The following is a 113,198-nucleotide window of genomic DNA, read 5'->3' on the forward strand; positions in this document are numbered from 1 at the left end:
CAGCCAGCGCCCCCGATCCTTCAGGGGCCGTCCCGTTGGGGTCCGCCAGGAGGTCAAGGATTTCGGCCATTTCCTCAAGGGTGAACCCGAGCGGTTTCATTTGCATAATGGCCCGGAGGCGTTCGTAATCCGCATCGGAGAACACCCTGAAGCCGCCCTCCGTGCGTGCTGTTGCAGGAAGCAGCCCCACGTCGTCGTAGTGGCGGATAGTCCGCAGGGACAGGCCAGTGCGTTCGGCGAGTTCTCCGATGTGCATGGTGTTGGTGTTGCTCGTCCTGGCCGTCATCAGCGCCTCCGTCCTGTTCGGATTTCAACTCTACCATTACGTTAGGTTAGGGTTGGTGGCGGGGTGAGAGCTTGAGAACCAGCTCCCCCTCTTCTCGGCGCGGCGCTGCGCCCCTCAGTCATTAGCACAAACGAAGCCGCACACGCGTGCCTTCTTGACCATGATCGGAGCCAGGAATGGCCACCACAACGAGCGAACACGCCCCGGCGTACACCCCCGAACAGCTCCAATCCGTGCGGAACACCTTGAGGTCGCCCCGCCGGTTGAAGACAGAAGTCCTCGCCGGCCTCGTCGTCGCCCTGGCCCTGATCCCGGAAGCAATTGCCTTCTCGATCATCGCCGGCGTCGACCCGCGGATCGGACTTTTCGCTTCCTTCACCATGGCGGTCACCATCGCGTTCGTCGGTGGGCGCCCCGCCATGATTTCCGCAGCCACCGGCGCCATCGCCCTGGTCATCGCTCCGCTGGTGAAGTCCCACGGGGTGGACTACTTCATCGCCGCCGTCATCCTCGCCGGAATCTTCCAGATAATTCTGGCAATCTCCGGGGTCGCCAGACTCATGCGGTTCATTCCACGCTCGGTCATGGTGGGCTTCGTCAACGCCCTGGCCATTTTGATCTTCATGTCCCAGGTCCCCGAGCTCCTGGGCGTACCGTGGCTGGTCTACCCGCTTGCGGCCTTGGCCCTGGTCATCGTCTTCGGCCTGCCGAAGCTCACCAAGGCCGTTCCGGCACCGCTCGTCGCCATCGTGGTTCTGACGCTGATCACCGTCGTCGCCGCCGTCGCAGTCCCGACCGTGGGAGACAAGGGCGACCTCCCCGATTCCCTACCGACCCTGTTCATCCCGAACGTGCCGTTCAGCCTCGAGACCCTACAGGTCATCTTCCCCTTCGCCCTCGCTATGGCCTTCGTGGGACTGCTCGAGTCGCTTATGACAGCCAAGCTCGTCGACGACGTCACCGACACCCGCTCCCATAAGACCCGCGAGGCCTGGGGCCAGGGCGTGGCCAATATCGTCACTGGCTTCACCGGCGGCATGGGCGGCTGCGCGATGATCGGCCAGACAATGATCAACGTCAAAGCCTCTGGGGCCCGCACCCGGATCTCCACCTTCCTCGCCGGCATCTTCCTGCTCATCCTCGTCGTCGTCCTGGGAGGTATCGTCTCCCTGATCCCCATGGCCGCACTTGTGGCCGTGATGATTTTCGTTTCCGTCGCGACCTTTGACTGGCACAGTGTCCGGCCCTCCACCCTGAAACGGATGCCCAAGAGTGAAACTGCGGTCATGGCCGCCACTGTGATCGTCACCGTCGCCACCCACAACCTCGCTATCGGCGTGGGCGTCGGCGTACTCGTGGCCATGGTCCTGTTCGCCCGCCGAGTGGCACACTTCGTCACCGTCGAACGGACCGTCCAGAACATCGGAGGCCGCGAAACGGCCACCTACGTCGTGAACGGCGAACTGTTCTTCGCCTCCTCCAACGACCTCTACACCCAGTTCGCCTACGCCCTGGACCCCGGGCACATCATCATCGACATGCACGCTTCCCATCTCTGGGACGCCTCGACGATCGCGGCACTGGATGCAATCACCGAGAAGTACCACCAGCACGGCAAGAACGTGGAGATCGTCGGTCTGAACGACGCCAGCACCCTCATGCGCGAACGCCTCGGCGGCAACCTAGGCGCCGGCCACTGACCGCACCCATCACAACCTGATGCCCTCGGTTCCGGGCGAGGCTGGTTTACTTGCCCTGTTCCTCACCCCCTCATGGCCTTCGGCGTCGTCGTGGTCGTGATCCGGTGCTTCCGCTTCTCCGGTGGGGACACTGAGGCGGCCCAGATTGAATAGGTGCTGATTCGTCATCCCCTGAATCCGTCGGCCATACCTCTCTTCGAGTAGCATCCGTCAAGGAGGTCGATTCCGTGAACGGATACCCTGCCAAACCGCGGCTGAAGCAGTTGCTCTCAGCAGCTGCTGTGATCCTCCTCGGCGTGCTGCTGGCGGGTTGCGGCCCGGCAGGGGCCGAAGGGCCTGGGGCGCATGACCCCTCGGCGCAGATGCGTCCTGAGCTTCTCGATATCTCGACTTCCCCGGCCAACCCCGGACGGACCATCCGCATCCGTTTCCCTCAGGAAACCGAACGCGGCATCGCCTGGGTCTTGGAGGAACAGTACGGCGACATCTGGCATGCCCGATACTTCCTGAGCGCCACGACCGGGGCCTACGGAGGCTCCGGCTCCCCGCTCTGGTGGTCGGTCGACGACGGCGAGGGCAGAGGCTGGGAGGACATTGGAATCGCCGGACCGGGTCCGGACACCCTCATCATCCCGGACAGCATCCGCCCGGGAAAATACCGGCTATGCACCGCCAATAGCATGCCGAATGTCTGCACACCACTGGACATAGCTGAACGTCGCCAAGGCACCGGCTAGCGCCTCAAAAGTGCGCCATTCGCCGCTGCGTTCCCGGGCAGGTGTACCAATAGTCGCTGGAGAAGCATCCGATAAAATGGCTTGCAGATCGGCCGCGAAAGCACCGCTGGACTTGTCTGTCAGGCAGCCGGCTCCTGCTGGGGATTCACCTCAGCCTCCTGAATCCACTGGAGGGCATCAGCCTCCGAGGTGAAGTAGCGGGTGCTCGTCGGGGAGGCATAGGCGAAGCCCGCGAGCACTTCATCGACCGGGCCGTCTCCGATGAGCGCTACCCTGGCGAAGCCGCGGTAGGCATTCATGCCCAGGCGCGCCTGAAGCGTCAGTCCGTCGATGCCGCCCATTTCCACAATCAGGGGCAGGTTGTCCCCTGCGCTCAGCACCTCCAGCTCGCGCGCGGCTTTGACGGCGGCTGGGTGGGTGATCTGGATGCCGGACGTCCACCTCAGATACAGCACATTGTCTGACCTGCCTGCAGTGAACTGATCCACCGTCAATACCTCCTTGTAGTGACCCGGCTGCACCCCACTGGAGCAGGGCTCGGTATGGATTCACCGGAATGATCACCCCGCACCTTACATACCGCATGACAGGGGTCACCGGACAGCATAGACGAGCATGACGGCTCTGCGGCGATGGGCGAGGTTCCTAGGGGTCCTCCCTCATATCCGGCGGGCCCTCAATGACGAACTCACCGATCACTGTCTCGCCGTCCGCCTCGTAAACCGGCACAGCGAAGGACCTCCCCAGCCGCGCTTCCTGCCAGACCAGGGCGTCCTCCGGGCCGGTGAACTTTTCCGCGGCAGTCTTGCCCGATGCCTCATCCAGTTCACGCGCGTACGAGTAGCCGAATTTTCCATTGGTAGCGATGACGGAGAGCAGGTCCGGCTCGCCCCTGTCATTAGGAGCACCGTAGGTATCCCCGTTCTCATTGACCGCCCATTCGGTGGGCGTCTGGTTCACATACGTGGCCCTCAGGCGATAGCGCACTTCCGGGGTGCTCGTGCGGATCTCGGTCGAGTCCTTCCCAGGCTTCAAGGCGATGGTGAATCCGCCCCACCCGTCCATTCCATTGGGGCTACAAGTCATGGAAGCCCCGCCCTCCGCATACAGGGTGCCGGCGCTCAGACACGACAGCTCCATGGAGATATGGGTCGCCCCCTCCGGAGCCGGACCCAGATCCACTGTCTGCGTTCCCGTGTGGACTCCCTCGGCCGGGGCCGCGACCTCGGTGACGATGTCCGCACCGGGCTCCACGAAGAACCCGGCGGTGGCCGCCCCCACTCCCCCGACCAGCCCGACGCCGGCGAAAATCCCCGCCCCGACCCACCAGCGGCGCCGCCGCGCACGGGCCGGCGAGGACGCGTTGACCTGCTTGACCAGGGCGCTTCTCAGTTTCTGGGCGAAGGTGTCGTTCATCCTTTCGAGGTTCATCATTAACCCTCCTCCAAGAGCGTGAGCTGTCGGGGTGCGGGGAGGCCGGGCAGGTGCTCCCGGAGTCGATGCCGGGCCCGGTGCAGCCTGGTTTTCGCGGCCTCCGGTCCCAGCCCCAGGATTCCGGCCGCCGACGCGAGGTCGTAGCCCTCGAGTACGACCAGGGTGATGAGCTGCAGGTCCACGGGTTTGAGCGCCCGCAACGCGGAGGCGAGGGGCCCGTCGACGCCTTGGGAAGGGTTGTCGCTCAGGAAGATATCCCCCGGGTCCGCGGCGGGCGGTGCGTGCGGAAGACTCTTCAGCAGGGCCTCGTAGCGCCGTCTGGAACGTCGGACGTTCAGGGCGCAGTTCGTGGTGGTGACCAGCAGCCACGGCAGGACCGAGCACTCCACCAGGCGCACCCTGATCCGCTGGCGCCATAGTTCCAAGAACGCCGCGGCGCTCACGTCCTCGGCGTCGGGCCGGTTCTGTGCAAGCCGGTAGGCGTGCCGGTACACCCGGTCGCGGTGGCGGTCGAACAGCACACCGAACGCCTCGCCATCACCGGCCAGGCTGCGCGACCACAGTGCGCCGTCGTCAGAATTCATATCCCCCATACCCTGTGGTGTCCGCCCAGCCCCGAAAAGTTTCACTCGCCTTCGAGAACTTTGTGCGATGCCGAAGAGGCCCGGGGATGACGCCAAACACAGGCCACAGCTTGGGCTTGAAGAATGGAATAGCGCCGGACGTCGTCGACGGAGCCGGGCTTAGTGCTAGCTGTAGAGGGCAGGGCGCGGAGTGGTGATCTGTCCCGGCGCGGGATCACGGTGTGAGGACCGCGGTCCGCGCCGGGACAGCCCGGCAAACTAGCGCTGTGCGCGCTCGAGTCGACGCATCCGCGCGGCCATGGCCACCGGAACTGCGACGCCGGCGGCCAGCAGCCCCGCAATGAGGGCAAGGGCCGCGCTGTTGTCCTCGGTTGCGGCGGCGGTCTGGACGTTCATGCCCTTGTTCGTGCCGGTGGGGGTGGGGATGACCGTCACCGGTACGGTGGGGTTGACAACCGGTGTGACTCCGATGGCACCGGCGTCACACGCGGCCAGGAACGCCTTGAACAGAACAATGAGTTCCGCTGCGAGGGCTTCGTCGCCGCTGAGCTGTGCAATGAGGGCATCCGCCTGGACCACGGCCGCGTCGAAAGCGGCCTGTGCGGACACCAGTTCCGCGTTCACCTGCACGGCAGCGTAGGCGGCCTTCGCAGCAACCGCGGCCTCGGCCGCAATCCTTTCCTGCTCAGCCAGCGGGATCAGCGCCGCGCGCGCTGCGATGACAGCCGGATCGTTCTCCGGGTCCCCGTCGCCGTCAAGATCGGTAAGGATCGCAGCTTGCACCGCGGCCTCGATCGCGGCCTCGGCCTCAATAACCAGGCGCTGAGCCTCCGCAGCGGCCGATGCGGTGGTCTCGGCCTCAACAGCCAGCCCCTCGACATTCAGCGACGCGGTGACAGTGGCGAGGGTTTCGCCGGCAGCAACCACAGCCGCGGTAGCGACCTCAAGCTGGTTGACGAATGCCACGTCGATCCCCGCAGCATTCAAAGCCGCGTTGAACTGGACGGAGGCCTGCAGGCAGGCAGCATCGCCCGGTGCGGCGGAAGCCGCCGGAGCTCCGAAGAACAGCCCGCCGGCGATAAGGGTAGCCGTTGATCCCGTTGCAACCCATTTTTTATTGGTGATCATGTATGCGCGTCTCCTGAAACACGTAGTATCCCCCGGGCCATCCCCGAAGGCGCAGCGTGCGGGCCCCCACAAGAACGAAACAGTGTGATCCGCTGACCGGGTATTCAAAGGCGCCAGACGAAAGATACTTCTGATACCGGCGGTCGCTGTCCGCTCAATGTAGGTCACATGTGTCACCGAAACAAGCAATAACGGCATTCTTATTGGTGGAGGGACGCATGCGACTCGGTATTCGCCCCAATTCACTGCCTTTTTTGCATCCCTGTTTTCAATAATCTGCAGACGCGGATAGATCTCCGCGAAATCCACTAACCCAGGGCGGTACTTCATCAGCCGGTTGCGATCCCGTAACGATGACCGATTTGAGCCGCCCGCCGGTTTCCCAAGTGCTGCGGCCGTGATTGGGTCGAACCGGCGCCGGTGCGATTGGGTATCGGGAAGGCGCGGGCGAATCGGAGATATCAACGGGGAGATTGATGAATGAGCACGGACCGGTACAGGCGCTAGCGGCCCTTGCACTCGTCTGGGTTCTGGCCGGCTGCAGTGCGACCCCCGCATTCTCGGTGCTTGAGAATGCGCCCATCCATAAGGACCAGCCCGCACCCCTCGACACCGAGGGCATCGTCGCCCTGGACACCATGCGCTTCCTGGCCGAGCAGGACGGACGTTCCTATTACATCGCCCGGCCCGCCGATGAGTTCGAGCGGTCCATCTGCCTTGTCATCGATCAGGATGGCCAGGCAATCATCGGTTGCGGTGGCTACATCGAAGGCGCACGTACGCCCGCAGTCGGGGTCACCACCCCGGACGTTGAAGTGATGCTTGCCCCGGACGGCTACGACGTCGAGGGGTACGCAGCGCTGGGATGGGCTTCACCCCACCCGAACTTGATCCTGCGCTGAACCGCCGCGACTGACTACGCTTCTGCTCATTAGTGTGGATCCGCCGCACCCCGAGAAGATCCCGGTCGGCCGGCGGAAGGGGCGGCGGATTCCGCCCGGGGATCGGCTAGTGTCGCCTCCATGGTGATGCACGATGACCAGCTGCTCCTCGACGATGAAACAGCCTGCAGGCTGATCGTCCAGCAGTTCCCCAACTGGCGCCACAAGCAGATCCGCCGCATCCGGACGGACGGGACGGTCAACGCCATCTATCGGATCGGCACCGATCTCACTGCGCGCTTCCCTCTTCGATCCACTCGCCCGGCCGCCATGCGGGCCGAACTGGCGCGTGAGGCCTCAGCCATGCGCGGGCTGACCGCCTGTTGTCCGTTTCCAACGCCCGTGCGCGTTGCCGAGGGCGCTCCGGGCCACGGCTACCCCCTGCCGTGGTCGGTGCAGACCTGGTTGCCCGGGCGCGTGGCAACACCCGGCGGTCTGGCCAACTCCAGCGCGTTTGCACACGACCTCGCGGACCTCGTGCACGCGCTGCGAACCGCCGACTCCGAAGGGCGCCACTTCGCGGGTACCGGCCGCGGCGGAAATCTGCGGGACTCCGATGCCTGGATGGACACTTGTTTCCGCGAGAGCGGGGGCCTCCTTCCGGTCGATCGGCTCCGTGCCCTCTGGGCTGAATTTCGAATCCTGCCGCCCGCCGGCGCCGACGTCATGACGCACGGTGACCTGATTCCCGGGAACCTCCTGGTCGACGGCGAGAGGCTGGTCGGGGTCCTCGATGGAGGCGGTTTCGCTCCTGCTGACCCGTCACTCGATCTTGTCGCCGGATGGCACCTGCTCGATGCAGAGTGCCGGGTCTGGTTTCGCCGGGAGCTGGCCTGCTCCGATCTTGAGTGGCGGCGCGGGGCAGCATGGGCCTTCCAGCAGGCGATGGGGTTGGTCTGGTACTACCAGCGGTCGAATCCAGGAATGAGCACGCTAGGGAAATGTACGCTGACGCGCATCCTCGACGACCGGGAACTGTCCGAGTCACTCCCTGCTGCCTCCGGTGCCTTCCCACATCGATCTGATGCGTGAGGACCGAGATGTCGGGGGCTCTTATTTGAGCGGCGCGTGGAACGATGACCGCATGGGGCCGGCTACACGTCATGCATCAACAGGCGAGCCGGGAGAACGGAATGCGTCCTACACTTCAGCCGATGAAGTGCAGTTCCGGGTCGTTGGTGCGACGTTCCTTCAAACCATCGGCATGTTCCTGCTCTTTCATATCGCTCAGGTCGGTGGCCCCGATACCAATAAGTGGCTTGGACTGATCTACGGTGCCACGTATGTGGCTGTCGGATTATCCGTCCTGGGAATCAAACCCCCTCTCAAGGCTGTCGCCGTATTCATTCTTCCGGGGACCCTTTTGGCCCTCGTCGGGGCGATCGGCGGAGGCTACTGGGCCGGCCTGTGGGTGCCGGCGCTCACCCCATGGGCCTTCATCTCGATCGACGCTGCCGGCACGGGGTCCTCCGCTCCCCTTCTCCCCCGACTCCTGCGACTGCTCACCGGCTTGGCCGGCTCCGCGCTGCTTCTCGGCCTGGCGATCTTCTGGACGAATCCTTGGGCCTACCTGCTCGTTTTCCTGCCCTTGCCGCTGCTCCTGCTCGGCCATTACTCGCACCGCCCCTGGCGAGCCGCACTGGACTGCACTGCGGGCGTGGCCCTCCTTGTCTTGCTGATCGCCCTTCCGGAGTTCTGGCTGTCCCTCGAAGCATCTTTCGCCGGCGTTTCCGCCCTCGCAGGCCTTGCGCTGACCGGGCTGACGAGGTCTCGCGGATAGCTGCCGCGCAAAGAGGCCCCACAGGACCACCGCTCCAATTGACCAGCCACCGACGACGCGCGGCCCGAATGTCGGCTGAAGTTCCTCACCGATTGCGCGGCGATGCTTCAGTCCGCCCCTGTAGCCCGGGCGCACCCGCAGCGCGGCTGAAGCCGTGAACATTGCCGGTGTGCTTGACTGGCGGGATGGAAATATGGGGACCCACCAGACCGGCATCGAAACTCCGTGAGGACGATCGGGTGGCGATCCTGTCGCCGTCCTTCGCGGCTCCGGGGTTCGCCCCCGCGGTCCACGAACAGGCCATGACCCGATTCGCGGCCGCGACCGGCCTTGTACCCGTGGAGTTCCCCACGACCCGGCGGCTCGGCGCATCCGCCGAGGACCGCGCCGCCGATCTCAACGCGGCCTTCGCCGATCCCACCATCCGCGCCATTCTCGCCACAGTCGGCGGCGACGATCAGATCACCGTCATCCCGCATCTGAACGCCGACCTCGCCCGAGCCGACCCCAAAATTTTCCTCGGCTACAGCGACAACACCAACCTGCTGAACTGGCTCTGGTCGCACGGTATCAGCGGGTTCTACGGCGGCTCCACCCAGGTCCACCTCGGTCCGGGTCCACGCATCGACGAGGTCCACCTCGCCTCCCTGAAAGCCGCTCTTATGACCGGCGGTGAGCTCACCATCACGGATCCAGGCGAATCCGAGGACTTCGGCCAGGACTGGAATGATTCTCGAGCGCTCGTCGAGTTCGGTGAGAGGGAGCCCACCGAACCCTGGGGCTGGGCCGGACCGGAGCGGGTTGCGTCGGGCAGGACCTGGGGCGGATGCCTCGAAGTCATCGACCAGCTCGCGTTGGCCGACCAGCTGCCGCCGGTCGAGACCCTCCACGGGGCCATTTTGCTGTTGGAAACCAGCGAGGAGCTCCCGCCTGCAGACTGGGTGAAACGGTGGGTCCGAGCGCTCGGCGAACGCGGCGTCCTCAACGCCGTCGACGCGGTACTTGTCGCAAGGCCTCCCACCAGCAGCTTCGAGCACCGGCCCGGTGCTGAGGAGCGCTCCCGTCTCCGGACGGCCCAGCGGGAAACTGTCATCGAAGAGATCACCCGCTACAACCCCGAGGCCGTCATCTGCGTCGGGGTTCCCTTCGGCCATACCCGCCCGCAGTGGATCCTGCCTTACGGCGGGACCGTGACATTGAATGGATTGGACCGCACAATCACCGCCCACTACGGCTGAGACAGTGGAAGCCCCTCTCGCTCTACCGGAGTGGCCCGTGGATGATCCGCGGCACTCCGGCGTGCTCCTTCGCCGGTTCCGTGACGCGGACGCCGGAATGGCCGTGGAACTTTCCCGCGACTCATACGTCCCCACTACGGGCACCCTGCCCGCCCACGCGTCGCACGAGGAGGCCCTGGCGTGGGTTGAACGCCAACGGCAGCGCCATTGCGAGGGGACAGGATTCTCCTTTGCTATCGCCGACGCAGGGACAAGCCGCTGCTTGGGCCAGATAGGGCTGTGGACGCGGGAGTTGAACAGTGGCCGCGCCCAGGCCGGTTATGCGGTGATCCCCCGAGAGCGTGGCCGGCGGATTGCCGCCCGCGCGCTGCAGGCACTGCTGCATTTCGCCTGGACCATTCCAGAACTGCACCGGGTGGAACTTTATATTGAGCCCTGGAATACCGCCTCGGTCCGCAGCGCGGACCACGCCGGCTTTCAACGCGAGGGACTCCTCCGAAGTCATCAGGAAATCGCCGGAGTGCGCCGGGACATGCTGCTTTATGCCGCCATCGGGAACCGCCCGGTGTGATCATCGGAAACTATGGGCCTTAGGGGGTCAGCCACGAGGACGATTTCTCCGCCCGGGAGACCGCCCTGACCGTGCCACCCGCCAGAATGCGATGCCCGCAATTAGCAGCAGATACTTCCAGCTCCTTCCAGGCAGGCGATTACCTTGCGCGGGCTCTCCACCGGTAGCGTCTGGAGAAATCCGCTGTGAGCGTTGGGGGCCTGATTGTGAAAGTATTTTTTGTCCGGACTATGGCAGTGACGGCGAGCCTGCTGTTTGCCGGGCTGGCCGGTCTCTGGTTTGCAATAAAGATCCACCAATCGTTTTCTGTTGACGCCCCTCTCTGGGCACAAACGTTTATGGTCACCGTTGCAGTGCTTCTCTTCGCTCCTTTTCTTGCCCTGATATTTCTGAGCTTGAAACCCGGCATCCTGTTCAAGGAGGAAACCTGGCGGGGCAGCATAGCCGTCGCATCGATAGCGTTCGTGTGGTTTTGCTGCGCCCTGTTCTTATCAATGTTCGCGGGGTTCGGCGGTTTCTAGCCCCGGAGACCGGGCCACGATCTCGTGCTCAGCCGGCATCCACCGGCTCGGTGCTCCAACAGCCACTAGGGAGGGACCTCACGAAGACACTCACCCACGCTCCCTGTGTGAAGATCATGATGCTCGGCATGATCCTTGCTCGGGAATCGATCAGTTTCAACACCGCCTGTGGGACGTCGTGTCAGATGATGTTCAGGGCGACGGTCGGCGGCCACGACAAGAGGCGGAGGCACAGATGACGGGAATGACGGTGGACGAGCTGATGGCTGAACTTGCCTCTCTCGAGGATCCCCGGATGCGCACGGTGAACGAAAAGCACGGCGATGACCACGGGGTGAATCTCACCAAGCTGCGGGGGCATCGCGAAGCGGCTGAAGACCCAGCATGATCTATCCAAGGGGTTATGGGCCACCGGTGACACCGCCGCGCGCCTGCTGGCCCTCCTGATCTGCCGGCCGAAGCAGTTCGGGCACGATGAGTTGGACGCAATGCTGCGCGAGGCCGGCGCTCCAAAGGTGCAGGACTGGTGCGTCAATTACGTGGTCAAGGTGAGTCCGTACGCCGAGCAGCTCCGCGTCGAATGGATCGCCGACGCCGATCCTTTGGTCGCCAGCGCTGGATGGGCCCTGACCAGCGAGCGTGTGGTGAAGAAGCCGGAAGGCCTCGACCTGCCCGGACTGCTCGACACAATCGAGGCGGAGATGAGAGAGGCGCCCGACCGGTTGCAATGGGCGATGAACCACACCCTGGCGCAGATCGGTATTGCACACGAGACCTACCGAAGCCGCGCAATCCTCATCGGGGAGAGGCTTGAAGTGCTGAAGGACTACCCGACCCCGCCGAACTGCACCTCACCTTTTGCTCCGATCTGGATTAATGAGATCGTGAGCCGTCAGTCGAGTCGGTGAGGACTGGAAAGCAGGGTCTACGGCAGTTCCGGTGGAATACTGATGAGGCGGTCGTCGTCTGCGCTCGGGCTGCCGCGACCGTCAGTGTTGCTGGTGAGGATCCACAGGGTGTTCTGGGGCCCGCGGATGACGTCGCGGATCCGACCGTATTCGCCGGCATAAAGTTCGATTGACGTGCTGAGGTCCTCGACCGGCACGGCGCGCAGAACCCGCCCGCGGAGATTTGCGATGTAGATCGTCCCGTTGAGATGGGTGATGCCGCTGGGGCTGGCCGTTTCCGGTGTCCACTGCTGGACGGGGTCTGTGAATGCCTCCGACCCCGCGATGCCTTCAACGAGCGGCCACCCATAGTTTGATCCGGGTGTGATGACGTTCAGTTCGTCCCAGGTGTTCTGCCCGAACTCAGCGGCATAGAGGGTGCCGGCGTCGTCCCAGGTGAGTCCCTGCGGGTTCCGGTGGCCGTAGCTGTAGACAAGGGAGCCGGGAAATGGATTGTCCTCAGGGACACTGCCGTCCGCTTCCATCCGAAGGATTTTCCCGCCCAACGATGTCCGGTCCTGTGCGACATCGGGTTGGCCCGCATCTCCGGTGGTGGCATACAGCATGCCGTCGGGACCGAAGGCGATGCGCCCGCCGTCGTGGTTCCTCGCCGCTGGGATGCCCGAGAGGATGGTTTCGGCTTCGCCAAGTTCCAACGCGCCCGGAGCCCCGGTGATGGGGAATCGTTGGATGCGGTTGCCGTCGGCTGCGGTGGAATACACGTAGAGTCGCCGCTCAGTATCCACAGCCAGCCCCAGCAGGCCTCCCTCCCCCGTGCCCGTGACCCCCTCGATGGTCGCGGCGACGCGCTGCGCGCCGTCGGCGGAGATCTCGAGGATCCGGGAGCTGTCACGCTCACTGACCAACGCCACCCCGTCCAGGAGGACTACGGACCAGGGCGCTTCAAGCCCGCCAGTGACGACCCGGGGACCCTCCGAGCCTGGTGTCTGACCGGGCTCGGAAGGTCCTGCCGTCACGGCCGCTGCGGGCGAGGCCGTCGACGCAGGTGCGTCAGGCCCGGGGGTGGCGGCGGGAGCGGGGCTGTCCCCCGTGCCGGTGCAGGAGGTCAGGAGCACCGCCGTCGTGAGACAGACGAGGTGCCGGGTTGCCGTGTCCATGATCCTCATGCTGCTCCTGCGCCTGCGGTATCGGTGATCGGATTGTCCCGGCGAAATCGGCGGGGAGCGGCCGGCCCGAGAGCCGGATGAGCGTGCGTGTGGCCGTGCCTCACGACCGCGCCGGCAGCACGCACAGCTCGTTGCCCGATGGATCGGCATAGAGGCGCCACGGCAGGTCACCCCAGCCTGGGTGGAGCTCCCGGCCGCCGCGTTCCGCGATGCCTGCCGCGACCGCATCCGGATTGTCTCCGGCCTCCAGCCGGATGTCGAGGTGAAGCCGGTTCTTTTCCGGTCCCTTGGGAACCACCTCGGGGCACAACTCAAGGAGAGGCCCCCGCAGCGATGGATGGCGGAGGGAGGTTCCGGGCCCCGGGGTCCAACCGGTCAGCCAGGACCAAAACTCCAGGTCGCGATTCGGATCGGCGGAGTCCAGCGGAAGCGCTGCAATCGGCCCGGAGCCGACGTATGCACTCCGATCCTCCATGACGCAGCAGGGATTTCCCTCGGGGTCGGCAAGTACCACCCATGGCACGTCGCCCTGGCCGATGTCCAGGTGTCGTGCACCCAGCGCAAGCAGCCGATCAACCTCTTCGGCCTGGCGCGCTCCACCGGCAAGGTCCAGGTGGAGCCGGGGAGTTTCATCGGAAGGAGGTTCGGTGACGCGCTGGAAGCACAGATCCAGCACCGGCCCTCCCTCGACCGCCAGCCGCGTCTCGAAAGCGTCAGACTCGTCGGTGAGCCGCTCACCGCCAATGACTGCCTCCCAGAACCTGCCCAGCCGCTGCGGCTCGGCTGCGTCGAAGACGAGGTTTTCCAAATACATAATTCACACCGTAAGCCCGCAGAGGATGGTGCCTCAAGCCATCACGCAATGCGTTCGCGCACGCCTTCGGACGATCGGCGACGGCGCTGGAACCGTACCTAGTGGGGTCGGCCGATCATCGCTCACTGAATCCTTGGGTCGGCGAGCGCGGACAGCACCCTTGAACGGAGCAGCCGGTACTCCTCCGCGTATGCGCGCGGCCCGCCTGCCGGTCGGACGACGACGCGCGGCGCCGCGATCATGCGGTGGGGTTGAAACTGTTCGCGGGTCAGGTCGATCTCCAGGCCGCTGGCGAAACGGTTCCAATAGTGGACCTCGTCCTCCTCACCCCCTCCGGTGACATCAGCCATGAGGAGGTCGCCGCCTAAAAGGTCCTGAATGACGAGGGCGGTTGGCCCGCACTGTCCGCGGGCCGGGTCGTCCGGCCTCCACTGCGCGAGGCGGGCGGCATCGAGGCACGTCGTGTCTGCGCTCCAGGACCGGCGGAAGGCCTGCTCAAGCTGGAGCAGCGTAAAAGTCATGGCTTCCGCGCAATGACCGTAAACGTGCATGGTACGAGGTCGCGCTCGCCTACCGGCCAGGCGAAACCGCCGGGCACCTCGACCATGCGGGGAGAGAATTTCCACGGCAGCGTTGCGCCCTCCTCGACACGAAGTAACTGAAGGCCTGCCCCAATGAGTGCGTTTATGATCTCGGACAAGGGATGCGCCCACTGATACGTCCGCTGGTGCTCCACCTTGCCGTCTCCGGCGTACGTGGTCGCGTCGTCCCATAGCTGAGCCTGGCCGTTGCCGAAGTATGGGTAGCGAAGCTGCAACCCGTCTGCGTGCTCGTCGATGGAGTAGAGAGCAGGGTGCCCATCCCTGATGTAGAACGATCCTCCATTTCGAAGAAGCGCTGCCACCTGGCTCGCCCAGCGGCCCAGGTCCGGCAACCAGTTGATGGTTCCAATGCTGGTGTAGACAAGGTCGAAGTCCCCGGTCACAGCGGCACGGGCCTCCAGAACATCGCTTTCGACCCACGTCGCATCGATGCCGAGCCGATCCGCTACGCCGGCTGCGGATCGCAGGGCGGCCGGAGAGAAGTCAACGCCGGTGACCCGGGCGCCTGCCCTCGCCAGCGAAAGCGTGTCCGTACCGATATGGCACTGCAGATGACACACATCGAGGCCGGAGACCGCTCCATCCGGCAGGAGGGGTGAGAGCGCCGCCAGGTCCATGCGCACGACGGGGGTCAGGTAGTTGGGATCATCCAGCTGCTCAATCCCGTAGGCCTCTTCGTGCAGGGGCACCCGGTCTTCCCAGTTGGCACGGTTGCTTTCGCGTGCGACATCCCAATCGATCGCCATCCGGCTCGTATCCATTTAGCGAGTTTATGCAGAGGACTGCCACGACCCCTGCACATTCGGGTCATCCTTCACTCCGTCGTGGTTTCCCTCACGGACCCGACGACCGGCAGCGGCCCGTACGTAGGCCGGCGGCCCACCCCGCCCCTCTAGGGTGTTGTCATGAGCAATCGCTATCTCTTTTCGACGGCTACCAGCAGGATCGATCGCGGCCGCGTCCACCGGTGGCTCAGTGAGCAGTCCTACTGGGCCACGGGCCGGGCCCGCCGGAGCCAGGATGAGGCTATAGATGCTTCCCGGTACTACGGCGTGTACGACGCCGAGACCGGGGAGCAGGTCGCATATGGCCGTGTCATCACCGACGGCGTCACGTTCGCCTGGCTCTGCGATGTGTTTGTCGCGGCAGAAGTACGGGGACAAGGAATCGGCAAGATGCTGACGGCCGGTGTCATTGATGATCTTGAAGCGCTGGGATTGAAGCGGATCCTCCTGTCCACTGGTGACGCTCACGGGCTCTATGCCCAATTCGGCTTCACCCCGCTGGCCGACCCGTCCAGACTGATGACCCGTACCCGATAACGCCCGGCCTACCTGCGCCGCGCGGTTCCCGCCGCATCCGGATCGGTCCCGCTGGGCAGGAAGCGGCATTGCCTTGTCCATGGAATGCTGAGGCTGTGATCACAGCCTTGATCCTTCCCGACGTCCTTCGCACCAACCATCGAACGTTCACGCTCCGGCGGGTTGCGGAGAGTGACCTCGGCGCGCTCATCTCTCTCCTCGCCGACGACCCGATCAGCGCGGTCCGGGGAGACCGGGCCGAGGAATTGGACACCGCGGCGTACCGCTCCGCGCTCAAGGAGTTGATGTCGGACTCCTCCAACGAGGTCCTCCTTGTCGTCAACGACGCCGGCGAGCCCGTCGCCACAATGCAGCTCACCCGCATTCCCGGTCTCTCCCGCCGCGGCGCCACCCGGCTTCTGGTGGAAGCCGTGCGCGTCCGCAGCATCGAACGCTCCAGCGGCATTGGTTCGGCGGTGATGCGCTGGGTCACCACGACGGCGGCAGCAGCAACCGGGGCCTCCCTCGTACAGCTCACCTCCGACCAGGAACGTGAGGATGCCCACCGCTTCTACGAACGACTAGGGTTCGTCGGATCGCACCGTGGGTTCAAATTCCAGGTGGATTGACCCTGAGGGCCCGCCGCACCCTCAGCCTCGAGGCAGCAGTCCGGGCAGTAATAAGCTGCATTGTGCTGGTGTCCAGGTCCAGCACAGGACCATCCTTGGAGCATGGACACCACACCGAGCACCATCGCCGCGGACGTCATCGTGATCGGTTTCGGCAAGGGCGGGAAGACCGCTGCGTCGACGCTCGGGCATCTCGGCAGACGGGTGGTCCTCATCGAGCAGTCGCCCCTGATGTACGGCGGAACCTGCCCCAATGTCGGCTGCGTGCCTACCAAGGCGCTGGTCTACCACGCGCACAATCGTCGGGAAGAGGACTCCCCCGGAGACTGGTACCGACGCTCGGTGACCACCGTGCACCAGCTCACCTCATCGTTCCGTGACATCAATTATGACGTCCTGGACGCCCACGATTCCCTGACGATCCTCACGGGAAAAGGAACGTTCGTCGACCCGCACACCGTGAGCGTCGACGTCGACGGCCGCCGGGTGACGGTCACGGGGGACACAATCCTGATCAATACCGGCTCGGAACCGATCATTCCGAACATCGAGGGCATCCGGGACAGCACCCATGTCATCACGAGCACCGACCTCATCCACCGAACGGATCTACCTGCCCACCTCGTCATCATTGGGGGCGGATACCTGGGCCTTGAACTCGGCGCCGTCTATCGGACGTTCGGCTCCGAGGTCACGATCCTCGAAATGACATCCCAGATCCTTCGGCGTGAGGACGATGATGTCGCCCAGACCGCCATCAGCATCTTCGAGAACGAGGGCATCAACATCGTCACGAACGCCAACGTGCTCGAAATCCGGGACGGCGGCGGCGGCGCGGTTGTCACCTACGAGAGCAACGGCAAGCAGTTTACGGTCGAAGCGGACGCGGTCCTCCCTGCGACCGGCCGCGCACCGGCAACGAAGGGCCTCGGTCTTGACGCTGCCGGCGTGAGCACCACGCCGCGGGGCGCGGTCGTTGTGGATGAGCACCTCCGGACAAGCCAGCCCCACATTTTCGCCCTGGGTGACGTCAACGGCGGACCTCAGTTCACCTATGTCTCACTCGATGACGCCCGCATTGTGCTCGACCAGCTGATCGGCGAGGGAAAGCGCAGCACCGCCGACCGCCACTCCGTCCCCCGCACGCTCTTCATTTCACCGCCACTCGCGACGGTTGGCCTCACCGAGAGGGAAGCGCGGGCCGCCGGCCACCGCATCAAGGTGGGCAGCCAGAACGTCGGCGAGATTTTCGCCATGCCGCGGGCCTACATCGTCGAGGAGACGCGGGGGATCATGAAGTTCATCATCGATCTCGACACGGACCTGATTCTCGGCGCCGCGCTGCTCAGCGTCGACTCGCAGGAAATGATCAATGTGGTTGCCCTCGCGATGCGCAGCGGCACCACGGCGACGCAACTGCAGGATTCGATCTACACCCACCCAAGTTCCACCGAGGCCTTCAACGACGTGATCGGCGTCATCGTACGCAGCGACGCGCAGGCAGGTTCGGGCGCCGAGGCGGCATAGGCGCCCGGCGGGCCCCCTTCGAGTCCCGCCCTGCATCAAGTGGAATCGGCCGCTCGCGGTTCACGGCCCGCGGCGGCGAGGCGTCCGGGCCCGTTCAACTACGCTGCCCCCACGCCTGTCCTCCTACTGCCCGCAGGGCCGATCGGCGGACGCCCTGAAACCTTCCGTGGAAACTATCTGTATAATTGAACAGGTAGACAAGAAACCGCTGCGCGCCTGTTGCCGGCGGGAAGCCGACAGCCAACGCGGTGGCCAGGCGACCGGCGCCCATCCGAACACTCCACCCAGGAATATGCCCTCATTCTTCTTGAAAGGCCCACCCATGGCAGAAGTATCACGCCACCAGCTCAACCTACTGCGGACTCTCGTCTCCGGTCCGGTATTCGCACGCGGCGACGACGCCCTGGCCGCGGAGGTCGCCGCCTACAACGTTCTCGTCACACACGATCCGGACCTCGTCGTTGGGGCCGAATCCGAGGCCGACGTGGCGGCCGCCGTCCGCTTCGCCACAGAGCACTCCCTGCCCCTCACTGTCTTCGCGACGGGCCACGGATCCTATGTCGATGTGACGGAAGGGCTCATGCTGACGACCTCCAGACTCGCGGGCGAGGTGGCTGTGGACGTTGAGGGACGGACCGCCACCGTGGCGGCCGGCCATCGAGTCAGCGATATCGTTGCCGCCGCGGCCGCGCACGGACTGGCACCCGTCGTCGGATCGTCAACCAGCGTCGGAGCGATCGGCTACATTCTCGGCGGAGGCGTCGGGCCCCTCGCCCGCACCTTCGGGATGTCCTCCGACTGGGTCCGTTCCTTCCGTGTCGTCACGGCCGAGGGTGAGCTTGTCCACGCCGATGCCACGCACTCCCCCGACCTCTTTTGGGCGCTGCGCGGCGGTAAGGGCGGCCTCGGCGTGGTCACTGCCATGGAACTCGAACTCGTGCCACTGGAAACGCTCTACGGCGGCTCGATATTTTTTGACCCCGAGCACGTCGGAACGGTGTTCACGGCGTGGCTTGAATGGACGAAGACCGTGCCGGAGGCCCTCACGTCGTCCGCGGCTATCGTTCGGTTCCCGCCGCTTGAGTTCATCCCGGAACCCCTGCGCGGGAAGACAGCCCTGCACCTCCGGGTGGCGTATGTCGGGGAATCGTCCGAGGGCCGGCGGCTGCTCGCGCCGCTGCGCCGCGTTGCACCGGCACTCATCGATGCTGTCGGCGACATGGCGGCCTCAGACATCGGCTCGATCCACAATGACCCGGCGGACCCCATTCCCCTCTGGGACGGCAATGTCCAGCGGCTGCTGACCCATGCCGACGCCGGTTTCGCCGAGGCGATCCTGGAAACCGTTGGTCCCGATGTCGACGTCCCGGTGGTAGCGGCAGAGGTCCGCCACCTCGGCGGTGCCACCCGCCGTGACGTGCCCGAGGGCAGCGCTGTGGGCGGACGCAGCGCGGATTATTCGCTCCTGCTGGCCGGACTTCCCGATCCGAGCCTGTTCGCATCGGCCCTGCCCCAGGCGATGGAGGGTATCACCGGCCGGCTCGCTCCATGGCTGTCGGAAACAACGCTGATCAATTTCCAGGCGAAGCCTGGCGAGGCGGCCGTGAGCTCGTGGCCCGCCGACATCCGCGCCCGGCTCGCTGAGGTGGGCGAGGCCTACGATCCCCGCGGCATCTTCTCTGGCCACGTCGCAGCGGACGGATCCGGCAAAATGTAGTCTCCAAAGATGAGGGAACCCAACGGACGGTCGAATAAGCGGAACTGGAATATCACCGGCCGTGAACTGACGACATGGCGCCTGCTTCTCCTGGTTTTCCCACCGCCGATGGCCCTGCTTGTGGACGCCGCCTTCGGTCCGGTACCGGCGGTGATTGCGGGCACTTTGTTCTACCTAGGCATCATTTGGTTCGTGGTCACTGTTCCGAGAATGGCCCGGGACGGTGACCGGGGGGCCGACGATCCTTAGCCAGCCGTGTGCGGGCCCACCGCGGAAACCGTTGGGCCGGCGCCTACGGAAGCACAGCGGAACGCAGTCCATCTGTGCCCCATGGGCGACCTGTTTCGTCTAGGCTCGCCTGATGGACGCCGACGCCGCCCTGCTGCCTCCGGGCATCTGGGAGAAGCTGTGGGTGTCCTCGCCCTACTGGTTTAGCGCCGCTGTCTTTTTTCCTTGGACGATGCTCCGGGATGAGCTGGGCTTGGGGACCGCAGCGGCGGTTGCCGTGGTGCCGGCCATGGTAGCGGCCCTGCTGGTGCGCAGGGCCGGGCGGAAGCAGCGACTTCGCCGGATCGAGGCCAATATTGCCCGGGGAGTCTTTGAAGCGGTCGTTCGCTACCCCGACGAGGCAGGGGCAGTTCCGAACAGCGGCTGGCGGGCGGGATACCTCGCCCTCACGGACTCGGGGTTCCGGTTCCAGCAGTTGCGGGGACGCACCGGCGGACCGGTCGGCGCGCTGCTGCACATCCTGTCTCCAAGACCGCTTGGGGCCCGGCCGCTCCGGCCGAGGGAGGCACCCGAACTTGAGCAAATGTTCCAAGCGGTGGGTTTCACTGTTGGTCAGCGCCCTTTCGAGGTGGCCGGTGACCCGCTTTATCTGCGCGGGCTCGGTCTCCGAGGCGACGTGGACGTCGACGACGCCCCTCCGTAGAACCATGCGTCGTCCCGGCCGGCAGCGGGTGCCGATCAACCAGCGGATCGAACTCAGCGGTTGAGGGTCTCGAGAATGCCCACAGCCGTGCCTGGCCCGTCCTCAGCTGCCATGGCGCGCGCCGCGCGCCGCGCCGCTGGGCGGTACTCCCCCACCCGGGACAGGGCCGCCGCAAGGCGGCCCGAGGTAAGCGCCCGCTGTCGAATGGGCGTAGGGCCGAGCCCGCGTTCATGCACCCGGGCCCCCCAAAAGGGCTGGTCTGCGATGAACGGCACGATGACCGATACGGTTCCGGCTGCCAGAGCAGCCTGAACGGTCCCGATCCCACCGTGGTGTACGGCAGCCCCTGCGAGGGGCAGGACGAGGTCATGGGCGACGGAATCGGTCACGAGCACATCGTCATCGAGCACCTCAGGGGGAACGGACAGGCCGCCCAATCCGGCAGCTATGAGGGAACGCGCTCCGGTCCTGCGGATACCGCCCACCACCGCCCGTGCTCGGGCGACTGGATCCCCGGCAGCCATTGAACCGAACCCGGCATAGACGAAGTCCCCGCCCGCAATGAAATCTGCGACGTGATCGGGGAGGACGCCTTCCGCTGGCGGTCGCCACGGTCCGGTGAGGTGGACAGTGGCCGGCCAGTCCGGAGGGCGCTGCAGGACCGCCGGGCTGATAGGCATCAGCGTTGCCGCCGGCGGCGCACTGCGGCCGCCTCGGTTGCCAACGAGCTTCGCCACCTCCGCAAGATCCCGACGGAACATGGCCGCGCTCCCGGCGGCAGCCCGGTAGGTGTACCGGTTGAGTGGGCCCAGGTTTCGGCTGATGGTTCCCGCGGCTGGGAACGCGAGCGTTGGGGTCAGCACCGGCACCATTTCGACCCACACGAAGGGAATTCCGAGTGCCTCGGCAACCAGCGGCGCCGAGAGGATCTTGGGGTGCGCCACCAGCACGTCGGGGGAATATTCAAGAGCCGCTTTCGCTGACTCGATCAGTACGCCGTGCATGACCGGGCGCACCACTGAGCGGTACGAGCGAAGCGCAGCACCGATGGAAACGCCCTGCTGCTTGATCAACTGGGTGTAATCGACCCCAAGACTGGAGACGTCGATGTCCGAGGTGTCCACTCCGGAATTGTCCGGCACAACGAGGCGCACCTCATGCCCTGCCCGCAGCGCCCGACGGGCAAGCACCACAAAGGGGTCGACGTCGCCCCGCGTCCCCGCGGTCACCAGCAGAAGCCTCATTGCATCCCCTTCAACATCCTCGAACCATCCCTCAGCGGAATGCGCTGAACGACTGCAGCTATACCGGGTCGTCCCCTTAGCATTCCGCTCCTCATGGTGGGACGGCAAGGACGGGCATCGGGATGACCGCAGCAGCTGAGCCTAGTCCGGTCAGGAGGGCATGTCGGGGTGGATGCTGCGGGTTTCGCTGCGTTCCCCCCGTGAGCGCATCCACCCGGGTGCGTAGACCTTCGGCAGCACCTTCACGATGGCCAGTGCTGCGTACATAACGGTGTTGATGGCCACGAAGGTGGCCAAAACGGCGAACAGTTCGCTGTGCAGGATCGATTCGGGGAAGACAAGCCCGGTGGGCAGGTACGGGGCAGCAATCACAATGCCGCCTCCTGTCCGTCCAGGGCGCTGGTGTGGGGAACGTGCTTCCAGTCCGCGGCACGGCCAAGGGAGATATCGATGATGCCTTTCACGTAGACGACGTTGAGGAACATATCGAAGCAGAGTTCGGGCAGAAGAGTTGCGGCCAGCAGGCGGGCATGCCAGCCGCCCTTCCAGACGGTGCACACCCGTTCGACCATGAACAGGGCGCCAAGGCCCAGCCAGAACGGAAACCAGACCCACTCATCGAGGGAAAGCACCATCAGGAGTCCGAGCAGCAGGTAGGAGCCGAGCGCGATGACCCCGTACCCGATGCCGAGCTGCTGCACCCAGTACCGCAGGGTCTGCGGCGTTACACCGTAGGCGCCGATGTTTTCAAGGGCCCCGCGCTGCCACCGGAGCCGCTGGGCCCACAGCATGGACCAGCTGGGCATCAGTTCGGTGACAACAGTGCATTGGTGCGGGGAGATGATCAGCGCGCCCAGGGACTTCAGCGCGATCGTCAGCTCATTGTCCTCGGTGAGGGCCGCCGTATCGTAGACGTCCCCGTTGGTGCCGGGGATCGAGATTCCCCTTTGCTCGGCGACGGTTCTCAATGCGGCAGGACGGAAGAGCGACGCCGTCCCGGTCAGCACGAACACCCGTCCGCCTCGGCGCCGGATTTGCCGGCTGTAGCGGATGTACTCGTTGCGCTGGAACTGGCCCAGCAGTCCGTGTCCCTGCTCTCCGTAGAACAGGCCGCCGACCGCCATCAGCGCCCGGTCATCGGTGAAGCGCTGTACGGCCGCCGCAAGAAATCCGTCGTCGATCCGGGTATCGGCGTCCATGACCATGACCACGTCGTTGGGGCCCTGACCCGGGAGGATCCGGGTGAGCGCCTGATTCAGGGCTCCGGCCTTTTTCCGGCTGTTGTTGACCGACTCGAACACCTCGACCCCGGCGCGGCGCGCCAGTGCGACCGTGGCGTCGGTGCAGTTGTCCGCAACAACGATGATCCGCTCCGGGGGGTGCGACTGGGTCCGGAGCGAGGCGATGGTGGCCGGCAGCGAGGCCTCCTCGTTGTGCGCCGGGATCAGCACGGTGACAGTGACCGGGCCGGAATAGATACCCCTTGTCGCGGCCATCACGATGCGCGGCGCCAGCGGAGTGCTGACCGGATTGGCCGAACGACGCGACCGCGTCGCGATGCGCTGTTCAAGCAGCGCCACGCCGGCCGCCAGAAGCACCGCCAGGGCCATGGCGATGGCCAGTACGCGGACGGGGGGTGTGTCCGTGTTGTACAGCACGCGCCATAACCCCAGGATGACGCCGCTGGCCGGACCCTCCACCTGGGACGGCCCGCCGACGGCCACGGCCGCCCACAGGGCGGCTGCCGCTCCGGCCGCGAGCACGGCGATGATTAGGCCCACCGTCCGGTGGAAGCGTCCCCTCGCTGCCGGGCCCGAGGCGGTCCGGAGAGAGGACATCCTCTCCCCCGAGGGCGTGGAAGCGGAATCAGGAGCGGGCTGCCGGTGCGGGCGCGGCTCTGGGGTGCGGGGCGGGTGGGTTTTCGTCGTGTCCACGGATCGTCAGCCGGCAGCCGGCCGGTGACCACTACGGGCAGGATGAAGCGCCTGAGCATTCATGAGATTGAGACCTTTTCGCACGCGCTGCGGAGCGCAGCTTCTCGGATTGCCAGGTCCGCCCCACCCCAGCGGTGCGGCGGGTACTTCCTTCCCGGCCTGCTCACGGTACCGAAATGCATCCCATTCCGCCAGACAGCCACGGCAAAGCGGGCCGCGGCTCCCAGCCGACGAGCCGCTGGCCCTGCCGTCGGGTCCCTCCGCCGGGGCGCCGGGAGCGGTCCGGGATGGAGCCGGCCGGTCGCGGAGCTGCCCCCGAGGCGCCGGGCACAATTGTTGAACCGACCTGTCGTGCAAACCCGCTGTTCCCGCGTGCGGGTGCGCGCCCGAAAGGAACACGCCGTGACTCGCTGGCAACTCACCACACCGGAAACTGTCGAGCAGGCGGTCGCCGCGCTCGCCGAGGAGCGCAGGAAGCTGATCTCCGAAGGAGTGCCGGGAGACCTGCTCCTTACCGGCGGAAGCAGCTTGGCGGGCCTCCTCACCAAAGGGGATATCGACCTTCACCTCCAGGTGACGGCAGACGACTTCCCGGTGGCAATCTCCCGGCTTCCGTGCCTTTTCGCTGCTGCCCGGACAGAGATCTGGACCTCCTGGTTCGCCGTCTTTGAGAGGGCCTCGATCCCTCCGGTCGGTGTGGCTGTCACCGTTGTCGGTTCCGGACACGACGTGAGGTTCGTCCGGTCCTGGGAACGGATGGGACAGAGCGCCGCTGCGCGGGAGCAGTACAACCTCCTGAAGCGGACCAGCACGGACGTCGAAGCGGACAAGTCGCGGTTCTTCGACGACCTCACGGCCGCGGCGATGTAGTCACGCCGACGTGTTGTCATGACCAGGTGCGGGCCAGGGCGCTGAACGTCCCCTCGTCGCTGTGGACCGGAAGGACGCACAGCAGGTGGCCGCCGGGGGCACGGAGCGTATGGCACCCCTGCCAGCTCGAGACCTCCACGGCGCCCAGGGCGGTCAGCCGGGCCACCTCCGCCGGAACGTCATCCGTCTCGATGTCCACGTGGTAGCGGACGGAGTCCTCGACAGACTGCACCGCGACGACAAGGTTCGGCACGCAGTCCTTCAGGGTTCGAAACTGCGGTTCCCCGGAAGGACTCTGGGCCGGAACCCCGAGCGCACTCGACCAGAAGCTGGTGCTTGCATCGGCCTGGTCGGACGGGGCGTCGATCAGGATGGTGGACAGGCGGCTGCGGTGCATGGACTGGCTCCTCGTTCTTGGGCTGCGCGGTCCAACGCCTTCGAACACGCAACGACGTCCGTGCCGCTGATCGTTCGACCGCTTCCCGGGGGATCATCACGGTGACTTCCTCATCTTCGCGCGGGGTGGGCTACGGGCCAACCCCTGCAGGCGGTGGCGGGGAGCGGGCAGCTGCGGCGCGGAACGTCGGAACCGGCCGTTCTGGCCCTCCCCCGCGTTCCGCGCCTGCGCTGGGCGGTCTCAGCCTTCGGGAAGCGATGCGAAGGCCTTCTTGGTGTCGCGGTACCACCCCATCCCCTTGACCGGGTTCCTCCACCGCCCCTTCATCGCGTCGTGGGCCTCCTGATGGGTGGAGTCCCCGGATTTCACGGCCTCCCGGAGGTGCCGGTCCTGGGCCTGAATGACGTCGTCGGCGGTGTCTCCGCTCAGCGCCAAGTCGCAGGGGCCGCCTAGCTGTTTGCAGGTCATGGTTTTCATCGCGGGTTCCTTCTTCTGTCGGTTGGGTCTGGGACCGCATCGCGAGTCCTGTCTCTATGACGGATGCCGCGCCGCAAATGTGACCACCGGGCACCGGACGTTCGAGAAGCCTGCGGATCACCTGCGCGCCGCAGCCTCCCGCCGCGTCAGCGATGCCAGCACGTCCGGCTGCGCGCGGAAGGTGATCGCCTGGACAACCCCTTTTGCGACGATGAAGTCAAAGACCACGCGGGCCTGGCCGCGGTGGAACCAGGCCGCGCCGGGTCGGTCGCCGAAGAAGACCGGCAGGGCGGCCTTGGCCGCGCCGTCGAACATCGCGGCGACTTCATTCCGACCCTGAAGCCGGTGCGGAGTACCCGCAGCGATGGCCTCGGCGTCGGCGGTGACCAGGACGTCGGGTGCCAGGAGATGGACTAGGCGCGCGAAGTTGCCGCCCCTGGCGGCGGACAGGAAGGCATCGACCACTTCCCAGTCGGCCGGCGTCCCCTGCGGCGCCACCTCCGACACCTTCGACCGCGCCCGTGAGGCCAGCTTGCGGGCAGCCATCGATGAGACATCGAGGACGGACGCGATGGTGTGGAAGTCCACGCTGAAGGTGTCATGCAGCACGAACGCGACCCGCTCCGCAGGCGACAAGCGCTCGAGGACCACCTGCAGCGCGACTCCGACCGAATCGGCCAGCACCACCCGTTCGGCCGGGTCCGGTGCAAACTGTGCCTCGGGCAGCTGCATCGGTTCGGTGGGCTCGGGAACCTTGGCGCGGAGACGGTCCAGGCACAGCCGTGTCGTCACGACGGTGAGCCAGGCGGGCACGCTGGCGATTTCGGCCCCCGTGCCGTCGAACCGCAGCCAGGCCTGCTGAACGATGTCCTCGGCCTCGGCCCGATCATCGAGCAGACCGGCAGCGATGCGGACGAGCCGGGGGCGCTCCGCCTCGAACTGCTCACTCGGGTCCATGGAGTTCACCCTATTGCGGTTCACGGTGGAGGGAAACGACGAAAGGCAGCCGGTCAGCGCACCCGTATGGGGGTCGGTGCGGTGCGATCAGCTGACCCTGCGTCGGTAGATCACCGCCGAGCAGCCGTAGGCGGCAACGAGGATCCCCACGCACCAGCCGACGGCAGTCCAGATGTCATCGCCGACGGGCTGCTGGGCGAAGAGGCTCCGGATGGTGTTGACGATCGACGTGACCGGCTGATTCTCGGCGAACCAGCGCACCGGCCCGGGCATGGTCTCGGTGGGAACGAAGGCGGAGCTGATGAAAGGCAGGAAAATGAGCGGATACGAGAATGCGCTTGCGCCGTCCACCGACTTCGCCGAGAGACCGGCCACCACGGCGATCCAGGTCAGCGCCAGGGTGAAGGCGGTCAGGATGCCGGTGACCGCAAGCCACGAGGAGACACCGGCCCCGGTGCGGAAACCCATCAGCAGCGCAACCCCCACAACGACGACGAGCGAGACCGCGTTGGCCACCAGCGAGGTGAGCACGTGCGCCCACAGCACGGAGGACCGTGCGATGGGCATTGACTGGAACCGGTCGACGATGCCGCCCTTGAGGTCAAGGAACAACCGGTAGGCGGTGTAGGCGATTCCCGAGGCCACGGTAATCAGCAGGATGCCGGGCAGCAGGTAGTTCACGTAGGACACGGCGCCGGTGTCGATGGCGCCGCCGAAGACATACACGAACAAGAGCAGGAAGGCGATGGGCATGACAGCGGTGGTGATGATGGTGTCAGGGCTGCGCACGATGTGGCGCAGGGACCGCCCGGTCAGGACGGCGGTATCGCTGAAAGCGCGTATGGTCATCTTCTTTCCTTCCAGTCAGAGGCGGCGGCACCGTCCCGGGCAGCCTCGTGCCCGCCTCCCGCGGTGCCGATGATGGTCAGGAAAATCTCCTCGAGGCCCGGCTGCTTTTCGACGTACTCGACTGTGGCTGCGGGCATGAGCTGTTTCAGCTCAGCGAGGGTGCCGTTGGCGATGATGCGCCCCTCATGCAGGATGGCGATCCGGTCGGCGAGGTGTTCAGCCTCTTCCAGGTACTGGGTGGTGAGCAGGACAGTTGTGCCGCCCCGGGCGAGTTCCTTCACCGTCCTCCACACCTCCAGGCGCCCCTCGGGGTCGAGCCCCGTCGTTGGTTCGTCGAGGAACACCACCGGCGGATTGCCGATCAGGCTCATCGCGACGTCAAGACGCCGGCGCATGCCTCCGGAATAGGTCGAGACTCTGCGCCTCCCGGCGTCGGCGAGCGCGAACCGCGCAAGCAGCCCGTCGGCGATCCTGCCTGCGTTTTTGAGGTGCCGCAGTCTGGCGACGAGCACCACGTTCTCCCGACCGCTGAGAATCTCGTCAACGGCGGCAAACTGGCCGGTGAGGCTGATGACCTCCCGCACCCCGGCCGCCTGCGCGGTGACGTCGAAACCGTGAACGGTGGCCGTTCCCGAATCGGCCGTCAACAGAGTTGAAAGTATTCTCACCGCGGTGGTCTTGCCCGCGCCATTCGAGCCGAGAAGAGCGAAAACACTCCCCCGCGGTACGTCGAGGTCGACCCCCCTCAGCACGTGCACGTCCCCGAATGACTTCCGCAGACCGCGCACCCGGATGGCCGTCTCAACCGTCATTGCGGTCCTCCCGCTCCGCGTCGTCGATGGCCTTGGTCAGCCGCGCGCGTTCTCTGTCGATCCACTGCTTGCCGCTGTAGGCCTGGGCGAAGGTTTCGGCGAACTCGACCGGGTCCTCGCCTACGATGGCGCGCACCGCAGTGCCGTCCTCGGCGGCGCGTTCCCAGAGGTCGACGGAGTCGCCCATCATGGTCAGTAGAGTCTCGCCGTCCGTAGCGCCCCCGTAGTACATGAGGTACCGCTGCACGGCCTTCGCTACGGCGCCATACGGCTCGGGCAGGGCCTCGATGCGCGCCCTGTACTGCTTGTACTGCTTCTTCTGCCCGAGCGAGCCGGTGAGAGTCTCGATCCAGTTGGCCATGATCACTTCTTCCCTTCGCGGAGCTGTTCGAGACGTTCGGTGAGGAAGCTCCAGGTCCTCCAGAACTCGTTGAGATATTCCTGCCCCTGAGCGTTCAGTGAGTACACCTTGCGCGGAGGTCCCTTCTCCGAGGGGACTTTCTCCACATCGACAAGGTGCCGCTGTTCGATCCGCACCAGCAGCGCGTAAATGGTTCCTTCGGCAATATCGGTGAAGCCCTGGTCCCGCAGCCACCCCGTGATCTCGTACCCGTAGGCGGGCCGGGAGGAAAGCATCGCCAGCACTATCCCCTCGAGGACCCCCTTGAGCATCTCCGTGGCTTGCTTACCCATAGGGGCCTCACTTCGCTAATCATTGTTGCTAGGTACCGGTACATAGTAACACTGGGTAGCCGGGATGCAACGGCCGGGCGCAATGGCCTGCACGCAGGGGCCGAGTGGCGCAGCGGATCCTCCGGATCAACCACAACGGACTTCCCGCAGGGGTTGGAGTGATTCCGCACAGGTACCGTTGCCGCGGCGGATTTGTAGACTGTGCCCATGACGGCCCCGCAGATCTACCTCAGCTTCCCCGGCACCGCCCGTGAAGCGCTTGGCTTCTACGCCGACGTTTTCGGCGGCACGCTCTCCCTACACACCTTCGAGGACTTTGGCCGGACCGACGGACCTGCGGACGCGATAGCGCACGGAGTGCTCAGCGGCGTGGTCGATCTGGCCGGATCCGATGCGGCAGCGGGAGAGAAGAGTGTCCGGTTCGAAGGCGTCATGCTCTCCTTGCTCGGCACGGCTGAACCAGACACGCTCCACGGATGGTTCGACCGGCTCGCTGTCGACGGCGAGGTCGTCGACCCGCTTTCGCCGAAGCCGTGGGGCGCCTCCGATGGTCAGGTCATCGACCGTCACGGAGTCCACTGGCTGATCGGGTACGAACCCGGGCAGTGATTGGAATGGGCCGGGCCGTAGCGGGCCCGGGGCCTGTCGATCTCCATCAGCTGACCCCCCAGTGGTCGGGCACCTTCAGGTCCGCCGGGAGGCGGGTGGACCGGCTGCCTCCCGCTGCGTCCAGTTGGGACTGGGTGAGGTACAGGGCCCGGGAGAGATCCGCGCCGTCGAGGTGGGCGTCGCGGAGATCGGCCCCAAGCAGGTCGACGCCGGAGAGGTCGTTGAACCGCAGGTCCGCCCCGATCAGGTACGCACCGCGAAGGTCCGCCCCGCACAGCCGCCTCGACCTGAGATTCCTGCCGATCAGGTCCGCGCCCGGCACCAGCGCGGCATCGAGATGCTCGCGGCCGGCTGCAGAGTAGGACATCCGCACTTCCTCGCTGATCTCTATGAGGAGCGCCCTGACGCTGACGTGCACTTCCTCAACATTCAATCCCAGGAGCCGATGCACCCCGCCGCCCATGGCCGCCTCGATTGTCGTCCTCAGCCGGCCCGCCCGATGCCGGGCCTCCGGGTCGAAGGTCCGGCCCTGAGCCTCTTCCAGGTACCAAAGCATCTCGTGAAGCTGCCGCGCGGTCTTGAACGCGGCGCACATGTCCTTCCCCGACTCCGGGTCCGCGGCCCAGCTGATTCCTCCGAACAGTCCTTGGGAGACGTGCTGGCCCGCCCCGAAACAGTCGAAGACGGTGCAGCCGCGGAACCCACGCGGCCGGAGGACCTCATGGATGGTGCAGGAGAAGTCGGACGCGAGGTTCCGGCATGGGATTCCGGCCGGTTTGTCGACGGCGAAGTCCACGGACCGCGAGAAACCAAGGGCGGTACAACAGAGGGCGAAGCAGTTCGTGCAATCCGGACGCAGGGAGCGCCGGTCAAGGGCAGGTGGGGTGTCCGTGGTGGAGGACATTGGTGCTGGGCGCATGAGATTCTCCAGGGGTGACGTCGGTGAGGGGCTGGAGGCTCGGGGAACTCGCTGCGGAGCTCCCTTCCAGGACGCACGTAATCACCGCCCCTCCAGGGAGCGACGGGCAATCGCTTGAACTCTGGCTCACAGAGGAAATTGGAGTATCACTGCCGACAAAATACACCGACGAAACGGCGGACGCCACGGGCAATTCCGCCGGACACCCGCCCGGCCGGGCGGCTTTGATGTGCGGCTCGAGGTCCCGTTGCACCATGCGACGCCGGCTGATGCGTCCACCCAAAGAGGCATAAAACTAGGGAGATGAAGGCGGAATCCATGGTTGATCCGATGCACTTTGACCGGCGGGCGGCGGTGTACGAGAGGTTCCGCCCGCCCTATCCGGATGAACTGTGGGAGCGGCTGCGCGACCTTGGCCTGCTGCTGCCGGGCAGGCGCGCGGTCGAACTGGGCGCCGGCTCCGGGCAGGCGACGGCGGCCCTGGTCGAGGCCGGCCTCAGCGTGACGGCCGTTGAACCCGGTCCTCACCTCGCCGGGAGGCTGCGGGCACGCCTGCCGCAGGTCACCGTGCTGGCCGGCACGGCCGAAGAAGCCGAGCTGCCGGAGGCCGGCTTCGATCTGGCCGTGGCGGCCACCTCGGTGCACTGGCTCGATCTCGGAATAGTTCTGCCGAAGCTCCACCGCGCCCTGGTGCCCGGCGGTAGTTTCGCCGTGTGGCGCACCGCCTTTGGTGATCCGGCCGTCAGGACGCGCTTCCGCGAGCGGACCGGGCAGATTGTCGGGCGACGGCGCGGCGCGCCGGCGAGACCCGGCCCCGATGAACTCGATACCGCTGGATGGGTGAGGGAGCTCACCGCGGGCGGACTGTTCGCCGAAGTCTCAACGGATACCTTCCGGTGGAGCATCCTGCTTGGCGCCGATGAGGTCCACGGCCTCTTCAGCACCTTCAGCAACTGGAGCGCGGCGGAGGTCGAGGAGGCCACCCGGGCCGTGCAGGACCTCGGCGGGTACGTCACCGAGCACTACGTCACGCCGTTGATTGTGGTGGAACGCGCATCCCTCCCGTAGCGCTTGTCTCCGTCTGGTTCCGGCTCGGGCGCTCGTGGTCACCCTGGTGCTTACCTGGGTTCTCGCCGGGCGGGGAGCCGTCACAATCTTCACCGCGGTGCTTAGGGATCCGCAGTTCCGGGGGTTCTCCAAAAAGACCGACTGGTCGGTCGGTTCTGTGCTAGAGTTCCTGCATGAGCAACCGGGAACGCATCCTCCAGACCGCACGGAGGCTTGCCATCGAGGCCGGTTCCGTCCCGTCCCTCGACGCCGTCGCCGCAGCATCGGGAGTCTCCAAGGGCGGACTCATGCACCACTTCCGCTCAAGGGCCGCGCTCCTCGACGGCATCGCCGCGCACGCCATCGAGGCGATGGACGAGGCGCTGGCCGCTGCGGCCGAGCGCGGGAACGTCACCGAGACATGGCTGCGCCTGTCCATGTCGCGCGAGGACGCCGACCTGTACCGGGCCCTGCTGGTGTCCTTCACCGACTCCGGCTCGACGACCGAGGCCCTGCTCAGGCGCTCGGCGGAGGCGACCCAGCGGTGGGAACGCCTGATCACCGAGGAGGTGGGCGACCCCGTGGCGGCGGCCGCCATCCGGCTCCTGGGAGACGGCATGGTCATGAACTCGGTGACCGGCGACCGGCTGCCGCCGCTGGAATCGGTGCTCGAGTGGTTGAAGCCAAGGACCGGCCGGAAGTGAGCGGGGGGCTGCTCGCCGCCATCGCCGGGCTCGCGATCGCGGACTCCTTCAATCCCGTCACGATCGTGGCGATCACCCTGATCCTTCTGACAGTGCGAACGCGGCCGCTGGCCTCGGCCATCACCTTCGTCCTGGGCGCCGTGAGCACCGTTGCCGTGCTGGGAGCCGCGGTCTTCCTCGGCGCCGATGCGGCTGCGGGAATGGTGGGAGACGGCCTCATCTGGCTGCGGCGGATTGTGTTCCTCATCGCCGCGGCCGCCCTCTTCACAGCCGGCATTCGACGGTTCAAGGACCGCCCGCGGAAGGGCGTCAATCTGCCGTCATGGTTCGGCGTAGGGACTGCCTTCCCCCTCGGGGTGCTGATGACCGGTGCTGACCTTCCCAACGCCTTTCCCTACTTCATCGCCATAGAGCGCCTGATCGACGCCGACACCGGGCTGGCCACGGGCCTGCTGGTGCTCGCGGGATACTCGATCGTGTACTGCATTCCCTGCCTGATCCTCCTGGCGCTCGGCATGGCACACGGCGGACAGGTCCGGGCCCGCCTTCAGTCCGTCTACGACCGTTTCTCCACGGGCACCCTCAAGCGGTCCATTCCCGCGGCCCTTGCGCTCCTCCTCCTCGCCGCCGGAGTCCTCGCCATCGCGCTGTGGCCATGAGCATCACCGCACCCCGGCGAGGCTGAGCCGGTTCCCCTTCCAGGTGCGGCGCAGCCACCGGTCGTGGGAGGCGACGACGACGGCGCCCGGATAGTCCGGGATCGCCGCTTCCAGCTGGGTGGCGAGGAAAAGTGAGAGATGGTTGGTGGGCTCATCGAGCAGCAGCAGGTCGGGCGGGTCAGCAAGCAGCACGGCCAGAGCGAGCCGGCGCTGCTGACCGACGCTGAGCGCGGCAACGGGCCGGTTTTCGTCCCGCGGTGCAATCAGGCCGAAGCTCCGGAGGGGAACCTGTTCGGCGCGCGCCTCCCCCACGAGGTCCTGGTAGGCCCGCCGCGTGGTACGTCCGGACCCGCGCCCGCGGGGGTCCGGCAGGTCGACATCCTGGGCCAGGAGGCCGGCCCGGAGGGTGGGTGCCGCCGTCACTGTTCCGGCATCAGGGAGAAGCGCTCCGGCGAGCAGGAGCAGCAGCGTGGATTTGCCCGATCCGTTGGGTCCCGTGATCAGCACCTTCTCCCCCGCGCTGAGGGTCAACGAGGTGGCGCCGAGGCGGCCGGCGACGGCCGCCTCGGCAACGGTGAGGACCGGCCCGGTGCCCTGTCGGCAGGGCCCGGACCTGCCTGCGGTGAGTCCCTGGAAGCGAAGTTCCCGGGGCGGCTTGCGGATCTGCCGCTCCTCAAGGACCTCGAGGCGGGCCCGCGCGTCGTTGACCCGCCGGGAAACCGTCTTGGCGTTCCGGTCGGAATAGAACTTGGCCGAGCTGCGGGCCTCGGACCGCGGTGACCAGTCCTCGTGGCCCACGACGTAGTTGGACGGAGCCGCGGCTCGCAGCCGCGCGAGCTGTGCCTGTTCGTCGCGGTACTGCCGGGCCCACCGTTCCCGGGCATCGAGGCGGGCGTGAAGATACTCGGTGTACGTGCCCGTGAACCGCACCACGCCGATGGCCGCTCCATCGCCGTCGCCGACCAGGGGTCCGGCCACGGCGTGGGGCAGCGGCGCAGGATCAAGGTCGAGGAGCGACGTCACCACATCGTCAAGGAACGCCCGGTCGTGGCTGGCGATCAGTACCGGTCCCGGCCACGACACCACGAGATTGCGCAGGTAGCCGGCGGCGTCGTCGTCAAGGTGGTTTGTCGGCTCGTCCAGCAGGAGCACGTCGGGCCTGCTCAGCAGCAGCCAGGCCAGGGACAGCCGCGAGCGCTGTCCCCCGGAGAGCTGCCCAGTGTCCCGGTCGGGCGGCAGGCCCGCGAGGCCAAGACCGGCCACCATGGCTGCGATGCGGGCATCGAGATCCCAGGCGCCGATCCGCTCCGCGGCCTCCAGAGCCGCCGCATAGTCGCTGGCTGCTGCCTCATCATCTGGGCGCCGTGCAAGAGCCACCCCTGCGGCGGTGACCGCGTCGGCGGCCGTGCGAACGGGAGCCACGGCGGATTCCAGCGCTTCGGCGACCGATGCTGTCGGCCCGAAGGGAGGCTCCTGGTGCAGCAGCCCAATGCGGGGCCGATCGACACCGGGAAGCGTCACCGACACCGTTCCCCGATCGGGCGCCAGGAGGCCGGCGAGGATGCGCAGCAGGGTGGTCTTGCCCGATCCGTTGTCCCCGATGACACCGGTCCGGCCCGCCGGAACCGTAAAGGACACGTCGGTGAGCACGCGTCGGGAACCGAAAGAGATTGAGATGCCCTCAGCCCAGAGATGCGCAGCGGCGCGGGCGGGACGGGAAAAAGAAGAAGTGCTCATGGGGATCCTCGACGTCGATCGACCTCCCGCCGGGCAGCGGCCGCGGACGCAGGAGAAGAACGAGGATCACAGGAACATGGACCAACTATAGGCACACGGGGATCGCCGGGCGCAAGGGCGGCGTCGGCGGCGTCACCTGGGTTCTGCCATGGTTCCGCCGGGGCCGGCCTGGAGGTGGACTACGGTAGAAAGCATGCCTCTTGCCCTCGTCACCGGAGCCGCCCGCAGCAACAGCATTGCCGCAGGGATCGTGCCCCGGCTGGAATCCGACGGGTGGGAGGTCGCCACCAGCGACCTGGACTCCACGGACTACCCCTGCGATCTGTCCCGACCGACCGGCCCCGATGAACTCTTCGCCGCCGTCACGCGGGACCGCGGGCCGGTCAGCGCGCTGATCCTGAGCCACGCCCACGATGTGGAGACCGGGATCCTCGACACCACCGCGGAGAGCTTCGATCGTCACACCGCCGTCAATGCCCGCGCCAGCCTGCTGCTGATCGCTGCCTTCGCCCGGCAGGCACCACCCACCGGTGGGGCCATCATCGCGTTCACCAGCGACCACACCACCGGAAACCTGCCCTACGGCGCCTCCAAGGGAGCCCTGGACCGCATCGTCATCTCCGCGGCCCGCGAGTTCGGCCCGCGCGGCATCTCCGCCAATGTCGTCAGCCCGGGCCCGATCGACACCGGCTGGATGAACGAGGACCTTCGCAATACCCTGACCCCTCGGCACCCGCTGGGCCGGCTCGGCACGCCCGCGGACATCGCAGGCGTCGTCTCGTTCCTCGTTTCCCCGGAGGGGCGCTGGATTACCGGGCAGCTTCTGTTCGCCGACGGCGGTTTCTCGGCCCGCTTCTGACCGGGCCGGACGTCAACGAGTTCCTGGCCAGGTGCGCGCCGATGCATGTGGAGGGAACCCACACCGATTCCAGCGACTGGGATCTCGGGTTGTACTGCCGCGGCCGCTTCGACCCTGAGGACCTGCGCAACGTCGGATGGCCGGGCGAGGTGTCGGAAATCGGAGGGTGGGACGGTGGCGTCTTCAATGGAGGCGCCTGGCTGACCACCGAGCAAAGGCGGGTCGCCAGCCACCTCTTCGGCTAGCCGCCCGGACCACCTAACCCAGGCTCTGATCCGCCCGTAGCGGATCCGTGACCGGTTCTCATCGGGCACCGTCTCGGGCCGACGGCGTGACGACCACCTTCAGAGGTGCCGCAGATACCGCTGCGGAGCGGTGAGGAACTGCTGCCAGTTGATCACCAGGTCCAGCTCGTCCCACTCCCGGCGGCGATAGCCCCACGGCCCCAGTTCCAAGATCTGCGCCCCCGGCAGCGCGGCGAGCAGCGGTGAGTGGGTGGACAGGACCACCTGAGACCTGCCCGTGGCGACCTTGTCCTTGAGCATGCCCAACAACGCCAGGCATCCCGAGAACGACAGCGCCGATTCCGGTTCGTCCAGAATCCATAGTCCGGGCCCCTTGAAACGGTCCCCGACAAGCTGCAGGAAGGATTCCCCGTGGGACATCTCGTGAAAGGCTAAGTCGGGCCGGTACATGCTTGGGTTTGCCTCAAGGTAGCTGTAAAAACCATGCATGGTCTCGGCGCGCAGGAAGTATCCGCGCCGAGCAGCACCTGCATTGCGAATCAGCTGTAGATGCTCGGCGAGCGCAGATTCAGATGCGCGCGTGCTGTGCCGGGCACCGGTTGAGCCTCCCTCGGCGGAGAGCCCGTACGCCAGGGCGAGCGCTTCAATGATCGTGGACTTGCCTGAGCCGTTCTCCCCCACCAACACGGTGGCCGGTGCAAGGTTCAGCCCGTCGTCGAGCAACTGGCGGACCGGGGCGAGAGTTGCCGGCCAGGCGCCTCGATCCAACCTGTTCAGCTCATGCTCACTCACCGCGCGGAGCGGGTACTGCTTGAGTTCCATGCGCCAGTGTGACATAACCAGGGCCGCTGCGGACCCGGCGCAGGACTCCCCGCCTGTCACTGACAATCGGGAAGACCACGATGCCGGACCCGGACTCGCCACCGGATTCCCCGCCGTCGAGTCGTGGCTCTGACCGTCAACCCGGCGCGCAGCCCGCGCGCCTTGCGCCCGGGCGGTTAAGGGCGGCAGAATCGAACGTATGTACGACTCCGCGCGGGGCGACCGCCAATGCGTGCTGCCCAACGGCGACGGACGCCCCTGCGGCCGGCCTGCAGCCGATTCCCCGTTTCCGCTCTGCCCGGCGCATGTGGCCGCCGTTCTGGAGTGGGCGGATACCGAACTGGGGCGCACCGACATTATGCCCGGGCCGTGTCTGGCCTGCGGGGCGCGGATCGGCGTGACGTATCCCTCCGGCTGGGTGTGCGCGGCCTGTGAATGGCGCGTCGGGGACGTTCCCGACGGGGACCTGCCTCCCCCGCGGGTCGACGTCGTCTACTACATCCGCTTCCAGAACCGGATCAAGATCGGCACGACCGCAAACCCCCGCCAACGGCTCGCACGGCTCTGGCATGACGAAGTGCTGGCATTCGAACAGGGAGACCGACTCGTCGAACACCGGCGCCACGAGCAGTTCGCGCACTGCCGGCTGAACCGCTCCGAATGGTTCGAGCCGGCGCCGGTGCTCGAGGAACACATCCGCTCGCTCGCGGCGGGCGTTGACGATCCCTGGGCACGCTACGCCCGATGGGTGGGACAAGTGGCCGCCCTGCGGGGGTGAGTCCGCAGGAGCGGAGATCAACGAAGTCCTGCTGCGCTTCCTGGCCGGCTAGCTGGGACCGCTGATACGGGGCGCCGACCCGAAGGCCGGCGCCCGTGCACGCCTCCACTCCCCCGGGATCCCTGCGGTCCTGCCGGGGCTTCCCGCGAAGCCGCCGCGCCGGGTCGCGGAGTACCCCGACCGGTCGGCAGTTCCCCCTATGCTCCTCGTATGTCCAAGGGAATCGAGGTCCGTGCTGCGCGCGTCGAGGACGTCCAGGCGATGGCGCAGGTTCATGTTGAGTCGTGGCAGGAGACCTACCGCGGCCTCGTGCCCGATGCGGTGCTCGATGATCCTGGTTTCACCGCAGCCCGGGAACGCCAGTGGCTGAACGCGCTCACCAACCCGCGGTGGACAACCCACCGCATCGCCGTCGCCGAGCACGACGGGCCGCTCATCGGCCTCGCGATGGCGGGGCCCTCGGAGGACGATCCGGGTCTTATGCACCTCTACGTCCTGTACCTCCTCGCGGAACACCACGGCTCCGGGACAGGCGCGGAGCTGCTGCGCGCCGTGATCGAACCGGACAAAGTGACGACGCTGTGGGTCGCCGAACGGAACCCGCGGGCCCAGGTGTTCTACCGAAAGCACGGCTTCGAACTCGACGGTGGCAGCAAGATCGAGGGAGAGGTCCTCGATCTGCGCATGGTCCGGCACCCCGGCCCGCTCTGCCGCACCTGAAGCTCAGCCTCCGAGCCGCCCTGCCGGGAAACGGCCCGGCGCCATCGACTCCACCAGCGAGAGGGACGCGCCCTCGAAGCACACAGCATCGACGGCGATAATCGCAACCGCATAGTCCGCCGGCCGGTGGTAGATGGCCGGCCTACCCGCCGGCGCGTTCCAGCTTCTCCAGAAGCATCTTCAACGTCTCCTGCTCGGCTTCGTCCAGCCCCTCGGCAACCGGAGAATTGTCCATGAGCCGGGTCCACAGGCTGCGGTGGAGCGCCCGGCCGTCGTCGGTAAGGGACAGCACCTTGACCCGACGGTCCCCCGGTGACGGGAGCCGTTCCAGCAGGCCACGGGCTTCCAACCGATCCGAGACGCCCGTCATGTTGGAGGCATCGCACGAGAGCCGGACGGCGAGTTCACCCATGGGCGCGGGCCCGGCGGTCAGTTCGCGCAGCACCTGGGCCTGTGTCGGGGTGAGGTCGAACTCGTCGGCCCGCCGGGCATAGTGCTGCCGCATGCGCTCCCCCAGGCGGATCACGAGTTTGACGAGTTCGAAGGTCGATTCCTGGCGCGTTGGCATGAAGGCACGGTACTTGTTGCAGCAGATAGTTGACAACTTCAACAGTGGTGAGAAACTAGGACTATCCGACGTCGCATCGACCCTAGGGAGGACTCAAGTGACACACGTGCAGATCATCCTCGGTTCCACCCGGGAGGGCAGGGTGGGCGAGAAAGTGGCCCGGTGGTTCATGGACCGCGCCCGGACCCGGACCGACTTCACGACGGAGTTCCTTGACCTCGCCGACTGGCCGCTGCCGTTCTTCAACGCGCCGGTACCTCCCGCCTTCGGGCCCTCCCCGGACCCCGCGGCGCGGGCGTGGGGCACAAAGATCGCCCAGGCCGACGGGTACATCCTGGTGACTCCGGAGTACAACCACGGTTACCCCGCCGTGCTGAAGAACGCCCTGGACCACCTGTACCGCGAGTGGAACGGCAAGCCGGTGGGCTTCGTCGGGTACGGAGGCCCGGGCGGCGGCATCCGTGCGGTCGAGCAGCTGCGGCAGGTCGTCGTCGAACTGGGCATGGTGCCACTCCGCGAGCAGGTTATCCTGGCCAAGGCCCATGCGGCGTTTGACGAGGCCGGCGGACTGTTGGACCGAAGGGGCCCGGACCGCCAGGCGTCGGCCGTGCTTGACGAGATTGCCCGGGCCACCACCCGCCTGGGCCTGCAGCCGGCCTGAGCCCCGCATCAGCACCGCCTACGGCAGGGGAATCAACCGGGGGCTCTGCTCAAGGCCGTCGAACTCCGGCAGGCGGAATTCCTACTGCTGTGCCTCGCCCTCATCGCCCGGTGCATCCGTGGCCGGAGCCGCGGTGCTCCGCCAGATGACGACGTTCCCGTTCGAGTGGTGAAGCACCGCGTGGACGGTCGAACCGAGGCGCGTGCCGAGACCACCGACGCCCTTGGCACCCATGACCAGGCAGAAGGCATCACCGGTCAGCTTGAGCAGGCTTCCGGGCACCGAGCGGCTCGCCAGCGGTACCTCTTTGATGGTCAGTTCGGGCTCCGTTGCGTGAGCCAGATCAACGGCCCGACGCAGAATCGACTCGTCCTGCTGCGGTACCTGCTGGGTACGCCGGCGCAGCAGCGAGGCCGGAAGGTCCTGCCCCACGTGCACGACCTCCAGCACCGCACCCTGCTGCGAGGCGATGCGGCAGGCCAGGACCAGGGCCCCCAGGCTTTCACCGGAACCGTCCACGGCGGCAACGACGGAAGCGCCCTCCGCCGCGGTCTGGCGGATCACCGCCACGGGGCAGTGGGCTCCGGCGGCCAGGTGCAGGCTGACCGAGCCCACCAGCTGGCCCAGGAAGCCGCCGAGCCCGCGGCTGCCGGAGACCACCATGGAGGCGTTGCGGGATAGGGTCGTCATGACGGCGGCGGGATATCCGGTCACGAGGCGGGTTTCGACCGCCAGACCGGGGGCTGCCTCCACCGCGATCTGCCGGCCTTCCTCAAGCGCGGTCTCCGCGGCATGGCGCAGACCGCTGCCTTCCACGCCCCGGACAGGGCCGAGGTTGTGGGTGAACAGCGGCCAGATCCAGCAGTGCACCACTGTCAACGGCAGCGAGCTGCGCTGGGCGTACCGCGCGGCCCATCGGACGGCCGTGTCGGCCTCATCGGATCCGTCGTAGCCCACAAGGACCGGGAGCGCGGAGCCGTTCATGCCGCCACCGCCGCGGCGGGCCCCGGCCGGCCCACCCGAGGACATCCAGAGCGGACCTTCCCGCCTGCCTTCCCTTCCATGGTTCCTCCTGCACCCTGGTCGCCGCGTCAAGCATCGGACCCTTCAAGCATCGAGTGCCCGCCCCTTCATGCAAAGGGACTTTGGTCCTGTGCGTCGGTGCCCGCCCGTCCGGACCTCGCGGTCCGCGGCGTGGTCCCGCCGTCGAACGAGGGAAATTTGCCCTGTCCAACCCGCGGCCGGGCTCCTAGGCTGACCGTATGGAACCCGCAGCCGAACAGACCGAAGTTCTTTCAGCCGACGAGTGCTGGCGCCTCCTACGCACCGCCTCGGTGGCACGGCTGGCCCTGTGCGTCGAGGGCCGGCCCGAGATCTTCCCTGTCAACATCCAGGTCGATCACGGCACGGTGGTCTTTCGGACCTCCGAGGGAACCAAGGCGCGTGCGGCCATTGACGAGGCACCCATCGCGGTTGAAGCCGACGGGCTCGACGACGGCGGAAGGAAGGCCTGGAGTGTGGTCATCAAGGGCATAGCGGCCACCATCTCGACAACCAAGGAACTGCTTGACACCATCGACCTGCCCGTCCATCCCTGGGAGTCGGGGCGGAAGGACCGGTTCGTGCGGGTCACTCCGGAGGGCGTCACCGGGCGCAGGTTCACCGTCGCCGAGGCACCCCAGGCCGCCTCGCGCGCAGCCGCGCGGGACGAGTAGCGCGGCAGGTCAGGCACGGTCCGGCACCGCCGGACGGGTGACGAGCGTCGGACAGCTGAGGTTCAGCAGGACCCTGTGGCTCACCGAGCCGAGCATCATGCGCCGAAGCCCGCCCCGGCCAAGGCTTCCCACCACCAGCAGTTGGGCGGTGGCTGCGGCGCGCAGGAGCGCTTCCGCCGCCGGTTCCCCCGTCTCCAAATGGACCCGCACGCGCACCCCCGGGAATGCCGCTTCGACCGCGGCGGCGGCGCGGTCGAGGAGCCTCCGATGCTCTTCCACGAGGGCTTCGAAGGCTTCTCCAGCGGGCCGCTCCGCCCAGGTCTCGGATGACGGCACTGCACAGGAGGTAAGGATCAGCAGGTCCTGGCCGGTCCGGGCGGCCTCCCGGGCAGCCGAGGCGACCGCCTGCACAGCTTCTGGGGACCCGTCGGTGCCCACCACCACGCCGGACCGTTCAGCCCCGTCGGGGACGGGTACGACGGCCACCGGGCAAAAACTCATGACGGCGACCTGCTGGCTCACCGCACCGATCAACTGGCCGGAGGCCGGGTCGCTCTTGTCGGAGCCGAGCACCACCATCTCCGCCGCCTCCGAAAAGTGGCTGAGGGCGCGGACCACGTCCCCGCTGTGGGTGTGCGTCCGCACCAGGAGCCCGGGGGCGACCGCCGCGCACAGGCGCACGCCGTCTTCAAGGAGTTCGCGCGCCGCAGCGATCACCGCGCCGTAGCTCCCGGACTGAGGTGTCATCCAGTACTCATGGACCGCATGGACCAGCGTCACCGGACGGCCCAGGGACCCGGCGCGGCGTGCGGCCCATTCCACCGCGGCCCGGCCGGCCGGAGACCCGTCGAAGCCGACCACGAGCGGGAGCACCTCACCCATGGATCGGCATCCCAACCGCCCCGCCCGCAGGTCCGTGTCCCGATGCCGGCAGATCCGCGCCGTGCCCCGGCATTCCCGTTCGTGGACTCCCCAGCGCCGTCATCGTGGTTCCCATCTCTTCCTCACCCTTCGGCATCCCCTCCGCTGCGGATCAGCCCTTTTCGGCACCGGCGGTGAGTCCGCCGGTCAGCAGCCGCTCGGTCGAGAAGAACAGGATGAGGATCGGCAGGGTCAGGACGACCGAGCCGGCCATCAGCACCGTCGTGGGAATCTCGGCGCTGCCCGAGAGCTGTGAAAGGCCCAGGGAGACGGTCCAGCTTTCACGCCGTTCGACCAGGAACAGCAGCGCGAAGAGGAATTCATTCCAGGCGATCATGAAGATGAACAGCCCGGTGGCCATGATCGAGGGCATGACCAGGGGCAGGCTGATCCGCCGCAGCACCCCGATCCGGGTGAGCCCGTCGACGAGCCCTGCCTCCTCCACGGCGACGGGCACGGTGTCGAGGTAGTTGCGCAGCATATAGATCGCCACGGGCACCGTCTGCGCGATGTACACAAGGATCAGGCCCACCAGCGAGCCGCGCAGTCCCACCCGGGTGAAGAGTACAAAGAGCGGGATCGCCATGACGATGGCGGGGAACAGGTACGCGGCGAGGAAGAGCGCGTTCACCTGGCGGTGGCCGAAGAACGGCAGGCGGGCGATTGCGTAGGCCCCGGGGACGGCGACGATCAGGGAGATGATGACGGCGCTGACCGCAACCAGGGCGCTGTTGGCGATGAACCGCCCGAAGCCCTGGCCGCCGGCTGCGGTCGACGTTAGCACCTGCTGGTAGGAGGACAGGGTGAACTCCGCCGGCGGAATGATGAGCGAGCTGGGGTTGCGCAGCAGTGCCTCGATCGGCCGAAGGGAGAGCAGCACCATGTAGTAGAACGGCAGCAGCGTGACGATGAGGAGGCCGATAATGGCCACCCACCGCAGGATGCGCAGGCTGCGCCGTTCGATCCCGTGCCGGCGGGACCCGCGGATCCGCTGAGGCTCCGGCGGCCTCGGCGCGGGCGCCGTACTTGTCTGCGTTCCGGGTGTGGCGGGTGCGCTCACAGCCGTTCTCCCCTCCTGTGCATCATGAACAGATAGACGGCCAGCATCAGGACCAGCACGACCGCGAGGACCAGCGACTGTGCCGCAGCGGCACCGACGTTGCGCTGGACAGTGAGGAACTCGTACACCCGGACGCTGGCGACCCCGGTTCCGGCCGCTCCGCCGGTCAGCAGGAAAATGTCGTCGAACTCGTTGAACGTCCAGATGGTCCGCAGCACCGCTAGCAGCGCGATGACCGGCATCAGCTGGGGCAGGATGATGTAGCGGAAGGTCTGCAGGGGGCTTGCCCCGTCCACGAGCGCTGCCTCCTCCGACTCCGCGGACAGTGCCTCAAGCCGGGCCATGAGGAACAGGAAGGCGAAGGGAAAGTACCGCCAGCCCTCGAAGGCGATGGCGGTCAGCAGCGCGGTGGGGATCGGAAACTGCGCTCCGAGGAACTCCACCGTGCGTTGCGCTTCGGAAAGGAACGGGATGGGGTCGGCCCACCCGAAGGTGGACTGGCCCACCTCGTTGACGATGCCGAACTGCGGATTGAGCATGGTGCGCCACACGAAAGTCACGGCCACCACCGGGGCCACGTACGGCAGCAGGAACGCCGCACGCACGAAGTTCCGTCCCCGGAACGGCCGGCGCACGGCCATCGCCGCCAGCAGCCCGATGCCGATGGACAGCAGGACCGACCCTGCCGTGTAAACGAGTGTGGTGCCGAGGCTCACCCAGAGCCCGCCGGAGGCGAAGACCCGCTCGAAATTCGCCAGGGTTAACGACCGGAACGGGTTGGCGGTGCCGATCTCCAGCAATCTGAGCTGCTGGAACGCAATCAGGACCGACCACAGCAGCGGCACGACGACCACCGCGAGCACGATGATCAGGGTCGGCGACATCAGGGCGATACCGGTGCGGGCGTCGCGCTGGGACAGGGTGCGTCGTCGGGGCGGCCTGAGCGGAAGTGCGGACATAGCGCTCCTTACAGCGGGCGGATACCGGACGGCGTCCGCGCAGGTGGTGGCATGCTACTGGCCCAGGTCGGCCTTGAGACCCTCGGCCTCCTCCTGGGCCTGTGCGGCGGCGTCCGCGCCGCTGCTGCCCGCACTGATCATCTGGGCCACGATCTGAGGGGCGATGAACTGCCCGCCCACGGCCGCGGCCAGGGCTCCCTGGCCCTGGGGAATGCCCCAGCGATTGAAGGTGTCGGTGCTCTCCGTCAGGGCCTGCAGGGTTTCGGCAGGATAAATGTCGGAGAGCAGCGCCCGGGTATCGACCCCCGCCTCGAGGGACTGCCAGGCGTCCACGTACTCGGTGGGAGCGTCGGCGGTTCCAAGGCGCACCGGCAGCTTGCCCTCCGGGGCCACCCCGAGCCAGTCCTCGTAGCCCTCGCTCATCATGAACGTCACCAGGTCCGTGGCACCGTCCGAGGCGTCGTTGAGGATGTTCCAGGAGACAACCTCACCGTACCCGGCGGGTTCTTCCCCGTCCGGGCCCTGGATCGCACTGACGATCCCGGTGTTCTCGGCGAGGAACCGGGGGTTGTCCCCGCACTCGGGGCAGGTCGGCAGGGCATCGTTGCGCAGGCCCGCCAGCTCATCGAGCATGAAGGAGGACCACACGGTCATCGCCGCCTCGCCGGCGAAATAGCTGGCACGGGTGGTGTCCGCGTCCTGGTTGCCCGGAACGGAGTAGTCGCGGATGAGGTTCCCGTAGAAGCTGAACGCGTCCTCGCACTGGCTGCTGTCCAGGGTGACCTCGCCCTCGGAATCGACCAGCTCGCACCCGTTGGCCAGGGCGATCTGCTCGAAGGTCTGCTGAGTGAACGAGTCGGCGGGAGCCGTTGCGGCCACAATCCCGGCCATGCCCTCGGCGTCGAGCGCCTTGGCTGCGGCTTCGATGGCTTCGTAGCTGTCGGGCGCGTCCAGGCCCTCCTCCTCGAAGAGGTCCGTGCGGTAGTACAACAGCTGCGCGAACGCGTCGCTGGGCACCGCGAGCTGCTCGCCCTCCGCGGACGTCAGCTCGAGCGCGCGGGCCGAGAAGGTGTCGCTTCCCAGCTCCTCGACGACGTCGGCTGCCGCACCGGTGTCCAGCAGTCCGTCGGTATACAGCTGGTTCATTCCATTCAGGGACAGGGCGCCGATCACGTCGGGAAGCTCCCCTGCCGCTGCGGACGACGAAAGCACCGACGACAGCTGGTCCTCGGCGATCGCGACGAGCTCGACTTCAGTGCCGGTGCTTTCCGTGAAGCGGTCCATGATCGCCTGCTGGGTCGCCACCCGCTCGGCGACGTCCTCCGTCGTCCACACGGTCAGGGCGCCGTCGTCCTCCGAGGTTTCCCCGGAGCCTGTGCAGCCGGTGACGGCCAGCAGGGCCGTCATGAGCACCGACCCGGCGGTCAGTCGTCGATTGAGCATCGTGCCTCCTTCGGTCGAGGTCAGCGCGGGAGGTGAGGCCCGGCCGGTGCTCGACAGGGCCGTCGTCGTTGACGGATCCACTGACCGTGGAGCACTGGGATCATTGAACACCTGCACCCTCACTTCATCAATACATTCGCAGTCTCTATCCGCTTTTCCGTGCCGTGGGCTATCGGGTGCCCCCACCGGAATTCCCCGATCCGGGCCGATGAACCGGCCCGCTTCCTTCGGCCTGCGCGCAGGCTTGAGCGGACACCGGTCCTGCGCCCGGGACAGCGGCTGCCCGAAAGGTAGGATCAACCAACGCGCAGGCTGCCGGGCCGGTCCGGCCTCCGGCGCCACGCCCTGCCCGGTACAACCAGCCCCAGGTGATTGGAAGGAAATTCATGGAAATCGAAGGATGGACCCAAACACTCGGCGCAGGTCCGCTGCTGCTCATCGCGGCCGCAGCCATCGCCGTCCTGCTGTTCCTCATCATCAAGCTGCGCCTCCACGCACTGCTCGCACTGATCCTGGTCAGCCTTGCAACCGCTTTCGCCACGGGCATCCCGGCGGACCAGGTGGTGCCGGTCCTCATCAACGGCTTCGGCACAACGCTGGGCACGGTCGCGCTGCTCGTCGGCCTGGGCGCAATGCTGGGGCGGATCGTCGAGACAAGCGGCGGCGCCAAAGCGCTCGCCGACTCTCTCATCGGAAAATTCGGCGAGCACCGGGCCCCCTTCGCACTCGGTCTGGCATCCCTGATTTTCGGCTTCCCGATCTTTTTCGACGCCGGCCTCGTGGTGATGCTGCCGGTCGTCTTCGCCGTCGCCCACCGCCTTGGCGGCGGCGTGCTGCGCTATGGCCTCCCTGCGGCCGGCGCGTTCTCGGTGATGCACATCTTCCTGCCGCCCCACCCGGGACCGGTCGCCGCATCGACATTCTTCGAAGCGAACGTCGGCCTCGTCGTCATCGCCGGACTCATCACCGCAATTCCCACCTGGTTCGTCGCCGCCTACCTGTTCGGGCTGCGAACGGGCCGCAAGCTTGTCCTTCCCGTTCCGGCTCTGCTGGGGCAGGCCGACGCGGAGGCCGAAACCCACCCGCCGCGCTTCCGCACGGTTGTCGGCGTGCTCCTGCTGCCGCTGGTACTCATCTTCCTCAACACCGGACTGAACACCGCGGCCGCAAGCGGCCTGCTGCCCGCCTCAGCGGCGGAGGCATCCTGGTACCAGGTCCTCCGCGCGCTGGGCGAGACTCCCGTGGCGCTGCTGATCTCGGTCCTCGTCGCCATGTTCGTCCTCGGCCGGCGCCGGGGCACCACCGGGAGCACCCTCGAGAAACTCCTCGAATCCTCCTTGGGGCCGGTCTGCTCCGTCATCCTCATCACCGGCGCGGGCGGAATGTTCGGCGGTGTGCTCCGCACCTCCGGCATCGGCGCGGCCCTCGCCGACGTGCTCGGCGGGGTGGGCATCCCGCTCATTCTCGCCGGCTTCATGATCTCGGCCATCCTGCGCATCGCCCAGGGATCCGCGACGGTCGCCCTCACCACCACCGCCGGGCTCATCGCACCCGCTGTCGCCGACGCGGGGTTCAACGGCCTCCAGGTGGCCGCACTCGTGATCGCTGTCGCCGCCGGATCGGTGGTCGTCTCCCACGTCAACGACTCGGGGTTCTGGCTCGTCGGCCGCTTCTTCGGCATGGACGTCAAGACCACCCTGGCCACGTGGACCGTCATGGAGACCCTGATCGGCGTAATGGGCTTCGTCATCGCCGCAGCCATCTTCATGCTGGCGGGATTGGCCGGATAGCGGACCACGCCGGACCCGAGGAGGCCTTAAAGTTGTCCTATGGCATCCCCGCACACGGCATCCGGACCCGCACACGGGCTCTGGCCCTGGCTGGCGGTCGACGTCGCCGCGCTCATCCTCTTCGCGGTCTCCGGCCGCAGCACTCACGAGCACGGCCTGAGTGCTGCGGGAATTGCGGCAACGGCGGCGCCCTTTGTCGTCGCCTGCGTCGCGGGATGGGTGGTCCTGCGCGCCTGGCGGACGCCGCTGCGCCTGTGGCCGACGGGTGTCGGAATCTGGATCACCACCGTGGCAGGCGGCCTGCTGCTGCGGTTCCTCACCGGGGGCGGTGTTGCCCTGAGCTTCCAGGTGGTCACCCTCGCGGTGCTGGGACTGCTGCTGCTTTTGCCGCGGGTGCTTGCGGCCGCCGCCTTGCGGGGTCGCAGGCGTGCCCTCAGCGGCCGCGGAAACCAGGCGGTACGGTGAGGAAGTACCCATTTCAGTGGAAAGGCCGACCATGATCACCGCTTTTGTCCTCATCCAGACGGATTCCGCGCGCATCCCCGAGTGCGCGCAGGAAATTTCCGAAATCGAAGGCATCAGCGAGGTGTATTCGGTGACCGGCGAATGGGACCTCATCGCAATGGCCAGGGTGTCCCGCCACGAGGACCTCGCCGACGTGATCGCCGACCGCCTCTCGAAGGTCAGGGGAGTGGAGTCAACGACGACCCAGATCGCCTTTCGGTCCTACTCCAGGCACGACCTGGACGCCGCCTTCTCCCTCGGCTTCGACAGCTGACAACGGCCCGGGCGCGCCATCGCGCGCGTCAATCGACGCGCTGACTGCGGCCCCTTCCCGTGAGCGACGGCGCTCAGAGCGAGGCGCTGACCGCGACCCAGCGATCAAGGGCGGCCAGCGCGGCCCCCGAATCGATCGACTCGCGCGCCCGGACGGTGGCCGCCCGGATACGGTCGACCAGCGGCCCCTCGTGGTCCTCATCGAGAGCGACGAGGCCAGCTGCCGCGTTGAGGACCACGGCGTCGCGGATCGGCCCCTCCTCGCCAGCGAGCAGGCGCCTCACGATCTGCGCGTTGCCGGCGGCATCGGTGCCGCGGAGGGCATCGACACCGGTTTCGGCGACGCCGAAGTCCCCGGGGTGAACCACCTGCTCGGTGATGCGCTCCCCCCGCACCTCCCAGATGGTGGAGGACCCGCTCGTCGTCAGTTTGTCCCTGCCGTCGCTGCCGCGGAAGACCAGCGCCCGCACCCCCCGGGCGGCGAGGACACCGGCCATCAGCGGCGCCATGCGCGCGTCGGCGCACCCAAGGGCCTGGGCCTGCACCCCGGCGGGATTGCTCAGCGGGCCAAGGAAGTTGAAGGCGGTCGGCACCCCGAGCTCGCGCCGCGGCACTGCGACATGCCGCATCGACGGATGGAAGACCTGGGCAAAGCAGAAGGTGATCCCCGCTTCCTCGGCGCACTGCGCCACATCCTCGGGGCTCAGGTCCAGCCGGACCCCGAGCGCCTCGATCACATCAGCGGCCCCGGAGGAGGACGACGCCGCCCGGTTGCCGTGCTTCACCACCCTCGCCCCGGCGCCCACGGCGACCAGCGATGCCATGGTGGAGATATTGACCGTGTTCAGCCCGTCGCCTCCGGTGCCCACGATGTCAAGGGCCGGGCCGGTGACCGTGATCCGCCGGGCGCGCCCGAGCATCGCCTCAACGAGTCCGGTCAGTTCGCCGACCGATTCCCCTTTGGCCCGCAGGCCGAGCAGGAAGCCTGCGATCTGCGCGTGGGTCGCCTCGCCGGACATGATGTTTTCCATCGCCCAGCCGGCCTCGGCGGCGGTCAAATCCCTCCCCGAAATGAGGGTTGAAAACAGCGGCGGCCATGACTGTTTGGCCTCGTCAGCGCGCAAAGTAGTGGTCACACTCCTAGGTTATCTACGAATTGTAGAAAGTCATCACCCTCCTACTTCCGCGCCGTTATGCGGATCACGCACCCTTGGGCACCGATTCGGACGCGCCGCAAGGCCTCAGGCGTTGGTGAAGTGGGAACTTTTAGAGCCATAATGAGTTCGTGACATCTGCGACCCAAGCCCCAAGTGCCGCCCCACATCCCGCGCTCAACCGCCCCAACATGGTCTCCGTCGGAACCGTGGTGTGGCTCTCGAGCGAGCTGATGTTCTTCGCCGGCCTCTTTGCCATGTACTTCACGCTCCGGTCCACCTCAGGCGAGATGTGGGCCGAGGGATCCGAGAAGCTCAACGTGCCGTTTGCGCTGATCAACACCATCATTCTGGTGTCCAGCTCCGTCACCTGCCAGTTCGGCGTCTTCGCCGCCGAGCGCCTGCAGCCGCGCCGCACCGGAGGCCTTTTCTCCATCGGCCGCTGGGGCATGGTCGAGTGGTTCTTTCTCACTTTCGTCCTTGGTGGCATCTTCGTCGCCGTTCAGGCCTACGAATACGCCGAGCTCGTCTCCGAGGGCGTGTCGCTGTCCTCGGACGCTTACGGCTCGGCCTTCTACATCACCACCGGCTTCCACGGCCTCCACGTGCTCGGCGGTCTCATCGCATTCCTGCTGATCATTGGACGCGCCTACGCCGCCCGGCGCTTCGGCCACTTCGAGGCGACGTCGGCCATCGTGACCTCCTACTACTGGCACTTTGTCGACGTCGTGTGGATCGGACTCTTCATCATTATTTACTTCCTCAAATAGCCTCCTGCGGTAGACTTTTCTACTAGAGGTAGAATTCGACGAGGAAGCACAGCAGCCATGGCAGTACGGAAGACAGGAACCATCGCGTGAAGGCACTATCTCAGAGGCGGCGCCACCCCCTAGCAGCAATCGCACTGCTGGTTATGGCGTTGCTCATGGTCGGCGGAATCTACTCCGCGGCAAGCTCAGCCAATCAGGCCCAGGCCCAGACCGAGTCCTTCTCCGCGAATGACGTCGAGGAAGGCGAAAAGCTCTTCGCCGCCAACTGCGCCTCCTGCCATGGCCTGGGCGCCTCCGGCTCCTCCGCCGGCCCCTCACTCGTCGGCGTCGGTGCCGCCTCGGTCGACTTCCAGGTCGGCACCGGACGCATGCCGCTGCAGATGGACGGCCCGCAGGCGCTGGTCAAGCCGGTCCAGTTCACCGAGGAGCAGACCCGCCAGCTCGCCGCCTACGTCGCCACACTGGGCGCCGGTCCTGCCATCCCCAGCGAGGAGATGCTTGACGCTTCCGAAGGCGATGCCGCCAACGGTGGAGAGCTCTTCCGCGTCAACTGCGCCATGTGCCACAACGCCGCGGCAGCCGGCGGCGCCCTGACTCGCGGTAAATTCGCCCCCTCGCTGGAAGGCTCGAGCGAGAAGCACATTTACGAGGCCATGGTCACCGGCCCCCAGAACATGCCCGTCTTCAACGACGCGAACATTTCCCCCGAAGAAAAGCGGGACGTCATCGCGTTCCTGAAGACCATCGAGGAGCAGGGCTCCCCCGGCGGAGCCGACCTCGGCTCGCTGGGTCCGGTCTCCGAAGGCCTGTTCATCTGGGTCGCCGGTCTGGGCGTCATCATTGCCTTCACGGTGTGGCTGACCTCACGGTCGTCCTGATTTGCCCGACCCATCCGGCACCGCGATTTACACGAATTACACATTGAAGCATCTAAAGAAGGATGAGAGGGATCATGGCCGACAATAGTCACGGCAGCCCGGATACGTCGGTCACCGTAGCTACGCCGGGCCAGGGCGGGGTCGACACGTTCACCAACCCCGGCCTCCCGCCGCACCGCCCGCGGCTTGCGGACACGGATCCACGCGCCGAGAAGAGGGCGGAGCGGCAGGTTGCCCTTCTGTTCGTCATCTCCGTTCTCGGCACGCTGCTCTTCTTCTTTGCGTACTTCTTCATTCCGCTGAACGACACCATCGAGCGCCTGCGCCTGCAGAACCTCGCTCTCGGCCTGGGAACGGCCTTCGCGATGCTGGGCATCGGCGTCGGCATCGTCCACTGGGCCAAGACGCTCATGCCCGACCACGAGCTGACCGAGGAGCGCCACGCCGTCACCGACGAAAAGGACCGCGCCGAGGCCGAGCAGATCGTCGGCACGATCCTCGACGAGAGCGGCATCAAGCGCCGCCCGCTGATCCGCAACACCCTCATCGGTGCCGCGCTCCTGGCCCCGCTGCCCGCCATCGCGATCTTCCGCGACCTCGGCCCCCTGCCCGGAGACACCCTGCGCCACACCTTCTGGGACGCCGGTATGCGCCTCACCCGCGATCCCAGCGGAACCCCGATCAAGGCCTCCGACGTCACCGTCGGCTCGGCGTTCCACGTCATCCCGGAAGGCCTCAATGAGGCCGAGAACAAGCTCGAGGAGAAGGCGAAGGCCGTTGTACTGCTGATGCGCCTCGACCCTGAATCCCTCAACCCCTCGGAAGGCCGGGAGGATTGGGGATACGACGGAATTGTCGCGTATTCCAAGATCTGCACGCACGTTGGCTGCCCGGTAGCGCTCTACGAACAGCAGACCCACCACCTGCTGTGCCCGTGCCATCAGTCGACCTTTGACCTCGAACAAGAGTGCAAGGTCATCTTCGGCCCGGCCGCACGACCGCTCCCCCAGCTTCCCATCGACGTTGACGACGAGGGCTACCTCATCGCCAGGAGCGATTTCCAAGAACCCGTAGGACCTAGTTTCTGGGAGCGAGGCTGACCATGAGCAGCTCAACCGCGATAAACGCCTACCAACCAAAAACCCGCGTCGGACGGGTCACCAACTTCGTCGACTCACGGGTCGGCGGCTCGGGCATGGTCAAGGAGTTCGGCCGGAAGATCTTCCCCGACCACTGGACCTTCATGTTCGGCGAGGTGGCGCTTTACACCTTCGTCATCCTGCTGATCTCGGGGACCTTCCTCACCTTCTTCTTCGATCCCTCGATGGCGGAGACACACTACGATGGCAGCTACCTGCCCCTGCGTGGTGTTGAGATGTCGGTGGCCTACGCCTCCTCGCTGGACATTTCCTTCGACGTCCGCGGCGGCCTCTTCATGCGCCAGGTGCACCACTGGTCGGCGCTGCTGTTTGTTGCAGCCAACGCCGTGCACATGCTCCGCGTCTTCTTCACCGGCGCGTTCCGCCGCCCCCGCGAGCTCAACTGGGTTGTCGGCACCACGCTTCTCATCATGGGCCTGGCCGCCGGCTTCACCGGCTACTCGCTCCCCGATGACCTGCTTTCCGGCAACGGCCTGCGCATCATCGACGGCGTCGTGAAGTCCATCCCGGTCGTTGGAACCTACATCAGCTTCTTCCTCTTCGGCGGAGAGTTCCCCGGCACCGCGATCATCGGACGTCTCTACGTCCTTCACATCCTCCTGATCCCGGCCGTCATCCTGCTGCTGATCGGTATCCACCTGTTCATGGTGGTCATCCACAAGCACACCCAGTACCCCGGCCCGGGACGCACGAACACCAACGTCGTCGGCTACCCCGTCGGCCCGGTCTACGCTGCGAAGGCCGGTGGATTCTTCTTCATCGTCTTCGGCATCGTCGCCGCCATCTCCGCAGCGTTCACGATCAACCCGATCTGGAACTACGGCCCCTACGACCCCTCCCCCGTATCGGCAGGTACCCAGCCTGACTGGTACATCGGCTGGGTCGACGGCGCGCTGCGCCTGATGCCGGGCACGCTGGGCCCGAACTTCGACTTTGAGTGGAACATTCCGTTCCCCTGGGGCGTCAACACGCTCTCGATGAACGTGCTCTTCCCGGCGCTCGTGCCGGCCGGCATCGTCTTCACGCTGATGCTCGCCTGGCCCTGGATCGAGTCGTGGGTGACCAAGGACAAGCGGGAGCACCACCTGCTCGACCGGCCCCGCAACGCCCCGACCCGCACCGGGGTCGGCGTCGCCGGTGTCGTGTTCTACTGCGTGATGTGGGCGGCTGCTAGCTCCGACCTGATCGCCACGCACTTCCTCGTATCCCTGAACGACGTGACCTACTGGCTGCGGATCCTCGTGGTCGTCGGCCCGATCATCGGCTTCATGATCGCCCGCCGCGTGGCCCTGGCGCTGCAGCGCAAGGACCGTGAGATAGCCCTGCACGGCCGGGAGACCGGACGTATTGTCCGCCTGCCGCACGGTGAGTTCATCGAGGTCCACGAGCCGGTCGACGAGTACAAGCGCTACCAGCTGGTCAGCTTCGAGTCCCCGGAGGCCTACGCCCCCGTGGCAAACGCCAACGGCCACGTCAGCCGCTCGGAGAAGCTGCGCAGCCGCGCCTCACGGTTCTTCTTCGAGGACCGGGTCGCCCCGGTCACTCCGTCGGAACTGCACGCCTCGCACTCCGGTCACCACGGTGAAATCGCAGACGCCCAGGACCGGGAGTCGATCGCAAGCCACTAGGCTGGCCGCACGGCCAGCCTGGAAGGGCCCGGACAGCATCCGCTGTCCGGGCCTTTTTGCATACTGCCGACGTCGAGACTGCAGATCACCGCCCTTCCGCGGGCCCTAAGCGTGGTGAGGTGCCAACTCGGCGGGGATGTTGCGGCGGCGGCACAGCCCTCCCCGCGCGTCCCGGAGTCCCTAGCGCAGGGGAAGAAGCGGGGAGCACGCGGAAGGACCCGAGGAACCCCCGGGAGGGCGGAGGAGGCCTAGCGCAGCCTGTTGGAGGTATACGCCCGGGGCGTGCGCGCTCCGGGGCGCTGCAGCGGCACCCAGAGCTTGTACCGGTCGGCCCGGTAGTAGGACACGGAGTAGTCCACCATGGCGCGGGCCACATAGGCGTGGCGCTGGATCTTGAGCAGCGGCGCACCCATCTCCACGTTCAGGAGACGGGCAATGGACGGCGAGGCCGCCGTCGCCTCGATGGTGTCCTCCCCCCACTCCATGACCAGCCCGTACTTCTCGCTCAGGACGTTATAGAGGGAGGCCGGCGGCGGGTCATCGAGGATCCCCCGCACCCGGTGCGCCGGGATGAAGTTCTCGTCGACGCTCATAGGCTCGCCGTCGGCGAGCAGCTGCCGCCGGAACCGCACCACCGGCTGCCCGAGCTCAAGCTGCAGTTCCCGCGCGATCAGGGGCGTGGCGCCGATCTGCTCGAAGCTGAGCACATGCGCATCGGGCACCATGCCCCGGCGAAGCATCTCTTCGCTGTAGGAGGTGAGCTTCATCTGCAGGTCGACCTTCGCATGGGCCACGAACGTCCCCAGGCCCACAATCCGCTCCAGGACCTCCTCGGCGACGAGGGCGTCGATGGCGTGGCGCACTGTCATCCGTGCGACACCGAAATGCGTGGACAGCTGGCGCTCGGAGGGAATCGGCGAGCCGGGCGCGGCCCGTTCCAGGATGTAGGCCCTGAGAATTTCGCGCAGCTGCACATGCTTGGCCACGGGTGAGGCCTCATCGAGGGCCGGCACCCCTAGGAGCTTTGGAGCGGTCGCGGCCACAATCGCCAGCTTTCCATGGTGGTAGTTCCGGGGCCCGGCGGCCGACCGCCGGTAGTTCCGAGTCTATCGAAATTCCTCCGCGGTGGCGGTGCCCCGGAACGCCGAAGGACCCGCACCGGGGTGCGGGTCCTTCGGGTTCTGCGGGGTTGGAAGCTTAGTGGGCGTGTGCCCCGCGGCTGTACTCGTATACCCAACCGACCAGGGCGATCACAGTGAAACCAAGGCCGATGTAGAGGATCCACCAGCCGGCTGCCAGTCCAAGGAATCCGGCCGCGGCCGACAGGCCGAGGAACAAGGGCCACCAGCTCCATGGGCTGAAGTGTCCCTGCTCGCCGGAGCCTTCGTGGATCTCGGCGTCGAGCCGGTCCTCGGGCCGCATGCCGACCCTCTTGCCGGTGAAGCCGAGGTAGAACCCGATCATGATTGACAGGCCACCGGTCAGGTACAGCCCGAGGAACCCTACGGGTTCTGTCCATTCCACGAGGAACCCGTAGATCGTGCCGACGAGGAAGAAGAACGGCGCAAGGAGGGTAAAGAGGCGTGTCTCAACTTTCACTGGGTGGCGTCCTTCCGGGCAGCGGAGCCGAGCACCTTGCCGGCAGCGGATTCGTCGGTGTGCTGCTGCTGGAGCTCGGGGTGGTGCAGGTCCAGCGCCGGGCGCTCCGAGCGGATCCGGGGCAGCGAAGTGAAGTTGTGGCGCGGCGGCGGGCAGGAGGTGGCCCACTCAAGCGAAGCACCGAAGCCCCAGGGGTCATCAACTTCGACCTTCTTACCGGTGCGCCAGGTGATGTACACGTTCCAGAAGAAGGGGATCAGCGAGGCACCGAGTACGAACGAGGCGATGGTGGAGAACTGGTTCATCGCAGTGAAGCCGTCCTCGGGCAGGTAGTCCGCGTACCGCCGCGGCATGCCGATGACGCCCAGCCAGTGCTGGATCAGGAAGGTGCCGTGGAAGCCGAGGAACAGGAGCCAGAAGTGGATCTTGCCGAGGCGCTCGTTGAGCATCTTCCCGGTGAACTTGGGCCACCAGAAGTAGAAGCCGGCGAACATCGCGAAGACCACGGTGCCGAAGACCACGTAGTGGAAGTGTGCGACCACGAAGTAGGTGTCCGAAACGTGGAAGTCCAGCGGAGGCGAGGCCAGGATGATGCCGGTCAGGCCGCCGAAGAGGAACGTCACCAGGAAGCCGAGGCTCCAGAGCATCGGGGTCTCGAAGGTGATCGATCCGCGCCACATGGTGCCGATCCAGTTGAAGAACTTCACGCCCGTTGGAACGGCGATGAGCATCGTGGTGAAGGCGAAGAACGGCAGCAGCACCGCGCCGGTGACGTACATGTGGTGGGCCCACACTGTGACCGAGAGGGCGGCGATGGCGATCGTCGCGTACACGAGGCCCTTGTAGCCGAAGATCGGCTTGCGGCTGAAGACCGGGAAGATCTCCGAGACGATGCCGAAGAACGGCAGGGCGATGATGTACACCTCGGGGTGTCCGAAGAACCAGAACAGGTGCTGCCAGAGGATGGCGCCACCGTTCTCGGGGTCGAAGATATGGGCACCGAAGCGGCGGTCCGCACCGAGGGCGAACAGCGCGGCGGCCAGCGGAGGGAACGCCATGAGGACGAGGATGGCCGTGACCAGGGTGTTCCACGTGAAGATCGGCATACGCCACATGGTCATGCCCGGGGCACGCATGCAGATGATCGTGGTGATGAAGTTGACGGAACCGAGGATGGTTCCGAAGCCCGACAGCGCGAGTCCGAACACCCACAGGTCACCGCCGACGCCCGGTGAGAATGTCGTACTCGACAGCGGCGTATAGGCGAACCAGCCGAAGGACGCGGCGCCCTGCGGGGTGATGAAGCCCGAGACGGCGACGGTGCTGCCGAAGAGGAAGAACCAGAACGCCAGCGCGTTCAGGCGCGGGAAGGCGACGTCGGGGGCGCCGATCTGCAGCGGCATGATGACGTTCGCGAATCCGGCAAACAGCGGGGTGGCGAACATCAGCAGCATGATCGTGCCGTGCATCGTGAACAGCTGGTTGTACTGCTCCTTGGTCTGCAGGATCTGCAGACCGGGCTCGAACAGCTCGGCCCGGATCACCAGCGCCATGACCCCGGCGAAGCAGAAGAAGACGAAGGAGGCGATCAGGTACATGTACCCGATGGTCTTGTGGTCGGTCGAGGTGATCCAGTTGACGACGATGCGGCCTTTGGAGCGCGGTACGACGCGGGGAGCGGCTACTGTGCCGGCTTCCTCAAGGGTGTATTCGTAGGTGGACATCAGCTGCTCCTGGCAGGGTCAAAGTCGGGGTCGGTGTCCGGGTAGGAGTCGCGGTCATACTCGTCACCGAGCTGGCCGTCCTCGAGGGTTTCCATCCGGGCGTCGAACTCCTCCTGGGAGACGACTGCCACGTTGAAAAGCATTTCCGAGTGGTACTGGCCGCAGAGTTCGGCGCACTTTCCATCAAACGTCCCCTCCTGAGTGGGGGTGAGGTTGATGTAGTTGACGCGGCCCGGGTAAAGGTCGCGCTTCTGCAGGAAGGCCGGCACCCAGAAGGAGTGCTGGACGTCGCGGGCGCGGAGCTGGAGCTCGACGCTCTGGTTGACCGGCAGGTAGAGGGTGGGCAGCTTGTCCGGGATGCCGGGCTCGCCGGTCAGCTCGGCCTGCACTCCGGTGGAGTACTTGTCCTGCTTGACGTAGTTGAAGTCCCAGGACCACTGCTTGCCGCGGACGTCGATGATGACATCGGGGTCCTCAACGCGGGCGTCGATGATGCCCTGGTCGCGCTGGGTGAAGTAGAAGAACACCAGCACCATGAACAGCGGGATGGTCAAGTAGAAAATCTCGAGCGGCAGGTTGTAGCTGAGCTGGCGCGGGTAACCGGTGTCGTTGCGCCGGCGCCGGTAGGCAACCATGCACCAGATGATGAGGCCCCAGGTGATCACGCCGACCACGAGGGCCGCAATCCATGAATTCACCCACAGGTCGGTGATCAGCCCGGTGTGGTTGGTGGTGTTCCTGTCCCCCGGCAGCCAGCCATTCTGGGCTTCCGTTGAACAACCGGACAGCAACAGCGCCCCGGCCAGCGAAATGCTGGAAATCTTTGCGATCCTGGCGCTCTTGCCGCCGGTTCGGTCCTGCGAACTCACAGACGGACCATCCTTTTCTACGTGCGTTGCCACCCGCGATCTGATGCAGTTCGGGGTGCCCCTCCAGTTTTACTACTCACTGTAGAGCTTACCCGCCGTCGAAGCCATCGTGTGACATGCGAAAGGGCCCGTGGCGCGCCTTTCAGCGTGCCACGGGCCCCCCAAAACCGCAGGTCAGTGGAAGGAATCACCACAGGCGCAGGATCCGCCGGCGTTCGGGTTGTCGATGGTGAATCCCTGCTTGGAGATGGTGTCCTCGAAGTCGATCGAGGCACCGGAGAGGTAGGGAACGCTCATCTTGTCAACGATTACTTCAACGCCGTCGAAGTCGCGGACGGCATCGCCGTCGAGGACCCGCTCGTCGAAGTACAGCTGGTAGATCAGGCCGGAGCAGCCGCCGGGCTGAACGGCCACGCGGAGGCGGAGGTCGGTCCGGCCTTCCTGCTCGAGAAGGCTGCGCACCTTGCCTGCGGCGACCTCGGAGAGCTGCACATCGTGCTCGGGAAGCGAAGCCGTCGTCTCGTCGGGGGCCGTGGTGGTCTCTGGCGTGGTGGTGCTCATGGTGTCTCTCCTAGCCTGGATCCGTTGCTGAACACCGCTTGCGGCGTTCTGGAGTCCCTTCCATGGTACGCCGCGCATCCCGCGCGGTTAACACCGGAGGTGCGTGAGTGGGGACACCCTGCTCCCCCGCCGCAGCGGTGGCCGCCCGGCGGAGGAGCAGGAGCGGTCCGGTCAGGAGCCGGAGAGGCCGCCCGCGTTGATGCGGGCGAGCAGCAGCGCCTCGGCAAGCACGGCCCGCTCGAACTCCGCGAGGTGCAGGGATTCGTTGGCGCTGTGCGCCCGGGAATCCGGGTCCTCGACCCCCGTGATCAGAATCTGGGCCGCCGGGAAGAGTTCGGTCAGGTCGGCGATGAACGGGATGGAACCGCCCATTCCCGCTTCGACGGCCTCTACGCCCCAGGCCTCCTCCAGTGAGGCGAGGGCGAGCCGCGCCGCGGGGGCGGAGGTGTCGGTTGAGAACGGGCTGCCGGTCTCGCCGGGGGTGAAGGTGACGCGGGCGCCGAAGGGCGCGGAGGCCTCGACGTGGGTCCGCACGGCCTGCATCGCCTGCTCCGGGTCCTGCCCGGGTGCCAGCCGGAGGCTGAACTTCGCCCGGGCCCGCGGCAGGAGCGTGTTTGAGGACAACGCGACGCTGGGCATGTCCATGCCGATGATCGACAGGGCGGGCTTGGTCCACAGGCGGGAGGCGATCGAGCCGGTGCCCGCAAGCGTGACCCCGTCGAGGACGGAACTGTCGGCCCGGTAGTCCTCCTCCTTGTAGTCGACCGTGGCGGAGTCGCCGCCGGCCAGGCCGGCGATGGCGACGTCACCGGCGTCGTCGTGGAAGGTCGCAATCAGCCGCGCGAGGAGGGTCGGCGCGTCGAGGACGGGCCCGCCGAACATGCCGGAGTGGACGGCGTGGTCGAGGACCTGAACCTCGATGGTGCCGTCGACGAGGCCGCGCAGGCTGGTGGTCAGGGCCGGAACGCCGACCTTCCAGTTGCTGGAGTCCGCGACGACGATGACGTCGGCCTCCAGCAGGTCGCGGTGGGTCTCCAGGAAGGTGCGGAAGGTCGGCGACCCGGCCTCCTCCTCCCCTTCGATGAACAGGGTGACCCCGACGCCGAAACGGTCGCCGAGCACCTCGGTGAGGGCGCGCAGGGCACCGACGTGGGCCATGACGCCTGCCTTGTCGTCGGCCGCTCCCCTGCCGTAGAGGCGGCCGTTGCGTTCGACGGCGGTGAAGGGGTCGCTCTCCCACAGGTCCGGATCGCCCGGGGGCTGGACGTCATGGTGCGCGTACAGCAGCACCGTCGGCTGGCCCGGTGCGGCCGGACGGCGGGCGACGACGGCGGGCCCGCCGGCTACCCCGTCGTTGTCGACGCGGAGGATCTGCACGTCCTCGACGCCGGAGTCGCGGATCAACGCGGCGATGGCCTCGGCGCTGCGGTCGAGTTCGCTCGCGTCGAAGGCCTCCCAGGCGATGCCCCGGATGCCGACGAGGGCCTTGAGCTGGTCGACGGTGGCGGGAAAGGCGGCGGAGACGCTGCGGCGCAGCTCCTCCGCCGGGTGGTCGGAGAGGGAGGACGGCGGGTTGGCCGGTTCGGGAGAAGTCATGTCTCGACCCTACACAGGCTCCTGCAGGCCCCGCAGCCCCAGGGCGGGCGTGCCCGGGAGCGTGCCGGTAGGCGGCTGGCCGTACAGGTGAGGGCACTCCGACAGGTATCCTGAGGGGGTGTTTGGACGAAAGAAAGACGCCCCCGTGGCCCAGGATGTCATTGACCGCGCGAGCCTCGAGCGGGAGGACCGTCAGCGCAGCGCCGGCAAGGGCGCGCCCACCCCGAAGCGCAGCGTCCAGCAGGCCGCCCGCAAACGGCCGCTGGTTCCCGAGGACCGCCGGGCGGCGCGCAGCCAGAGCCGCAATGCCGCCGCCGAGCAGCGCCTGCGGATCCGGGAGGCCCTGAACACCGGTGAGGAGCGGTACCTGCCGCTGCGGGACAAGGGACCGAACCGCCGCTACATCCGGCAGTTCGTCGACGCCCGCTGGAACCTCGGCGAGTTTCTCATGATCGCCGCGCTCATCTTCGTCGTGCTCAGCTTCATCCAGACCGTCGCGGTGCAGAGCGCCGTGCTGCTCGGGTTCTGGGTGCTGATCATGGCCGTGATCGTCGACTGCTTCTTCCTGCGCCGCACGCTGAAGAAGCGCCTCACGGCGAAGTTCGGGGCGCCGAACGCGGGTGACCTCTGGTACGGGGTGACGCGCGCCCTGCAGCTGCGCCGGCTGCGGCTGCCCAAGCCCCAGGTCAAGCGCGGGGACTACCCCGCCTAGCCGGCGGGTCCGACCGGGTTCGATCCGGCGCCTCGCGCTCAGACCCCTAACCTCCGTCCGCGCCCGGTCCCTGCAGGGGCCGGGCGCGGTCGTTTAACTCGGGCGTTTTCTCATTCGGGCGTTTTCTCATTCGGGCGGTGTGCAGTCCCGGCGGTGTTCAGTCCCGGCGACGTGCAGTCCCCGCGGTGTTGGGTCCCGGCGGTGTTCAGTCCCGGCGACGTGCAGTCCCCGCGGTGTTGGGTCCCGGCGGTGTTCAGTCCCGGCGGCCGCGGAAGGCCCCGGCGAGCCCGCGGTTGATTCGCGCCGCCCACAGCGGCCCCTCATAGAGGAACGCGGTATAGCCCTGGACCAAAGTGGCGCCGGCGTCGAGCCGTTCAAGGACATCTTCGGCAGTCTCCACCCCGCCCACCGACACGATGGCAAGGTCCTCCCCGGCGGCGGCCCGGAGGCGCTTCAGCACCTCGAGGGAGCGCTGCTTCAGGGGCGCTCCGCTCAGCCCGCCGACACCCTTGGACATCACGGTGGCGTCATCGGTGGTGAGACCGCCGCGGGTGATGGTCGTGTTGGTCGCCACGATCCCGTCGAGCTTCAGGTCGAGGGCCAGGGCGGCGATGTCGTCGATGTCGGAGTCCATCAGGTCCGGAGCGATTTTCACGAGCAGGGGCACATGCCGGCCCGCCGCCTCGTCGGCCCTGGCGCGCACCGCGTTCAGGAGCGGGCGCAGCGATTCGACGTTCTGCAGCAGCCGCAGGCCCGGGGTGTTGGGCGAACTGACGTTGACCACCAGGTAGTCCGCCGCCGGCGCCACCGCCTCAGTGCTGAGCAGGAAGTCGCCGACGGCGTCGGCGAGGTCGACGCTCTTGGTCTTGCCGATGTTCACCCCGATGATGGGGCGGTTCGAGCGATAGGTGCGCTCGAGCCGGGTCCGTGCCGCGGCGAGCCGGGGGGCCACGACGGCCGCGCCGTCATTGTTGAAGCCCATCCGGTTGATGACTGCGCGGTCGGCCTCGAGACGGAACAGGCGCGGCTTCGGATTGCCGGGCTGGGCCCTGCCGGTGACGGTCCCGACCTCGATGTGACCGAAGCCCAGTGCCGTCAACGCCGAAATGCCGTGGCCGCCCTTGTCAAAACCGGCGGCCAGGCCGAAGGGCGAGGGGAACACGACGCCGAAGGCGGTGGTCTGCAGGTCCGCGTGCGGGCCGCAGTAGCGCCGCAGCAGCCAGCCGGCCGGAGTCCGGTCCGCCAGCCGGATCAGCCCGAAGCCGATCCGGTGAGCGCGCTCCGCGTCCATGCGGGAGAAGGCGAGGCGGAAGAAGGCCGGATAGATCTGCATGCTCTAAAGTTCCCATGAGGACAGCCGCCCGAACAACTCGGGCGGAACTTTTCGAAAGACCCGGGGGCAATGGAGAGAACGTGGGAGCCCGACCACCTCGGCCCGGCCTACAGCAGGCTCACGCTCGATCTCGAGCCCGACGAGGAGGGGCCCTGCTGCGCGACGCTTGTCGCCCACCGCGGTGCACCCGACCGCCGGCCCGCCGCCGGTTTCCGCCGGACCCTCGGGGCGGCGCTGGCCCGGGCCTCCGACCGGGACCCGGAGCCGCGGCGGATTCCGGCCCTGCTCTACCTCCACGGGTGGAGCGACTACTTCTTCCACACCGAACTGGCCGAGTTCTGCGCGGAGCGGGGCATCGAGTTCTTCGCGCTCGACCTGCGCAAGTACGGCAGGAGCCTACGGGAGTGGCAGACGCCGGGGTACGTGCGGGACCTGCAGGAGTACGACGCTGACCTCGACGCGGCCCTCGCCGCGGTGCAGGACGAGATCCAGGCGCGCCATGGGCCCGGTGCGGCGGTGGAGCTGGACCTGATGGCCCACTCGACCGGTGCCCTGACCGCGGTGTTGTGGGCGGACCGGCATCCCGGCCGGGTCGCCTCCCTGATCCTGAACAGCCCCTGGCTCGACACCCAGGGCAGTGCAATGTTCCGGAATACCACCCAGGGCCTGCTCGAACCCCTCGTGAGGTTCCGCCCCAAGGCGCGCCTGCGGCTGCCCGAGTTCGGTTACTACTGGCGGAGCATCAGCAGTGAGGCCGACGGCGAGTGGAACCTGGACCGGCGGTGGCGCCCGGAGTTCGGCTTCCCGATCCGGGCCGGGTGGCTCACCGCGGTGCTCTCCGGCCATGCAGCGGTCGCCCGGGGGCTGTCCCTCGAGGTGCCGGTACTGGTGCTCGCCTCGGCCCGCTCGGCGGTCAGCTCCACCTGGAGTGAGGCCATGCTTGAAGCGGACAGCATCCTCGACGTGTCGGTGATGGTCCGCCGGGCCACCGGCCTGGGCCGCCGGGTCACCCTTTCACGGTTCGACGGGGCCCTTCACGACGTCCTGCTGTCCCGCCCGGAGGTGCGCGCCGAGGTCTATGCCGAACTTGACCGCTGGCTGCGGTGCGGCGGCCCGGCCGCGCGGCGGTGAAGGCCCGGGCGTCAGAACGGTGTCAGGCGGGCGGGTTCAGGCGGGCAGGCCCGCGGCGGCGTCGACGGCCCCTCCGTAGCGGCGGTCGCGGGAGGCATACTCCTCGATGGCCCGCCACAGGGTCCGCCGGTCCACGTCGGGCCACAGCGTGTTCATGAAGACCATCTCCGCGTAGGCGGACTGCCACAGCAGAAAGTTCGAGAGCCGCTGCTCACCGGAGGTGCGCAGGAAGAGGTCGACGTCGGGAAGGTCGGGTTCGTCGAGGAAGCGCTGGATGGTCTTCTCGTTAACCGAGGACGCGCGAAGGTTTCCCGCCGCGACCTCCTCGGCGATGGCCCGCGCCGCGTCGGCGATCTCGGCCCGTCCGCCGTAGTTCACGCACATGGTGAGCGTGCACGTCGAGTTGCCCCGGGTGCGCTCCTCGGCCTCCTCGAGCTCGGCGATCACCGAACGCCACAGACGCGGCCGCCGTCCGGCCCACCGGATGCGCACGCCCCACTCGTTGAGCTGGTCGCGCTGGCGGCGCAGCACGTCCTTGCTGAAGCCCATCAGGAAGCGCACCTCCTCCGGGGAGCGCTTCCAGTTCTCGGTGGAGAAGGCGTACACCGACACGTGCTGGACGCCGATCTCGATGGCCCCGGCCATGACGTCGAGCAGCGCGGCCTCCCCCGCCCGGTGCCCTTCGGTGCGCGGCAGGCCGCGCTCGTTCGCCCAGCGTCCGTTCCCGTCCATCACGATGGCGACATGGCGCGGCACCAGCTCGGCGGGCAGGCGTGGAGGCCGGGCCCCGCTCGGGTGCGGCCAGGGCGCCGTCGGCGAGGGGGAAGGGGTTCGGTTCGGGGTCACACACGCTCCACATGTCGAAGGGATTTCACGGCCCGCTCAAGGTGCCATTGAAGATACACCGCCACGAGCCCGGCCGCCTCCCGGCGGGCAGGGGGTTCGGAGGCATCGGCCGCGGTCCAGTCCCCCGACAGCAGGGCGGCCAGCAGTTCCATGGTGCCGGGCGCCGGGGACGCCGACCCGGGCGGCCTGCAGGCGGAGCACACGGCCCCGCCGAGGGGCGCCGAGAAGGCCGAGTGCGGACCGGGCTCTCCGCACCGGGCACAGTCGGTGAAGCTCGGAGCCCATCCGGCCGTTGCCAGGGCCCGCAGCAGGTAGGAATCGAGGATCAGCTCGGAGGGGTGCAGCCCGCGGCTGAGCGCGGAGAGCGCCCCGGCGACCAGGCCGTACTGGGCGCTGGCGGCCTCCCCGTCCGTGTCGGTGAGGCGCTCCGCCGTCTCGGCAATGGCCGCCGCCGCGGTGTAGCGCCCGTAGTCGGCCGCGATGCCGTGCCCGTAGGCGCCTTTGGTCTGCGCCTGCGTGATCACATCAAGGTTCCGTCCGGAGGCCAACTGCAGGTCCACCGCCATGAACGGCTCAAGGCGGGAGCCGAACTTGCTGCTGGTGCGCCGCACGCCCTTGGCGACGGCCCGCACCTGCCCGTGCTCCCGGGTGAGCAGGACGATGATGCGGTCCGCCTCCCCCAGCTTGTAGGTCCGCAGCACCACGCCTTCGGCGCGGTAGGTGCGGGAAGCTGACATTTTGGACATACTCCAAGTCTCCCACCAACCGGGGAGGAAGAGCCCTAGGCGCTGTCCCGCACGGCGCGGTTGACGGCGGAGATGACTGCCTTGAGCGCGGCCATTGTCGTGTTTGCGTCGATGCCGACACCCCACAGCACCCGCCCGCCCACGGCGCACTCGACATACGCCGCGGCGCGTGCGTTCCCGCCGGCCGACAGGGCATGCTCGGTGTAGTCGAGCACCCGCACGTCCACGCCGTCCTGCCCCAGGATGTCGAGGAGCGCGTCGATCGGCCCGGTGCCCTCGGCCGAGCGCCGCTGCTGCACGCCGTTGACCATCAGCGTGGCGGTGAGCTTCAGGGAGCCTTCCCCGGCGGTGTCGGTATTGACGGAGGTCAGTTCGTAGTGACCCCAGCGGGTGCCGCCGTCGGCCCGCGCCGGCAGGTATTCGTCCTGGAAGACCGTCCACAGTTCGGAACCGCTGATCTCCCCGCCGACGGTCTCGGTGCGCCGCTGCACCACGGCGGAGAATTCGATCTGCGCCCGCCGCGGCAGGTCGAGGCTGTGCTCGTGCTTCAGCAGATACGCGACCCCGCCCTTGCCCGACTGGGAGTTCACACGGATGACGGCCTCGTAGCTGCGTCCGATGTCCTTCGGGTCGATCGGCAGGTAGGGAACCGCCCACGGGATCTCGTCGACGCCGACACCGGCGGCCGCGGCGTCGCGCTCCATGGCCTCAAACCCCTTCTTGATGGCGTCCTGGTGGGAGCCGGAGAAGGCGGTGAACACCAGGTCCCCACCGTAGGGGGAGCGCTCGGGCACGGAGAGCTGGTTGCAGTATTCGGCGGTGCGCCGCACGGAGTCCATGTCGGAGAAGTCGATCTGCGGGTCGATGCCCTGGCTGTAGAGGTTCATGCCGAGGGTCACCAGGTCGACGTTGCCGGTTCGCTCCCCGTTGCCGAACAGGCAGCCCTCGATGCGGTCGGCGCCGGCGAGGTAGCCCAGCTCCGCCGCCGCGACGCCCGTGCCCCGGTCGTTGTGCGGGTGGAGCGAGAGGATGATGTTGGAACGGTTCTCCAGGTTGCGGCTCATCCATTCGATGGAGTCCGCATACACGTTCGGGGTGGCCATCTCCACGGTGGCCGGCAGGTTCAGGATCATCTGGCGGTCCGCCGAGGCCTCGAACACCGCGGCCACCTCGTTGCTGATGCGGGCGGCGAACTCGAGTTCGGTCCCGGTGAACGACTCGGGCGAGTACTCGTAGGTGACCAGGGTGTTCTTCAGGCTCTCCTCGAACTTCCTGCAGAGCCGCGCGCCGGTCAGGGCGATGTCGACGATGCCGTCGCGGTCCTGGTTGAACACCACGCGCCGCTGCAGGATCGAGGTCGAGTTGTAAAGGTGGACGATCGCGCGGTCGGCGCCTTCGAGGGACTCGTAGGTCCGCTCGATGAGGTGCTCGCGCGCCTGGGTGAGGACCTGGATGCTGACATCGTCGGGGATGCGGTCGCCCTCGATGAGCTGGCGGACGAAATCGAAGTCGGTCTGCGACGCCGATGGGAACCCGACCTCGATCTCCTTGTAGCCCATCTTCACCAGCAGGTCGAACATTTTGTGCTTGCGCTCGGGGCTCATGGGATCGATCAGGGCCTGGTTGCCGTCCCGCAGGTCCACGGCGCACCAGCGCGGGGCCTTGGTGATGACCTTGTCCGGCCAGGTGCGGTCCGGGAGCTCAACGGTGATCTGGTCCTGAAACGGGGTGTACTTCCAGAACGGCATTCCCGAACTCAGTTGTGCGTTTTGCATGACGATGGGCCTTTTCTCTTGAACCGTTTAGAGGCTGGCGGCCGGGCAACACAGACACCGCAGCGAGGGATGGCCTGTAGCTCGAAAGTCCTAGGAGGCCTCGCCGCGGCACATAAGAAGAGTCGTCTTTGCGCGCACAATCTCACGATAGCACGCGCATAGGATGGCTTTAAGGGGCGTCCGGCGCCTCCGGGACCGGCTCCGCCGCCGTACGGCCGGCCCGCCGTCCCGGGGGCCCCGCACCGCCCGACATCCAGAAGAGGGAGTAGCGATGAAGCCCGCCGGCAGCGAAGAACACGCCGTAATGGACCCAGTCCGCGCACAGGACGACCTGTTCCGGTACGTCAACAGCGAGTGGCTGCGGAACACCGAGATACCCGCAGACCGCGCCCGGGAGGCGGTGTTCACCCAGCTGGCCGACGCCGCCGAGCTCGCGGTGCGCGGGATTGTCGAATCCGCGGCCTCCGCCTCCGACGCCGACGGTCCGCTGGCGAAGATCGGGACGCTCTACGCGGACTTCATGGACACCGACCGCGTCGAGGCCCTGGGCATCACCCCGGTGCAGGAGCGGCTCGCCCGGATCGAAGCCGTGACCGACATCGGCGGCTTCGTGCGCCTCTCGGCCGAACTGACGCGCAGCGGCGTGCAGGGCCTGACGGCGCCCTACGTGAGCAATGACGCCGGAAACCCCGAACGCTACCTGTTGCACCTCTACCAGTCGGCGCTGGGCATGCCGGATGAGTCGTATTACCGCGAGGAGCGCTTCGCCGAATCGCGGACGAAGTACACGGAGCTCCTGGAGACGCTGCTCGGCCTGGCCGGCACCGCCGACCCGGGAGCGGCGGCGGCCGGCATCTTCACCCTTGAGACCCGCCTCGCGGCCGCGTCGATGAGCGCCGTGGACCGGCGCGACCCGCAGAAGACCTACAACCTGCATACCCTGGCGGAGGCGGCCGAGCTGGCTCCCTTCACCGGATCGTGGCTTGACACGGTCACCGGCGATCCGGCCCTGGCCGCGGAACTGGTGGTGTCCCAGCCCGCGTACCTGGCAGCGGTTGATGCCGCCCTTGCCGAGGTGCCGCTGTCCACCTGGAAGGACTGGCTGACGACGCGGGTGCTGCTGCACGCGTCGGACTACCTCGACGAGCGCTTCGTCAATGCTGTCTTTGCCTTCTATGGCACCCACCTTGGGGGCACCCCGCAGCTGAAGGACCGGTGGAAGCGTGCGGTGTCCCTGGTCGAGGGTGCACTGGGCGAAGCGGTCGGCCAGGAGTACGTTCAGCGCCACTTCCCGGGCAGTGCCAAGGAGAAGATGCTCGAGCTTGTCGCGAACCTGATCAAGGCCTACGAGCTCAGCATCGACTCGCTCGGGTGGATGACCGAGGAGACCCGCGCCCGGGCACAGGAGAAGCTCGCACTGTTCACCACCAAGATCGGCTACCCCGACGAGTGGATCGACTACGGTCCGCTCGTGATCGAGGCCGGGGACCTCTATGGCAACGTGTGCCGAGCCTACGAATTTGAGCACGTACGACAGCTGAACCGGCTGGGCGGACCAATCGACCGTGGAGCCTGGCTGATGACCCCACAGACGGTCAACGCCTACTACATGCCGACGATGAACGAGATCGTGTTCCCCGCGGCCATCCTGCAGCCGCCGTTCTTCGACCTCGACGCCGACCCCGCAGACAACTATGGAGCGATCGGGGCGGTGATCGGCCACGAGATCGGCCACGGCTTCGACGACAAAGGTTCCCAGTTCGACGGCCGGGGAGCCCTTGAGAACTGGTGGTCCGAGGCCGACCGGACCGCATTCGACGCCCTCACCTCGCGGCTCGTGGACCAGTACGCGGCGCTGTCGCCCACCGAGGCGCCGGACCTCAGAGTCAACGGAGAGCTGACACTCGGCGAGAACATCGGCGACCTCGGCGGCCTGGGCATCAGCTACACCGCCTACCGGCTGAGCCTCGGCGGGCTGGAGGCCCCGGTGATCGACGGACAGACCGGGCCCCAGCGGTTCTTCGCGTCGTGGGCGCGGTGCTGGCGCCAGAAGATCCGCCCGGAGGAGGCCGCCCGCCGAATCACCGTCGACCCGCACTCCCCCAACGAATTCCGCTGCAACCAGGTGGTGCGCAACCTCGACGAGTTCCACGACGCCTTCTCGCTCCGGCCCGGGGACGGACTGTGGCTCGAACCGGAGGAGCGGGTGCGCATCTGGTGAACGTGAGCGGCACCGGCCCCGAAGGCCGGTGCCGCGCGATCCCGTCCTAGAGTCCGGAGGCCGCCTGGCAGGTGGCCTGCTCGGCCGTCTGGCCCTTCAGGCCGTTGTCGAGGCCCGCCGAGGCGACCCTCGACCCTGAGGCGAAGTCGGCGCCGACCGACAGCTCGATGCCGGTGACCGCGGCGCTGGGCACGAGCTGGACGTCGGCGATCCCGAACCGGGTCGCGAGTTCCGCCGCCGCCGCTTCGTACCCCGGCCCGTAGACCACCTGGGTGGACGGGATTTCGGTCGACTGCCTCGTGTTGGCCAGCGTGTAGCCCTCCCCGCGGAGGATCTGCTGCAGGTCCCCGGCCCGGTCGGGATTGTCGGTGCCGTTGACTACAAGCAGGGGCACCAAAGCCGGGTCGATCGCCGGAGCCTCCGGAGACGCCGGGGCCTCGGGGGCGGCCGGTGAGGCCGGCGGGGCGGCAGGGGCGGTCCCGGCCTCCGGCGACGCTGAGGCCGTGGGTTCCGGGCCGGTGAGGCTGCGGTCCTCGCGCAGGGCCGCGAACAGCTCCTCGGCGGGCCCGGGATCGAGGACCAGCCGGTTCGGATCCTGGTCCCATGGGATCGTCGGAAGCGTCACGAAGGCGATATCGGCCAGGTCGACGTTCTTCACGCGGTCGGCCAGTTTGAGGATCTCGGTGACCTGGGACAGGCCCTCGTCGACGGTGAGGTTCTTCGTGAGGGTCTCGGCAATCGAGTAGAGGCGGGGCAGGTTGGTCAGGGTTCCCTCGGCCTGGACCTTCCGGGCCAGGGACGCCATGAATGACTGCTGGGCGCGGATGCGGCCCTCATCCCCGCCGTCGCCGAACCCGTGGCGGGTCCGCAGGAACGCCAGCGCCTGGTCGCCTTCCACCTCGCTGGTGCCGGCGGGCAGGCTCAGCCCGGAGTACTCGTCCTCGACGGGCTCGGTGACGCAGACCTCGACGCCGCCGACGGCCTTGGACAGCTCCTTCACCGCGTTGAAGTCTGCGTTCATGAAGTGGTCGACGCTGAGCCCGGTGAGCTCATTGACGGCGGCAACGGTGCAGCCCGGTCCGCCGGAGTTCAGTGCCGTGTTCAACTGGCCCAGATCCATGGCCGGGGACGGTTCACCGGTCTCCGGATCCTCGCAGCTGGGCAGGGGAACCAGGAGATCGCGCGGCAGGCTGACCACCGAGACGCTCGAACGGTCGGCCGAGAGGTTCACCAGCAGCATCACGTCCGAGTTGCCGCTGCCGGAGGAGAGGTCCTCTCCCCCGATGAACTCGCCGCTGTTGCCGGTGCGGGTGTCGCTGCCGAGAATAAGGATCTGAACGGGGTCGGTGCTGAGGTCGACAGGCAGTTTATCCTCCCGGTCGGCGCCGAGGTTCAGCGGCTGCGTCTCCACATTGGACTGAAGACGGAAGACCTGGACCGCGGCGAAGGCCGCCGCTGCGAGGAGCATCGCGGAGAGTGCAAAGGCAGCCGCCTGCAGCGCCCGCCGGCCCTTGGACCGGCGCAGGTGCCGGACGGGCGGCGGGCCGGCCGGACCCGGCGCCGATAAACCGCTTTGTTCACTCACGGATACAGCCTCCTTGGGCTCAGAATAGTACGGGCGGCGCCGTGCGCCACCAGAGGTCCTACAGGACCAACGAGAGTTTAGGCCGGGGCGTGCCCGGTCAGAAGTGAGCCCGGTCAGAATCCGAGCCGGACCAGCTGCTTCGGGTCCCGCTGCCAGTCCTTGGCGATCTTGACGTGGAGGTCGAGGTAGACCCTCGTGCCCAGCAGCGCCTCGATGCCGCGCCGGGCGTTGGTGCCGACCTCCCGGAGCCGGGCGCCGCCCTTGCCGATGATGATGGCCTTTTGCGAGGGGCGCTCGACATAGAGGTTGACATGGATGTCCAGCAGCGGGTTGTCCTCGCTGCGGCCCTCCCGGGGGATCATCTCCTCGACGACGACGGCCAGCGAGTGGGGCAGTTCGTCCCGCACCCCCTCGAGCGCGGCCTCCCGGACGAGCTCGGCGATCATCACTGCCTCCGGCTCGTCGGTCAGCTCCCCGCCCGGATACAGCACCGGCGACTCGGGCATGTGCTTGCTGAAGACGTCGGCGACAGTATCGACCTGGTACCCGTCGGCGGCCGACACCGGGACGACGTCGGCCCAGCCCTCGGGGCCCACGACCTCGGTGCCCAGGGCCGCCACGGCCAGAAGCTGCTCGGTGAGCGCCGCGCGGTCGACGAGGTCCGTCTTGGTGACGACGGCGATGAGGGGCTTGCGGTTCAGCCGGGCGAGCTGCTGGGCGATGAACCGGTCGCCGGGCCCGATCTTCTCATTGGCGGGAATGCAGAAGCCGACGGCGTCGACCTCGGCGAGGGTGTCCGCCACCAGGTCGTTGAGCCGCTGGCCCAGCAGGGTCCGCGGACGGTGCAGGCCGGGGGTGTCGACGAGGACGATCTGCGAGTCCTCCCGGGTGACGATGCCGCGGATGGTGTGGCGGGTGGTCTGCGGCTTGGCCGAGGTGATCGCGACCTTCTGCCCCACCAGCGCGTTGGTCAGCGTTGACTTTCCGGCGTTCGGCCGCCCCACCAGGGACACGAATCCCGCCCGGTGCTTATCGCCGCTCATATTCTTCCGCCGTTTCCTGTTCGTCGATCTGCAAATCCCCGCCGCGGTCGTTGTCCCGCGCGAAGGCGATGATGTGTGAAACCCTGTTCCGCCGGCCTTCAAGCCGCTCGGCCCGCAGGCCGATACCTTCAATTGTGACCTCACTGCCGACAATCGGCACCTTCCCCAGCGTCTTGGCGAGAAGTCCACCGACGGTGTCGACCTCCTCGTCCTCGAGTTCGACGCCGAAAAGCTCGCCCAGGTCATCGATGCCCATGCGGGCGCTGACACGGTAGCCGCCGTCCGGCAGCTGTTCCTGTTCGGGCACCTCCGAGTCGTACTCGTCGACGATCTCCCCGACGATTTCCTCGATCAGGTCCTCAAGGGTCACCAACCCGGCGGTTCCGCCGTATTCGTCGATGACGATGGCCACGTGGGTCGACTCCCGCTGCAGCTCCTGCAGGAAGTCCCCGACCGGCTTGGACTCGGGAACATAGCGCGCCTCCCGGCAGATGCCGTCAACGGTGCGGCTCTGCCGCTCCGGGGCCCGGCCATGCAGCTCGGCCACGACATCCTTGAGGTAGAGGATGCCGCGGATGTCATCGGAGTCCTCCCCGATCACGGGCACCCGGGAGTACCCGGAGTGAAGGAACAGGGACAGGGCCTCGTCGAGGCTCGAACCGCTCTCCAGGGAGACCATGTCGGTCCGCGGAACCATCACCGAGCGGACCTTGGTGTCCCCGAGTTCGAACACCGAGTGGATCAGTTCGGCCTCGCTGTCCTCGATCATTTCGGCATCGGACGCCCGCGTGAGCATCTCGCGGAACTCCTCTTCGGTGAAGAACGCGGCGTCGTCGCGGGGTGCGCCGGGGGTCACCAGGCTGCCGATGGCGACGAACCAGCGCGGCACCGGGCCGAGGATGCCGCAGAGGAAGGCGACGAAACCGGCGGTGAACTGCACGACGGCCGTGGCGTGGGCGCGCCCGAACTGACGCGGAGAGACGCCGACGAGGACGAACCCGACGGCGGCCATCACTGCGGTGGCGAGCAGGCCGGCCAGCCACACGTTGTCCAGCACATCGTGGAAGAGGATGGCCACGGCCACCGCTCCGGCCATCTCGAACCAGACCCGCCAGAACCGCAGCGCGTGCATGTGCGCAGCGGGCGAGGCGAGGATTCCCCGCAGCGCCGAACTGCGCGATTCGGAGACGAGCGTCTCCCCCTCGTGCCGCGGCAGGTAGGTGAAGGCCGCCTCGGCAGCGGTCACGAGCGCCGCCACGCACAGGAAGACCAGCGCCATGACGGCAAGGATCCCGATGATCAAGCCCGGGTCTCCCGCGGAGCCTGCCGGCCGAGGAAGTCGCTGAGGAGCTGGCGCTGCAGCCCGAACATCTCCTTCTCCTCCTCGGGTTCGGCGTGGTCGTACCCCAGCAGGTGGAGCATGCCGTGGGTGGTCAGGAGCAGCAGCTCCTCCTTGGTGGTGTGGCCCGCGGCGGCGGCCTGCGACTTGGCGACCTCCGGGCACAGCACGACATCGCCGAGCACCCCTGCCGGGGTGATCCGGCCCGGCGTGCCCGGGCGCAGCTCATCCATCGGGAAGGAGAGCACGTCGGTGGGGCCGGGTTCGTCCATCCACTCGATGTGGAGGCGCTCCATCGCCTCGGTGTCCACCAGGATGATCGACAGGTCGGCGTCAGGGTGGACGAACAGGCTGTCGATCAGGAAGTTCCCAAGCCGAACCAGCGATTCCTCATCGACCGCGACACCGGACTCGTTGTTGACCTCGATGCTCATTTGGTCCCCGCCCTGGCGCGGCGCACCGAGGCCACCGCACCGTCGGCAGCCGCCTCCCGATCGGCCGTCTGCGCTTCGTCCCAGCGGCTGTAGGCGCTGACGATGTCGCCGACGAGGCGGTGCCGGACGACGTCGGTGGCGTCGAGCTCGCTGAAGAACACGTCGTCGACCCCCCGGAGGATGTCGTTGACAATGCGCAGGCCCGACTTGGTGCCGCCGGGAAGGTCGACCTGGGTGACGTCGCCCGTGACGACCATCTTCGATCCGAAGCCCAGGCGGGTGAGGAACATCTTCATCTGCTCGGGCGTGGTGTTCTGCGCCTCGTCGAGGATGATGAACGCGTCATTGAGGGTCCGGCCGCGCATGTAGGCCAGGGGTGCCACCTCAATGGTCCCGGCGGCCATGAGCCGCGGGATGGAATCGGGGTCGATCATGTCGTGGAGCGCGTCGTAAAGTGGGCGCAGGTACGGGTCGATCTTGTCGTTGAGCGTTCCAGGGAGGAAGCCGAGCCGCTCCCCCGCCTCGACCGCCGGGCGCGTCAGGATGATCCGGTTGACTTCCTTCTGCTGCAGGGCCTGGACGGCCTTCGCCATGGCGAGGTAGGTCTTGCCGGTGCCTGCCGGTCCGATGCCGAACACGATGGTGTTGCGGTCGATGGCGTCGACGTAGCTCTTCTGGTTCAGGGTTTTCGGCCGGATCGTCCGTCCGCGAGAGGAGAGGATGTTCATCGAGAGCACATCCGAGGGCCGGCCCACGCTCTGGGTCCGAAGCATCGTGATGAGCTGTTCGAGCACCTGTGGATTGACCACCGTGTTGTTGAGGGCCATGGTGCGGACCTCAAACATCAGCCGCTCGGTGCGCAGGACGTCGGCGGCGGGCCCGGTGATGGACAGCTCGTTCCCGCGGGCCTGGAGGTTGATCCCGGGAAAGGTCGCCTCAATAAGCTTGAGCGCTTCGTCATTGGTGCCCAAGGCCTGCACCATCTGTTCACCGGAGTCGAAATGCACAACCCTCGTATCGAGCCCTGCTGCGTTTATGCCGGTTGAAGATTCGCTCATAGTACGGCCGTACGGCCTTCAATCGCCCCTTGTCGCTGTCGTCCGCTACGGCTGCTGGTGCCCCGCGCTGTTATGGATTCCGCCCCTGCTGCGGGCTCCGCAGCCCACCGGTTCCGGTGTCCCAGCTCCGGCGGAGCATGCTCGCCCGCTCCCTAATCTTACGTCATGGTGTGGAGGCGGTGACCGTCTTGTGGGCCGGGCAGGGGCGCGGGCGCGCAGCCCGGAGCGAACATACCAACTCGACAACATCTAGGTATCGATCCTGTTTCAGTCCTCGCAATGGACCGTCTCAGAGGGTTCCGCGGCCTTTCGCTGTGCAACGCTTGATGTACACGCCGTCCCATTGGGAACCGGCGCAGAAACCCGCAGTCCGTGCCATACATCGGCTTCACCGGAGCGGCGCACGGCATACCGATCGGTGAAGGAGGTCCCCGCATGAAACGACGGGATCCCCTTCGACGGAACCGCCTCGGCCTCCTCGTTCCCGCAGCCGGCGTCCTGCTGTGCACCAGCGTGCTGCTCCTGCCGGCCTGCACCCCCGATCCCCCGGCTCCCCCTCAGTCCGGGTCCTCGAACGTCCTGCCGGCCGGGCCGCTTGCCGAAGCGGGCAGCGCGTCGGACGAGCAGGTCGGTTCCGATGGCATCCTGCCGGTGTACTGGGTGGGGGACAGCAGCGGATCGGCCTTGCTGTACCGCGAGTTCACCAGTGAGATGGCGCCGGAGAGCGTCGGAGACCCCATCGCCGACGCGGTGCGCCTGATGACCACCGGCCGCCCCTTCGACCCCGACTTCCACACCCTCTGGGAGCCGGCCTCCATGGTGACGACGTCGATCTCCGCGCGGAACGTCATCACCGTCGACCTGTCCGCTGACGCGTTCCGGCCGGGGCTCCACAGCTCCCGGGCCCATCTCGCCATCCAGCAGCTTGTCTTCACCGCCACGGCCGCGGCTGCCAACGCCGGCCTGATTGGCGCCGGGGAGACGAGCAGCGTGGTGCTGCTCGTCGACGGCAAGGCGGGCTCCAGCGGTCCCGCCGGGGCGGCCCTCGACGGCGAGCTGCGCCGCGACCCGTCCCTGGTCGCGCCGGTGTGGATCACCAATCCGCAGGACGGCGACGTCCGTGACCCTTCGACCGTCGTCGTGTCGGGCTCCGGCCGGTCTGATTCGTTCACGCTGAACTGGCGGATCACCTCCCTTGACAGACTCAAGGGCGGAGTCACGCCCGCCCAGGGCCAGCGCGTGCCAGGGGCGACGGTGAAGGAAGGCAAGGCCGAGCTGGACGGCTCCCCGGGCACCACCGGCGAGTACGAGTTCACGGTCGCGCTGCCACCCGGGCGCTACGAGATTGCGGTGTTCCGCCTCGGCGCCGGCGACGCCGAGGAATTCGCTGACACGAAGACCATCGAGATCAAGTGAACGACCGGCGCGGTCCTGCCCCTACCAGCGGCCGAGCAGGTGGTTCAGCAGCACGAGCGCGGCGGGACCGGCCGAGGAGGAACGCAGGACGTGCGGCCCCAGCCTGGCGGCGGACGCTCCTGACTCCTGCAGGGCCAGCAGCTCGCGCTCACTGATCCCGCCCTCGGGCCCGACAATGACCGCCGTCGTGCCGCCGTGGGACGGGCCGGCCGCGAGCCGGGCCAGGCCCTCTCCTGCGGTTTCCGAGAGCACGAACACCCGGTCGAAACGTGTGGACCAGGCCGGGAGCCGGGTCGAGTCCAGCATCGGATGCACCTCGGGAATCCACGCCCGCCGGGACTGCTTGGCCGCACCGGCGACGACCGCCTCCCACTTCCGCTGCCCCTTGACCGCTTTCTCGGCCCGCCACCTCACGATGCTCCGCTCGGCCTGCCACGGCACGACAGCATCGACTCCGAGCTCGGTGGCGGCCTCGATGGCCTGCTCGTCACGGTCGCCCTTCGCCAGGGCCTGGATCAGCACCAGCTGCTCCCGTGGAGCCTCCTCCTGTCCGGCGGACTCGACGCGGACCGCAAGCGTGCCCGCGCTCCCGTCGGTGACGGTGCCCCGGAGCCGGAACCCGGCGCCGTCGGCCACGTCGACCCACTCACCCGGCGCCAGGCGGCGCACCGTCGTGGCGTGGCGCCCCTCGTCGCCGCCGAGGACGAAGACCGAGCCTACGCGGGCGGACCGCACGGCGGCGGCCTCCCCGAAGAACAGCGGATAGGTCACTGCTAGAGGTTCCCCAGCCGCTCCCGCAGCCGGGCGAAGACCCCGGAACCGCTGCTGGCCAGCTGGCCCTCGGTCGACTCCTCGCCCCGCAGCTCGGCGAGGCGGCGCAGCAGCTCCTCCTGGGCGGCGTCGACGTTGCGGGGGGTCTCCACATTGAGGTGGACCTGGAGGTCTCCGCGTCCCTGCCCGCGCAGGTGGGTCACTCCGAGGTGTCGGAGGGTGAGGACCTCCCCGGACTGGGTGCCCGGCTTGATGGCGAGCTCCTGCTCGCCGTCGAAGGTGTCGAGGGTGACCGTGGTGCCCAGGGCAGCCGCCGTCATCGGGACGCTCATGGTGACATGGAGGTCATCGCCGTCGCGCAGGAAGGTGCTGTCGGTGTTGACCCGGATTTCGATGTAGAGGTCGCCCTGCGGGCCGCCGGCGGTGCCGGCCTCGCCCTGGCCGCTGAGCTGGATCCGGGTGCCGGTCGAGACGCCGGCCGGGATTTTGATGGTCAGGCTGCGGCGGGCACGGATACGGCCCTCGCCCTTGCACTCGTGGCAGGGATGGGGGATGACGGTGCCGAAACCCTGGCAGGTGCCGCAGGGGGCGCTCGTCATGACCTGGCCGAGGATGGAACGCACGGCCCGCTGGACCTGGCCCGAGCCGCCGCAGATGTCGCAGGTCTGCGGTGAGGTGCCGGGCTGGCAGCAGGTCCCGTCGCAGGTGGGGCAGACGGCCGCGGTATCGACCTCGATCTTCTTGTTGATGCCGAAGACGGCGTCCTTGAGGTCGATCCGCACGTTGATCAGTGCATCCTGGCCCCGGCGGGTGCGCGAGGGCGGGCCGCTGGGGCCGCCGCCTCCGAAGAAGGTCTCGAAGATGTCCTGGAAGGCGAATCCGGAGCCGGAGTAGCCCGAGCCGAAGCCGTTGTCGGTTCCGTTCTCGTTGCCGGTGGTGTCGTAGACCCGCCGCTTCTGCGGGTCGGAGAGCACCTCGTAGGCGTGGCTGACGCGCTTGAACTCCTCGGAGGCATCCGTGCCCGGGTTCACATCCGGGTGGAGCTTGCGCGCGAGCTTCCGGTAGGCCTTCTTGATTTCCTCGCTGCTCGCGCCCTGCGACACACCGAGCGCCTCATAGTGATTACTCACTCCTGCACATCTCTTCCTGTAGAACACGCTGTTCGGCTGACCGACGTACCTGCAGGCCCGGCACCCGGGCCCGGCCGACGTCGTTTATCAGCCCTTGCTATCCGGCCTTGGTCTCCGGCCTTGGTTTTGCTTGGCTTTGCTCATCCGGCTCGGCGTTGGCGCTAGTCGGCGAGGACCCTCGACAGGTACCTCGCGACCGCCCGCACCGCCGCCATCGTTCCCGGATAGTCCATCCGGGTGGGACCGAGGACGCCGAGCTTCGCTGTGGCGTCCGGCCCGTAGCCGGTGGCGACCACCGACGCCTCCGAAAGACCTCCGTAGGGGTTCTCGCTGCCGATCCTTACCGAGATGCCGCGGGCGTCCTGTTCCATCTCCGAGAGCAGCCGAAGCATGATCACCTGCTCCTCGAGGGCTTCGAGCACCGGTCCGATACTGAGGGGAAAGTCTACTGTGGATCGGGCCAGGTTCGCTGTCCCCGCCATCACAATGCGGTCCTCCCGGCTCATTCCGGCGAGACTCTCGAGGGTCGAGATGAGCGCCGCTCCGGCGGCACCGAGGGCCGGGGGCAGGACGGCGGCCGCTGCGGCAAGCTCCTTGGGCAGGGAGGACAGCGCCACCCCTGCCACCCGGGCGAGGATCCGCTGCTTGAGCTCGGCCAGTTCGGCTTCCTCGATCGGCGAGGAGACGGGGACGACCCGCTGCTGCACCGTGCCGTTCGTGGCGATCAGCACCACGAGGATCTGCCGGGGCGCCAGGAGCACGAATTCGATATGCCGCACGGCCGCACCGCCGAGCCGGGGAAACTGGACCACGGCCACCTGGTTGGTCAGCTGCGCCAGCAGCCGCACGGTGCGGTCCATGACGTCGTCGAGGTCACCGGCGCCTTCGAGCAGCGTCTGGATGGCCCGCTTCTCGGCCGCCGAGAGGGGCTTCACGTCCGAGATACGGTCAACGAACGTCCGGTAGCCCTTGTCCGTGGGGATGCGTCCCGAGCTGGTGTGGGGGGCGGCGATCAGCCCCTCCTCCTCAAGCACGGCCATGTCGTTCCGGATGGTCGCAGAGGAGACACCGAGCCGGTGCCGGTCAACCAGGGCCTTCGACCCGACCGGTTCCCGGGTATGCACGTAGTCCTCAACAATGGCCTGCAGCACTTCCAGGCGTCGTGGTTCGCTCATCTCGTTCACCTCCGCAGTCGCGTTGAAATTGGGCGGAGCGCCCCGTCCTTGGTTAGCACTCGACACGCCTAAGTGCTAAGTCTAGTACGTTCGGGACGATTGTTAGCATTGGAAAGACCGGCAGCAACTGTGCGTCGGCGCACACGGAAGCGAGATCAGGGTGGCCGACTTCGCCTGGGGGGCCCAGGACATCTCCGCCCCCAAACGCACTGTCCTGCCGGAGGTTCCGGCCGAGCCCGGCCTCGTCCTCGAAGACGTCCAGAGCGGCTTCGTGGGCGCCGTCGTGCGGGTGGAGAAGTCCGGTGGGCTGCACGTGATGGTCCTCGAGGACCGCCGCGAGAAGCGCCGGACCTTCCGGCTGGGGCACGGTTTCCTCGTCGACGGCGCCCCGGTGAAGGTGGTCGCCCCCTCGGCCGCACCGGTGAAGTCATCGACGCGGACCGCCTCCGGCTCAGTGAAGGTCGAGGGCGCGCGGGCGCGCGTCGCCCGGGCGAGCCGGATCTGGGTCGAGGGCCAGCACGACGCCGAACTGGTGGAGAAGGTGTGGGGTGAAGACCTGCGGCTTGAGGGGATCGTCGTCGAACCCCTCCATGGGGTCGACGACCTCGCCGGGGCAGTTCGGGCCTTCGATCCCGGTCCGCAGCGGCGGCTCGGGATCCTTGTGGACCACCTTCTGCCCGGAACAAAGGAGTCGCGGATCGCCCAGCAGGCGATGGCCCTGCCAGGCGCCGGGGGCAACGTCCTGATCGTGGGCCACCCGTACGTCGATGTGTGGCAGGCGGTCAAGCCCGGTGCGCTGGGGCTCGCCGCCTGGCCGGTGGTCCCCCGCGGACAGGACTGGAAAACGGGCATCCTCGCCGGTCTCGGCTGGCCCTCCTCCGACCAGGCCGCCGTCGCCCACGGGTGGAAACGGATCCTCGGCAGCGTGAAGTCCTATGCCGACCTTGAGCCGTCCCTGCTGGGCCGGGTCGAGGAGGTCATCGACTTCCTCACCGCCGGCTCTCACGAATCCTGATGCCGCCGGCGCTCGGCAGCAAGTACCCTTAGAGGAAGTCCTGGGGTCAACCCGCCGCGCTGCAAAGGAAGAAACTCGTTGCCAAACACTGCCGATGAACCCCAGAACTCCGGAACTGGCGGAAACCGGTCTGCTTTTGAAGGGGCACCCGCCACGGCCCTGCCCCTCACGGCCTCCCAGGACCGGCAGTTCGCGACTCTGGCGCATTTCGGCGGCATTCTCGGGTTTGTGCCGTCCCTGGTGATCTATCTGATCTTCAAGGACCGCGGCCCCTTCACCGCCCAGGAATCGAAGGAGGCGCTGAACTTCACGCTTCCCCCCACTCTCCTGGCCTTCGTGGCGTGGCTGCTCTCCCTGCTGCCCGTGATCGGCGGGGTGTTCGCGGTCGTCAACGCGCTGATCTGGGTCGGCATTGCGGTGTTCTCCGTGACCGCCGGCATCCAGGTCAACCGGGGCAGGCCCTACCGGTACGCGTTGAACCTGCGTCCGCTGCGCTGACCCGTTCCACTTCCCGGCCGCGGCCGGGAAACCCCGCCCGCGCTCCTAGTCCGGCAGGAGGCGGCGCACGACGGCGTCGGCCATCAGCCGGCCGCTGCCCGTCAGGCGCAGCCGGCCGCGGATGGCGTCCGGCCCGTCAATGAGGCCGTCGGCGATGAGCCCGGCGATGGCGTGCCGTCCCGCCGGCTCAAGCCGGTCGACCGCAAGCCCCTCGCGCAGCCGCACCCGCAGCAGGACGTCTTCGACGTACCGGTCGTGATCGTTCAGCACCTCGCGGCCCGCGGCAGGAGACGCGCCGGGCGTGAGCGCCGCGGCGTAGGCCCGGGGGTGCTTCACGTTCCACCAGCGGACGCCTCCGACGTGTGAGTGTGCGCCCGGTCCTGCGCCCCACCAGTCGTCTCCGCGCCAGTACGCCAGGTTGTGGCGGCACTCGTCGGCGGCCGTGCGCGCCCAGTTGCTGACCTCATACCACTGGAGGCCGCCGGCGGTGAGCAGTTCGTCCGCGAGGGCGTACTTTTCGGCGTGGTCGTCGTCGTCGATCGGGGGCACCTCGCCGCGGCGGATCCGCCCGGCGAGCTTCGTCCCGTCCTCGATGATGAGGGCGTAGGCGGAGATGTGGTCCGGCCCGTAGGACAGCGCCGTCGTCAGCGAATGCCGCCAGTCCTCGAGGGACTCCCCCGGCGTGCCGTAGATCAGGTCGAGGCTGACCTTCAGGCCGGCTCGCCGCGCCCACTCGACGGCCTGAGGCACCCGCTCGGGCGAATGGGTCCGGTCGAGGACCTTCAGGACGTGGGGAACCGCCGACTGCATGCCGAAGGACACCCGCGTAAACCCGGCCGCCGCGAGGATCTGCAGGGATTCCTCGGTCACCGAATCGGGGTTCGCCTCGGTGGTGACCTCCGCACCCTCGACCAGGCCCCACTGGGCCACGGCCTCGGAGAGGATGCCGGCGAGGTCCGACGCCGGAAGCAGGGTCGGGGTGCCGCCGCCGAAGAACACCGTCGAGAGCGGGCGGCGGGGCACACCGGAGGCATCGAGCGCCTGGCCGGCGAGGGTGAGCTCCTGGTGGACGGTCCCGGCGTACTGGTCCTGGGAGCCCCCTCCGCCCAGTTCGGTGGCGGTGTAGGTGTTGAAGTCGCAGTAGCCGCACCGGACGGCGCAGAACGGAATGTGGACATAGAGTCCGAAATTCCGCCCGGCCGCGCCCTCGCGCGCTTGCTCGGGCAAAACTCCGTCAGCGGGCGCCGGGAGTCCGAGGGGCAGTGCGCTAGGCACCGGATCCCCTCCGGACGGAGGGGGTGTTTCCAAACGTCACTTCTTGGCTTTGTCCTTCGACTCATCGGAGGACAGGGCCGCGATGAAGGCCTCCTGGGGTACTTCGACCCGCCCGACCATCTTCATGCGCTTCTTGCCCTCCTTCTGCTTTTCGAGAAGCTTGCGCTTCCGGGTGATGTCGCCGCCGTAGCACTTGGCCAGGACGTCCTTGCGGATGGCCCGGATGCTTTCGCGGGCGATGATGCGCGATCCGATGGCTGCCTGGATGGGCACCTCGAACTGCTGGCGCGGAATGAGCTCGCGCAGCTTGCCCGTCATCATGACCCCGTAGGCGTAGGCCTTGTCGCGGTGGGTGATGGCGCTGAAGGCGTCGACCTGCTCGCCCTGCAGGAGGATGTCGACCTTCACGAGGTCCGAGACCTGGTCCCCGTCTGCCTTCCAGTCGAGCGAGCCATAGCCGCGCGTCTTGGACTTCAGGAGGTCGAAGAAGTCGAAGACGATCTCGGCCAGAGGCAGCCGGTACCGGATCTCGACGCGGTCCTCCGAAAGGTAGTCCATCCCGCCGAGCACGCCGCGGCGCTGCTGGCACAGTTCCATGATGGCGCCCACGAACTCCGACGGCGCCAGGATGGTCGCCGAGACCATGGGCTCGCGCACCTCGGCGATCTTGCCCACCGGGTATTCGCTGGGGTTGGTGACCTTCAGGGTGCGCTTGTCCTCGAGGGTGACCTCGTACTCCACGTTGGGCGCCGTGGAGATCAGGTCCAGGTTGTACTCGCGCTCCAGGCGCTCGCGCGTGATCTCAAGGTGCAGCAGGCCGAGGAAGCCGACGCGGAAACCGAAGCCCAGCGCTGCGGACGTCTCGGGCTCGTAGACGAGGGCGGCGTCGTTGAGGGTGAACTTCGCGAGGGCATCGCGCAGCACCGGATAATCCGTGCCGTCAAGCGGGTAGAGACCCGAGAAGACCATCGGCTTCGGGTCCTGGTAGCCGCCCAGCGACTCCGCCGCAGGCTTGGCGAGGTTGGTGACGGTGTCGCCCACCTTGGACTGGCGGACGTCCTTGACGCCGGTGATCAGGTAGCCGACCTCGCCCACGCCGAGCCCCTTGGACGGCTTGGGCTCCGGGGAGCTGACGCCGATCTCGAGGAGCTCGTGGCTCGCCCGGGTCGACATCATCTGGATGCGCTCGCGGGGGCTGAGCTTCCCGTCGACCACCCGCACATAGGTCACGACGCCGCGGTAGGTGTCGTACACCGAGTCGAAGATCATGGCACGCGCCGGCGCGTTCGGGTCACCGGTGGGCGCCGGGAGGTCCCGCACGATCTTGTCCATCAGGGCCTCGACGCCGACGCCGGTCTTCCCGGATACCATCAGGACGTCCTCGGGCTCTCCCCCGATGAGGCTCGCCAGTTCGGCTGCGTACTTCTCCGGCTGTGCCGCCGGAAGGTCGATCTTGTTCAGCACAGGAATGATGGTGAGGTTGTTTTCCATCGCCAGGTACAGGTTCGCGAGCGTCTGCGCCTCGATGCCCTGCGCCGCGTCAACGAGCAGGATGGCGCCTTCGCACGCAGCGAGCGACCGGGAGACCTCGTAGGTGAAGTCGACGTGCCCGGGCGTGTCGATCATGTTGAGGGCGTACGCGGTGCCGTCGACCTCCCACGGGAGCCGGACGGCCTGGGACTTGATCGTGATGCCACGCTCACGTTCGATATCCATCCGGTCCAGGTACTGGGCCTTCATGTCACGCTGCTCCACCGCGCCGGTGAGCTGGAGCATCCTGTCCGCCAGCGTGGACTTCCCATGATCGATATGAGCGATGATGCAGAAGTTCCGAATGATCGCCGGATCAGTGGCGGCAGGCACCGGAGCGGTGCGGGCCATGGGTGACACGTGGGTTCCTCACTCTTGCGGGACGGTTGACAAGGGACCGATCGTCGTCGGGCATCCGTTGCCCTACTAGTGTCCCACGCCCTGTCCTTACCGGCCGAACGCGGCACCCGGGGCAACCGGGCCGGCCCGCTACTGTGGATCCATGGGAATCGACGCTTCCACACTGCTCCGATGGTCCCGGGCGGCAGCGCGCCTGCTGCGGCGCGCTTCCTCCCCCACGACGCCGGCGGGCGCCTCGGGCCCTGCGGCCACGCGGCGGATTCCTACCCGCGGGCGCTTCACGTACTCGCCGCGGCCTGACGGCCGACCCGACCCGGGCGAGATCGTCTGGACCTGGGTGCCCTACGAGGAAGACCCGCGCCAGGGCAAGGACCGTCCGGTCCTGCTGATCGGGCGCGACCGGCGGCACCTTCTGGGCCTGGCACTGACGTCGCGGGACCGCAACAACGGGCGCTCCGCCGACGCACGGTACGTGGACATCGGCACGGGACCCTGGGATCCGAAGCGCCGCCCGAGCGAGGTGCGGGTGGACCGGATCCTCCGCATCGAGCCGTCGGCGATCCGGCGCAACGGTGCCGTACTTCCGAAGGCCGCATTCGACGCCGTCGTCGGGCGCATCCCGCGCACCTGACGGGGCCCGCCGGGCACCGCCCACCGCAGAGCCGGTCGAACTCTGCTAAGATAGCTAGCTGTGTGTCCGCGCAGGTCGACGGGCACTTTGGACCAATCGCCACACGGTATCCCCACGCCGCTCAGTTCATGGTTGGACCGAAATTCCCTCACGACCAGTCCGCAATACAAAGAAAGTTCTCATACGTGGCAAATATCAAGTCCCAGAAGAAGCGCATCCTCACCAGCGAAAAGGCGAGGCAGCGCAACAACTCGGTGAAGTCCGAGCTCAAGACGGCGATCCGCGCGGTAACCACCGCCCTGGATTCCTCGAACAAGGACGCCGCCGCGGCCGCACTGCAGACTGCCAGCCGCAAGCTCGACAAGGCTGTCAGCAAGGGTGTGCTGCACAAAAACAACGCAGCCAACCGCAAGTCGGCCATCTCCAAGAAGGTCAACGCGCTCTAAGCGTTCCCCAGGTTTTCACACCTGTGGCCGGTCCCTCGGGGCCGGCCACAGGTCTTTAACGGCCCTCCCCGCTGCGAGTCCGGCAGGCTGAAGGTCCCGCTCCTGCGCGGCCCCGGCCAATAACGGCCCTGGCCAGCAGCCGCCAGGGCAGGCGGGGTCCTGCCGGGAGGATGGCGCCGGGCTGTCTCCGGCGCTCAGCGGTCTCCGAGGGCGATGATGGTGACGGCGCGTTCCACCGCATAGACCGGATCCCGCGACCCGCCCTTGACCTGGGCATCGGCGCCGGCGAGGGCGCGCACGCACCGGGCGAGGGACTCGGAGGAGAACCGCTGGGCTTCCCTGCGCGCCTGGTCGACCTGCCACGGCGCCATTCCGAGGGACCGGGCCAGCTGGGCGGAGGAGCCCGACGCGCCGTGGACCTTGGCGACGGCACGGACCTTCATGGCGAGGGCCGCCACCAGCGGGACGGGGTCGGCGCCCGTCGCCAGGGCATGGCGCAGCATCGACAGGGCCTGAGCCGTCCGCCCGGCGAGGGCGGCGTCGGCGACCTTGAAGCCTGTCGCCTCGACCCTGCCCCCGTAGTACTTCTCCACCGCTTCCGACGTGACGTCCCCGACCGTATCGGCGATCAGCTGGTGGCACGCCGCCGCGAGTTCCGAAAGCTGCGATCCGACGGCGGCAACCAGGGCGCGGACGGCGTCCCCGTCGATCCTGCGCCGGGCGAGCCGGAACTCCGCAGAGACGAAGTCGGCCTTGTCCGCGTCCTTCTTCAGCGGCTGGCAGTCGACGCTGACTCCGCCGCTCGCGGAAATGGCGTCAAGGAGCTTCTTGCCGCGGTTCCCGCCGCTGTGCCGCAGCACCAGCACCACGTCCGGCGCCGGATCCGCGAGGTAGGCGAGGGCATCCTGAAGGAATTCATCATTCATCGAGGCGAGTCCGGCGACCTCAATGATCTTCCAGTCCCCGAACAGCGACGGGCTCGACTGCAGCCCCAGACTGCCGGCGCCATAGGCGGCGGCATCGAGGGTGACGAGTTCGGCACCGGGCTGGGCGGTGCGCACCTGGGTGCGGATCAGTTCGGAGGCTTTCGAGGCCAGGTAGTCCTCCGGCCCGCTGAGCAGGACGACGGGCGCCGGGCGCGCCTCCCGCCAGGACACCACGGTGGGCTTCCCCGAGGGGCGGCTGCTGCTTGACTTGGTGGCCACGAAACCTTCATTCCTGCTCGAAGTGCTTACCGACCAACTGTGCCATGCCGCCGACCTCGGGCAAAGCTCCCCAGCCGGACCTTCAGCCGCAGCGCGGCCTCCTACTCGAAACAGCACGCCCACCTTCCGCATGGGCCCCGCTGATTCCTCCAGGCAGGACGGTGCTGGGGTCGTTATCGCCGACGTACCCGAAACGGCCGGGCGTCTAGTCGATGGTTGCGGAGTCCTCTCGGTTGTCCTCACTCGTGCTGCCGGTGAGCGACCGGGTGCGGTAGTCCCACACGATGACTGCCAGCAGCACGGCGTTGCTGGCCCAGTTCATGGCCAGCGGCGAGAGAGCGTTCGAGGCGGCGGAGAGGCCTGCGAGCGCGAGGATTCCGGCGATATGGGATACCAGCCACGGCCGGCCGATGGCTCGTTTGAACAGGAGGTTGCCGAGCAGATAGACGGATGATGCCGTCAAGATCAGCAGATTCGTCGGGATGTACTGATCCTCAGTCCCGATGTTGTCGCTTGGGTGAAGCAGGACGAGTTCATCGGCAACTGCGGTAAGCACGAGACCGAGGACGAGGACCACGGGAGCCCAGGTGTACGCCGATCGGGCGACCATGGCCGCGTTCCGGGAGGCGTTGATGAAGCGCCGTCCTCGGCTCTCGTCGTGGGCGAAGTACAGCAGCCACATCAGAACAGTGCTTGCGAAAGCCGAGAGGAAGGCGCTCACCTGCGTCGGATTGCCCTCGAGCTCGCCGAATGCCGTGCCCGTAACAATGATCGTTTCCCCCAGGACCACGATGATGAACAGGCCCGTGCGTTCGGCCATGTACTCCCCGGAGACGGTCCATACGGACGGCGCTGTCGATCCCAGGACCGGCATCCAGTAGCGGAAGAGGGGTGCCAGCAGGTCGATCACGATAGCCGCGGCCCAGAAGTACAGGCGTTCCTCGGATGGGGCGAGGCCGCCGAGGATCCAAAGCACGGCCGACACTGCGAACCAGATCGACGTTCGGATGTAGCTCACGCTCAGCGCCGCGTCATGGTCACGTAATGCGGCAACCATCAGCATTGCGCGACCGAGTTGGAGCCCTACATAGCCCAGCGCGAAGATCAGCCCCTGGCCTTCGTCGAATGCCTCCGGTATGGCACTGGACATCAGCAGGACGATCAGCATTGCGGCGATGAGCACCACCCGGATCAGCGATCGCTCCGGACTCAACCAGTTCAGCGACCAGGTCGTGTATACCCACACCCACCACATGGCCATCGTCAGCACCAGGGTGCGGGTGAATGTTCCGCCGTCCGGGTGGTCGATGAGCCCGTGGGCGATCTGGGTGATGGCGAAGACGAAGACGAGGTCGAAGAACAACTCGATGAATGACACCCGGTGCGCCTCAGCGTTCGATTGCGAACGTATGAGGGAGGGTCGGGAGGTGGGCGACGACATTGGGATCCTAGCGGTGGAATGGACGGGCGGGCAGTGGGCCATTCCACAGTAAAATCCGGCAGGCGAAGTGCAAAGCCTGCAGACGCCGCTCGACTCGCTTGGAGGCCCTCCTGCGAGCGGGAACTAGGGAAGCCTGACGAGATTCAGCTTGTCCGGGTTCATCATCCACATGAGCTGCGAGATGCCGTCCTCCCCGGAACCCCGTGCCGCCAACAACCACGCCCTTCACAGCGGACCTCAATTCCTGCCGCAGCACTCCTAGTCCGGGCTCTACGAGGAAAGGACAAGACAGCTCCCTAATCTGTGACAACCCGTGGACCCGCCCGCCCTCAGCGGGGTGAACGTCGGTCGGTTACTCAGTCGGCCAGCGGCCTCACCTCCAGTCCGTCAGCACCGAGGGAGACGGTGAAGGTGCCGAGTTGGTCGGTGCGCGCCGCGTAGACGGACTGCCGGCGCAGGTCGGCCACCACCTGCGGATGCGGGTGGCCGTAGTCATTGCCCTCCCCCGACGAGATGAGCGCAAGACCGGGCTGCAGCGCATCGATGATCGCCGTGCCCCCGTTCCGGGCACCGTGGTGCGCGACCTTCAGGATGTCCACGCCGGTCAGGGCCAGCTCCGGGTGCCCGGAGAGCAGCCGCTGCGAGGCCTCCTGCTCAATGTCGCCGGTGAACAGCACGGTCGCCTGCCGCGCGGGACCCGGGATCTCGACCAGGAGCACGGCACTGGCGTCGTTCTCGCTGCCGTAGCCCGCCCCGGTCGACGGACCGGATCCCGGACCGGTGCGCGGCCCGGGCGGCCACAGCGCTTCCCACTTCACTCCCCCGGCCTGGCCGACGTCTCCGGCGGCGATGCGCGCCGGTTCAAGCCCGGCCGCCCGGGCGAGGGAGCTGAGTCCACGGGGCAGAGTCGGTTCACCCGACGAGTAGCGCAGCTCCTTCACCTGCCGTCCCTCGAACACCCCGGCCGCTCCCCCGTAGTGGTCCTCGTGGAGGTGGGAGACCACCAGCAGGTCCACCACCGTGACCGCCAGGTCCGAGAGGCACTCGTCCACCGCGCCGGGATCGGGGCCCGCGTCGATGACCAGGGCGCGCCCGGGCCCGGTATGAACGACGAAGGCGTCGCCCTGCCCGACGTCGCAGCCGGCCACCACCCAGCCCGCCGGACGACCCGCCCGGGGCTCGAGCAGGACCACTCCGGCGGCTCCCAGGGCACAGCCCGCCACCAGGCACAGCGCCGCCGATCCGTAACGGACGAACGCCCGGCGCGGCCTGGCTTCCCGCCGCAGGCGAACCGCAGCGACGACGCCGAGCACAATCAGCAGGGACAGCACGGCCGCAAGTACGGCGCCGGGCACCCCCGGAAGCCAGGGCACCTGTGCGAAGGGCGCGACGCTTCCCACCCGGGCAACGGTGGCCACCCACCCGGACCCCAGCTGCCCGGCCGCCAGGAGGGGTTCGGCGGCGGGCGGCCAGACGGCGATGGCGGCAACGGCGAGCATCCCTGCGATCGTCACGAACGGCACCACCGGCGCCGCGGCGAGATTGGCGGGCACCGCATAGACGGACAGGGAGGGCTGCAGCATCACCAGCAGCGGCGTGCAGGCCAGCTGCGCCGCCACCGGCACCGCGAGCAACCGGGCAGCCCAGACCGGGAGGGCCGCTGCGAACCGCGAGGCGAGGAGCGGCCCGATGAGGACTAGCCCCGCTGTGGCCGACACGGACAGCAGGAAGGCATAGGAGGCGTGCAGCCACGGGTCGGCGGCCAGGAGCACGATCACGGCCAGAAACAGCAGCGGCAGGGACATCCGGCCCCGGCCGGTCAGGACAGCAAAAATCCCGATGGCCCCCATCACCGCCGCGCGCAGCACACTCGGTTCCGGGCGGACGAGGAAGACAAAGGCACTCAACGCGACGAGTGCAGCACCTGCGGCGGCGGGCCGGGGCAACCGGGCCGCACGCGCGGCCAAGAAGACAAAGGCCAGCACATAGGAACAGTTCGTGCCGGACACCGCGGTCAGGTGGGTCAGCCCGGTGGTCTTCATCGCCTCCCCGAGCCGGTCATCGAGCACCGAGCGGTCACCGATGGCCATTCCCGGAAGCAGACCTCCGTCCCCCGCTCCACGGGCGAGGGCCCGGCTGCTGAATTCGTGGCGGAGGTCCCGCGTGTAGTCCTCCGCGCCCCGGGCGGGTTCGACCACGGGTGGAGCGGCCGGAAGGAACACCGCCACCTCCCTCCCGGGCCGGTCCGGAGGGCGCAGCCTCCCCATGGAGCGCACCGTGTCACCCCTCCCGATCCGCTTCCACTGCCCATCCCCGAACACCACGACGGGCGACGCCGCAGTGAAGGAGCGCCCGGAGGAGGAGCCGGCAGCCACGATGGCGCGTAGGACATAGCGCGCCTCCCCGTAGTCGGCCCGAACCGGGGCGGCATCGCTGGACGGGCGAAGGATGACCGTGACGAAGGCCTTCGCCTGGGCCACCTCGTCGACAGGGCCCGCAGTGAACCTCGCAAGGCTTCCGGCGGCCGCCAGCGTGACCAGGCACCCCGCGGCCAGCGGCAGGAGAAGCGGGATCAGCAGTGCCGCGGCGGCCCGCCCGCGGTATGCCACGCACAGCAGACCGAGCGTGAGGCCGGCACCGGCGAGCAGGGCTCCCCCGGCTGCGGCTTCCTCCGCGGGCAGCCGGGTCGCCAGCGCCGCGGCTGTCCATGCCGCGGCGGCGGCCGGGGCCAGGCGGAAGTCGGTCGGGGTGTCCGGTTCCCGCGGTGGAACGGTCCGGGGTCGATGCGTCGATGCCGGGTAAGGCCTGCGGTTCCGGAAGTGCACGCTTCGTCACCGCACCACCACGAGGGGCAGCATCGCCTCGAGCAGGGCGGGCCCGATCCCCGGGACCGCTTCGAGGTCCTCGGGCCGCGCAAACGGGCCGTGTTCGGTCCGCCACGCGATGATCCGCTCCGCAAGGACCGGGCCCACGCGGGGCAACGACTCAAGGGCGGGGGCATCGGCGGTGTTGAGGTTCACCATGCCGTCGGGCATCCCGGTGCCGATGGTACCGGCGCCCCCGGGCCCCGCCCCACCTGATCCACTGCCCGGCGTCCGATCACCGGTGGTCGACCCGCCGGTGCCCGCCGGTGGGCCCGGCGAAACCGCTTCGCCTTTCCGCGGCACGTGCACCTGGCCCCCGTCCACCACGACGGCGGCCAGGTTCACGGCGTCGAGGTCCGCCTCCGGTGTGGCACCCCCTGCCAGGTCGATCACCTGGAACAGCCTCGAGCCCTGCGGAACCTCTCGCACCCCCGGCGACGCCACCGCGCCGCTCAGGTGCACGAAGACGCCGCCCAGCTCGGCCCCCTCATCCCCTTCAAGGGGCGTCCCCGCCCCGCTGCCGCCGGCAGAATCACCTTCGGATCCGGCGGTTCCTGACGCAGCCCCGTCGGCCGGCACCGAGCCCGGCGCAGCCGATCCCGGTGCGGAGCCGGGGGCTGCCTGCCCACCCCGCTCCAACTCATCCCCTGATCCTGGCCGTTGCTCCTCGGCCGAGAGCGGGATGGTCGCAACCGGAGGCGAAGCCTCGCTGCGGACGAAGAACAGTCCAGCGCCCAAGGTCAGCGCCAGGGCCAGGAACACCAGGGAGGCCCCACAGGCTGCGGCCCACCGGCGGGTCCGCGGAGTCGCCTCCTCGGACTCGACCTTGGTCAGACCACCCGGGCCGTGCGACGCACCGGCAGCCTCGCCGGTCATGCTGGCGTCGGTATCGACCGAATCGACCGAATCGACGGAACGGTCGGCGGGCGGCGGCAGCGGAAGAACGGGAGCGGTGGTGGCCCAGCGGTGTCGCGGCATACGCCACCGTAGGCAGGGATTCCACGCGGAAAAGTGCCGCGCTGTCGTTATGTGGACAACGGCCCGGGGACGACGGCCACCGCCATCACGCCGAGGCCGGCATGCGCGGCCAGGACCGCCGGGCAGCGGGCCAGGGAGACCGGGGTGCCGGGAAGACCGGATTCCAGCCGGGCGGCGAACCCGGCGGCCTCGTCGTCGTTCCCGAAGTGGTGCACCGTGATCTCGCTCCCGCCGGCGCGGGCGGCAGCGGCTTCCTGGACGATCTCGAGGAGCCGGTCGAGGGCTTTATCGGCCGTGCGCACCTTCTCCACGGGGACCACGCGCCCGTCCTGGATCTTCAGCAGCGCCTTGACCGAGAGGACGTTCCCCAGCCAGCTGGCCGCGGCGCTGATCCTCCCCCCGCGGCGCAGCTGGTCAAGGCTCGGCACGTAGAAATACAGCTCCGAGGTGCGGCAGACGATCGCCGCCGCGGCGGCGCTGCGCTCAAGGCTTGCACCCTGGCGCAGGGACTCCAGCGCGGCGACGGCGGCGTAGCCCTGCGGCATGCCGGCGGTGCGGCTGTCGATCACCTCGACGGGAATGCCGACGGAGGAGGCTGCCAGCCGTGCTGCATCGACCGTGCCGGACAGCGCCCCCGAAAGGTGGATGGAGATGATGCCCGAATGGCCTTCGGCCTCGAGGGTCCGATAGGCGCGCTCGAACTGGCCCGGCGACGGCCGGGACGTGCGCACCTCCGAGCCCTGCGCCAGCGCGATGGTCAAGGGCTCAACGAGGGAGTCCCCGCCGTCGCTGTAGATCTGGCCGGCGATCAGCACCGGCAGGGGAACCACAGTGACTCCCCCTGCGCGCCCCTGCCCGTCGAGCCAGCCCGGCGGGAACCCGGCCGCCGAGTCGGTCACGACCGCGGCCGGGAGTCCGTCGTTGGCCATTCTCAGCTGGGCACGATGTTGACCAGCTTGGGCGCCCGCACAATGACCGTGCGGATGCCCCTGCCGTCGAGGATCCGGGAGACGGGCTCGCTGGCAAGGGCCAGGGTCCGCAGCTCGTCCTCGGTGATGTCCGGTGACACGGTGAGCCGGTCGCGGACCTTGCCCTGGACCTGCACGACGGCGACGACTGACTCCTGGGCCAACAGGTCCTTCTCGACAGCCGGCAGGGACGCGGTCGCCACCCCGGGGGTGTGGCCCAGCCTCTCCCACAGGTCCTCGGCGGTGTACGGGGCGAACATGCCCAGCAGCACCGCGACGGTCTCGGCCGCCTCGCGGATGGCCGGGTCGCTGCCACCCGGGCCGGAGTCGATGGCCTTGCGGGTGGCATTGACCAGCTCCATCAGCCGGGCGATGACGACATTGAACTTGCTGGCGCCCATGAGCTCGGGCACGTCGGCCAGGGTGCGGTGGGTCGCCGAGCGCAGCCCCCGGTCGCCCGCAACGAAGTCGACGCCGGGCGCACTGGTGACATCCGCGCCCAGCCGCCAGGCGCGGGCCAGGAACTTGGCCGAGCCCGACGGCGACACGTCGGCCCAGTCGACGTCGTCCTCCGGCGGGGAGGCGAAGATCATGGTGAGGCGCACAGCGTCCACCCCGTACTTATCGAGCTGCTCGCCGAGGTCCACCCCGTTGCCCAGGGACTTGCTCATGGCCTTGCCGCCGTTGAGCACCTGCCCCTGGTTCAGCAGGGAGGAGAACGGCTCGGTGAAGTTCACTAGGCCCAGGTCGAAGAGCACCTTGGTGAAGAACCGGCTGTAGAGCAGGTGCAGGATGGCGTGCTCGACGCCGCCCACGTACTGGCCGACGGGCATCCACCGGTTGACGGCGTCGGTGTCGAACGGCGCGGTCTCCAGGTCCGGGGTGACGAAGCGCAGGAAGTACCAGGAGGAGTCGACGAAGGTGTCCATGGTGTCGGTATCCCGCTTGGCCGGCCCGCCGCACGACGGGCAGGCCACGTTGACCCAGTCCTCGACGGCGGCCAGCGGTGAGACGCCCCGCGGCTTCAGCTGGGAGCCGTGGAGGCCCTCGGGCAGGGTGACCGGCAGCTGCTCGTCGGGCACCGGGACCTCGCCGCAGGTGGCGCAGTGGATGATGGGGATCGGGGTCCCCCAGTACCGCTGGCGCGAGAGCAGCCAGTCGCGCAGCCGGAAGTTGACCGTCCCCTCGCCGGTGCCCTGCGCTGCGAGCAGTTCGACGGCGCGGGCGATGGCCGCGGGCTTGTCCAGTCCGGTCAGCTCGCCGGAGTTGACCAGGACGCCCTCGCCGGCGGTCGCGGTGCCGGTGACCGCCGGGTCCTCGGCGCCGGTGTCGACGACGGTGCGGACCGGCAGGCCGAACGCCCGGGCGAAGTCGAGGTCGCGCTGGTCATGGGCGGGAACGGCCATGATCGCTCCGGTGCCGTAGTCGGCCAGCACGTAGTCGGCGGCCCAGACGGGCAGCTTTTCCCCGTTAAGGGGGTTGACGGCGTACCGGCCGGTGAACACGCCGGTCTTCTCGCGTTCGGTGGACTGGCGCTCGATCTCGGAGAGCTTTTTGACCTGCTCCCGGTACTCCTCGAGCGCGCCGCGGTGCTCGGCGGTGACCAGGTCGAGGGCGAGCTGCGTGTCGGCGGCGACGACGAAGAAGGTCGCCCCGTAGAGGGTGTCGGGGCGGGTGGTGAACACCGGCACGTCGTGGGCAGGCCGGTCATCGGCGGCCTCAATGGTGAAGCGCACGGTGGCGCCCTCGGAACGGCCGATCCAGTTGCGCTGCATCGCCAGCACGCGCTCGGGCCAGTGGCCCTTCAGCTGGTCCATGTCCTGCAGCAGGCGGTCGGCATAGTCGGTGATCTTGAAGTACCACTGGTTCAGGTCCTTCTTGGTGACCATCGTCCCGCAGCGGTCACAGGCCCCGTTGATGACCTGCTCGTTGGAGAGCACTGTCTGGTCCTTGGGGCACCAGTTCACCGGCGAGTTCTTCCGGTAGGCGAGGCCCTTGTTGAAGAACCGGGTGAACAGCCACTGGGTCCAGCGGTAGTACTCGGGGTCGGAGGTGTGGATCCGGCGGGACCAGTCGACGCTGATCGCGTAGCGCTTGAAGGAGTGCGCCTGCGTGTCGATGTTCGCGTAGGTCCACTCCGCCGGGTGCGCGTCGCGCTTGATGGCCGCGTTCTCGGCAGGGAGCCCGAAGGAGTCCCACCCGATCGGGTGCAGCACGTCGAAGCCCTGCAAACGGGACCAGCGGGCGGCGACGTCGCCCATGGCGAAGGCCTCCGCGTGTCCCATGTGCAGGTCGCCGGACGGGTAGGGGAACATGTCGAGCACGTACCGGCGCTCGCGTGAGCCGTCGTCGAGCGGCTTGAACAATTCCAGCTCATCCCACACCGCCGGCCATCGGGCCTCCATGGCGGCGAAGTCGTAGGTGTTCTCGTCGGGCTGTCCCGCCTCGGAAGGTATGCTCACTGTCTTTGACCCTGTCCTGTCATTCTTCGCGATTGCCTCATCGTCATTCGTTCCCGCGTGCCGGCCGCGTCGAATTCCGGCCCGGACACACAAAAGCCCCTCGTCCAAGGAGGGGCCGCCGCACGCGAATCGCGTGCGGCTAAGGAAGAAGTCGCCGAGTTGACATGGAACAACCTTAGCGCAGAACTCCCGGGTTCCCCCGCGATTTCGCTGCAGGAGCACAGAAGCGCCCGTCCACCGGTACCGCTGGTGGGCGGGCGCCTGCGCGGCGGAGGGATCCGGCGCTAGGAAACGTCCTCGTCGACCCAGTCGAAGGTCTTCGTGACGGCCTTCTTCCAAAGGCGCAGCTGGCGCTCGCGCTCGGCGTCGTCCATGGAGGGGTTCCAGCGCTTGTCCTCGGACCAGTTGGTGGCGAGCTCGTCGGTGTCCTTCCAGAAACCGACGGCGAGCCCCGCGGCGTAGGCGGCACCGAGCGCGGTGGTCTCCGTGACCTTCGGCCGGATCACCGGGATGCCGAGGATGTCCGCCTGGAACTGCATCAGGGCGTCATTGGCGACCATGCCGCCGTCAACCCGGAGATCCTCCATGTCCACCCCGGAGTCGGCATTGGCCGCGTCGAGCACCTCGCGGGTCTGGAAGGCCGTGGCCTCCAGCGCCGCACGGGCGATGTGTCCCTTGTTCACGAAGCGGGTCAGGCCGACGATCGCGCCGCGGGCGTCCGCACGCCAGTACGGGGCGAAGAGGCCGGAGAACGCCGGGACGATGTACACGCCGCCGTTGTCGTCCACCGTCGTCGCGAGCTGCTCCACCTCGGGAGAACTCTTGATGATGCCGAGGTTGTCGCGGAGCCACTGGATGAGGGAACCGGTGACGGCGATCGACCCCTCGAGCGCGTAGACCGGCTTGGCGTCCCCAAGGCGGTAGCACACCGTCGTGAGCAGTCCGTTCTTCGAGTGGACGATCTCCTCGCCGGTGTTGACGATCATGAAGTTGCCGGTGCCGTAGGTGTTCTTCGCGCCGCCCTTGGCGAAAGCGGCCTGGCCGAAGGTCGCCGCCTGCTGGTCACCGAGGATGCCGGCCACGGGCACCTCGCGCAGCAGCTGGGACCCGTGGACCTTTCCGTAGACCTCCGAGGAGGACTTGATGGCGGGCATCATCGACAGCGGAACACCGAAGTCCGCGAGGATCGATTCGTCCCAGGAGAGCGTCTCGAGGTCCATGAACAGGGTCCGCGAGGCGTTGGTGACGTCGGTGATGTGAACGCCGCCGTCGGTGCCGCCGGTGAGGTTCCAGGTGACCCAGGAGTCGGTGTTGCCGAACAGCAGATCCCCGGCCTCGGCCTTCTCGCGCGCACCCTCGACATTGTCGAGGATCCACTTGATCTTGGTGCCGGAGAAGTAGGTGGCCAGGGGCAGGCCGACCTTGGCCTTGTAGCGCTCGACGCCGCCGTTGGCCGCCAGCTCATCGACGATGTTCTGGGTGCGGGTGTCCTGCCAGACGATGGCGTTGTAGACCGCCTTGCCGGTGGTCCGATCCCACACCACGGCGGTCTCGCGCTGGTTGGTGATGCCGACGGCGGCGATGTCGTGGCGGGTCAGGTTCGCCTTGGACAGGGCGCTGCCGATGACCTCACGGGTGTTGTCCCAGATTTCGGCCGGATCGTGCTCGACCCATCCCGCCTTGGGGAAGATCTGCTCGTGTTCCTTCTGCCCCGAGGAGACGATGTCCCCCTTGTGGTCGAACACGATGGCCCGGCTCGACGTCGTGCCTTGGTCAATAGCGATAACGTACTGCGACATTTCCTACTCCTTTGTTGAGATGATGTCGGTTTGTGCCCGATGCGGACGGCACCGGGCGGGCGTTGACCCTACGCCGGGAGCGCGGGGAACTCGACCAGCTGGACGACCAGGCCGGCGAGGATGCCGCCGATGATCGGGCCGACCACCGGCACCCAGGCGTAGCCCCAGTCGGAGCCACCCTTGCCCTTAATGGGGAGGATGGCGTGGGCGATGCGGGGGCCCAGGTCGCGGTTCGGGTTGATGGCGTATCCGGTGGGTCCGCCGAGGGAGGCGCCGATGCCGACGACGAGGAGCGCCACAGCCAGCGGGCCAAGCCCGGTCGGCGTCGAACCGAAGGCGATGATCACGAAGACGAGGACAAAGGTGCCGATGATTTCGGTGACGAGGTTCCATCCGTAGGAGCGGATGGCGGGACCGGTGGAGAAGACACCCAGCTTGTTGGCGGGGTCCGGCTCGTCATCGAAGTGCTGCTTGTAGGCCAGCCACGCCACGACGGCGCCGACAATGGAGCCGATCATCTGGGCGGCGAGGTACCCCAGCGCGTTGCCGAAGTTTTTGTCGACGTCCGGGGCGAAGGACCCGACGTCCCCGTTCACCCACAGGCCCACGGTGACCGCGAAGTTCAGGTGGGCGCCGGACAGGGCCGCGACGAAGACGCCGGCGAAGACAGCGAGCCCCCAGCCGAAGTTGACCATCAGGAAGCCACCGTTATTACCCTTTGTCTTTGCCAGGGCAACGTTGGCTACGACACCACAACCAAGCAAGAGCAACATCATGGTGCCGAACGCTTCGGCAACAAATACTTCAAGAGACATCTTTGACTCCTTGTGTGTATTTACTTGTGTGCAGGCGCCGCCGCCTGAGCGGCCCCCTTCCCCCGGCAACACCTGCCGTTGGATGGCCCCACCGCCCAAGGGCGGCGGGGCCGATCCCCCCGCGGACCTTCCGCTAGGCGATCAAGCTTCGAACCTCGACCCGGTGCGCGTCGGCGAGGACCGCCTCGGCGTGGCGGATCTCGGCCGCCGCGGCCTCCTTGTCCCAGCCCAGCAGCGGTGCGAGCACCGCGGCCAATTCGGCCAGGAGTTCAGAAGTCACCAGACCACGGAAGGCAAGCGAGGTCCGGCGGATCAGGATGTCGATCAGATGACCGACCTGCTCGTTGCGCACCATGTACTCCACCTCCCGGGAACTTAGTTCCTTAGTGGAACTGAACACGGAATCTTCGCCCTGCGCAAGGAACTCGATCACGTCAGTGGCGCGCGCGCCGTAGCGCGTGAGCAGAACCCCGATGCGCTCCTCGTCGTAGCCGGGCCTGACCGCGGCGGCAATCCACTGCTTTTCCGCCTGTTCACCGGCAGGAAAGCCCTCGCCTCCGCCGATGGCGAGGTTGGCCGTCGACTTCCTGCGGGGGACGCCGAGCACCGCAAGGGTGTCGTTGGCCAGGTGCTCGGAGAGCGCCCGGAACGTCGTCCACTTGCCGCCCACGAGGCTCAGCGTGGTCACCTTCCGGCCGCCGCGCTGTTCTTCGCGCTTCTCGATGCGGTAGTCGCGGGAGACGAACCCGGGCGAGGTGTCATCATGGCGCGGCAGCGGCCGGACGCCGGAGAAGCTGTACACAATGTCCTCCCGGCCGACCTGAACCGCCGGGAAGACATGGTGGACCAGGTCGAAGAAGTAATCGATCTCCTCGTCGGTGGTGACCGCGGGAACGCTCATGTCGGCGTCGACGTCGGTGGTTCCGACAAGCACGCGGTCGCCCATGGGGTAGATCAGCACGATGCGCCCGTCGGTGTGCTCGAAGAAGATCTCGCGACCGTCGGTCGCCTCGAGGAGCGCCTCGGAGTTGAGGACGATGTGGGAGCCCTTGGTGCCGCCCATGAAGGAGCTTCCGGCGCCGAGGGCCGCGTTGGTGCCGTCGACCCACGCCCCGGTGGCGTTGATGACGACGTCGGCCTCGAAGGTGAAGGTGGTGCCGGTGAGGTCATCACGGAGCAGCACGCCGTCGTCGGAGGCGCCGATGGCGTTGACGTAATTCACGGCACGTGCCTCCGGGTTGGCCAGCTGGCCGTCGCGCAGGACGTCGAGGGTGAGCCGTTCGGGGTTGTGAACGGATGCGTCAAAGTAGGTGGCGGTGTACTTCACGTCGGGGCGCAGGTCCGGCATGAGGGCCAGCGACTTCTTCCGGCCGACGAACTTGTGGCGGGGAACCGAGCCGCCGTCGCGCGAGAAGGAGTCGTAGAGGCTCAGCCCGACCTTGATCAGGAAGGCGCCGCGCTCGGTGGGCTTTCCCTGCTTGTGCGTGAGGAAGCGCATCGGGGCCGCAAGGATGCCCGAGAAGGTGCTGAAGATGGGGATGGTGGTCTGCAGGGGCTTCACGTAGTGGGGCGCGACCCGCAGGAGGCGGTTGCGCTCAACGACGGATTCGCGCACCAGACGGAACTCCCCGTTCTCGAGGTACCGGATGCCGCCGTGGATCATGTGGGAGGAGGCGCCCGAAGCGCCCTGGGAGTAATCGCCACGCTCGACCAGGGCGACGTCGACGCCCTGCAGCGCGAGATCGCGGAAGGTGCCGACGCCGTTGATCCCTCCGCCGATGATGAGTACCGAGGCACGGGGACGCTCGGAAAGCTTTTTCACCTCGGTCCGCGGTTCGCTGACATTGCCGCTGGCACTGTTGCTGTCGACGGTGTTCATTAAGGCACTACTCCGTAACCGTAAGGATTCTGCTGATATGGGACTGCCTGACCCATTCTTCGAACTCTGGAAATTGCAGTCAACTAAATTGCACAAACGTGCACGACAGGGGTGAGAATAGACTGGTGCCCCACCATGAACTCCCCCGCCTGCCCCGGGCCCCGACCGAAAAGGAGGGCACCGGCCACCGGTCCAGGGACGCCCTCCGCGCGGCCCAGATGTACTACCTCCAGGACCTGACGATGGACGCCATCGCCCGGGAGCTGCGGACGTCCCGCTCCACGGTGTCCCGGCTGCTGTCCATGGCGCGCCAGACCGGCCTGGTGCAGATTTCGATCAACAACCCCGCCGAACGCGCGCCCGTCCTTGAGCAGCAGATCCGCCGCCGCTTCGGCGTCGAGGCACACGTGGTGCCCGTCGCGGACAGCGTGAGCGACTCCGAGGCACTGGAGCGCGTGGCGATCCAGGCGGCGCGCACGATCAGCCCGCTGATGGACTCCAACGCGATCATCGGCGTCGCCTGGGGCTCCACCCTCAGCGCCGTCAGCCACCACCTGACCCGCAAGGACATCCACGACAGCACGATCGTGCAGCTCAACGGGGCCGGAAACACCCAGACGACCGGCATCACCTACGCCAGTGAGATCCTGCGGCGCTTCGGCCAGGCCTACGGCGCCCGTGTTGAGCAGTTTCCCGTCCCTGCCTTCTTCGACCACGCCGACACCAAGCGGGCGATGTGGAACGAGCGCAGTGTGCGGCGCATCCTCGATCTCCAGCACCGGATGACGGTGGCGGTCTTCGGCGTCGGGTCGATCGACGCCGGGATCCCCAGCCACGTGTACAGCGGCGGGTACCTCGACGACGAGGATCTCGCCCAGCTCGCCGAGGACGAGGTGGTGGGCGATGTGGCCACCATGTTTTTTCGGGAGGACGGCAGCCACCGGGACATCCTGCTCAACCAGCGCAGCACCGGTCCCGACCTCGACCACCTCCGGGAGGTCCGGCGCCGGATCTGCGTGGTGTCCGGGGAGACGAAGATCAATGGGCTGCGGGGGGCGCTGGCCGCGGGCCTTGCAACGGACCTGATCCTCGATGAGGCCTCCGCCCGCCGGCTGGTGCAGCTCGCGGCGGACGAGCAGCCCGGCGGCGCTCCAGCGCGGCTGGCCGGCACGTCCCGCGCCGATCGGTAGAGTCGTTCCATGCAACGAGCCCCAAAAGTTCCCCTGAACAACGGCGTGGAGATCGATGCCGTGGGGTACGGCGTCTACAAGGTGCCCCCCGCCGACACCACCGACCTGTGCACGCTGGCGCTCGAGGCCGGCTACCGCACCCTCGACACGGCCACCATGTACGGCAACGAGGCAGGAGTGGGCGAGGCGGTGCGCCGGGCGCTGGCCGGCGGTCGAAAGCGCAGCGACATCTTCGTCACCACGAAGGTCTTCAACCGGGACCAGGGCTACGACTCGACGCTCCGGGCCTTCGATTCCTCCCTCGACCTCCTCGGCCTTGAGTATCTCGACCTCTATCTCATCCACTGGCCCCTGCCCGAGCGCGGGCTGTACGTCGAGACCTACCGGGCCCTCGAGCAGCTCTACCGGGACGGCCGGGTGAGGTCCATCGGGGTGTCGAACTTCCAGCGGCCCCACCTCGAGCGGCTCTTCGGCGAAACCGGGGTGGTGCCCGCACTGAACCAGATCGAGGTGCACCCCTACCTGCAGCAGCACGACCTCCGGGCCTTCCACGCGGAACATGGCATCGCCACCCAGGCGTGGAGTCCCCTCGGGCGGGGCCACGTGCTGACCGACCCGGTCATCACCGGTATCGCTGCCGATCTGGGCCGCACCCCGGCCCAGGTGATCCTGCGCTGGCACCTCGACGGCGGGAACCTCGTCATCCCCAAGGCGAGCAGCGCCGAGCGGATCCAGGGCAACCTCGACGTCTTCGATTTCACCCTCGCCCCGGACCAGCGGGCGGCCATCGACGGGCTGGAGCGGGGCCACCGATTCGGCTCCCACCCCGACCGGGTGAACTCGTGAGGCTCCACGGCCCGAATGCCGGTACCGGGCCCACCGCAGCAGAACCGGCCCCGGCCGCTGCTGCCCCGCGCACCGCGCAGGTACGGACCGTTCCCTGGGAGGGGAGGCTCCAGCGGTACTGGGACTTCGCACCGCTCGGGCCCGCCGGCCGGCCGGCCGCGCCCCAGGATGCGGCGGAACCGGTGATGTTCCTGGTCCACGGCTTCCGGGGCGACCACCACGGGCTGCTGCGGATCGTCGAGGGGCTGCCCGACTACCGTGTGATCGTGCCGGACCTTCCCGGCTTCGGTGCCTCGGAGGCGCTGGCCGGCGTCCACGACGTCTCCGCCTACGCCCGGTTCGTCCGCCACAGCCTCGAGGCGCTGGGGCTCGGGCCCTCGACGGTCCTGCTGGGCCATTCCTTCGGCTCGGTCATCGCGTCGCGGTTCGCCGCGGACAACCCGGGCCGCACCGCCGCCCTGATTCTGGTCAATCCCATCTGCGAGCCCGCCCTCGAGGGCTCGAGCCGCCTGGCGTCCCGGGCAGCAGAGCTGTATTACGCCGCCGGCGCCCGTCTGCCCGAACGCCCCGGCCTGGCGCTCCTGACCAACCCCCTGATCGTGCGCGTCATGAGCATCTTCATGGCCAAGACCCGCGACCGGGCGCTGCGCGCTTACATCCATGACCAGCACGCCCGCTACTTCAGTGCGTTCGCGGAGCGCAGGGTGGTCCTCGAGGCCTTCCTGGCCTCGATCGGTGCCACGGTCCGCGACAGTGCCGCCGACCTGACCGGCCCGGTCCTGCTGATCGCCGCCGAACTCGACGACCTGGGGTCCCTCGAAGGACAGCGCCGCCTCGCGGCGATGATCCCCGGGGCGCGGCTGGAGGTCCTTGCCGGTACCGGACACCTCGTGCACTACGAAAAGCCGCTCGAGGCCGCGGCGCTGGTCACGGCCTTCCTGCAGGAGGGCCGGAAGTGAAAATCCTCATCGATGCGCGCTTCACGCGGACCGACCACCACGATGGGATCAGCCGTTACGGGGCAAGCCTGATCGGTGCGGTCTCCACGCTGGCCGAGGTCACAATGCTCATCAGCGATCCGCGGCAGCTGGCGCTGCTTCCCGAGGTGCCCTACGTCCTGGCTAACAGCCCGCTCTCCCCCGCCGAGCTCCTGGTGGCGCGGACCGTGAACCGCCTGCGCCCCGACGTCGTCGTCAGCCCGCTGCAGACCATGGGGACCTGGGGCCGGAAGTACCCGCTGATCCTGACCCTTCACGACCTGATCTACTACACCAATCCCGCGCCCCCGCCCTTCCTTCCGCTGCCGGTGCGGGCGCTGTGGCGCCTCTACCACCTGGCCTACTGGCCGCAGCGGCTGCTGCTGAACCGCGCCGACGTCGTGGCGACCATCTCTGAGACCACTGCCACCCTGATCCGGGAGCACGCCCTGACCCGGCGGCCCGTTCACATCGTCGGCAACGCCCCGCAGGAGGCCGCCGTCGTCCGCGATCCAGCGGTCGCGCCGGAGAAATCCCTCCTCTACATGGGCTCGTTCATGCCCTACAAGAACGTCGAGACGCTCCTCGCGGGAATGGCCGGGCTCGGGGAGTACACGCTGCACCTGCTCAGCAGGATCACGAGCGAACGCCGGGCCGAACTTGAGGCCCTGATCCCGGCCGGTGCCACCGTCGTCTTCCACAATGGCGTCAGCGACGAAGAGTACAACCGGCTCCTGGCCACCGCAACGGCGCTGATCACGCTGTCGAAGGCCGAGGGCTACGGGCTGCCGGTGATCGAGGCGATGGCGGCGGGAACCCCGGTGATCGCCAGCGACATCCCCATCTTCCGGGAGGTGGGCGGCGGGGCGGCCCTCCTGGTCGACCCGGACGACCCGGCTGCGCTTACCGAGGCCGTCCGCGCCCTGGGCTCCGCCGGGCGGTGGGCCCGGGCGTCCGCGGACGGCCTGGCGCAGGCCGCCACCTACACCTGGGAACGCTCGGCCCGACAACTGATTGACGCGGCCGAGGCGGCGATCAAGGAGCACCGAAGCTGAGACGCGGGCACCAGCCGGGCTGCATTACCGATGCCGTTCCGGAGCCGCGGCGGGCTCCGGAACGGCGCTGAGGCTAGCTGCTGCGCTTAGTGCTGCGGATCCGCAGGGCCGCCGCGGCCGGCACAGCGATGCCCGCGGCGAGCAGGCCCGCCAGCAGGGCTGTGCCCGCATTGTCCTCGGGGGTCGAGACCGCAGCGGTCTGGATGTTCAGCCCGACGTTGGTCTTTCCGGGAGCGGGCGCAGCGGCGGGCGGGGCCGCCGGAGCAAGGACGGGCTGGGGAACCACGACAGGAGGCAGCCCGGTCTGACCCTCGCAGGCGGCGAGGAAAGCCTTGAAGAGATCGAGGAGATTCGTCATGGTGGCCTCGTCGAGGTCGATCCCGGTAAGGGCCATCTCGAACTCGACGAACGCCTGCTCCAGAACCAGGCCGGCTGCTGCGATCTCCGGTGTATCGATTGAGGCGTCAAAGGCCGCCTCGAGGCCGGGCAGGGCGTTCTCTGCCGCGTCGAAGCGGTCCTGGGCCGCGACAAGCGCCGCCTCGGCCGCCTCGATCGCCTGCGGGTCCCCGGACTTCACGGCAGCTGCGTGCTTCAGCTTCGCGTCCTCAAGGGCGGGGACGGCGGCGTCGAACTCGATGTAACCGGCCTCGAGGGCCGGGCCGGTCACCGCGGCGGCGACCTCGATGAGCGCGGAGTAGGCCTCTTCCGCCTGCGCCATGGCGGCGGCGGCCGCTTCGAGCCGCGTCACCGACGCCGCGGTGATTCCCGCCCCGGCCAGCGCCGAGTTGAACGCGCCCGCAGCCGTCAGGCATCCGGCGTCCCCCGGCGCTGCCGTTGCTGCCGGCGTGCCGAGGAAAAGCCCTCCGGCCAAGACAGCGGCCGCGGAACCCGCTGCAGTCCATTTTTTTGAAATCATCACTGGTTTTTCTCCTGAAGCCCGGAAATGCCCCGCAGGCCGACCCCGCGGTGCCAGCTTGCGGCACCCTCCGTCGGGCGCCGAAAAAACGGGCGCTGCAAAGCCCGTGGACGCCGGTTGGAAGAGTGGCCGCTGGTCTTGATGCATCAGGACTCAAAGAGAACTGGGAATCGTCTGAGTTTCACCCGGAAGACCGCTGTGGGTCCAAAAGTACAGAAGGCATGTCGATATAGCAATTACGCCCAGTCCCACCCGTAACGCCGTCTATTTCCCGTTCTTTTGCCGCTCAGAAATTGAGGACTATTCATCTCGCCAGTCGCGGTGGCCCCGAACGGTCCGACCGCGGGGGACCGGGACGGGCGGCCAGCGCAGGGGTTAGGCCGTGCGGGGAGTACCGGCGAGGAACTGCACGGGCGGTTCCTGGCCGGACCAGGTGCCCATCAGCGCGTGGGGTCCCCGGATGCCCCCGGACAGGTCAGGCACCCGGAACAGGACGAGGTCAAGGTCCCGTCCGCGAACAGGAGTCTCACTCCCGGCCACGCCGCCGTCAAGGGTGCCGGGATCAGGCACGGGCAGGCCGCGGAGTACGGTGACGCTTGCGGACTGGAGGGACGGCTCAAGGCGGCCGTCGACGTCGACGAACTCATCAGCCTGGCCGGGGCCTCCGAGCAGCGCCGTCGACACCACCGCACTGTAGACCGGGTCGACGCAGGCGTCGTAGACCCACCGCTGCCCCAGGATCGAATGGTCCATCGCACCGACGAATCCTGACTCCGCTCCGGCCAGGGGTGACGATCGGTAGGTCAGGGGAATCTGCACCACCTCCCGGCCGGTGGTGACGAGGAGGGTTTCCATGCCGACCTCGCCGTCCGGGTCGTCGAAGCGGAACGAGGCGACCTTCTGCAGATCGGTGACGCTGTTGTTCCTCCACCAGGGCTGGGCGGGCAGCCAGCCGGCGAGGAGTTCCAATTTGGTCGGGCGCAGCGTTGCTCTGTGAAGGATGGCCATATCCCTTAGCCTAGGGACTCTCAAGGAGGATGACAGGACTATGTCCGGGCAATTTTCAGGAAGATCAAAATTTCCGCGCAAGGAAAAGCGACGGATGCGCCCGAAAGTCCGGATGCGTTGGTCATTTCCGGGTTCACCGCGAACCAGCATGCGACCAGCGCCCCCGAAAACGACCGCCGGGCCGGAAATATCGGGCGCGCCTGTCGTTTTCGGGTCCTCGGGGCACTAACGGGTTCCTGGATCGACGCCCGGGGCCGACCATCCGGAACCGGTGGGCACAGCGGCAACCCGAGGGTCCCGGGTTCCGTGGGCCCGGCGTTCCGGCTACCTCAGGATCCGCTCGATGGCGGCCGCGGCAGCGCAGACGCGGGCGCCGATCTCTTCGGCCGCCACCTCGCTGCTCAGGTAGACAACCGCAAGGGCGGCCGGAAGCTGTCCGGTGACCCGGATGGGGGCGCCGATCGAACTGACACCGGGAATCACCTCGTCCCGGCTGAACGCGAAGCCGGTGCGCGCCGCCGTCCGGGACTCCGTCCGGTACGGCTCCCCCGGCGCCAGTTCCTCCCACTGCTCCTCGGTCAGCGCCGACTGGATCGCGATCCCGGGCGCTCCCGCAGCGAAGGAATGCCGGGTGCCCGGCCGCTGCACGAGGACCCCTTCGCCGCGGGGCGGTTCGACGGCCACCAGGGTGACGCACTGGCGGCGGTCCCACACGGCGATGAAGGCGCTCATCTGCAGCGACGCGGACAGGGCCGTCAGCTCGGGCAGCGCCGCGCTCTGCAGCTTCCGCGCCACACCCCGAGCCAGGGCCGCAAGCCCCGGGCCGGACCAGAACCGTCCGCCGTCATCCCTGAGCACGAGGGAGTGATCTTCAAGGGTGCGCAGAATGCGGTAGGCGATGGACCGGTGGACCCCCAGGGAGCCGGCGATCTCGGCAATGGTCATCCCGGAGGTGGACTCGGCGAGCACCTCAAGGACCCGGATGCCGCGCGAGAGGGTCTGCGACGTGGACGACGCCGTGGCCTTCGGGGCGCTAACGCCCGGGGACGCCGCTGATTCCCCGATGCCCATCCGGCTCACGCGCTCCCGACCGGACGGGCCAGGAGTTGGGGCGCGAAGAACGCGGCCAGCTCGGCGGTGGCCGCCAACGGCAGAACGTTCGCCACGTACTGGTCCGGACGGACGACGACGACCGCACCGGCCCGGTCGATGCCCCGCAGGTCGAAGATGTCCGCCGCCGGGTCCACCGCGTAGACCTTGTCGTAGTTGGTGAGCCGGAACGGCCCGACCGGGGGCTGAAAGACGCCCGGCACGTCCCCGATGTCGATCTGGGTGTGCTTCTGCTGGTGAATGACCACGACGTCGAACCATGCGTCGGGGTCGAGGCCCTGCGGGGTGGCCGCGAGCGGCGACTCTGCCGCATGAGCCATCCAATTGGCGAGCGCCGCCACACCGGATCCGGCACCCGGAGCGGCCGCGTCGGCGAAGACGTAGATCCGCCAGCGGCCGTCGGCGGTCGCCTGGTGGCCAAGGTGCAGGGGAACGCCGTCGCACACGCGCACGACGGGCGCGGACTTGAACCGCTTGCCGATCGGGAAGCCGGAAGCGATGTCCTGGTGGACGGGTTCGGCGATCAGGAGGGAGGGCGAGTACTGGGTCATGAAGCCCATCGGGAATTCGCCGGTGCGCACATAGAAGTCCTCAAGTTCGGAGGGGTCCTCAAACTCCTCCGGCTTCTTGGCCATGAGCGTCGACCACTCCTTGTCGAACTCGATGAGGTTCTTCGCCACGACCTGGCGCTCCGCCGAGTACGTCGACAGCAGGGCCTCGGGGCTGCGCCCCTCCAGCACGTGCCCGAGCTTCCAGCCCAGGTTGAACCCGTCCTGCATCGATACGTTCATGCCCTGGCCCGCCTTGGCGCTGTGCGTGTGGCAGGCGTCCCCGGTGATGAAGACCCGCGGCGTGCGGATTCCCACCTCGTCGGGGAGGACGTCGTCGAACCGGTCGCTGAGACGGTGGCCCACTTCGTACACGCTGTGCCACGCGACGTGGCGGACGTCGAGCGTGTAGGGGCTGAGGATCGTGTTGGCCTTGGCGATGATCTGTTCGAGGGTGGTCCGGCGCACGGCGCCGTTGTCGTCCGGTGGGACCTCGCCCAGGTCGACGTACATGCGGAACAGATGCCCGCCCTCACGCGGAATGAGCAGGATGCTGCCGCCCCCACCTGACTGGATGGCGCACTTGAGACGGATGTCGGGGAAGTCGGTGACCGCGAGCGCGTCCATCACGCCCCAGGCGTGGCGGGCCTGGTCTCCGGCCAGCGTGCAGCCGATTGCCCGGCGCACCCGGCTCCGGGCACCGTCGGCGCCAACCACGTACTTGGCCCGCACGGTACGCGGAGTACCCGCCCGCTCCCCCGCGGTGTGCGTCAGCGTCACCTTCACCGGGTACCCGCCGTCGCCCGTGACCTCAAGGTCCTCGAACTCGAAGCCGTAGTCCGGGGTCATCCGGGCCGGGGAGTTCCGCATGAATTCCGCGAAGTAGTCGAGCACGCGCGCCTGGTTGACGATGAGGTGGGGGAACTCGCTGATCACCGCCGGGTCGTCCTCGGGGCGGGCGGTGCGGATAATCCGCGCGGGATCGGCGGGGTCCGGCTTCCAGAAAGCCATCTCGACAATGCGGTACGCCTCCTCGGTGATCCGCTGGGCGAAGCCGAAGGCCTGGAAGGTTTCGACGCTGCGCGCCTGGATGCCGTCGGCCTGGCCGATCGCGAGCCGGGCATCCCGCCGCTCCACGATCCGGGTGGTGATCCCGGGGAACTGGGACAGCTGGGCGGCGGTGATCATGCCGGCGGGGCCGGTGCCGACGATCAGCACGTCGACCTCGTCGGGAAGGTCTGCAGGGCGGTCGATGCCGGTGCCGGCCGCCGGCTGGATGCGGGGATCACCCGAGACGTATCCGTGGTGGTGGAACTGCACGGGCTTCCTCACTTCGTTGTGGTGAAAGTTCGATTATCGAACGCCTCGTTCGACTATCGTACGGCTGATGCTACTGCCGGGCCGGTGACCGGACAAGGCCCAGGTACCCGCGGCGTCGCAGGACCCGGGGGCCCGCCGGGAGCGGCAGCCCGGCTCGTCGGCGGGAAGCGGCGTGCTGCCGCCCTTGACGCGCCCTCCTGCTCCTCCTAGGCTTCGTATACGATTTCGTACTTCCTGAGGAGCACCCCCTGGAACTGGCCACCGCATCCACCCTGGCCGCGGCCCGCAAGGTCATCGCCGTGCATCTGAACTATCCGAGCCGGGCCGCCCAGCGGGGACGCACCCCGGAGCAGCCTTCCTACTTCCTCAAGCCCCCGTCCTCCCTCGCGCTCAGCGGATCGGCTGTCGAGCGCCCTGCCGGGTGTGAGCTCCTCGGCTTCGAGGGCGAGATCGCCCTGATCATCGGCAGGCCGGCACGCCGGGTCGGCATCGACGCCGCCTGGAGCCACGTCGGCTGGGTCACCGCCGGCAACGACCTGGGCGTCTACGACCTGCGGTACGCGGACAAGGGCTCCAACCTGCGCTCCAAGGGAGGCGACGGGTTCACCCCTATCGGCCCGGGCCTCCTTCCCGCGGATTCTCTCGATCCGGCCTCCCTGCGCATCCGCACCTGGCACAACGGCGCCCTGGTCCAGGACGACACCACCGCGGACCTGCTCTTTCCCTTCGCGCGGCTCATCGCCGACCTGTCCCAGCTGCTGACCCTTGAGCCCGGCGACATCATCCTCACCGGCACCCCCGCAGGGGCCTCGGTCGCCGCGCCCGGCGACGTCGTCGAGGTCGAAGTCTCGGATGCCCGGACGGCGGGCGGCAGCCCCGGGCCCACCTCCGGACGGCTGCTCACCCGGGTCGAGCAGGGATCGGTTTCCTTCGCGGACTTCGGCGCTCTCCCCCGGTCCGATGACCTCCAGCGGGAGGAGGCGTATGGATCCCGCGAAGCTGCGGGCCTGCCGGAACCGGAACCGGTCCTCACTCCGGCGCTGAAGGCAGCCCTTGAAAGCGTCTCCACCGCCACCCTGTCCTCCCAGCTCCGCAGGCGCGGCCTGAACAACGTCAGCATCGACGGCCTCACCTCCACCCGTCCCCAGCGGCGGGTGGTGGGGCTGGCCCGCACCCTGCGGTACGTGCCCAACCGGGAAGATCTCTTCGCCAACCATGGCGGCGGCTATAACGCACAGAAACGGGCAATCGACTCCGTCAACGAGGGTGAGGTCCTGGTGATGGAGGCGCGCGGGGAAAAGGGAACGGGCACCGTCGGCGACATCCTGGCCCTCCGCGCCCAGGTCCGCGGCGCCGCGGCCATCATCACCGACGGCGGGGTCCGGGATGTCTCCGCCGTGGCTGCCCTGGACATGCCCACCTACTTCGCCAATCCCCATCCCGCCGTCCTCGGCCGCCGGCACATCCCGTGGGACACCGACATCACCATCGCCTGCGGCGGCGCCACGGTCCAGCCCGGTGACGTCATCGTCGCGGACGCCGACGGCATCCTGGTGATCCCGCCGGCCCTCGCCGGGGAACTCGCCGAAGATTCCATCGCACAGGAGCGCGAGGAGGCGTTCATCGCCGAAATGGTCGAACAGGGCCACAGCGTCGACGGGCTCTACCCGCTGAACGCCGCCTGGCGTACCCGGTATGACGAGTGGGCGGCGGAGCGTGGCTGAGGCCGTTCCGGCGGCACCCGCCGGCAGCAAGTCCGAGCAGGCCTACGCGCTCATCAAGGCCCGCATCGTCGAGGGCACCTACTCCCCCGGACACCGGCTGGTGCTCGCGCGGATCGCCGGGGACCTGGGGGTTAGCGTTGTGCCGATCCGCGAAGCGATCCGCCGGCTCGAGGCCGAAGGCCTGGTGACCTTCGAGCGCAACATCGGGGCCACCGTGGCGGGGATCGATCCCACCGAATACCTCTACACAATGCAGACCCTCAGCATCATCGAGGGCGCGGCCACCGCGTTGTCCTCACCCCTCCTCGGGGCCGCTGACATCGCCCGGGCCCGGGCCGTGAACGAGGAGATGCGCGCCTGCCTGAAGGACTTCGACCCGGTGCGCTTCACCCGGCTCAACCAGGAGTTCCACAGCGTCCTGTTCGAGCACTGCCCCAACCCGCACATCCTCGCCCTGGTGCACCGCGGCTGGAACCGGCTGGCCTCCCTGCGCTCGTCCACCTTCCGCTTCGTTCCCGGCCGCGCCCACGAGTCAGTCGATGAGCACGAAGCGCTGCTGAGGCTCATCGAGTCACAGGCGGACGCCGACGCCATCGAAAAGGCCGCCCGACTCCACCGCAGTGCCACCCTTGACGCCTACCTCGCGCAGTCCTCTGCCGCCGATCCCAGTTAGGACCCTCCAATGACGACCTCCAGCAGCACAGCACTCGGCCAGCACGTCCCGGAAGGGCTGCCCGCGCATCTCCAGCACTACATCGGCGGACAGTTCGTTGACTCCCTCGGCGGGCAGACCTTCGACGTCCTCGACCCCGTCTCGAACCGGAACTACGCCACCGCGGCCGCCGGCCAGCAGGAGGATATCGACGCCGCGGTCGCCGTCGCCCGGAAGGCCTTCCTCGAGGGACCGTGGCCGACGATGAAGCCGCGCGAACGCGCCCGGGTCCTGAACCGCATCGCCGACGCCGTGGAGGCGCAGGAAGCGCGGCTCGCAGAGCTCGAGACCTTCGACACGGGCCTTCCGATCACGCAGGCCAAGGGACAGGCGCTGCGGGCGGCTGAGAACTTCCGCTTCTTCGCCGACCTCATCGTGGCCCAGTTCGACGACGCCATGAAGGTCCCCGGATCCCAGCTCAACTATGTGAACCGGAAGCCGATCGGCGTCGCCGGCCTCATCACCCCCTGGAACACCCCCTTCATGCTCGAATCCTGGAAGCTCGCACCGGCCCTGGCCACCGGCAACACCGTGGTCCTGAAGCCGGCCGAATTCACCCCCCTGTCGGCCTCGCTCTGGGCGCAGATCTTCCAGGATGCAGGCCTGCCCGACGGGGTGTTCAACCTGGTCAACGGTCTCGGTGAGGAGGCCGGGGACGCCCTCGTGAAACACCCGGACGTGCCGCTGATCTCGTTCACCGGCGAGACCTCGACCGGGCGGACGATCTTCCGCAACGCCGCCGAGAACCTCAAAGGCCTGTCGATGGAGCTCGGCGGGAAGAGCCCGTGCGTGGTGTTCGCCGACGCAGACCTCGACGCCGCCATCGATTCGGCCCTCTTCGGCGTGTTCTCCCTCAACGGCGAGCGCTGCACGGCAGGCTCGCGGATCCTCGTCGAACGCTCCGTGTACGAGGAGTTCTGCGGGAAGTTCGCCGCCCGGGCGAAGAACATCGTGGTCGGCGATCCGCACGACCCGAAGACCGAGGTCGGAGCCCTCGTCCACCCGGAGCACTTCGAGAAGGTCGCCTCCTACGTGGAGATCGGCAAGACCGAAGGCCGGCTCCTGGCCGGCGGCGGACGGCCCGAGCACCTGCCGGAGGGCAACTACATCGCCCCCACTGTCTTCGCCGATGTGTCCCCGGATGCGCGCATCTTCCAGGAGGAGATCTTCGGCCCGGTGGTCGCGATCACCCCCTTCGACACCGACGCCGAGGCCCTCGACCTGGCGAACAACACCCGGTACGGGCTCGCCGCCTACATCTGGACGCAGAACCTCACGCGGGCCCACACCTTCTCCCAACGGGTCGAGGCGGGCATGGTGTGGCTCAACAGCCACAACGTCCGAGACCTGCGCACCCCCTTCGGCGGGGTGAAGGCCTCCGGGCTGGGCCATGAGGGCGGCTACCGCTCCATCGACTTCTACACCGACCAGCAGGCCGTGCACATCACCCTTGGCACCGTCCACACCCCGAAATTCGGAAACATCGAGGCCTCCGCGGCCAACGAAGGCTGAAACCAGCGGCCTCAGCACCTCCCTCACCTGCCCGAAGAAGAGAGAACCCCAATGACCGACTTCGTTCCCACCCCCACCCTCCCGGCGCCTGACATTGTCCGCTGCGCCTACATGGAGATCGTCGTCACCGACCTCGCGAAGTCCCGGGAGTTCTACGTCGGCGTCCTCGGCCTCCATGTCACCGAGGAGGACGAGAACACCATCTACCTGCGCTCGCTCGAGGAGTTCATCCACCACAACCTGGTCCTGCGGCAGGGGCCCGTGGCGGCCGTGGCCGCCTTCGCCTACCGGGTGAAGTCGCCCGCCGAGGTGGACGCCGCGGAGGCCTACTATCGGGAGCTGGGCTGCCGCACCGAGCGCCGCCCGAAAGGGTTCACCAAGGGGATCGGCGATTCGGTCCGCGTCGAGGACCCGCTCGGCTTCCCGTACGAATTCTTCTACGAGACCGAGCACGTCGAACGCCTCACCCAGCGCTACGACCTCTACTCCGCCGGGGAACTTGTGCGCCTCGATCACTTCAACCAGGTCACCCCCGATGTCCCCCGCGGCCGCAGATACCTTGAAGACCTCGGCTTCCGCGTCTCCGAGGACATCCAGGACTCGGACGGCGTCACCTACGCCGCCTGGCTGCACCGCAAGCAGACAGTCCACGACACCGCCCTGACCGGCGGCGACGGGCCCCGCATGCACCACGTCGCCTTCGCCACGCACGAGAAGCACAACATCATCCAGATCTGCGACAAGATGGGCGCCCTGCGGATCTCGGACCGGATCGAACGCGGGCCCGGCCGGCACGGGGTTTCCAACGCGTTCTACCTGTACATCCTGGACCCGGACGGGCACCGGATCGAGATCTACACCCAGGACTACTACACGGGCGATCCCGACAACCCCACGGTGACCTGGGATGTGCACGACAACCAGCGCCGCGACTGGTGGGGCAACCCCGTCGTCCCCAGCTGGTACACCGAGGCCTCCCTGGTGCTCGACCTCGACGGCAAGCCCCAGCCGGTCACCGCGCGCACCGATGCCTCCGAGATGGCTGTCACCGTGGGCGCCGACGGCTTCTCCTACACCCGCCAGGACGGCGAGGACAAGGGCTTCAAGGTCGGCGCCCAGCTCTGACCCCGGGGCCCGCCGAGGGCGCCTCCCCTTCCTGCTGCCGAACGGAGCACCCCATGTTGAATCCCGCCATCATCGAATCGATAGCCGACGAGCTGCTTGAAGCCGGACGGTCCCGCACCCCGGTCCCCCTGCTCACCGCCCGCTATCCCGCCATGACCGTCGAGGACTCCTACGCCGTCCAGCGCCTGTGGCGGCAGCGCAGCGAGGACGCAGGCCGCCGGCTGGTGGGCCGGAAGATCGGTCTCACCTCGAGGGCGATGCAGGCGGCCACGGGCATCACGGAGCCCGACTACGGCGCGATTTTCGATGACATGGTCTTCGAATCCGGGTGCTCGGTGCAGTGGGACCGGTACACCCGTCCCCGGGTGGAGGTCGAGCTGGCCTTCGTGCTCAAGACCGACCTCGCCGGCCCGGGCTGCACGATCATCGACGTCCTGAACGCAACCGACTACGTCGTTCCCGCCCTGGAGATCCTCGATTCCCGGATCGAGATGGAGGGACGCACGATCGTAGACACCATCGCGGACAACGCCGCGATGGGTGCCATGGTGCTCGGCGGCAATCCGGTGCGCCCGGGGGCGGTCGACCTGCGCT

General features: G+C 67.7%; 110 protein-coding genes and 1 pseudogene (2 of these 111 running past the window's edge). 49 read left to right on the top strand and 62 right to left on the bottom strand.

Features of this window, described 5'->3' with window-relative positions:
• On the bottom strand, positions 1–286 hold the 5' portion of the coding sequence (locus GVV86_RS03180) for a MerR family transcriptional regulator (protein WP_159616565.1). 95 nt of this gene lie to the left of the window's left edge; 286 of the gene's 381 nt are visible here — the first part of the coding sequence; it begins with the start codon at positions 284–286; the stop codon falls past the left edge of the window.
• A gap of 176 nt (positions 287–462) precedes the next feature.
• On the opposite strand from GVV86_RS03180, the gene GVV86_RS03185 reads away from it, so the two are divergent.
• Both GVV86_RS03185 and GVV86_RS03190 read left to right on the top strand, forming a co-directional pair.
• A complete protein-coding gene (locus GVV86_RS03185) occupies positions 463–1,986 on the top strand; it encodes a SulP family inorganic anion transporter (protein ID WP_159616567.1) in 1,524 nt (507 codons plus the stop codon).
• Positions 1,987–2,213: 227 nt separating this feature from the next.
• A complete protein-coding gene (locus tag GVV86_RS03190; protein ID WP_159801375.1) occupies positions 2,214–2,723 on the top strand; it encodes a hypothetical protein in 510 nt (169 codons plus the stop codon).
• Between the two features lie 119 nt (positions 2,724–2,842).
• Here the strand turns inward: GVV86_RS03190 and GVV86_RS03195 are convergent, their stop codons facing one another.
• From GVV86_RS03195 to GVV86_RS03210, 4 genes are all read right to left on the bottom strand, one after another.
• Entirely contained in the window at positions 2,843–3,211 is a 369-nt protein-coding gene (locus GVV86_RS03195) for a DUF7793 family protein (protein WP_159616571.1), read from the bottom strand.
• Between the two features lie 157 nt (positions 3,212–3,368).
• On the bottom strand, positions 3,369–4,157 hold the full coding sequence (locus GVV86_RS03200; RefSeq protein WP_159801377.1) for a peptidase M56 family protein: 789 nt from the start codon (positions 4,155–4,157) through the stop codon (positions 3,369–3,371).
• On the bottom strand, positions 4,157–4,741 hold the full coding sequence (locus GVV86_RS03205; protein ID WP_159801379.1) for an RNA polymerase sigma factor: 585 nt from the start codon (positions 4,739–4,741) through the stop codon (positions 4,157–4,159). Before GVV86_RS03205 ends, GVV86_RS03200 begins: the two co-directional genes overlap by 1 nt.
• 258 nt (positions 4,742–4,999) lie before the next feature.
• Positions 5,000–5,869, bottom strand: coding sequence for a hypothetical protein (locus GVV86_RS03210; RefSeq protein WP_159801381.1), 870 nt, complete (start codon positions 5,867–5,869; stop codon positions 5,000–5,002).
• 476 nt (positions 5,870–6,345) lie between these two features.
• Here GVV86_RS03210 and GVV86_RS03215 point away from each other — a divergent pair, with 476 nt between their 5' ends.
• From GVV86_RS03215 to GVV86_RS03245, 7 genes and pseudogenes are all read left to right on the top strand, one after another.
• Positions 6,346–6,771, top strand: a complete 426-nt coding sequence (locus GVV86_RS03215) for a hypothetical protein (protein ID WP_159616581.1) — start codon at positions 6,346–6,348, stop codon at positions 6,769–6,771.
• Between the two features lie 120 nt (positions 6,772–6,891).
• On the top strand, positions 6,892–7,842 hold the full coding sequence (locus GVV86_RS03220) for an aminoglycoside phosphotransferase family protein (RefSeq protein WP_159801383.1): 951 nt from the start codon (positions 6,892–6,894) through the stop codon (positions 7,840–7,842).
• Positions 7,843–7,969: 127 nt separating this feature from the next.
• Positions 7,970–8,590 (top strand): hypothetical protein, encoded by a 621-nt coding sequence (locus GVV86_RS03225; RefSeq protein ID WP_159801385.1) that lies wholly within the window; start codon positions 7,970–7,972, stop codon positions 8,588–8,590.
• Positions 8,591–8,775: 185 nt separating this feature from the next.
• Positions 8,776–9,828 (top strand): S66 family peptidase, encoded by a 1,053-nt coding sequence (locus GVV86_RS03230; protein WP_159801387.1) that lies wholly within the window; start codon positions 8,776–8,778, stop codon positions 9,826–9,828.
• A 37-nt stretch (positions 9,829–9,865) separates the two neighbouring features.
• Positions 9,866–10,399, top strand: a complete 534-nt coding sequence (locus GVV86_RS03235; RefSeq protein WP_246669859.1) for a GNAT family N-acetyltransferase — start codon at positions 9,866–9,868, stop codon at positions 10,397–10,399.
• 185 nt (positions 10,400–10,584) lie between these two features.
• Complete coding sequence (locus GVV86_RS03240) at positions 10,585–10,920, top strand: hypothetical protein (RefSeq protein ID WP_159801391.1); 336 nt, start codon at positions 10,585–10,587, stop codon at positions 10,918–10,920.
• A 235-nt stretch (positions 10,921–11,155) separates the two neighbouring features.
• A pseudogene (locus GVV86_RS03245) lies at positions 11,156–11,828 on the top strand (DNA alkylation repair protein).
• 17 nt (positions 11,829–11,845) lie between these two features.
• Here the strand turns inward: GVV86_RS03245 and GVV86_RS03250 are convergent.
• From GVV86_RS03250 to GVV86_RS03265, 4 genes are all read right to left on the bottom strand, one after another.
• Positions 11,846–12,985, bottom strand: coding sequence for a PQQ-dependent sugar dehydrogenase (locus tag GVV86_RS03250; RefSeq protein ID WP_159616595.1), 1,140 nt, complete (start codon positions 12,983–12,985; stop codon positions 11,846–11,848).
• A 109-nt stretch (positions 12,986–13,094) separates the two neighbouring features.
• The gene (locus GVV86_RS03255; RefSeq protein WP_159801393.1) at positions 13,095–13,808 is read right to left on the bottom strand and encodes a VOC family protein; all 714 of its coding nucleotides are present in this window, start codon (positions 13,806–13,808) and stop codon (positions 13,095–13,097) included.
• Positions 13,809–13,930: 122 nt separating this feature from the next.
• A complete protein-coding gene (locus GVV86_RS03260; protein ID WP_159801395.1) occupies positions 13,931–14,329 on the bottom strand; it encodes a YunG family protein in 399 nt (132 codons plus the stop codon).
• Positions 14,326–15,171, bottom strand: coding sequence for a class I SAM-dependent methyltransferase (locus tag GVV86_RS03265; RefSeq protein ID WP_159801397.1), 846 nt, complete (start codon positions 15,169–15,171; stop codon positions 14,326–14,328). Before GVV86_RS03265 ends, GVV86_RS03260 begins: the two co-directional genes overlap by 4 nt.
• A 144-nt stretch (positions 15,172–15,315) precedes the next feature.
• Between GVV86_RS03265 and GVV86_RS03270 the strand changes: the two genes are divergently transcribed.
• The 5 genes from GVV86_RS03270 (at position 15,316) to GVV86_RS03290 (ending at position 20,515) form a co-directional block, all read left to right on the top strand.
• Complete coding sequence (locus GVV86_RS03270; protein ID WP_159801399.1) at positions 15,316–15,732, top strand: GNAT family N-acetyltransferase; 417 nt, start codon at positions 15,316–15,318, stop codon at positions 15,730–15,732.
• A 95-nt stretch (positions 15,733–15,827) separates the two neighbouring features.
• Complete coding sequence (locus GVV86_RS03275; RefSeq protein ID WP_159616605.1) at positions 15,828–16,340, top strand: GNAT family N-acetyltransferase; 513 nt, start codon at positions 15,828–15,830, stop codon at positions 16,338–16,340.
• A gap of 102 nt (positions 16,341–16,442) precedes the next feature.
• The gene (locus GVV86_RS03280; RefSeq protein WP_159801401.1) at positions 16,443–17,867 is read left to right on the top strand and encodes a dihydrolipoyl dehydrogenase family protein; all 1,425 of its coding nucleotides are present in this window, start codon (positions 16,443–16,445) and stop codon (positions 17,865–17,867) included.
• A gap of 322 nt (positions 17,868–18,189) precedes the next feature.
• Positions 18,190–19,584: an FAD-binding oxidoreductase gene (locus GVV86_RS03285; protein WP_159801403.1), complete on the top strand. Its 1,395-nt coding sequence runs from the start codon at positions 18,190–18,192 to the stop codon at positions 19,582–19,584.
• Between the two features lie 361 nt (positions 19,585–19,945).
• Positions 19,946–20,515: a hypothetical protein gene (locus GVV86_RS03290; protein ID WP_159801405.1), complete on the top strand. Its 570-nt coding sequence runs from the start codon at positions 19,946–19,948 to the stop codon at positions 20,513–20,515.
• A gap of 53 nt (positions 20,516–20,568) precedes the next feature.
• Here the strand turns inward: GVV86_RS03290 and GVV86_RS03295 are convergent, their stop codons facing one another.
• The 3 genes from GVV86_RS03295 to GVV86_RS03305 form a co-directional block, all read right to left on the bottom strand.
• Positions 20,569–21,759 carry a glycosyltransferase gene (locus GVV86_RS03295; protein ID WP_159801407.1) on the bottom strand — a complete coding sequence of 397 codons (1,191 nt, stop codon included), beginning with the start codon at positions 21,757–21,759 and terminating at the stop codon, positions 20,569–20,571.
• Between the two features lie 150 nt (positions 21,760–21,909).
• Positions 21,910–22,131 (bottom strand): hypothetical protein, encoded by a 222-nt coding sequence (locus GVV86_RS03300; RefSeq protein ID WP_246199628.1) that lies wholly within the window; start codon positions 22,129–22,131, stop codon positions 21,910–21,912.
• The gene (locus GVV86_RS03305) at positions 22,128–23,597 is read right to left on the bottom strand and encodes a glycosyltransferase family 2 protein (RefSeq protein WP_159801409.1); all 1,470 of its coding nucleotides are present in this window, start codon (positions 23,595–23,597) and stop codon (positions 22,128–22,130) included. Before GVV86_RS03305 ends, GVV86_RS03300 begins: the two co-directional genes overlap by 4 nt.
• Positions 23,598–24,095: 498 nt before the next feature.
• On the opposite strand from GVV86_RS03305, the gene GVV86_RS03310 reads away from it, so the two are divergent.
• Positions 24,096–24,563 carry a hypothetical protein gene (locus tag GVV86_RS03310; protein ID WP_159801411.1) on the top strand — a complete coding sequence of 156 codons (468 nt, stop codon included), beginning with the start codon at positions 24,096–24,098 and terminating at the stop codon, positions 24,561–24,563.
• A gap of 16 nt (positions 24,564–24,579) precedes the next feature.
• Here the strand turns inward: GVV86_RS03310 and GVV86_RS03315 are convergent, their stop codons facing one another.
• The 7 genes from GVV86_RS03315 to GVV86_RS03345 all read right to left on the bottom strand — a co-directional run bounded on the left by GVV86_RS03315 (position 24,580) and on the right by GVV86_RS03345 (position 28,748).
• Entirely contained in the window at positions 24,580–24,960 is a 381-nt protein-coding gene (locus GVV86_RS03315; RefSeq protein ID WP_159801413.1) for a VOC family protein, read from the bottom strand.
• A 240-nt stretch (positions 24,961–25,200) separates the two neighbouring features.
• Positions 25,201–25,437 carry a hypothetical protein gene (locus GVV86_RS03320; protein WP_159616621.1) on the bottom strand — a complete coding sequence of 79 codons (237 nt, stop codon included), beginning with the start codon at positions 25,435–25,437 and terminating at the stop codon, positions 25,201–25,203.
• A 117-nt stretch (positions 25,438–25,554) separates the two neighbouring features.
• Positions 25,555–26,394: a sigma-70 family RNA polymerase sigma factor gene (locus GVV86_RS03325; RefSeq protein WP_159801415.1), complete on the bottom strand. Its 840-nt coding sequence runs from the start codon at positions 26,392–26,394 to the stop codon at positions 25,555–25,557.
• Between the two features lie 87 nt (positions 26,395–26,481).
• Positions 26,482–27,243: an ABC transporter permease gene (locus tag GVV86_RS03330; protein WP_159801417.1), complete on the bottom strand. Its 762-nt coding sequence runs from the start codon at positions 27,241–27,243 to the stop codon at positions 26,482–26,484.
• On the bottom strand, positions 27,240–28,055 hold the full coding sequence (locus tag GVV86_RS03335) for an ABC transporter ATP-binding protein (protein ID WP_159801419.1): 816 nt from the start codon (positions 28,053–28,055) through the stop codon (positions 27,240–27,242). Before GVV86_RS03335 ends, GVV86_RS03330 begins: the two co-directional genes overlap by 4 nt.
• The gene (locus tag GVV86_RS03340) at positions 28,045–28,419 is read right to left on the bottom strand and encodes a DUF1048 domain-containing protein (protein ID WP_159801635.1); all 375 of its coding nucleotides are present in this window, start codon (positions 28,417–28,419) and stop codon (positions 28,045–28,047) included. Before GVV86_RS03340 ends, GVV86_RS03335 begins: the two co-directional genes overlap by 11 nt.
• Entirely contained in the window at positions 28,419–28,748 is a 330-nt protein-coding gene (locus GVV86_RS03345) for a PadR family transcriptional regulator (RefSeq protein WP_159616629.1), read from the bottom strand. Before GVV86_RS03345 ends, GVV86_RS03340 begins: the two co-directional genes overlap by 1 nt.
• Positions 28,749–28,955: 207 nt before the next feature.
• Here GVV86_RS03345 and GVV86_RS03350 point away from each other — a divergent pair, with 207 nt between their 5' ends.
• A complete protein-coding gene (locus GVV86_RS03350) occupies positions 28,956–29,357 on the top strand; it encodes a VOC family protein (RefSeq protein WP_159616631.1) in 402 nt (133 codons plus the stop codon).
• A 46-nt stretch (positions 29,358–29,403) separates the two neighbouring features.
• Here GVV86_RS03350 and GVV86_RS03355 read toward each other — a convergent pair whose 3' ends face one another.
• A complete protein-coding gene (locus tag GVV86_RS03355) occupies positions 29,404–30,276 on the bottom strand; it encodes a pentapeptide repeat-containing protein (protein WP_201291338.1) in 873 nt (290 codons plus the stop codon).
• Between the two features lie 318 nt (positions 30,277–30,594).
• On the opposite strand from GVV86_RS03355, the gene GVV86_RS03360 reads away from it, so the two are divergent.
• From GVV86_RS03360 to GVV86_RS03370, 3 genes are all read left to right on the top strand, one after another.
• A complete protein-coding gene (locus GVV86_RS03360; protein ID WP_159801421.1) occupies positions 30,595–31,344 on the top strand; it encodes a class I SAM-dependent methyltransferase in 750 nt (249 codons plus the stop codon).
• 173 nt (positions 31,345–31,517) lie between these two features.
• A complete protein-coding gene (locus GVV86_RS03365) occupies positions 31,518–32,027 on the top strand; it encodes a TetR/AcrR family transcriptional regulator (protein WP_159616635.1) in 510 nt (169 codons plus the stop codon).
• The gene (locus GVV86_RS03370) at positions 32,024–32,686 is read left to right on the top strand and encodes a GAP family protein (protein ID WP_159801423.1); all 663 of its coding nucleotides are present in this window, start codon (positions 32,024–32,026) and stop codon (positions 32,684–32,686) included. Before GVV86_RS03365 ends, GVV86_RS03370 begins: the two co-directional genes overlap by 4 nt.
• 3 nt (positions 32,687–32,689) lie before the next feature.
• Here the strand turns inward: GVV86_RS03370 and GVV86_RS03375 are convergent, their stop codons facing one another.
• Positions 32,690–34,423, bottom strand: coding sequence for an ABC-F family ATP-binding cassette domain-containing protein (locus tag GVV86_RS03375; RefSeq protein WP_159801425.1), 1,734 nt, complete (start codon positions 34,421–34,423; stop codon positions 32,690–32,692).
• Between the two features lie 193 nt (positions 34,424–34,616).
• Here GVV86_RS03375 and GVV86_RS03380 point away from each other — a divergent pair, with 193 nt between their 5' ends.
• The gene (locus GVV86_RS03380) at positions 34,617–35,282 is read left to right on the top strand and encodes an SDR family oxidoreductase (protein WP_159616641.1); all 666 of its coding nucleotides are present in this window, start codon (positions 34,617–34,619) and stop codon (positions 35,280–35,282) included.
• A 41-nt stretch (positions 35,283–35,323) separates the two neighbouring features.
• On the top strand, positions 35,324–35,527 hold the full coding sequence (locus tag GVV86_RS03385; RefSeq protein WP_201291339.1) for a hypothetical protein: 204 nt from the start codon (positions 35,324–35,326) through the stop codon (positions 35,525–35,527).
• Positions 35,528–35,626: 99 nt separating this feature from the next.
• Here the strand turns inward: GVV86_RS03385 and GVV86_RS03390 are convergent, their stop codons facing one another.
• On the bottom strand, positions 35,627–36,349 hold the full coding sequence (locus tag GVV86_RS03390) for an AAA family ATPase (protein ID WP_159801427.1): 723 nt from the start codon (positions 36,347–36,349) through the stop codon (positions 35,627–35,629).
• A gap of 199 nt (positions 36,350–36,548) precedes the next feature.
• On the opposite strand from GVV86_RS03390, the gene GVV86_RS03395 reads away from it, so the two are divergent.
• Together GVV86_RS03395 and GVV86_RS03400 are read left to right on the top strand one after the other, a co-directional pair.
• Positions 36,549–37,127, top strand: a complete 579-nt coding sequence (locus GVV86_RS03395; RefSeq protein ID WP_246669860.1) for a GIY-YIG nuclease family protein — start codon at positions 36,549–36,551, stop codon at positions 37,125–37,127.
• A 210-nt stretch (positions 37,128–37,337) separates the two neighbouring features.
• The gene (locus tag GVV86_RS03400; protein ID WP_246669861.1) at positions 37,338–37,847 is read left to right on the top strand and encodes a GNAT family N-acetyltransferase; all 510 of its coding nucleotides are present in this window, start codon (positions 37,338–37,340) and stop codon (positions 37,845–37,847) included.
• Between the two features lie 142 nt (positions 37,848–37,989).
• Here the strand turns inward: GVV86_RS03400 and GVV86_RS03405 are convergent, their stop codons facing one another.
• Positions 37,990–38,415, bottom strand: a complete 426-nt coding sequence (locus GVV86_RS03405; RefSeq protein WP_159801428.1) for a MarR family winged helix-turn-helix transcriptional regulator — start codon at positions 38,413–38,415, stop codon at positions 37,990–37,992.
• Positions 38,416–38,512: 97 nt separating this feature from the next.
• On the opposite strand from GVV86_RS03405, the gene GVV86_RS03410 reads away from it, so the two are divergent.
• Positions 38,513–39,076 carry an NADPH-dependent FMN reductase gene (locus GVV86_RS03410; protein WP_201291340.1) on the top strand — a complete coding sequence of 188 codons (564 nt, stop codon included), beginning with the start codon at positions 38,513–38,515 and terminating at the stop codon, positions 39,074–39,076.
• Positions 39,077–39,157: 81 nt separating this feature from the next.
• Here the strand turns inward: GVV86_RS03410 and GVV86_RS03415 are convergent, their stop codons facing one another.
• Positions 39,158–40,060, bottom strand: a complete 903-nt coding sequence (locus GVV86_RS03415; protein WP_159801430.1) for a universal stress protein — start codon at positions 40,058–40,060, stop codon at positions 39,158–39,160.
• A 278-nt stretch (positions 40,061–40,338) separates the two neighbouring features.
• Here GVV86_RS03415 and GVV86_RS03420 point away from each other — a divergent pair, with 278 nt between their 5' ends.
• Entirely contained in the window at positions 40,339–40,791 is a 453-nt protein-coding gene (locus GVV86_RS03420; protein WP_159801431.1) for a pyridoxamine 5'-phosphate oxidase family protein, read from the top strand.
• A 9-nt stretch (positions 40,792–40,800) separates the two neighbouring features.
• Here the strand turns inward: GVV86_RS03420 and GVV86_RS03425 are convergent, their stop codons facing one another.
• From GVV86_RS03425 to GVV86_RS03440, 4 genes are all read right to left on the bottom strand, one after another.
• On the bottom strand, positions 40,801–41,673 hold the full coding sequence (locus tag GVV86_RS03425; protein ID WP_159801432.1) for a universal stress protein: 873 nt from the start codon (positions 41,671–41,673) through the stop codon (positions 40,801–40,803).
• Between the two features lie 151 nt (positions 41,674–41,824).
• Positions 41,825–42,772, bottom strand: a complete 948-nt coding sequence (locus GVV86_RS03430) for a carbohydrate ABC transporter permease (protein WP_201291341.1) — start codon at positions 42,770–42,772, stop codon at positions 41,825–41,827.
• A complete protein-coding gene (locus GVV86_RS03435; protein ID WP_159801433.1) occupies positions 42,769–43,731 on the bottom strand; it encodes a carbohydrate ABC transporter permease in 963 nt (320 codons plus the stop codon). Before GVV86_RS03435 ends, GVV86_RS03430 begins: the two co-directional genes overlap by 4 nt.
• Positions 43,732–43,785: 54 nt before the next feature.
• The gene (locus tag GVV86_RS03440; RefSeq protein ID WP_159616657.1) at positions 43,786–45,174 is read right to left on the bottom strand and encodes an ABC transporter substrate-binding protein; all 1,389 of its coding nucleotides are present in this window, start codon (positions 45,172–45,174) and stop codon (positions 43,786–43,788) included.
• Positions 45,175–45,560: 386 nt separating this feature from the next.
• On the opposite strand from GVV86_RS03440, the gene GVV86_RS03445 reads away from it, so the two are divergent.
• From GVV86_RS03445 to GVV86_RS03455, 3 genes are read left to right on the top strand one after another with little or no spacing between them, the layout of a single operon-like run.
• The gene (locus GVV86_RS03445; RefSeq protein WP_159616659.1) at positions 45,561–46,964 is read left to right on the top strand and encodes a GntP family permease; all 1,404 of its coding nucleotides are present in this window, start codon (positions 45,561–45,563) and stop codon (positions 46,962–46,964) included.
• A 39-nt stretch (positions 46,965–47,003) separates the two neighbouring features.
• The gene (locus GVV86_RS03450) at positions 47,004–47,429 is read left to right on the top strand and encodes a DUF3054 domain-containing protein (RefSeq protein ID WP_159801434.1); all 426 of its coding nucleotides are present in this window, start codon (positions 47,004–47,006) and stop codon (positions 47,427–47,429) included.
• Positions 47,430–47,460: 31 nt separating this feature from the next.
• Positions 47,461–47,742, top strand: a complete 282-nt coding sequence (locus GVV86_RS03455) for an Lrp/AsnC family transcriptional regulator (RefSeq protein WP_159616663.1) — start codon at positions 47,461–47,463, stop codon at positions 47,740–47,742.
• A 73-nt stretch (positions 47,743–47,815) separates the two neighbouring features.
• Here the strand turns inward: GVV86_RS03455 and trpD are convergent, their stop codons facing one another.
• On the bottom strand, positions 47,816–48,877 hold the full coding sequence (gene trpD / locus GVV86_RS03460) for an anthranilate phosphoribosyltransferase (RefSeq protein WP_201291342.1): 1,062 nt from the start codon (positions 48,875–48,877) through the stop codon (positions 47,816–47,818).
• A gap of 149 nt (positions 48,878–49,026) precedes the next feature.
• Between trpD and ctaE the strand changes: the two genes are divergently transcribed.
• The 4 genes from ctaE (at position 49,027) to qcrB (ending at position 53,331) form a co-directional block, all read left to right on the top strand.
• Positions 49,027–49,665: an aa3-type cytochrome oxidase subunit III gene (gene ctaE, locus GVV86_RS03465; protein ID WP_425483335.1), complete on the top strand. Its 639-nt coding sequence runs from the start codon at positions 49,027–49,029 to the stop codon at positions 49,663–49,665.
• Between the two features lie 86 nt (positions 49,666–49,751).
• Entirely contained in the window at positions 49,752–50,543 is a 792-nt protein-coding gene (gene qcrC / locus GVV86_RS03470; protein WP_159616665.1) for a cytochrome bc1 complex diheme cytochrome c subunit, read from the top strand.
• A 74-nt stretch (positions 50,544–50,617) separates the two neighbouring features.
• Positions 50,618–51,643 carry a cytochrome bc1 complex Rieske iron-sulfur subunit gene (gene qcrA / locus GVV86_RS03475; protein ID WP_159616667.1) on the top strand — a complete coding sequence of 342 codons (1,026 nt, stop codon included), beginning with the start codon at positions 50,618–50,620 and terminating at the stop codon, positions 51,641–51,643.
• A gap of 2 nt (positions 51,644–51,645) precedes the next feature.
• Positions 51,646–53,331, top strand: a complete 1,686-nt coding sequence (gene qcrB / locus GVV86_RS03480) for a cytochrome bc1 complex cytochrome b subunit (protein WP_159801435.1) — start codon at positions 51,646–51,648, stop codon at positions 53,329–53,331.
• A gap of 248 nt (positions 53,332–53,579) precedes the next feature.
• Here qcrB and GVV86_RS03485 read toward each other — a convergent pair whose 3' ends face one another.
• The 6 genes from GVV86_RS03485 to GVV86_RS03510 all read right to left on the bottom strand — a co-directional run bounded on the left by GVV86_RS03485 (position 53,580) and on the right by GVV86_RS03510 (position 59,680).
• Entirely contained in the window at positions 53,580–54,344 is a 765-nt protein-coding gene (locus tag GVV86_RS03485; RefSeq protein WP_159617015.1) for a GntR family transcriptional regulator, read from the bottom strand.
• Positions 54,345–54,528: 184 nt separating this feature from the next.
• On the bottom strand, positions 54,529–54,930 hold the full coding sequence (locus GVV86_RS03490) for a cytochrome c oxidase subunit 4 (RefSeq protein ID WP_159616671.1): 402 nt from the start codon (positions 54,928–54,930) through the stop codon (positions 54,529–54,531).
• Positions 54,927–56,654, bottom strand: a complete 1,728-nt coding sequence (gene ctaD / locus GVV86_RS03495; RefSeq protein WP_159616673.1) for an aa3-type cytochrome oxidase subunit I — start codon at positions 56,652–56,654, stop codon at positions 54,927–54,929. The genes GVV86_RS03490 and ctaD overlap by 4 nt, the downstream gene beginning before the upstream one ends.
• A complete protein-coding gene (ctaC, locus tag GVV86_RS03500; protein WP_159616675.1) occupies positions 56,654–57,523 on the bottom strand; it encodes an aa3-type cytochrome oxidase subunit II in 870 nt (289 codons plus the stop codon). Before ctaC ends, ctaD begins: the two co-directional genes overlap by 1 nt.
• Before the next feature lie 174 nt (positions 57,524–57,697).
• The gene (locus tag GVV86_RS03505) at positions 57,698–58,084 is read right to left on the bottom strand and encodes a HesB/IscA family protein (RefSeq protein ID WP_159616677.1); all 387 of its coding nucleotides are present in this window, start codon (positions 58,082–58,084) and stop codon (positions 57,698–57,700) included.
• 171 nt (positions 58,085–58,255) lie between these two features.
• Positions 58,256–59,680: a dipeptidase gene (locus GVV86_RS03510; RefSeq protein WP_159801436.1), complete on the bottom strand. Its 1,425-nt coding sequence runs from the start codon at positions 59,678–59,680 to the stop codon at positions 58,256–58,258.
• Between the two features lie 118 nt (positions 59,681–59,798).
• On the opposite strand from GVV86_RS03510, the gene GVV86_RS03515 reads away from it, so the two are divergent.
• Complete coding sequence (locus GVV86_RS03515; protein WP_159616681.1) at positions 59,799–60,392, top strand: DUF3043 domain-containing protein; 594 nt, start codon at positions 59,799–59,801, stop codon at positions 60,390–60,392.
• 253 nt (positions 60,393–60,645) lie between these two features.
• On the opposite strand, the gene GVV86_RS03520 is transcribed toward GVV86_RS03515, so the two are convergent.
• On the bottom strand, positions 60,646–61,725 hold the full coding sequence (locus tag GVV86_RS03520; RefSeq protein ID WP_159801437.1) for a quinone-dependent dihydroorotate dehydrogenase: 1,080 nt from the start codon (positions 61,723–61,725) through the stop codon (positions 60,646–60,648).
• Positions 61,726–61,794: 69 nt separating this feature from the next.
• Between GVV86_RS03520 and GVV86_RS03525 the strand changes: the two genes are divergently transcribed.
• The gene (locus tag GVV86_RS03525) at positions 61,795–62,856 is read left to right on the top strand and encodes an alpha/beta hydrolase (RefSeq protein WP_159616685.1); all 1,062 of its coding nucleotides are present in this window, start codon (positions 61,795–61,797) and stop codon (positions 62,854–62,856) included.
• A 36-nt stretch (positions 62,857–62,892) separates the two neighbouring features.
• Here the strand turns inward: GVV86_RS03525 and GVV86_RS03530 are convergent, their stop codons facing one another.
• The 3 genes from GVV86_RS03530 to leuA are packed head-to-tail and all read right to left on the bottom strand — an operon-like array spanning position 62,893 to position 66,223.
• Positions 62,893–63,702, bottom strand: coding sequence for an isoprenyl transferase (locus GVV86_RS03530; RefSeq protein ID WP_159616687.1), 810 nt, complete (start codon positions 63,700–63,702; stop codon positions 62,893–62,895).
• The gene (gene recO / locus GVV86_RS03535) at positions 63,699–64,448 is read right to left on the bottom strand and encodes a DNA repair protein RecO (protein WP_159616689.1); all 750 of its coding nucleotides are present in this window, start codon (positions 64,446–64,448) and stop codon (positions 63,699–63,701) included. The genes GVV86_RS03530 and recO overlap by 4 nt, the downstream gene beginning before the upstream one ends.
• 35 nt (positions 64,449–64,483) lie before the next feature.
• The gene (leuA, locus tag GVV86_RS03540; RefSeq protein ID WP_159616691.1) at positions 64,484–66,223 is read right to left on the bottom strand and encodes a 2-isopropylmalate synthase; all 1,740 of its coding nucleotides are present in this window, start codon (positions 66,221–66,223) and stop codon (positions 64,484–64,486) included.
• Positions 66,224–66,494: 271 nt separating this feature from the next.
• Between leuA and GVV86_RS03545 the strand changes: the two genes are divergently transcribed.
• Positions 66,495–68,444, top strand: a complete 1,950-nt coding sequence (locus tag GVV86_RS03545; RefSeq protein ID WP_159616693.1) for a M13 family metallopeptidase — start codon at positions 66,495–66,497, stop codon at positions 68,442–68,444.
• 46 nt (positions 68,445–68,490) lie between these two features.
• On the opposite strand, the gene GVV86_RS03550 is transcribed toward GVV86_RS03545, so the two are convergent.
• The 5 genes from GVV86_RS03550 to GVV86_RS03570 form a co-directional block, all read right to left on the bottom strand.
• Positions 68,491–70,029, bottom strand: coding sequence for an LCP family protein (locus GVV86_RS03550; protein WP_159801439.1), 1,539 nt, complete (start codon positions 70,027–70,029; stop codon positions 68,491–68,493).
• Between the two features lie 113 nt (positions 70,030–70,142).
• Positions 70,143–71,072, bottom strand: coding sequence for a GTPase Era (gene era / locus GVV86_RS03555; protein WP_120165494.1), 930 nt, complete (start codon positions 71,070–71,072; stop codon positions 70,143–70,145).
• On the bottom strand, positions 71,059–72,351 hold the full coding sequence (locus tag GVV86_RS03560; protein ID WP_425483341.1) for a hemolysin family protein: 1,293 nt from the start codon (positions 72,349–72,351) through the stop codon (positions 71,059–71,061). Before GVV86_RS03560 ends, era begins: the two co-directional genes overlap by 14 nt.
• A gap of 20 nt (positions 72,352–72,371) precedes the next feature.
• Complete coding sequence (gene ybeY, locus GVV86_RS03565) at positions 72,372–72,845, bottom strand: rRNA maturation RNase YbeY (RefSeq protein WP_159801441.1); 474 nt, start codon at positions 72,843–72,845, stop codon at positions 72,372–72,374.
• Positions 72,842–73,903: a PhoH family protein gene (locus GVV86_RS03570; RefSeq protein ID WP_159616701.1), complete on the bottom strand. Its 1,062-nt coding sequence runs from the start codon at positions 73,901–73,903 to the stop codon at positions 72,842–72,844. Before GVV86_RS03570 ends, ybeY begins: the two co-directional genes overlap by 4 nt.
• A gap of 435 nt (positions 73,904–74,338) precedes the next feature.
• Here GVV86_RS03570 and GVV86_RS03575 point away from each other — a divergent pair, with 435 nt between their 5' ends.
• Positions 74,339–75,319, top strand: coding sequence for a GerMN domain-containing protein (locus GVV86_RS03575; protein WP_159801443.1), 981 nt, complete (start codon positions 74,339–74,341; stop codon positions 75,317–75,319).
• 21 nt (positions 75,320–75,340) lie between these two features.
• Here GVV86_RS03575 and GVV86_RS03580 read toward each other — a convergent pair whose 3' ends face one another.
• The 3 genes from GVV86_RS03580 to hrcA all read right to left on the bottom strand — a co-directional run bounded on the left by GVV86_RS03580 (position 75,341) and on the right by hrcA (position 78,395).
• Entirely contained in the window at positions 75,341–76,090 is a 750-nt protein-coding gene (locus GVV86_RS03580) for a 16S rRNA (uracil(1498)-N(3))-methyltransferase (RefSeq protein ID WP_159616705.1), read from the bottom strand.
• 2 nt (positions 76,091–76,092) lie between these two features.
• Positions 76,093–77,220: a molecular chaperone DnaJ gene (gene dnaJ / locus GVV86_RS03585; protein WP_159616707.1), complete on the bottom strand. Its 1,128-nt coding sequence runs from the start codon at positions 77,218–77,220 to the stop codon at positions 76,093–76,095.
• A 161-nt stretch (positions 77,221–77,381) separates the two neighbouring features.
• Positions 77,382–78,395: a heat-inducible transcriptional repressor HrcA gene (gene hrcA, locus GVV86_RS03590; RefSeq protein WP_159616709.1), complete on the bottom strand. Its 1,014-nt coding sequence runs from the start codon at positions 78,393–78,395 to the stop codon at positions 77,382–77,384.
• Between the two features lie 160 nt (positions 78,396–78,555).
• Between hrcA and GVV86_RS03595 the strand changes: the two genes are divergently transcribed.
• Together GVV86_RS03595 and GVV86_RS03600 are read left to right on the top strand one after the other, a co-directional pair.
• On the top strand, positions 78,556–79,410 hold the full coding sequence (locus tag GVV86_RS03595) for a DUF3097 domain-containing protein (RefSeq protein WP_159616711.1): 855 nt from the start codon (positions 78,556–78,558) through the stop codon (positions 79,408–79,410).
• Positions 79,411–79,488: 78 nt separating this feature from the next.
• On the top strand, positions 79,489–79,908 hold the full coding sequence (locus GVV86_RS03600; RefSeq protein WP_159616713.1) for a DUF4870 domain-containing protein: 420 nt from the start codon (positions 79,489–79,491) through the stop codon (positions 79,906–79,908).
• A gap of 45 nt (positions 79,909–79,953) precedes the next feature.
• On the opposite strand, the gene hemW is transcribed toward GVV86_RS03600, so the two are convergent.
• Complete coding sequence (hemW, locus tag GVV86_RS03605) at positions 79,954–81,183, bottom strand: radical SAM family heme chaperone HemW (RefSeq protein ID WP_159801445.1); 1,230 nt, start codon at positions 81,181–81,183, stop codon at positions 79,954–79,956.
• A 36-nt stretch (positions 81,184–81,219) separates the two neighbouring features.
• Entirely contained in the window at positions 81,220–83,073 is a 1,854-nt protein-coding gene (lepA, locus tag GVV86_RS03610) for a translation elongation factor 4 (protein ID WP_201291343.1), read from the bottom strand.
• A 142-nt stretch (positions 83,074–83,215) separates the two neighbouring features.
• Between lepA and GVV86_RS03615 the strand changes: the two genes are divergently transcribed.
• Entirely contained in the window at positions 83,216–83,704 is a 489-nt protein-coding gene (locus tag GVV86_RS03615; RefSeq protein ID WP_159616717.1) for a type II toxin-antitoxin system PemK/MazF family toxin, read from the top strand.
• 185 nt (positions 83,705–83,889) lie between these two features.
• Complete coding sequence (rpsT, locus tag GVV86_RS03620) at positions 83,890–84,150, top strand: 30S ribosomal protein S20 (protein WP_159616719.1); 261 nt, start codon at positions 83,890–83,892, stop codon at positions 84,148–84,150.
• Between the two features lie 194 nt (positions 84,151–84,344).
• Here the strand turns inward: rpsT and holA are convergent, their stop codons facing one another.
• The 9 genes from holA to GVV86_RS03665 form a co-directional block, all read right to left on the bottom strand.
• Positions 84,345–85,355, bottom strand: coding sequence for a DNA polymerase III subunit delta (holA, locus tag GVV86_RS03625; protein WP_246669862.1), 1,011 nt, complete (start codon positions 85,353–85,355; stop codon positions 84,345–84,347).
• Between the two features lie 205 nt (positions 85,356–85,560).
• Positions 85,561–86,733, bottom strand: coding sequence for a low temperature requirement protein A (locus GVV86_RS03630; protein WP_159616723.1), 1,173 nt, complete (start codon positions 86,731–86,733; stop codon positions 85,561–85,563).
• A 419-nt stretch (positions 86,734–87,152) separates the two neighbouring features.
• Positions 87,153–89,621, bottom strand: a complete 2,469-nt coding sequence (locus GVV86_RS03635; protein WP_159801449.1) for a ComEC/Rec2 family competence protein — start codon at positions 89,619–89,621, stop codon at positions 87,153–87,155.
• Between the two features lie 6 nt (positions 89,622–89,627).
• A complete protein-coding gene (locus GVV86_RS03640) occupies positions 89,628–90,638 on the bottom strand; it encodes a ComEA family DNA-binding protein (protein ID WP_159801451.1) in 1,011 nt (336 codons plus the stop codon).
• A 47-nt stretch (positions 90,639–90,685) separates the two neighbouring features.
• Entirely contained in the window at positions 90,686–91,567 is an 882-nt protein-coding gene (locus GVV86_RS03645) for a DegV family protein (RefSeq protein WP_159801453.1), read from the bottom strand.
• 2 nt (positions 91,568–91,569) lie between these two features.
• Positions 91,570–94,068 carry a leucine--tRNA ligase gene (gene leuS / locus GVV86_RS03650; RefSeq protein WP_425513914.1) on the bottom strand — a complete coding sequence of 833 codons (2,499 nt, stop codon included), beginning with the start codon at positions 94,066–94,068 and terminating at the stop codon, positions 91,570–91,572.
• Positions 94,069–94,352: 284 nt separating this feature from the next.
• Positions 94,353–95,867: a glycerol kinase GlpK gene (gene glpK / locus GVV86_RS03655; RefSeq protein WP_159801455.1), complete on the bottom strand. Its 1,515-nt coding sequence runs from the start codon at positions 95,865–95,867 to the stop codon at positions 94,353–94,355.
• Positions 95,868–95,935: 68 nt separating this feature from the next.
• Positions 95,936–96,682, bottom strand: coding sequence for an MIP/aquaporin family protein (locus GVV86_RS03660; RefSeq protein ID WP_159616733.1), 747 nt, complete (start codon positions 96,680–96,682; stop codon positions 95,936–95,938).
• A 133-nt stretch (positions 96,683–96,815) separates the two neighbouring features.
• Positions 96,816–98,561 (bottom strand): glycerol-3-phosphate dehydrogenase/oxidase, encoded by a 1,746-nt coding sequence (locus tag GVV86_RS03665; RefSeq protein WP_159801457.1) that lies wholly within the window; start codon positions 98,559–98,561, stop codon positions 96,816–96,818.
• Positions 98,562–98,779: 218 nt separating this feature from the next.
• On the opposite strand from GVV86_RS03665, the gene GVV86_RS03670 reads away from it, so the two are divergent.
• Genes GVV86_RS03670 through GVV86_RS03685 form a run of 4 tightly spaced genes read left to right on the top strand, consistent with a single transcriptional unit; the run spans position 98,780 to position 102,629 of the window.
• Positions 98,780–99,751, top strand: coding sequence for a sugar-binding transcriptional regulator (locus tag GVV86_RS03670; RefSeq protein ID WP_159801647.1), 972 nt, complete (start codon positions 98,780–98,782; stop codon positions 99,749–99,751).
• Between the two features lie 9 nt (positions 99,752–99,760).
• Entirely contained in the window at positions 99,761–100,597 is an 837-nt protein-coding gene (locus tag GVV86_RS03675) for an aldo/keto reductase (RefSeq protein ID WP_159801459.1), read from the top strand.
• Positions 100,594–101,556 (top strand): alpha/beta fold hydrolase, encoded by a 963-nt coding sequence (locus GVV86_RS03680; RefSeq protein ID WP_246669863.1) that lies wholly within the window; start codon positions 100,594–100,596, stop codon positions 101,554–101,556. The genes GVV86_RS03675 and GVV86_RS03680 overlap by 4 nt, the downstream gene beginning before the upstream one ends.
• Positions 101,553–102,629, top strand: a complete 1,077-nt coding sequence (locus tag GVV86_RS03685; RefSeq protein ID WP_159801461.1) for a glycosyltransferase family 4 protein — start codon at positions 101,553–101,555, stop codon at positions 102,627–102,629. The genes GVV86_RS03680 and GVV86_RS03685 overlap by 4 nt, the downstream gene beginning before the upstream one ends.
• Before the next feature lie 73 nt (positions 102,630–102,702).
• Here the strand turns inward: GVV86_RS03685 and GVV86_RS03690 are convergent, their stop codons facing one another.
• From GVV86_RS03690 to GVV86_RS03705, 4 genes are all read right to left on the bottom strand, one after another.
• Positions 102,703–103,545 carry a hypothetical protein gene (locus tag GVV86_RS03690; protein ID WP_159801463.1) on the bottom strand — a complete coding sequence of 281 codons (843 nt, stop codon included), beginning with the start codon at positions 103,543–103,545 and terminating at the stop codon, positions 102,703–102,705.
• A 375-nt stretch (positions 103,546–103,920) separates the two neighbouring features.
• Positions 103,921–104,553 carry a CG0192-related protein gene (locus GVV86_RS03695; protein ID WP_159616743.1) on the bottom strand — a complete coding sequence of 211 codons (633 nt, stop codon included), beginning with the start codon at positions 104,551–104,553 and terminating at the stop codon, positions 103,921–103,923.
• 324 nt (positions 104,554–104,877) lie between these two features.
• Positions 104,878–105,624 carry an IclR family transcriptional regulator gene (locus GVV86_RS03700; protein ID WP_159801651.1) on the bottom strand — a complete coding sequence of 249 codons (747 nt, stop codon included), beginning with the start codon at positions 105,622–105,624 and terminating at the stop codon, positions 104,878–104,880.
• Between the two features lie 5 nt (positions 105,625–105,629).
• On the bottom strand, positions 105,630–107,531 hold the full coding sequence (locus tag GVV86_RS03705) for an FAD-binding monooxygenase (RefSeq protein ID WP_159801653.1): 1,902 nt from the start codon (positions 107,529–107,531) through the stop codon (positions 105,630–105,632).
• Between the two features lie 248 nt (positions 107,532–107,779).
• Here GVV86_RS03705 and GVV86_RS03710 point away from each other — a divergent pair, with 248 nt between their 5' ends.
• The 5 genes in view from GVV86_RS03710 to hpaH are tightly spaced (at most 53 nt apart) and all read left to right on the top strand, a layout consistent with a single transcriptional unit that may run on beyond the window.
• Positions 107,780–109,255, top strand: coding sequence for a fumarylacetoacetate hydrolase family protein (locus tag GVV86_RS03710; RefSeq protein ID WP_159801655.1), 1,476 nt, complete (start codon positions 107,780–107,782; stop codon positions 109,253–109,255).
• Entirely contained in the window at positions 109,248–109,928 is a 681-nt protein-coding gene (locus GVV86_RS03715; protein ID WP_246199637.1) for a GntR family transcriptional regulator, read from the top strand. Before GVV86_RS03710 ends, GVV86_RS03715 begins: the two co-directional genes overlap by 8 nt.
• A 9-nt stretch (positions 109,929–109,937) precedes the next feature.
• Positions 109,938–111,479, top strand: a complete 1,542-nt coding sequence (hpaE, locus tag GVV86_RS03720) for a 5-carboxymethyl-2-hydroxymuconate semialdehyde dehydrogenase (RefSeq protein ID WP_159801465.1) — start codon at positions 109,938–109,940, stop codon at positions 111,477–111,479.
• 51 nt (positions 111,480–111,530) lie between these two features.
• Complete coding sequence (gene hpaD / locus GVV86_RS03725) at positions 111,531–112,604, top strand: 3,4-dihydroxyphenylacetate 2,3-dioxygenase (protein ID WP_159801467.1); 1,074 nt, start codon at positions 111,531–111,533, stop codon at positions 112,602–112,604.
• Positions 112,605–112,657: 53 nt separating this feature from the next.
• A protein-coding gene (hpaH, locus tag GVV86_RS03730) for a 2-oxo-hept-4-ene-1,7-dioate hydratase (RefSeq protein WP_159616753.1) crosses the window boundary here: on the top strand, positions 112,658–113,198 show its 5' portion. It continues 245 nt past the right edge of the window; only the first 541 of its 786 coding nucleotides appear in the window; its start codon is at positions 112,658–112,660; the stop codon falls past the right edge of the window.

Origin of the sequence: Arthrobacter zhaoguopingii (genome assembly GCF_009828595.1) — a bacterium.
In the GTDB taxonomy this organism is placed as follows: Bacteria; Actinomycetota; Actinomycetes; order Actinomycetales; family Micrococcaceae; genus Arthrobacter_D; species Arthrobacter_D zhaoguopingii.

Excerpts from the sequence above, each read along its gene's own strand:
- GVV86_RS03185 (WP_159616567.1), top strand. The coding sequence starts at position 463 with ATGGCCACCACAACGAGCGAACACGCCCCGGCGTACACCCCCGAACAG.
- GVV86_RS03200 (WP_159801377.1), bottom strand. The coding sequence starts at position 4,157 with ATGATGAACCTCGAAAGGATGAACGACACCTTCGCCCAGAAACTGAGA.
- GVV86_RS03205 (WP_159801379.1), bottom strand. The coding sequence starts at position 4,741 with ATGAATTCTGACGACGGCGCACTGTGGTCGCGCAGCCTGGCCGGTGAT.
- GVV86_RS03210 (WP_159801381.1), bottom strand. The coding sequence starts at position 5,869 with ATGATCACCAATAAAAAATGGGTTGCAACGGGATCAACGGCTACCCTT.
- GVV86_RS03215 (WP_159616581.1), top strand. The coding sequence starts at position 6,346 with ATGAATGAGCACGGACCGGTACAGGCGCTAGCGGCCCTTGCACTCGTC.
- GVV86_RS03220 (WP_159801383.1), top strand. The coding sequence starts at position 6,892 with ATGGTGATGCACGATGACCAGCTGCTCCTCGACGATGAAACAGCCTGC.
- GVV86_RS03230 (WP_159801387.1), top strand. The coding sequence starts at position 8,776 with ATGGAAATATGGGGACCCACCAGACCGGCATCGAAACTCCGTGAGGAC.
- GVV86_RS03250 (WP_159616595.1), bottom strand. The coding sequence starts at position 12,985 with ATGGACACGGCAACCCGGCACCTCGTCTGTCTCACGACGGCGGTGCTC.
- GVV86_RS03255 (WP_159801393.1), bottom strand. The coding sequence starts at position 13,808 with ATGTATTTGGAAAACCTCGTCTTCGACGCAGCCGAGCCGCAGCGGCTG.
- GVV86_RS03260 (WP_159801395.1), bottom strand. The coding sequence starts at position 14,329 with ATGACTTTTACGCTGCTCCAGCTTGAGCAGGCCTTCCGCCGGTCCTGG.
- GVV86_RS03265 (WP_159801397.1), bottom strand. The coding sequence starts at position 15,171 with ATGGATACGAGCCGGATGGCGATCGATTGGGATGTCGCACGCGAAAGC.
- GVV86_RS03270 (WP_159801399.1), top strand. The coding sequence starts at position 15,316 with ATGAGCAATCGCTATCTCTTTTCGACGGCTACCAGCAGGATCGATCGC.
- GVV86_RS03280 (WP_159801401.1), top strand. The coding sequence starts at position 16,443 with ATGGACACCACACCGAGCACCATCGCCGCGGACGTCATCGTGATCGGT.
- GVV86_RS03285 (WP_159801403.1), top strand. The coding sequence starts at position 18,190 with ATGGCAGAAGTATCACGCCACCAGCTCAACCTACTGCGGACTCTCGTC.
- GVV86_RS03290 (WP_159801405.1), top strand. The coding sequence starts at position 19,946 with ATGGACGCCGACGCCGCCCTGCTGCCTCCGGGCATCTGGGAGAAGCTG.
- GVV86_RS03295 (WP_159801407.1), bottom strand. The coding sequence starts at position 21,759 with ATGAGGCTTCTGCTGGTGACCGCGGGGACGCGGGGCGACGTCGACCCC.
- GVV86_RS03305 (WP_159801409.1), bottom strand. The coding sequence starts at position 23,597 with ATGTCCTCTCTCCGGACCGCCTCGGGCCCGGCAGCGAGGGGACGCTTC.
- GVV86_RS03315 (WP_159801413.1), bottom strand. The coding sequence starts at position 24,960 with ATGCACCGCAGCCGCCTGTCCACCATCCTGATCGACGCCCCGTCCGAC.
- GVV86_RS03320 (WP_159616621.1), bottom strand. The coding sequence starts at position 25,437 with ATGAAAACCATGACCTGCAAACAGCTAGGCGGCCCCTGCGACTTGGCG.
- GVV86_RS03325 (WP_159801415.1), bottom strand. The coding sequence starts at position 26,394 with ATGGACCCGAGTGAGCAGTTCGAGGCGGAGCGCCCCCGGCTCGTCCGC.
- GVV86_RS03330 (WP_159801417.1), bottom strand. The coding sequence starts at position 27,243 with ATGACCATACGCGCTTTCAGCGATACCGCCGTCCTGACCGGGCGGTCC.
- GVV86_RS03335 (WP_159801419.1), bottom strand. The coding sequence starts at position 28,055 with ATGACGGTTGAGACGGCCATCCGGGTGCGCGGTCTGCGGAAGTCATTC.
- GVV86_RS03345 (WP_159616629.1), bottom strand. The coding sequence starts at position 28,748 with ATGGGTAAGCAAGCCACGGAGATGCTCAAGGGGGTCCTCGAGGGGATA.
- GVV86_RS03350 (WP_159616631.1), top strand. The coding sequence starts at position 28,956 with ATGACGGCCCCGCAGATCTACCTCAGCTTCCCCGGCACCGCCCGTGAA.
- GVV86_RS03355 (WP_201291338.1), bottom strand. The coding sequence starts at position 30,276 with ATGCGCCCAGCACCAATGTCCTCCACCACGGACACCCCACCTGCCCTT.
- GVV86_RS03360 (WP_159801421.1), top strand. The coding sequence starts at position 30,595 with ATGGTTGATCCGATGCACTTTGACCGGCGGGCGGCGGTGTACGAGAGG.
- GVV86_RS03365 (WP_159616635.1), top strand. The coding sequence starts at position 31,518 with ATGAGCAACCGGGAACGCATCCTCCAGACCGCACGGAGGCTTGCCATC.
- GVV86_RS03375 (WP_159801425.1), bottom strand. The coding sequence starts at position 34,423 with ATGAGCACTTCTTCTTTTTCCCGTCCCGCCCGCGCCGCTGCGCATCTC.
- GVV86_RS03380 (WP_159616641.1), top strand. The coding sequence starts at position 34,617 with ATGCCTCTTGCCCTCGTCACCGGAGCCGCCCGCAGCAACAGCATTGCC.
- GVV86_RS03385 (WP_201291339.1), top strand. The coding sequence starts at position 35,324 with ATGCATGTGGAGGGAACCCACACCGATTCCAGCGACTGGGATCTCGGG.
- GVV86_RS03390 (WP_159801427.1), bottom strand. The coding sequence starts at position 36,349 with ATGGAACTCAAGCAGTACCCGCTCCGCGCGGTGAGTGAGCATGAGCTG.
- GVV86_RS03395 (WP_246669860.1), top strand. The coding sequence starts at position 36,549 with ATGTACGACTCCGCGCGGGGCGACCGCCAATGCGTGCTGCCCAACGGC.
- GVV86_RS03400 (WP_246669861.1), top strand. The coding sequence starts at position 37,338 with ATGTCCAAGGGAATCGAGGTCCGTGCTGCGCGCGTCGAGGACGTCCAG.
- GVV86_RS03405 (WP_159801428.1), bottom strand. The coding sequence starts at position 38,415 with ATGCCAACGCGCCAGGAATCGACCTTCGAACTCGTCAAACTCGTGATC.
- GVV86_RS03415 (WP_159801430.1), bottom strand. The coding sequence starts at position 40,060 with ATGAACGGCTCCGCGCTCCCGGTCCTTGTGGGCTACGACGGATCCGAT.
- GVV86_RS03420 (WP_159801431.1), top strand. The coding sequence starts at position 40,339 with ATGGAACCCGCAGCCGAACAGACCGAAGTTCTTTCAGCCGACGAGTGC.
- GVV86_RS03425 (WP_159801432.1), bottom strand. The coding sequence starts at position 41,673 with ATGGGTGAGGTGCTCCCGCTCGTGGTCGGCTTCGACGGGTCTCCGGCC.
- GVV86_RS03435 (WP_159801433.1), bottom strand. The coding sequence starts at position 43,731 with ATGTCCGCACTTCCGCTCAGGCCGCCCCGACGACGCACCCTGTCCCAG.
- GVV86_RS03440 (WP_159616657.1), bottom strand. The coding sequence starts at position 45,174 with ATGCTCAATCGACGACTGACCGCCGGGTCGGTGCTCATGACGGCCCTG.
- GVV86_RS03445 (WP_159616659.1), top strand. The coding sequence starts at position 45,561 with ATGGAAATCGAAGGATGGACCCAAACACTCGGCGCAGGTCCGCTGCTG.
- GVV86_RS03450 (WP_159801434.1), top strand. The coding sequence starts at position 47,004 with ATGGCATCCCCGCACACGGCATCCGGACCCGCACACGGGCTCTGGCCC.
- GVV86_RS03455 (WP_159616663.1), top strand. The coding sequence starts at position 47,461 with ATGATCACCGCTTTTGTCCTCATCCAGACGGATTCCGCGCGCATCCCC.
- qcrA (WP_159616667.1), top strand. The coding sequence starts at position 50,618 with ATGGCCGACAATAGTCACGGCAGCCCGGATACGTCGGTCACCGTAGCT.
- qcrB (WP_159801435.1), top strand. The coding sequence starts at position 51,646 with ATGAGCAGCTCAACCGCGATAAACGCCTACCAACCAAAAACCCGCGTC.
- ctaD (WP_159616673.1), bottom strand. The coding sequence starts at position 56,654 with ATGTCCACCTACGAATACACCCTTGAGGAAGCCGGCACAGTAGCCGCT.
- GVV86_RS03505 (WP_159616677.1), bottom strand. The coding sequence starts at position 58,084 with ATGAGCACCACCACGCCAGAGACCACCACGGCCCCCGACGAGACGACG.
- GVV86_RS03510 (WP_159801436.1), bottom strand. The coding sequence starts at position 59,680 with ATGACTTCTCCCGAACCGGCCAACCCGCCGTCCTCCCTCTCCGACCAC.
- GVV86_RS03520 (WP_159801437.1), bottom strand. The coding sequence starts at position 61,725 with ATGCAGATCTATCCGGCCTTCTTCCGCCTCGCCTTCTCCCGCATGGAC.
- GVV86_RS03525 (WP_159616685.1), top strand. The coding sequence starts at position 61,795 with ATGGAGAGAACGTGGGAGCCCGACCACCTCGGCCCGGCCTACAGCAGG.
- recO (WP_159616689.1), bottom strand. The coding sequence starts at position 64,448 with ATGTCCAAAATGTCAGCTTCCCGCACCTACCGCGCCGAAGGCGTGGTG.
- leuA (WP_159616691.1), bottom strand. The coding sequence starts at position 66,223 with ATGCAAAACGCACAACTGAGTTCGGGAATGCCGTTCTGGAAGTACACC.
- GVV86_RS03545 (WP_159616693.1), top strand. The coding sequence starts at position 66,495 with ATGAAGCCCGCCGGCAGCGAAGAACACGCCGTAATGGACCCAGTCCGC.
- era (WP_120165494.1), bottom strand. The coding sequence starts at position 71,072 with ATGAGCGGCGATAAGCACCGGGCGGGATTCGTGTCCCTGGTGGGGCGG.
- GVV86_RS03560 (WP_425483341.1), bottom strand. The coding sequence starts at position 72,351 with ATGGCGCTGGTCTTCCTGTGCGTGGCGGCGCTCGTGACCGCTGCCGAG.
- ybeY (WP_159801441.1), bottom strand. The coding sequence starts at position 72,845 with ATGAGCATCGAGGTCAACAACGAGTCCGGTGTCGCGGTCGATGAGGAA.
- GVV86_RS03570 (WP_159616701.1), bottom strand. The coding sequence starts at position 73,903 with ATGAGCGAATCTTCAACCGGCATAAACGCAGCAGGGCTCGATACGAGG.
- GVV86_RS03575 (WP_159801443.1), top strand. The coding sequence starts at position 74,339 with ATGAAACGACGGGATCCCCTTCGACGGAACCGCCTCGGCCTCCTCGTT.
- hrcA (WP_159616709.1), bottom strand. The coding sequence starts at position 78,395 with ATGAGCGAACCACGACGCCTGGAAGTGCTGCAGGCCATTGTTGAGGAC.
- GVV86_RS03615 (WP_159616717.1), top strand. The coding sequence starts at position 83,216 with ATGGGAATCGACGCTTCCACACTGCTCCGATGGTCCCGGGCGGCAGCG.
- GVV86_RS03640 (WP_159801451.1), bottom strand. The coding sequence starts at position 90,638 with ATGCCGCGACACCGCTGGGCCACCACCGCTCCCGTTCTTCCGCTGCCG.
- GVV86_RS03645 (WP_159801453.1), bottom strand. The coding sequence starts at position 91,567 with ATGGCCAACGACGGACTCCCGGCCGCGGTCGTGACCGACTCGGCGGCC.
- glpK (WP_159801455.1), bottom strand. The coding sequence starts at position 95,867 with ATGTCGCAGTACGTTATCGCTATTGACCAAGGCACGACGTCGAGCCGG.
- GVV86_RS03660 (WP_159616733.1), bottom strand. The coding sequence starts at position 96,682 with ATGTCTCTTGAAGTATTTGTTGCCGAAGCGTTCGGCACCATGATGTTG.
- GVV86_RS03665 (WP_159801457.1), bottom strand. The coding sequence starts at position 98,561 with ATGAACACCGTCGACAGCAACAGTGCCAGCGGCAATGTCAGCGAACCG.
- GVV86_RS03670 (WP_159801647.1), top strand. The coding sequence starts at position 98,780 with ATGTACTACCTCCAGGACCTGACGATGGACGCCATCGCCCGGGAGCTG.
- GVV86_RS03675 (WP_159801459.1), top strand. The coding sequence starts at position 99,761 with ATGCAACGAGCCCCAAAAGTTCCCCTGAACAACGGCGTGGAGATCGAT.
- GVV86_RS03690 (WP_159801463.1), bottom strand. The coding sequence starts at position 103,545 with ATGATTTCAAAAAAATGGACTGCAGCGGGTTCCGCGGCCGCTGTCTTG.
- GVV86_RS03695 (WP_159616743.1), bottom strand. The coding sequence starts at position 104,553 with ATGGCCATCCTTCACAGAGCAACGCTGCGCCCGACCAAATTGGAACTC.
- GVV86_RS03700 (WP_159801651.1), bottom strand. The coding sequence starts at position 105,624 with ATGGGCATCGGGGAATCAGCGGCGTCCCCGGGCGTTAGCGCCCCGAAG.
- hpaE (WP_159801465.1), top strand. The coding sequence starts at position 109,938 with ATGACGACCTCCAGCAGCACAGCACTCGGCCAGCACGTCCCGGAAGGG.
- hpaD (WP_159801467.1), top strand. The coding sequence starts at position 111,531 with ATGACCGACTTCGTTCCCACCCCCACCCTCCCGGCGCCTGACATTGTC.